Here is an 85,138-nt window from a genome sequence, read left to right as displayed (position 1 = left end):
CGGAGCTAATTCCACTTCATCTAATAACAGATATATACTATAAATATTTGTATTTAAACACTTTTTCAGTACCTACGTAAGGAGGCTTCCCTGCTTGTCCGAGGAAAGGGAACAGTTCCAACCCAGCCCTGATAATCATTGAAATCTTATTATGAAAATTATCTTATTTCATCCTCCGGCATCTTACACCTTTTAAATTAATCTATATGAATAACCTAGTTTTATGAAAAATAACATAGTATATTTATCTCTAAATATGATAGAATATTTAATTAACTTAGAGAATATTAATTAAGTGAGAAATAATAATATTTTTAGAGAAATTATTATAGAAATACATTGAAATATGATTGACTGAATGCTCATTCATATTTTACAATTAGTTAAAACAATTTATTTTCTCGAAATCTATTATTTGGTAAAAACAATTAATGCATATGAAGCAACTTAGGGGGGAAGGAAAATGAATCCACTATTAATCATCAATTGGATTTTATTTTTAGCTGTAGTCGCATATGGTTTAGGGCTATTCACGTACTTAGTGAAGACACGCTATCAATTCATCAAAATGGGGAAAAAAGTTGAATTTGATAACGATGTTAAAGCCAGATTACAGAAAATTTGGGTGTATGTTTTTGGACAAAAGAAATTATTAAAGGATAAAAAGAGTGGGGCCATCCATGTAATGTTTTTCTATGGCTTCATTTTAGTACAACTAGGTGCCATTGATTTTATTTGGAAAGGCTTAAAACCTGGTTCACATTTACCACTTGGGCCACTATATCCATATTTCACATTCTTCCAAGAAATTGTGACGCTCGTGATTTTAGTTGCAGTGGTTTGGGCATTTTATCGCCGTTATATAGAAAAACTAGTTCGACTAAAACGAGGCTTAAAATCAGGTCTTGTACTAATCTTCATTGGTGGATTAATGGTTTCTGTACTTGTAGGTAATGGTATGGGCATGATCTGGCATGGAGAGGAAGCAACTTGGTCAGAGCCAGTTGCATCTGTAATTGGAACGGTATTTGGATTCCTTCCACCTGCTGCTGCAGTAGCTGTGTTCTTTATCATGTGGTGGATTCATTTAGTCATTCTATTAACATTTTTAGTGTATGTTCCACAATCTAAGCATGCACATTTAATCGCTGGTCCTGCAAACGTTTACTTTAATCGTTTAACACCAGTTGGGAAGTTAACACCGATTGATTTCGAAGCATTAGAAAAAGAAGATGAAGGTTCAGATGAAGAAGAAATGCCGTCCTTTGGGGTAGGGAAAATACAGGACTTCACTCAACTTCAATTAATTGATCTCTATTCTTGCGTAGAATGCGGACGCTGTACAAATATGTGTCCTGCAAGCGGTACAGGCAAAATGCTTTCACCAATGGACTTAATCACCAAACTACGTGACCATTTAACATTTACAGGTGCCGTGCAAACACATCAACAACCATGGGTGCCGAAAATGATGTTCAAAAACACACAAGGCAATCAGCTTGCTATTGCTGCAGGTGCAGAAGGTGCAACAATCGAGGATGTCTATAGCCCTTCATTAATCGGAGATGTCATTACAGAAGAGGAAATCTGGGCTTGTACAACTTGCCGTAACTGTGAAGATCAATGCCCTGTAATGAATGAACATGTAGACAAAATTATCGACCTTCGCCGTTATTTAACAATGACCGAAGGACGTGTAAATCCAGATGCGCAGCGTGCAATGACGAATATCGAACGACAAGGAAATCCATGGGGTATCAATCGAAAAGAAAAAGAAAACTGGAGAGATGCACGCCCTGATGTGTATATTCCTACAGTGAAAGAAGCTTCAAAAGCTGGTGAAGAAATTGAATATCTATTCTGGGTAGGCTCTATGGGATCTTTCGATAATCGTTCGCAAAAAATTGCCTTATCATTTGCTCACTTGATGAATGAAGCAGGCGTAAAATTTGCGATTCTAGGTAATAAAGAAAAGAACTCAGGTGATACACCACGACGTTTAGGAAATGAATTTTTGTTCCAAGAACTTGCTGAAGCAAATATTAAAGAATTTGAAAAAGCAGAAATCACAAAAATCATAACAATTGATCCACATGCATATAATATTTTCAAAAATGAATATAGTGATTTTGGGTGGAGTGGAGAAGTGTATCACCATACAGAATTATTATATGAACTAGTACAACAAGGCCGTTTAAAACCTCAGTTTGAAGTGAATGAGACGATTACATTCCATGATTCTTGTTACTTAGGTCGTTACAACGATGTGTATGATGCACCACGTGAAATATTAAAATCAATTCCAGGTGTCAAACTCGTAGAAATGGAACGCAACCGTGATACGGCTATGTGCTGTGGCGCAGGTGGCGGGTTAATGTGGATGGAAGAACATGTTGGTAATCGAATCAATGTAGCACGTACAGAGCAAGCATTAGCAGTGAATCCTACAATTATTTCTTCTGGCTGTCCTTATTGCTTAACGATGCTATCAGATGGTACAAAAGCAAAAGAGGTAGAAGAGCAAGTTGGCACATATGATATTGCTGAATTACTAGAAAAATCCGTATGTGGTGAGGTTCAAGTTTCTCAGGAGCCGTTAGAAGAAACAGTGTAATAAGCAGAAAAAAATAACGTATTGCATAAAATAATAAAATTTTATACAATATTTACAAGTGAAAAAGAGAGAGCAAGAGCCCTCTCTTTTTTTCTAAAATTTAATTGAGCGAGCGTTCAGTCAATGTGTGAAATCGAGCACTCGTTTTCTTTACTCAATCTGTGTAAGCGTATCCAATGATAAATAAAAGGGGTGTCCAACTTGCAAAAAGCGGTAATTATTGATGGAGCACGAACAGCCTTCGGAAAACTTGGCGGTAAACTTAGTACTTTATCTGCCAGTGACTTAGGCGGTGTAGCAATAAAAGAAGCATTAAAGCGTTCCAATATTGGAACAGAGCAAGTAGATGAAGTCATCATGGGAACGGTATTACAAGCAGGGCAAGGTCAAATTCCTTCGCGACAAGCGGCTACAAAAGCCGGAATTCCTTACTCTGTAAAAACAGAAACGATTAACAAAGTTTGTGCATCAGGTTTACGCAGTGTAACACTTGCAGATCAACTAATTAGATTAGGTGAGGAACAAGTAATTGTAGCTGGTGGAATGGAATCAATGTCAAATGCACCGTATTATTTACCAAAAGGTCGATTTGGGTTGCGCATGGGAGACGCAACACTCGTTGATGGTATGGTTTATGACGGTCTTTCATGTGCTTTTCACCCACAAAATGTACATATGGGCACATATGGAGACGAGACAGCAGAGAAATTCGAACTTTCTAGAGAAACGCAAGATGAATGGGCACTACGCAGCCATCAAAAGGCAACTTCAGCAATTGATGTAGGGAAATTTGCTGAAGAGATTGTAGCAGTGTCAATTCCTCAAAGAAAAGGTGACGACATCATCATTGATACAGATGAAGCACCACGTAGAGACACATCACTAGAAGTTCTTACTAAGTTAAAATCAGCATTTAGCAAGGATGGAACGATTACAGCCGGTAATGCTCCAGGAGTAAATGATGGTGCATGTGCAGTTGTTGTTACAAGTGAACAATATGCTGATGACCATCAGTTATCACCACTTGCTTACATCGTTGGTCATGCGGAAGTTGGTGTAGAACCGAATGATTTTCCGCAAACACCAGGTCTCGTTATCAACAAAATTTTAGAAAAGACAGGTAAAAAATTAGAGGATATTGATTTGTTTGAAATCAATGAAGCCTTTGCAGCAGTAGCACTCGCAAGTAGCAAAATTGCTGAACTTGACACTGAAAAGGTCAATGTCAATGGTGGAGCTGTAGCATTAGGTCATCCAATAGGCGCATCAGGAGCAAGAATTATTTTAACGTTAGCATATGAGTTAAAACGTCGAGGCGGAGGACTAGGAATTGCAGCTATTTGTTCAGGTGGTGGTCAAGGGGATGCCATCATGATTGAAGTCCCAACACAAAAGGGAGTGGAGAAATGACAATTCAAAAAGTAATGGTAATTGGTGCAGGTCAAATGGGATCGGGGATTGCCCAAGTTTGTGCTCAAGCAGGTTTAGACGTAAAACTTAATGACATTAGTGAAGAATCCTTTGCAAAAGGTATTCAAACTATTGCCAAAAATCTTTCTAGAAATGTTGTAAAAGGCCGTATGACGGAAGACGAAAAAGATGCTGTTTTAGAAAGAATCACCAAATCGTTATCTCTTAGTGATGTAAACGATGTGGAGTTAGTGATAGAAGCGGCTGTTGAAAACATGGAAATCAAGCAATCTATTTTTAAACAGCTAGATGAAATCGCACCAAAGCATACGATTTTAGCTTCCAATACATCATCACTACCAATTACAGAAATTGCAGCAGTAACAAATCGTCCAGAACAAGTAATCGGCATGCATTTCATGAATCCAGTGCCAGTAATGAAGCTTGTTGAAATCATTCGAGGCTTAGCGACTTCTGATGAAGTGTACAACATGATTGAAGAACTAACGGAAAAACTCGAAAAGGTACCAGTGGAAGTAAATGATTTCCCTGGATTTGTTGCGAATCGAGTTTTAATGCCAATGATTAATGAAGCAATCTATACACTTTATGAAGGTGTAGCAACAAAAGAAGCAATCGATGAAGTGATGAAACTTGGCATGAACCATCCAATGGGACCATTAACTTTAGCAGACTTCATCGGCCTCGATACGTGTCTGTACATTATGGAAACGTTATATGAAGGTTTTGGCGATAGCAAATATCGTCCTTGCCCGTTATTACGAAAATACGTTAAGGCTGGCTGGCTAGGGAAGAAAACTGGACGTGGGTTCTATACTTACGAATAAAATCGAAAGTTGAATTAGCAATAAAGTGAACCTTCACTCAAGAAGTGGGATGTTAATGCCCGTTAATGCGGGATAAAGGGGAGATTCATCATGAATTTACAGTTCACGGAAGAACAATTAATGATGCGCAATATGGTTCGGGATTTTGCAAAAGATGTTATTGCACCACAAGTCCAATACATGGAAAATGGGGATTTTCCACGTGATATTCTAGCGAAGATGGGAGAGCTAGGGCTTATGGGCATTACAGCACCAGCAAAATATGGCGGTTCTGAGATGGATTTCACATCTTATATTATCGCTATAAACGAACTATCAAAGGTAAGTGCAGTTATCGGGGTGATTTTGTCTGTGCATACATCGGTCGGAACAAATCCAATTCTCTATTTCGGCAATGAGGATCAAAAAAAACGTTATGTTCCAAAACTTGCTTCTGGAGAATATTTAGGTGCATTTTGCTTAACAGAACCATCGTCAGGATCTGATGCAGGATCTTTGAAAACGAGAGCAGTAAAGGTTGGAGATCATTACGAACTGAATGGTTCCAAAGTGTTTATTACGAATGGTGGAGAGGCAGATGTTTATATCGTATTTGCCTCTACTAATCCATCAAATGGAGCGAATGGAATTTCAGCATTTATCGTTGACAAAGATACACCAGGTTTAATTGTTGGCAAAAATGAAAAGAAAATGGGGCTTCATGGTTCGAGAACGGTACAGCTTACATTCGAGCAAATGAAAGTCCCAGCTGAAAATTTACTAGGTGCAGAAGGGGAAGGATTTAAAATCGCTATGGCGAATTTAGATGTCGGACGCATCGGTATTGCTGCGCAAAGCTTGGGGATTGCAGAAGCAGCTTTAGATGAAGCAACAAGATATGCAGCTGAACGTAAACAATTTGGTAAACCAATTGCAGCAAATCAAGGAATTTCATTTAAATTAGCAGACATGGCAACAGAAATTGAAGCAGCTAAATTGCTTGTTTTTAAAGCAGCAAATTTAAGAGCAATGGGAAAACCTTGCCGAAAGGAAGCATCAATGGCAAAGCTTTTTGCTTCCAAAACAGCTGTTAATGTTACAACAGAAGCCATTCAAATATTTGGTGGGTATGGTTATACCGAAGACTATCCAGTAGAACGTTACTTCCGCGATGCAAAAGTAACAGAAATCTACGAGGGTACAAGTGAGATTCAGAGAATGGTGATATCGAGATGTTTATAAAACGGCTATGTTAGATAATGTTGATTTTTTGAAATTCATAATACTTGTTATAGGGGACGACCTTTACAAAGAGTCCGAGTGCAAAAAGTAAAAAAAGCTGAATTTTTATGATAAAAATCTTGTGTGGCTATCTTATTTGAAGTGGAATTAGCGGAGACTCCTGTGGGAAAACGGACTAGACGAGACCCCGCAGCGCAGCGAGGAGGCTCGTCAGTTCGCCCACGGAAAGCGGAGCTAATTCCACTTCATGCAATAGCGGATATATACAATAGATGAGTTACCACATTTTTTCAGTAGCCTCAAGCGTCTGGTTGTAGCAAAAATAGTAAAATATCAACATTATAGTAAAACAAAGCTTAGAAAATAAAGGGGTATTTTCATAAAACAAGGCCATGTTAAAGTACTACATGCCTAAATATAAAACAAAGGGGATATTAGGGATGAACTTTACACTATCTGAAGAACATGAAATGATTCGAAAAATGGTAAGAGACTTTGCTGAAAATGAAGTAGCACCAACAGCTGGAGAACGTGATGAAAATGAAACATTCGATCGTGCAATTTTCGACCAAATGGCAGAGTTAGGATTAACGGGGATTCCTTGGCCAGAAGAATACGGTGGTATCGGTTCAGATTACTTAGCTTACGTTATTGCAGTGGAAGAATTATCACGTGTTTGTGCATCTACAGGTGTAACACTTTCTGCACATACTTCACTTGCGGGATGGCCAGTTTACAAATTTGGTACGGAAGAGCAAAAACAAAAATATTTACGTCCGATGGCTGAAGGGAAGAAAATCGGTGCTTATGGTTTAACAGAACCAGGATCAGGTTCTGATGCTGGCGGTATGAAAACAACAGCAAAACTAGATGGTGATCATTATGTTTTAAATGGTTCTAAAATCTTTATCACAAACGGTGGGATTGCAGATATTTATGTTGTTTTTGCAGTAACAGATCCTGAATCTAAAAATGGTACTTCAGCATTTATAGTAGAAGCAGATTTTGAGGGTTTCTCTGTAGGGAAAAAAGAAAAGAAAATGGGGATTCGTTCATCACCTACAACAGAAATCATTTTTGATAACTGCCGTGTTCCAAAAGAAAACTTACTTGGAGCAGAAGGGGATGGCTTCAAGATTGCAATGAAAACATTAGACGGTGGACGTAATGGCATTGCAGCTCAAGCTGTTGGTATCGCTCAAGGTGCAGTAGATGCTGCAGTAGCTTACTCAAAAGAACGCGTACAATTCGGTAAACCGATTTCTGCCAACCAAGGTATATCGTTTAAATTAGCGGATATGGCAACTTCTACAGAAGCTTCAAGACTTTTAACTTATCAAGCTGCATGGTTAGAATCAAATAATCTTCCATACGGCAAACAATCTGCAATGGCTAAATTAATGGCTGGAGATACGGCAATGAAAGTAACAACTGAAGCAGTTCAAGTTTTTGGCGGTTACGGTTATACAAAAGATTATCCAGTAGAACGTTTCATGCGTGATGCGAAAATTACTCAAATTTACGAGGGTACTCAAGAAATTCAACGTCTCGTGATCTCTCGTATATTATTAAAATAATAGATGGCAAAAGAACATAAAAGACAGGTTCTCACATCTATCAAAGATGAAAGTTTAATAGAAAAAAGAAGAACAGAAGTAATCCAAGCTGCGGTTCGTCTTTTTAAAGAAAAAGGCTTTCATCGAACGACGACAAGGGAAATCGCCAAAACAGCTGGCTTCAGTATAGGTACACTCTACGAATATATTCGTACCAAAGAAGACATTCTCTATCTTGTATGTGACAATATTTATCTAGAAGTTCAAAAAAGATTAGGACCTATTGAACAACAAGAAGCTACAATTGAAGGGTTGATTGCGGCTATAAATCAGTATTATTTACTCGTAGATGATATGCAAGACGAAATGCTTGTCATGTATCAAGAGTCGAAATCATTGCCAAAAGATGCTCTTGAATATGTATTGTCTAAAGAAATTGAGATGGTTGGACTTTTTGAGAGTATATTAGTAGGCTGTGTGAATTCTAGTGAGCTAGAGATGCCTAAAAAAGAAATTAAACTACTTGCCCACCAAATCGTCCTTCAAGGTCAGGCATGGGCCTTTCGCAGATGGGCATGGCGCAAGAATTTTAAAATAGAAGACTATTCCAAAATGCAAACAAAGATATTATTGAATGGTATTCAAATATAAAGGATTACGGATGCAAGGAAGAAAACACAAACAGCAATGTGATTGTCGTTTTTTACCTTGCATTTTTTATACCTGGAGAAATGTTCAATTAAAATAAGGGGGACTCATTAAATGACAAAGGTGGAAGTTTATAAACCGCAACATCATGTTCGTTTTGTGACAGCATCAAGCCTTTTTGATGGTCATGATGCATCCATTAATATTATGCGCCGTATTTTACAATCTAGCGGTGTTGAAGTCATACATTTAGGACACAATCGTTCTGTGGAGGAAGTTGTTAACGCTGCTATTCAAGAAGATGCACAAGGAATAGCTATTTCTTCTTATCAAGGCGGCCATATGGAATATTTTAAATATATGCACGATCTTCTAAATGAAAAAAGAGCACCACATATCGGTATTTTCGGCGGAGGCGGTGGAGTAATTCTACCGAAGGAAATTAAAGAGCTACAAGATTATGGAGTAAAAAATCTATTCTCACCTGAAGATGGCTTAGCACTAGGGTTACAAGGCATGATTAATAGTATGATTGAAAAAAGTGACTATTCAACGGTAAAAAATGACCTAATTGATAAATTAAATCAACTTCATACAGAAAACCCGGAAGTGCTTGCACAGCTTATAACAGCAGTTGAGGAAGGAGAACAAGATGGAATTGGCGAGCTGTTACAAACAGCAAGAGAAATATCTAAACAGACACCTGTATTAGGCATTACAGGTACAGGCGGAGCAGGGAAAAGTTCATTAACTGATGAATTAATTCGCCGTTTCTTACATGAATTTCCAGATAAGAAAATCGCCATTATCTCCATTGATCCAACAAAACAGAAAACGGGAGGAGCACTCCTTGGGGACCGAATTCGTATGAATGCAATCTTCAATAATCGCGTTTATATGCGTAGTTTAGCAACACGCAATTCACATACAGAATTATCCGCTGCACTTGGAGATGTTTTAGATATTGTAAAAGTTGCAGGATTTGATTTAATCGTGGTTGAAACGAGTGGAATTGGGCAAGGTGATGCTGCGATTACAAGCATTTCTGATTTATCAATGTATGTGATGACAAGCGAATTTGGTGCTCCAACACAATTAGAGAAAATCGATATGATTGATTTCGCGGATTTAATCGTCATCAACAAATTCGAAAGAAAAGGTTCAGAAGATGCATTACGTCAAGTGCAAAAACAGTATCAACGTAGCCGTGAATTATGGGATCAGGACATTGATACCATGCCTGTTTATGGCACGATCGCAAGCCAATTCAATGACAAAGGAACAAACTCCCTATTTGCGGCATTGATTCAAATTATTAATAAAAAATGTGGCTATGATTGGCAAACATCCTATGAACAATTTGTAAAAACACAAAAGCAAAATGTTATCATCCCAAATGATCGTCACTACTATTTACGAGAAATTTCAGAAACAGTGCGAGGATATCATAAAAAATCAGAGCAACAAGTAGAACTAGCAAGAAAACTATTCCAATTAGAAGGCTCACTTCAGATGGTACAAGAGAAATCACCAGAAGATGCGCTTGTACAATCATTGAAGCAACTTATTGAGGGTGTAAAAGATCAGCTAACAACACAATCGAAACAAATCTTGGAAAATTGGAAGACTTTAAAGGAAAGTTACAGTGGAGACGAACTCGTAACAAAAGTTCGAGATAAAGAGATTCGTACGTTATTAACAACTACAAGCTTATCAGGTTTGAAAATACCAAAAGTCGTACTACCAAAATTCGTGGACTATGGTGAAATTCTACGTTGGGTTTATGCAGAAAATGTTCCTGGATCATTTCCATATACTGCAGGTGTGTTCCCATTCAAACGACAAGGTGAAGATCCTAAACGTCAATTTGCTGGGGAAGGTACGCCGGAACGGACAAATCGTCGCTTCCATTATTTATCAAAAGATGACGATGCAAAACGTTTATCAACAGCATTTGATTCTGTAACATTATATGGGGAAGATCCAGACGAGCGACCAGATATTTATGGCAAAGTAGGTGAATCAGGTGTTAGCATTTGTACCCTAGAAGATATGAAAAAACTCTATGCAGGATTTGACTTATGCGCACCATCAACATCTGTATCTATGACAATTAATGGACCTGCTCCAATTATTTTAGCTATGTTCATGAATACGGCAATCGATCAACAAGTGCAGTTACGTGAACAAGAACTTGGCCGTACTTTAACAGTCGAAGAATTTTCTGAAACAAGAGCAAAAACATTAAACGTTGTTCGCGGTACAGTGCAAGCGGATATTTTAAAAGAAGACCAAGGACAAAATACATGTATCTTTTCAACTGAATTTGCACTACGTATGATGGGAGATATTCAACAATATTTTATTGATGAAAAAGTTCGCAATTATTATTCAGTATCAATTTCTGGCTATCATATTGCAGAAGCGGGTGCTAACCCAATTTCACAGCTCGCTTTCACATTAGCAAATGGCTTTACGTATGTAGAATACTATTTAAGTCGTGGGATGAATATTGATGATTTTGCTCCGAATCTTTCATTCTTCTTCTCAAATGGACTTGATCCGGAATATAGTGTAATTGGTCGGGTGGCTCGCCGAATTTGGGCAGTTACGATGCGCGATTTATATGGAGCAAATGAACGTAGCCAAAAATTAAAATATCATATCCAAACATCTGGAAGAAGCTTGCATGCTCAAGAAATTGACTTCAACGATATTCGCACAACATTGCAAGCGTTGATGGCATTGCATGATAACTGTAACTCACTGCATACAAACGCTTATGATGAAGCGATTACAACGCCAACAGAAGAATCGGTGCGCCGTGCGATGGCGATTCAAATGATTATTACAAAAGAACATGGTTTAACAAAAAATGAAAACCCATTACAAGGATCGTTTATTATTGAAGATTTAACAGAGCTTGTGGAAGAAGCCGTACTTGCTGAGTTTGATCGAATGAACGATAGAGGTGGCGTACTCGGTGCCATGGAAACTCAATACCAACGAGGCAAAATTCAAGAAGAATCCATGTACTATGAATCATTAAAGCATTCAGGAAAACTACCGATTATTGGGGTCAATACTTATTTGAATCCAAATCCACCATCTCAAGAAGCAATCAACAGTATGGAAATCGCAAGAGCATCAATAGAAGAAAAAGACGCTCAAATCCAAAATTTGCGTAGTTTCCAACAACAAAATGCAGAAGAATCTAAAATAGCATTACAAAAACTAAAAGAAACAGCTAAACAAGGTGGCAACATTTTCGAAGAACTAATGCAAACCGTAAAAGTAGCCAGTCTGGGCCAAATTACCAACGCATTATACGAAGTTGGTGGTCAATATAGACGGAATATGTAACGAAATGGGGTTAGCTGCAGCAATTACTACGTAGTTTAAAAAAGAAGCTGAGTAGTGCAAGGAAGTATCTAAGTAGTTCCAATAAATAGCAACAATCAATGACGAAATCTTTGACTAGATTAGTCTAAATCAGTCCATAATAAAACGTAATATGTATAAAAAGAATCAAAGTTTAGATCAAAAAGAAAAAACTTCCATTCCTTCAATTAGTCATAAATCAGTTTAAATTGTACTTCCACTTTACGAATAAGCAATTGAGGAGTATGCTTATTCAACAGAGGAAATTCAAAAAAAATAGAAGCTTTTCAATTAATTGATATAACTACGAAGTGTCTAGTCAATAGATTAGGCCTTCTTTTTGACTTTATTAAGTAAAAATGATTAGACTATTCTGAAGGAGTGACGGTACAGTGAAAATCGTGATGCATTTCATGATTATTATATTGTGCTTTGTACTAACTTACTATATATATGATAAGCAATTAGGAGCTATTTCATTCCTTCTTCTCGCAATATATTTGTTTAGTTATGGTTTCTATCGTTTGCGAATCGAAAAAAAGAAGAATTGATTGTAGCGAAAATTAAGTATAATTGTTTATAATGGATATTATGTTTATGAAGAAGAAAGGACGTGCACGAATTGAACCTTCGTGATTTAAATCAAGAACAATTAACAGAAGAATCATTAATCAACTTAACGTATGCTATCTTAGAAGAAAAACACCAACCATTGGTATTTGCTGAAATTCTGCAAGCGATTACTGATCTAGGCGCTCGCACTCCAGAAGAAATAAAAGCAGCATCTATCCAATTCTATACAGATATCAACATTGATGGTCGTTTCATCGTATTAGGCGAAAATCGCTGGGGAATCCGTGAATGGTATGCAATCGATCAAGTTGAAGAAGAAACAGCACCAACTGTTAAAATTCGTAAGAAAAAATCTAAAGCTGTTGATGAAGAAGATCTTGAAGATCTTGATGAAGATGAAATCGAATTTGATGAAGACTTCGATGAATTTGTACATGATAATGAAGATGATGAAGAAGTCGAAGATGAAGAAGACTTTGATTCTGCTGATATCGAAGGAATCGAAGATGAAGATTTAGATGAAGACATTGATATCGAGGATGAAGATTTTGATATTGATGAAGAAGAAGAAGAACTAGATGATGATGAATTAGAAGACAAAGAAAAAGAATAACATCTTGACAACTTAGGTAATATCATATACCCTTTTACTTGGGCTCCTTAAAAAAGGAGATTGACCGTATAAATTATACGCTCCCCCTGCAATTTATTGCGGGAGGAGCGTTTTTGTATTTTTTATAAGTGTTTTAGAAACACTACCATCAAGGAGGAATTTGCATTGACCAAATATATTTTTGTAACTGGCGGCGTAGTTTCATCACTAGGCAAAGGTATTACAGCAGCATCACTAGGACGTTTATTGAAAAACCGAGGTTTAGACGTAACAATCCAAAAATTTGACCCATATATCAATATTGACCCAGGAACAATGAGCCCATATCAACATGGGGAAGTATTCGTAACGGATGATGGTGCTGAAACAGACCTAGACCTTGGTCACTATGAACGTTTTATCGACATCAACTTAGGTAAACATTCAACTGTTACTTCAGGTAAAGTATACTCAACTGTTTTGAAAAAAGAACGTCGTGGTGACTACAATGGTGGGACTGTACAAGTAATTCCACACATCACAAACGAAATTAAAGATCGTATTCAACGCGCTGGTCGTGAAACTAATGCTGATATCGTTATCACTGAAGTTGGTGGTACAGTTGGTGATATCGAATCATTACCATTCCTTGAAGCAATCCGCCAAATGAAACGTGATTTAGGAAATGAAAACGTACTTTATTTACACTGTACACTAATTCCTTATATTGCAGCAGCAGGTGAGTTAAAAACAAAACCAACTCAACACTCTGTAAAAGAATTACGCTCTCTAGGTATCCAACCAAACATTCTTGTTGTGCGTACAGATCGCCCAGTACCTCAAGAAATGAAAGAAAAATTAGCATTATTCTGCGACGTTAAACCACATGAAGTAATTGAATGTGTAGATGCAGATCATTTATATGAAATTCCTTTAGCTCTACAATCTCAAGATTTAGATGATATCGTACTTGATCACTTTGGCATTAAAGCTCCAGAAGCTGATATGGAAGATTGGAAAGTACTTGTAAATAAAGTGAAAAACCTTAAAAAATCAACAAAAATTGCTCTTGTTGGTAAATATGTAGAATTGCAAGACGCTTACATTTCTGTTGTTGAAGCACTTAAACATGCAGGTTATGCGTTTGACACTGATATTGAAGTAAATGCAATTAATGCAGAACATGTAACGCCTGAAAATGTAAAAGAATTACTTCAAGATGCTGATGGTATTCTAGTACCAGGTGGTTTCGGTGATCGTGGTGTTGAAGGGAAAATTCTTGCTACTCAATATGCTCGCGAAAACAACGTACCATTCTTAGGTATTTGTCTTGGTATGCAACTTGCAACGATTGAATTTGCACGTAACGTACTTGGACTTGAAGGTGCGCATTCTACAGAATTAAATCCAGATACAAAATACCCAATCATCGACTTACTTCCAGAACAAAAAGACGTCGAAGATCTAGGTGGTACACTTCGTCTTGGTTTATATCCATGTAAATTAAAAGACAATTCTATTGCAGCAAAAATTTATGATGATGAATTAGTCTATGAACGTCACCGTCATCGTTATGAATTTAATAACGAATACCGTGAAGCAATGGAAGCAGAAGGACTAGTCTTCTCAGGTACTTCACCAGACGGTCGTTTAGTTGAAATTATTGAATTACCAGAGAATAAATTCTTCGTGGCATCTCAATTCCACCCAGAATTCACTTCTCGTCCAAATCGCCCACAACCATTATTCCGTGATTTCATCGGTGCATCAGTGAAATAATCAATTTTGATACCTAGCCAGACTCTTTCAATAAGAGTCTGGCTTTTAACTATTGCTACAAACTAAAACCTTACTACTCTAAAGTCGAGAGTTGGAAAAAACACTTTCGTTATGTGATAAAAAGCAAAAGGAGAATAAAGCCGAATATCAGCTTTATTCTCCTTCTTAAAAAATAAATGAATACTCTAGGTTTATAATCCTGCTAGCATTTCATCATAAGACATTTTGATTGCTTCATAGATAAATAATGCTGTCATCGTATGTGGTAAAACAATGCGTTCACCTAATTCATTTGGTAACAATCCTTTTTTAATGTCCATGGAAATATATGTGTATGACAAGTTAGCCATTTCGCCAGCATCTTCTTCTTTTTCATTTGCGACAACTGCAAACGGGATAAAAGCATCATATAGCTTACGAGCTAAAGCTAAAGCGTTTGGATGATTTGTATTACGAGTGAAAATACAAACACGATCTATATCAGTTATTTCCACATCTTTCGTCCAAGGAAGTAATTTTTTGAAAGGCTCAGCCGCATGTAACGCGTTTATTTCAATTGCTTGTAATTCATCAAAACAAGCAAAGTAAACAACGCCTTCAAAGGCACCAGCTTGAGCTAATAAGCGTGCAGATTCTTCAATTGCTTCTTCTTGATTAGTAGCAACTCGTTGAAGTAATCCGGCAACTTGAGTAGATAACATTTTTAACATTCTATTCACCTCATGACATTCATTATAGAGTTGGGTGATTTTAATTGCAAAAATAGAAAATGTATATTTTTGAAAATTTATGCAGGAGAATAAATAGTATGCACGAATACTATATATGGATGGCACAATAAGGAGTAGAGTAAAGTGAAAAAAATATTAATCGTCGATGATCAACAAGGTATACGACTACTGCTAAATGAAGTCTTTAAAAATGATGGCTATGAAACGTTTCTAGCGTCAAATGGAGCAGAGGCTATTCAATATATAGAAAACACGAAATTAGATTGTGTTTTACTAGATATGAAGATTCCAGGAATGAATGGATTAGAAATTTTAAAACATATTAAAAACTTGTTCGCATCACTACCAGTTGTAATGATGACAGGTCATAGTGATATGGATATAATTTGCAATGCAAAAGAACTTGGAGCAAACCACTTTTTTACAAAGCCGTTTGATATTTTTGAAGTAAAGGATACGATTAACAAATTGTTGAAAGAATAAGTATAGACGGTGGTCAATGCTTATTCTTTTTGTTATTATGATAGTGTTATTATTCAATTTAGTACTATGCTACATCCTAAAGGAGGATTTACTAATGGCTTTGGTTTCAATGAAAGAAATGTTAATTACAGCAAGAGAAAATGGATATGCTGTTGGTCAATTCAATATCAATAACCTTGAATGGACTCAAGCGATTCTACAAGCAGCAGAAGAAGAAAAATCACCAGTAATTCTTGGTGTATCTGAAGGTGCTGGCAAATATATGGGCGGCTTTGTAGCTGTAGTCCAAATGGTTAAAGGACTAATGGAAAGCTACAAAACAACTGTACCAGTAGCAATCCACTTAGATCACGGTTCTAGCTTCGAAAAATGTAAAGAAGCAGTAGATGCAGGTTTCACATCTGTAATGATTGATGCTTCTCATCATCCGTTCGAAGAAAACATTGAAATCACTTCAAAAGTTGTTGAGTATGCGCATGCACATGGCGTATCAGTTGAAGCAGAACTTGGTACAGTAGGCGGAGATGAAGATGGCGTTATTGGTGGTATCATGTATGCCGATCCAGAGGAATGCCGTAAAATGGTTGAAGCAACTTCAATTGATTGCTTAGCACCAGCACTTGGCTCAGTTCATGGCCCATACCACGGTGAACCAAACTTAGGCTTCAAAGAAATGGAAGAAATCTCAGGACTAGCTGGGCTTCCATTAGTACTACATGGTGGTACTGGTATCCCTACAAAAGATATTCAACGTTCTATTTCTTTAGGAACTGCGAAAATTAATGTAAATACTGAAAATCAAATCGCTGCTACAAAAGTGATTCGTGAATTCTTGGACAATGATAAACAAACTTACGATCCACGTAAATTCTTAGGACCTGCTCGTGAAGCGATTAAAGCAACTGTTATTGGCAAAATGCGCGAATTTGGTAGCTCTCAACAAGCTTAAGCATATATTTTAGTAGAGAGAAATAGGAGAAGATATCGGTCATGGAATCGAATCTTCTCCATTTTTCCATCATTCAGGAGGAATATAAATTGAAATTTTTTATCGATACAGCAAATTTTGAAGAAATTAAAGAAGCACATTCATGGGGGATTATCTCTGGTGTTACAACAAACCCATCTTTAGTAGCGAAAGAAAAAAACGTTTCATTCCATGATCGTTTAAAAGAAATTGCTGACTTAGTAGATGGCTCAGTTAGCGGGGAAGTAATTTCATTAGATGCTGAAGGTATGATTAAAGAAGGTCACGAACTAGCTAAAATTGCACCAAACATCACAGTTAAATTACCAATGACACCAGCAGGTTTGACAGCATGTTCAACTCTTTCTAAAGAAGGAATCAAAACAAACGTTACATTAATCTTCAGTGCAAACCAAGCTTTACTTGCTGCACGTGCAGGTGCAACTTATGTTTCTCCATTCTTAGGTCGTTTAGATGATATCGGTCAAGATGGTACTGAATTAGTACGTGAAATTGCTGAAATCTTTGCAATTCATGAGCTTCCGACTCAAATTATTGCTGCTTCTATCCGTCATCCACAACACATCACAGAAGCTGCTCTTGCAGGCGCACACATTGCAACTACACCATTTAAAGTATTAAAACAATTATTCAGTCATCCTTTGACAGATAAAGGAATTGAAGGATTTATGAATGACTGGGCAAATAAAGATAAATAATTAAGGAGATTCCCATGGACGTATATAAAATTACAGGAGAAAAACATTTAAAAGGTACCATTAAAGTTAGTGGTGCTAAAAATAGTGCAGTTGCTTTAATTCCAGCTTCTATTTTGGCTAATTCTCCTGTAACGATTGAAGGATTACCAGAAATTTTAGATGTTTGGACATTGAAAGCTTTACTTGAAGAAATTGGCGGAGAAGTTGAATTTAAAGACGGTCAAATGGTAATAGATCCTAGTCCAATGATTGATATGCCATTACCAAATGGCAATGTCAAAAAACTACGTGCTTCTTATTACTTGATGGGTGCTATGCTTGGCCGCTTCAAAAAAGCCGTAATTGGTTTACCAGGTGGGTGCCATTTAGGACCACGCCCAATTGACCAACATATTAAAGGTTTTGAAGCTTTAGGTGCACAAGTTACAAATGAACACGGTGCCATTTATTTACGTGCAGAAGAACTACACGGTGCAAAAATTTACTTAGATGTAAGTAGTGTAGGTGCTACGATTAACATTATGCTTGCAGCAGTGTTAGCAAAAGGCAAGACAGTTATTGAAAATGCTGCAAAGGAACCTGAAATTATTGATGTTGCCACATTATTAACAAATATGGGTGCCAAGATCAAAGGTGCTGGTACAAATGTTATTCGTATCGAAGGTGTAGAAGAACTACATGGTACAAACCATACCATCATTCCAGACCGTATTGAAGCAGGGACATATATGATTATGGCTGCTGCAGTAGGGGATGGTGTAATCATCGATAATGTAATCCCACTACATTTAGAAGCAGTGACTGCTAAATTACGTGAGATGGGCGTCAAAGTAATTGAAGAAGAAGAGCGTATTATCATTCCGAAAACAGAAGCGCTAAAATCAGTCGATATTAAAACGCTTGTATACCCAGGATTCCCAACTGATCTACAACAACCTTTTACTGTTCTATTAACACAAGCGAATGGTTCTTCTATTGTTACAGATACAATCTATTCGGCTCGTTTCAAACATATTGATGAAATTATCAGAATGAATGCAAATGCAAAAGTAGAAGGGCGTTCTGCCATTATAACTGGACCTAGTAAGTTAGAGGCTGCTACAGTTACTGCTACAGATTTGCGTGCAGGGGCTGCTTTAATTATTGCAGGATTACTTGCTAAAGGTGAAACGGAAATTCATGATATCTACCACGTCGAACGCGGATATAGCGATATTATTGCTAAACTGCAGGATTTAGGTGCAGATATCCAAAAAGAAACAATTGAACCGGATTCCAAAAGTAGTGTGATAAATAGATCAAACTGAAAAAAATCCGCACGCTAAGTTCTGTGTGCTATAATAGGTTTAGTTTGAAACGATTCCAGTCAAAAGACAGGAAAACGGGAGGAACAGTAAAAGATGAAACGCAGTTTATCAATGGAAGTAGTACGTGTAACAGAAGCGGCAGCAATCGCCTCAGCAAGATGGATGGGCCGTGGGTTAAAAATGGAGGCTGACGACGCAGCAACTACAGCAATGCGCGAAGTATTCGATTCAATTCCAATGGACGCAGTCGTTGTAATTGGCGAAGGAGAAATGGACGAAGCACCTATGCTTTATATCGGTGAAAAGTTGGGCTCTGATCCAAATGGTCCTCAAGTAGACATTGCAGTTGATCCACTAGAAGGTACAAACATCGTAGCAGCAGGTAGTGGTAATGCACTAACAGTATTAGCTATCGCTGACCGCGGTAACTTACTCCATGCACCTGATATGTATATGGAAAAAATCGCAGTTGGTCCAGAAGCAGCAGGTAAAATCGATATTAATGCATCTGTTATTGACAACTTACGAGCAGTAGCAGAAGCCAAACATAAAAATATCGAAGACGTAGTAGCTACTTTACTAAATCGTGAACGTCACCAACCAATCGTTGATCAAATTCGTGCAGCTGGTGCGCGTATTAAATTTATCTCAGATGGTGATGTAGCAGCAGCAATTAACACTGCATTTGATGAAACAGGTGTTGATATTCTATTTGGTACAGGTGGTGCACCAGAGGGTGTAATTGCAGCTGTAGCATTAAAATGTCTTGGAGGAGAATTCCAAGGTAAACTTGTTCCTTCAAATGATGAAGAAATTGAACGTTGCCATAAAATGGGCATCGAAGTCAATAAAGTGTTGAAAATGGATGATCTAGTGAAAGGTGATGACGCAATCTTCGCTGCAACTGGAGTAACAGACGGTGAACTATTGAAAGGTGTCCAATTTAAAGGTGGGCACTGCACAACAGAATCAGTCGTAATGCGTGCAAAATCAGGAACTGTTCGTTTTATCGAAGGCAGACATAGTTTAACTAAAAAACCAAAACTATTTATGCAAGACTAAACTTCAATTTTACTTGCCCGGCATTAGCCGGGCTTCTTCTTAATGTTCATTCCATTCAAAAACTCGCAAAACTCACATACCATATTTCGAATATTTTTCAAAAACAATATACTATTAAGAGTGGTGTTATGCCTATGACGACAATGACAATTTCTCAATTAGAGGATATGAAATTAAAGGACCTGTATGCGCTTGCACGAGAATACAAAATTTCATATTATGGAAAGTTAACTAAAAAGGAATTAATTTTTGCAATTCTAAAATCACGAGCTGAAAGTGAAGGTTATTTCTTCATGGAAGGTGTCTTAGAAATTATTCAACAAGAGGGCTTTGGTTTCTTACGTCCTATTAACTATTCACCAAGTTCAGAAGATATCTATATTTCGGCATCTCAAATTCGCCGTTTCAGTCTTCGTAATGGCGATAAAGTAACGGGGAAAGTTCGTCCACCAAAAGAAAATGAACGTTACTATGGTCTTTTACATGTAGAAGCAGTAAATGGTGAAGATCCTGAAGTAGCGAAAGAACGCGTTCACTTCCCAGCACTTACTCCATTATATCCAGATCGACATGTCAAACTGGAAACGACTCCAACAAAACTATCTACACGTATTATGGATTTAGTGGCACCAGTTGGTTTCGGACAACGTGGATTAATCGTAGCTCCACCAAAAGCAGGTAAAACATTGCTATTAAAAGAAGTTGCTAATGCAATTACGGAGAAATATCCAGAATCTGAATTAATCGTACTATTAATTGATGAACGACCAGAAGAAGTAACTGATATTGAGCGTTCAGTAAAAGCAGATGTGGTAAGTTCAACATTTGACGAATTACCAGAAAATCACGTAAAAGTAGCGGAACTTGTTTTAGAACGAGCTATGCGACTTGTAGAGCACAAACGCGATGTTATTATTCTAATGGACTCTATTACAAGACTTGCTCGTGCGTATAATCTAGTAATTCCTCCAAGTGGACGAACATTATCAGGTGGTATTGATCCAGCCGCATTCCATAGACCAAAACGATTCTTTGGTGCAGCACGAAATATCGAAGAAGGCGGTAGTTTAACAATTTTAGCGACGGCTCTTATCGATACGGGCTCACGTATGGATGAAGTAATCTATGAAGAATTCAAAGGTACTGGGAATTTAGAGTTGCATCTAGATCGAAGTCTAGCAGAACGTCGTATTTTCCCTGCAATTGATATTCGTCGTTCCGGTACGCGAAAAGAAGAATTGTTGATTCCAAAAGAACAACTTGATAAGCTTTGGGCAATTCGCAAAACATTCTCAGACTCACCTGATTTTGCAGAACGTTTCTTAAAAAAATTACGCAATACCAAAACCAACGAAGAATTCTTTGAAACGTTAAATTCAGATATGAAAGCTGCTCGAAATGGTAAAGGATTAATTTAATTAAAAATCGCAAAGTACATTATATATTAATGCATTTATATTTATTTATCATAACAAAATTTTAATAATTAGTAGTTGCACCTAATAATGAATCTTGTTATACTGTGGATAATGCATTTCATACGCGTTGCATATACGACAAACTTATTTGGGTCGTGTAAGGCAACAGTTCGATAATACTCTGTTCCGGATGGTTCAGGGCGAGAGGAGATACCAAACATGAAATTAGGAATTCACCCAGACTATAAAGAAGCTACAGTAACTTGCTCTTGTGGTAATTCTTTCAAAACAGGTTCAGTAAAAGAAGACATCGTTGTTGAATTTTGCAGCGATTGCCACCCATTCTATACTGGCCGTCAAAAATTCGCGTCTGCTGACGGACGTGTGGATCGTTTCAACAAAAAATACGGTATTAAATAATTACCCTAGAACACTAAAATACCTGCCTAGCATGTCATTGCAAGGCAGGTATTTTTCTTGCGACAAAACGTATTTTCGTGTAGTATAAAGCTCGTTGTTTTATATAAAATGGTTCTATACTATTTGTTAAGATGTTTTGCATTATAGAGAAATACAGTAGAAAAGTGGCGGGGTAGGACACGGTTACGATGAGTTTATATATTAATTGATACCCTTCCTAAAAATACTATAGAACAAATTAAATTACGTTTCATATAACATATTATTTACCGAAAATAAAGAGCAGTAATCATGTTATTTTTTCGGTATGATGAAGGATATACGTTTCGAAAGGAGTCTAGTCAATGTACGTTACGACTCAAAATGGCTGGATTGAAGTAATCTGCGGTAGCATGTTTTCCGGAAAATCAGAAGAATTGATTCGACGTGTGCGTAGAGCACAATTTGCAAAACAAAAAATTGCCGTTTTTAAGCCTAAAATTGATAATCGATATAGCGAAGAAGCTGTTGTTAGCCACAACGGCGCAACAGTAATTGCTCATCCAATTGAACAGTCAAGTGAAATGTGGAATTATCTCACAGATGACTTTGATCTAGTTGCAATTGATGAAGCCCAATTTTTTGGAGAAGATATTATTGGAACTGTCCAAGAACTGGCAAATCACGGCTATCGTGTAGTACTAGCTGGACTTGACCAAGATTTTAAAGGTGTTCCATTTGGGCCGATGCCAGAATTAATGGCAATTGCTGAGCAAGTAACAAAACTGCAAGCTGTTTGTAGTGTGTGTGGCTCACCAGCAAGCAGAACCCAAAGACTTATTAATGGAAAACCTGCAAAAGCAGATGATCCTATAATTTTAGTTGGGGCTGCAGAAGCCTATGAACCTCGTTGCCGCCATCACCATGTAGTGCCAACAGGTCAAACTAATATGGTTAAATAAAGCAAAGAAAGAGGAGTGGCAAATGGCTACCCCTCTTTTATGTTCTGATAGAGCAAATAAAGTGATGTTATTGAGGTTTCTATACAATTTGTGATAAGAAGCTAGCGAAGCGATGCAAGAAGGCACCGAAACGGGTTCATTAGATATGTATCTTCTTGCGCTATTCATAAAAAGACTCAAAATATCAAGAAAAACACAAAATAACAGTCTTGATTTTCTAAAAGAGTAGCGATAGCAACTTTTTTTCATTATACTATTTAAGGAGCATATAAAAGCGAAAGCGGTTAATCCAGACCAGACATGCTATTTACAGGCCATAAACGAACACTACTTACTAGATTTCAAACTAGTTATGAAAATGAATTGAGGTCTGTCACCATTGCTGGATAGAAATAAATAAGAACGTGTGTATTAGCGCACATCAGCACATATAAGAAATACAAATTAATAAATTGATTATAGAAAGGTACAGGTGAAAAATAATGTTTGATCGCCTACAAGCTGTTGAAGATCGATATGAAAAACTAAACGAACTTCTAAGCGATCCGGATGTTGTATCTGACTCCAAAAAATTAGCAAAGTATTCAAAGGAACAATCTGATATTCAAGAAACTGTAGAAGTTTATCGTGAATATAAATCTGCAAAAGAACAATTAGTAGATGCAAAAGAAATGTTAGAAGATAAATTAGATGCAGAAATGAAAGAAATGGTGAAGGAAGAAGTTAACGGTTTAGAAAAACAAATCGTAAATTATGAAGAACGCCTTCGCATTTTATTAATTCCAAAAGATCCGAATGATAGCAAAAACGTTATTATGGAAATCCGCGGCGCTGCTGGCGGTGATGAAGCTGCATTATTCGCAAACTCACTATTCCGTATGTATAGCAAATATGCTGAAACACAAGGCTGGAAGATCGATATCATGAACGCAAACCCAACAGAACTTGGTGGATATAAAGAAATCGTCTTTTTGATTAACGGACAAGGTGCTTATTCAAAATTCAAATACGAAAGTGGCGCACACCGTGTACAACGTGTACCAGAAACTGAATCACAAGGTCGTGTGCATACTTCAACATCTACTGTTGTTGTAATGCCAGAAGCTGAAGAAGTAGAATTAGACCTTCAAGACAAAGATATCCGCGTAGATATTTATCACGCATCAGGTGCTGGTGGTCAGCACGTCAACAAAACAGCATCTGCAGTTCGTATGACACATATTCCAACAGGAATCGTTGTTGCCATGCAAGATGAACGTTCTCAATTGAAAAACCGTGAAAAAGCGATGAAAGTTCTTCGTGCACGTGTTTACGATAAATTACAACAAGATGCACAAAGTGAAATCGATGCAGAACGTAAATCAGCTGTTGGAACAGGAGATCGTTCTGAACGTATTCGTACTTACAACTATCCGCAAAACCGTGTGACAGATCACCGCATTGGCTTAACCATTCAAAAACTCGACCAAATCATTGAAGGTAAATTAGATGATCTTATCGATGCGTTGATATTAGAAGAACAAGCCAAAAAATTGGATGCACTAAATGACACAGCACTTTAATTTTGTTTATGAGGCCCTGAATGGGGCTTCTTCTTTTTTACTGGACAATGGTCGAGAAGAAATAGCAGCAAGATTACTTTTACAACATGTATTAAAAAAATCGTACACCGAATTATTAACAAGTATGCGGGATAAAATTTCTGAAGGTGATTGCGAAGCCTTTTGGCAAATGGTTGAATCTCATGTGAAAGGGATGCCAATTCAATATATTATTGGTGTGGAAGAGTTTTATGGTCGTACCTTTATGGTAAATGAGTCTGTTCTGATCCCTAGACCTGAAACAGAGGAGCTAATCGTCGAAGCTACTGAGCGAATTAAGCGTATTTTTGGCGACAAGCCGAATATTCAATTAGCGGATATTGGAACAGGTAGTGGAGCGATTGCGATTACGTTGAAAAAGGAAATACCATCTTTACATGTAACAGCAACCGATATTTCACCGGATGCTTTAAAGGTAGCGAAGAAAAATGCAGAGATGTTAGAGGCAGATATTCATTTTGAAGAGGGAGATTTAACAGCTCCGATTGAATGTCAGAAATGGCAAGTCGTACTTTCAAATCCTCCATATATTGCATATGATGAAGCAAAAGAGATGTCAGAAGTAGTGCTTGAGCATGAACCTCACACAGCACTTTTTGCAGATGAGGATGGACTAGCACTTTATAAAAAACTAGCAAAGAATCTACCAAATTTGATGACGAAACCTAGTTTTATTGGTGTAGAAATAGGTTATGCACAGGGAAATGCGGTAGCTGCGCTGTTTAAAGAAAGTTTTCCACAAGCTAAAATCGATATATTAAAAGATATGAATGGAAAAAATCGTATGGTTTTTTGTGAATTAGGTGTATAAATAGTAATCTCTTTGGCCATGATAGTTTCATGGAGGGGATTTAAGATGATAGAAGATTACTATAATATAAAACAACCACAAGAATTGTCATACTACACTATTAAACAACCAACAAAACAATCACAAGTAAATATACTTTTACAATTTATAACGTCGCTACTACTTATACAATTAGTGCTTCTAATTATACAAGGGTTTTTAACACAGCAATATAGTATGGAATTAGAGCAACCGAGATTTCGTATCATTGCCAATAGCAATTCTGCTGTAGATCAGCAATATAAACATCGACTTGTGGAAGAGATTAAACCAATTCTTGATAAAGCAATGCAAAATCCATCCACAGAACTAAATTTATCAACAATTGAAAATCAACTAAAAAATAAGTTATCCACAGAAATGAAAAATGAACAAATTAAAATCACAACGACGAATGCATTATTTCCACCAAAACGTAATGGTTACAAGATGTATGCACAAGATAAATATCAAGCAATTGTTGTGACTATTGGAGCTGGCAAGGGCGATAATTGGTGGTGCGGATTATTTCCAAAAGTTTGCTATCGTGATGAAGAACCAAAGGAAGAAAAAGAAGAAGAAGAAAAACCTAAATTTTTTATTATTGAATGGTTTAAGAGCCTTTTTAATGATTAGAGTTACCCACAATATTTGGTAAATTGTCCACAATTTTTACAAAGTTATCAACAAATTGTGCATAACTTTCTGAAAACTCTTATTTAAAGGGAGGAAATGACATGGAAACACAACGTCTCATTGTGGATAACAATGTGGATTCCGAAAAAAGTTATTCACAAGCTGTGGATTTGTTAAATCATGGAGAACTAGTCGCTTTTCCCACTGAAACAGTTTATGGCTTGGGTGCCATAGCTACAAATGAAGCAGCAATCAAAAAAATCTATGCAGCAAAAGGAAGACCATCCGATAATCCGCTTATTGTCCATATTGGTACTTTCGATGAACTTGAAAATTATGTAGATGATATTTCAGATAAAGCAAGAAAATGTATGGATGCGTTTTGGCCAGGCCCTTTAACGATGATATTTAAAGTTAAACCAAATGTACTTGCTACAAGCGTAACAGCAGGTCTTGATACAGTTGGTATTCGCATGCCCGATCATCCGGTCGCATTAAAACTATTACAGAAATTAGGGAAACCGGTCGCAGCTCCAAGTGCAAACCGAAGCGGAAAACCTAGTCCAACTGAAGGTACTCATGTGGAACAGGATTTATCAGGTAAAATTCCACTGATTTTAGATGGAGGAGCTACTGGAATTGGCGTAGAATCAACTGTCATAGATCTTACACTAGAAACGCCTGTCATTTTACGTCCAGGTGCTATAACAAAGGAAATGTTTGAACGTGTAATCGGTACGGTTAAGCAACCAACTCATATCGAACAAAAAGCAGGTGCACCACGCGCCCCAGGTATGAAATATACTCATTATGCACCAAATGCGCCGGTATATTTAATAGAAAAAGATGAACAACAGGTTGAACAAGCCATTGGAGAATTGCAACATCAAGGCCATAAAGTAGCATTACTTGCACCTCAAAGTTTTAGAAAACTGTCTCCAGATTGGTTTTTCACATTTGGTGATACCAAAGAAGATATGGCCGCTAACCTTTTCCATGCATTACGCGAATGTGATTTAACAGCTGCAGATATCGTATTAGCAACCGTTACTTCAACAGAGGGTGTCGGTTCGGCTATTATGAATCGACTCGAAAAATCAGCAGGTGGCAAATGGTATTCAAAAGATTATCAAAATCAATAAAGTTATTTCTAACAATTATTTATTTCAAAGCTTCTTTATGAAAAATCATAAAGGGGCTTTTTCTTTGAAAAAACCATCAGTAAGGAATGATAGTAGAGGGAAATAGGGATATAAAATGATTAATACCTGTGTTGGAAAACAAAACGCATAAAAGTATTATATTAATATAATAAAATTATTTGCGTTATTTTTACGGTATAACTAGTGAACTTTGATACATAGGATAAGAGAGATTTCTAAAGGATGGAGGAAAAATGTGCCAGAAATTCTTGCGGCTATTATTACAGCTATGGACGTATTGACGATATATTTATTATTACCGCAAATAAAATATCGCTTTTGGCTTTCTTTATGGACAGGTGCTCTTCATATGATTTTTCCCTTCATTGGCTTCCACGTCGGTGAATGGTTAATTACATATATAACAAATCTTGCTCAAAATGTTTCAGGTTTATTATTAAGTATGATTGGCGTACAACTTTTATTAGCAGCGAAAGGTAGTAAACCTGCACAAGTTCCCGTAATATTATTAGCCATTACCACAAGTTTAGATACCTTTTCAGTAAGTGTATCTTTTGGTATGCTTCAATTAAAAGAAACATTACTAATTTGTAGCATGGGTGTATTTGCTTTTCTATTTTCATATATCGCATTAGTTTTAAATAAAAATATCCCAGCAAAGATAGGAGCATACTTACAAATATTCGCTGGAATTGCATTACTTTTGATGGGTATTTTTTCATTTGATTTATAAAAAAATAGAACATTATAACTGCATTTAATATATAATGAGAGGGAGAGTGCATAATGAATATTTATTTTGTATGTACAGGAAATACTTGTAGAAGTCCAATGGCAGCGGCCATTTTAAAATCGAGAAATTTACAAAGAGTTGAAGTGAAATCTGCAGGGATATACGCTATGCCTGGAAGTCCTATGTCACATAATACACAGTCTGTCCTAAAAGAACAGCAAATTGATTATGATCATACCGCCCAAAATGTTAGATTGGAAGATCTACAATGGGCCAATTTAATATTAACAATGACAAATGGACACAAAGAAGCACTTTTACAAGTATTTCCTCAAGTAGCAGATAAAACATTTACATTTAAAGAATATGTATCTGAAAATGATAATTTGGATGTATTTGATCCTTTTGGAGGAGATACGTCAACATATCGGGCCACTTTCCAAGAACTTAGTAAATTAATGGATGCACTTGAAAAGAAAATATTGGAGGAATAACCATGGCAAAAAAAAGTGTGCGACATTCTTTTGGTTTAAAAAAGAAACTCGTTCTATTTGTAACAATTTTAGCGATGATTACATATAGCGTAAGTTTCTTCTTTATCGAGTATTTGCAACCTCAATTTTTTCCGAATGTGAAAAAAACAGTGTTCGAAATAATTACATATGTTTTAGGGATTATATGGTCCGGTATATTAGCTGGTATTTTTAGTTCTTTATTGGTAAAGCCATTACAAAAGCTTGAAAATGTTGCAAAAGAAGCTGCTGAAGGGAAAATTGGCAAAGATATAGAAATGCCGAATAGCTCAGATGAAATTCGTTCACTATCAGAAGCTTTCCAAACAATGTTAGTAAGTCTACGCCAAATGGTTTCTAGCATTAATCAAAATTTCCAAACAACGAACAATACCGTTCTAAATCTATCCGAAGAAACAGGACAAGCATCGAAACAAACAGAATCAATCGCTGAAACAATATCGAATATTTCTGAGGGCGCTTCAAGTTCAGCAATTGCCATTCAAGAAACGGCAGAAGCACTAGAAGATGTTCGATTATTAGCAGAAGAAGTAAATCAACGTGCAATCACATCATCTAACCAATCAGAAATAATGATGTCAGAGTTAAAACACACTACAAATGCAATTAATCAACTTGTTGAAGGGATTGAAAAAATTGCATCAGGCAATCAATTAGCTCTGAAAGATATACATCAGCTTGAAAAAAATGCATTAAAAGTAGAACAAATTATTCAGCTAGTCGGAGATATTGCAGAACAAACTAACTTACTAGCGCTAAATGCTTCTATAGAGGCAGCTAGAGCTGGGGAACACGGAAAGGGTTTTGCTGTGGTAGCTGAAGAGGTCCGCAAACTAGCAGACGAAAGTGCCGAGGCTGTAAAAGGTATTACACAATTGATTCAAACCATTCAATTAGATGTTCAAACAGTGGTTGGCAAAATGACAGAGCAAGTTGGTTTTGCAGAAGGAGAAGTAGCTCGAATTTCCGAAACAACGTCAGCAGTAGATGGTATGGCTACTATGGTTAGTGGCATGGCAGACTCAATCGTTGAAATTTCTGAATTTGTAGGTAAGCAATTGCATAACATCGAAAAAACAGCTCATCAATCTCAAGAAGTAGCTGCAATAGCAGAACAAACTTCTGCAGGCGCACTAGAAGTTCAAAGCGCAACCGACGAACAAGTCAGATCAATTGAGCAAATTGACCAACTTTCACAAATATTAAAGAAACAATCTGAAGATTTATTCCAAATGATCCAGCAATTTGAAAAGTAAAAACTGGTGAGTGTTTATGGCTAGAAATCTTTTTTGTAAAGCGATGCAGGAGCAAAGGTTTTTCCTGCGACGAAGCTAGCGAAGCGATACAGGAGCAAAGGTTTTTCCTGCGACGAAGCTAGCGAAGCGATGCAGGAGCAAAGGTTTTTCCTGCGACGAAGCTAGCGAAGCGATACAGGAGCAAGAGGTAATACTAATAACTTAATATGAACGTTGGGGTATTTTAAAAGTGGTTTTACACTTTTAAGATACCCCTTTCTTTTGATTGCTCACTAAGAGAAGCAAAATAATATCCACAAACTATCCACAAATTTAAGAGAATCCTTGAAATAACTTCAGTACATGACGTAAAAAGTTCAGGAAGTGTATACAATTCGATTATTTGGGGGTTAGGAAACTTATTTCGTGGATAGAAGGTTAGTCTGAAAATAATCTGCTCCCAGAGACACCAACAAATCCCTGCCAAAATGTAATCAACTCCGTAATCATTGAAATCAATCAACTAACTAAACAAAATCGCTAAAATACGAATACAAAACCGAAAATACATATATATATTCGTGAATAAGCTATATTAAAACCGAAAATCACTAAAAATAAGAAAAATATTCGTATTTTATTAAACTTACTATCGCAATTAAGTGAAAAATATGTCATTATACATATAGAAGTGGTACACTGATGATGAATAGAACAATTGAAAAGAGGGAACCCATTGAAAATTGCAATTTCATCAGATCATGGTGGTAACAACTTACGAAAAGAAATCATAGCTTTGTTGGAAGAACTAGGTATTAGTTATGAAGACTTCGGTCCAAAATCATCTGATTCAGTAGATTACCCAGATTATGCACTACCAGTTGCAAATGGAGTTGCTAACGGCGAATTTGACCGTGGCATTTTAATTTGCGGTACGGGTATTGGTATGTCTATTGCTGCAAACAAAGTAAATGGCATCCGTTGTGCTTTAGTACATGATGTATTTAGTGCAAAAGCAACACGTTGTCATAATGATTCGAATGTGTTAGCAATGGGTGAAAGAGTAATTGGCCCAGGATTAGCACGAGAAATCGTTCAAACTTGGCTATCAACAGATTTTGAAGGTGGACGTCATGAACGTCGTATCAGCAAAATCACAGCTTTAGAAGAACAAGAATAATAATCAGATTCGAGGTCTTAAACGATGAACTTACAACAAATTGAAGAACAGCTACAAACGCTGCTATCAGAATTTGAACAACAAGTTACCTTTCGTAATGGCCAAATCTTTGTCGTAGGTTGCTCAACTTCAGAAGTAAAAGGCGAAAAAATTGGCACAGCAGGCGGCTTAGAAATTGCAGAAGCATTGTATAAGCCTTTAAAAGCATTTGCTGATAAACATGAAATTTATTTAGCGTTTCAAGGTTGCGAACATTTAAATCGCGCCTTAACAATAGAAAGAGCTGTAGCTGAACAATATCGACTTGAGCCTGTCTCAGTCGTTCCTGTTCGCACTGCCGGTGGCTCGATGTCTACTTTTGCGTTTAGTCAATTCGAAGAACCAGTATTGGTTGAAGAAATTACAGCGCATGCAGGCATTGATATAGGTCAAACATTGATTGGTATGCATTTGAAGAAAGTGGCAGTTCCTGTCCGTACTTCAATCTCACATATTGGAGATGCAGTCGTGACAGTTGCAAAAACTCGTCCTAAATTAATAGGTGGCGAGAGAGCAGTATACAACAAAGAGTAAAAATAGGGGGAATAGGTGTAATGGAAAATCTTGCAGCACAAGAAAAGTCAATCATTGCGTCACAAGACAAAGCAGTATTTGAAGCGATGGAAAAAGAATTTGCTCGTCAACAATCAAATATTGAGTTAATCGCATCCGAAAATATCGTTTCTGAAGCGGTAATGGAAGCTCAAGGATCGGTATTAACGAACAAATATGCTGAAGGCTATCCTGGCAAACGTTACTATGGTGGTTGCGAGCATGTAGACGTTGTGGAAAATATTGCACGTGATCGTCTAAAAGAAATCTTTGGTGCTGAATATGCAAACGTTCAACCACACTCTGGTGCACAAGCAAATATGGCTGTGTACTTCACAATTTTAGAACCAGGCGATACTGTTTTAGGTATGAACCTTTCTCATGGTGGTCACTTAACACATGGTAGCCCAGTCAACTTCTCAGGTGTACAATACAACTTTGTAGAATACGGTGTAACGGAAGATACAAACGTAATCGATTACGAAGATGTTCGTCAAAAAGCACTTAAACATAAACCAAAACTAATCGTTGCTGGTGCATCTGCTTATCCTCGTAAAATTGATTTTGCTAAATTCCGCGAAATCGCTGATGAAGTAGGCGCTTATTTCATGGTGGATATGGCGCATATTGCTGGTCTTGTAGCTGTAGGTGAACATCCAAATCCTGTACCATATGCAGATTTTGTGACATCAACTACTCACAAAACATTACGTGGTCCACGTGGTGGTTTAATTCTTTGTAAAGAAGAATGGGGCAAGAAAATCGACAAATCTATCTTCCCTGGTATTCAAGGTGGTCCGTTGATGCATGTCATCGCAGGTAAAGCTGTTGCTTTCGGTGAAGCACAACAACCTGAATACAAAGAATACATCGGGCAAGTTGTTAAAAATGCAAAAGTATTTGGTGAAGCATTACAAGCAGAAGGTATTAAACTTGTATCAGGCGGTACAGATAACCACTTATTACTTTTAGATGTACGTTCTCTAGGCCTAACAGGTAAAGTTGCAGAAAAACTTTTAGATGATGTGAACATTACAGCGAACAAAAATACAATTCCATTTGATCCAGAAAGTCCATTTGTTACTTCTGGTGTTCGCGTAGGTACACCAGCTATTACATCTCGTGGCTTCAAAGAAGAAGATATGAAGGAAGTTGCTTCCATCATTGCTTCTGTATTAAAAAATCCAGAAGATGAAGCAGTAAAACAAGAAGCAATAAAACGCGTGAAAGTTTTAACTGATAATCATCCAATTTATTCAAAATAATCACGAATGACTTGCTACCTTTGCATAAATGCAAAGGTAGCTTTTTTATATTAGTTTCATATTGTTTATAAGCACACGAATATCAAATTGAACAAAAACACATTTAAATAGAAATTACAGAGTGATTAATAAATAAAAGCTTAATTAATCATATAGATAATTTGAAAACTATAACCATTTAACAATGGAGCAAGCAACTATATTATTAAGAGAATTAGGATAAATAAAAAAAAGCAAAAGGAAATTACATAAGTCTGATTTATTTCTGTTATAATAAGCAAGATAAACATTAAGTAGGGAGAGATTACCTTGGGTAAAGTATACGTATTCGACCATCCATTAATCCAACACAAACTAACATATATTCGTGATAAAAACACAGGTACAAAAGAATTCCGCGAACTAGTAGACGAAGTAGCTACACTTATGGCATTTGAAATCACTCGTGATTTACCAACTGAAGAAATTGAAATTGAAACACCTGTCACAAAAACAAAAACAAAAGTCTTATCTGGTAAGAAGATTGCAATTGTACCAATTCTTCGTGCTGGTTTAGGTATGGTAGATGGAGTTTTAAACTTAATCCCAGCTGCAAAAGTGGCTCATATCGGCCTATATCGTGACCCAGAAACATTAAAACCAGTAGAATATTATGCAAAATTCCCAGCAGATTTAGAAGAGCGTGACTTTATCATTGTTGACCCAATGTTAGCAACTGGTGGATCCGCAATTGAAGCGATTAATTCACTAAAAAAACGTGGTGCTAAGAATATTAAATTCATGTGCTTAATTGCTGCTCCAGAAGGCGTACAAGCTATTCAAGAACAACATCCTGATATCGATGTTTATATTGCATCTTTAGATGAAAAACTAAATGACCATGGTTACATTGTTCCAGGTCTTGGAGATGCTGGTGACCGTTTATTCGGAACTAAATAATTCAATTGAAGGTGGTGCATAGAAGTTGTCTAAAAAGTGGAAAGTAATGACAGTTTTCGGGACAAGACCAGAAGCTATTAAAATGGCCCCGCTTGTATTAGAACTTAAAAAGCATCCAGAGAAAATTGAAACAATTGTTACAGTAACAGCTCAACATAGACAAATGCTAGATCAAGTACTTGAAACATTCCAAATCACACCTGATTATGATCTAAACATTATGAAGAGTCGTCAAACTTTAATTGATGTGACAACAAAAGGGCTTGAAGGCTTAGATTCCGTAATAAAAGAAGTAAATCCTGACATAGTACTTGTTCATGGTGATACGACGACGACTTTTGTTGCAAGCTTAGCTGCATTTTACAACCAAATTGCCATTGGGCATGTAGAAGCAGGATTACGAACTGGTAATAAGTATTCGCCTTATCCAGAAGAAATGAACCGTCAGCTCACAGGAATTATGGCAGATATTCATTTTGCACCAACTGAACAAGCTAAACAAAATCTACTTCTTGAAAACAAGGTGGAGAAGAGTATTATCGTCACAGGTAATACAGCGATTGATGCATTACAAACAACTGTTAGAGACCAGTATGAACATCCGGTATTAAAACAAATTGGTCGGGATCGAATGATTCTATTAACAGCACATCGACGTGAAAACTTAGGTGAACCGATGCATCATATGTTCAAAGCCATTAAACGTCTATTAACAGAATTCGATGATATTCAAGTGGTCTATCCAGTACATTTAAATCCTGTAGTACGCGAAATTGCAGATGAAATACTTGGAGATGAACCCAAAGTGCATTTAATCGAACCTCTTGAAGTGTTTGACTTCCATAATTTTGCTTCAAGATCCTTTATGATTTTGACAGATTCGGGAGGAGTGCAAGAGGAAGCCCCTTCACTTGGAAAACCAGTGCTTGTATTAAGAGACACTACTGAAAGACCAGAAGGCATAAAGGCTGGTACATTGAAATTAGCAGGTACTAATGAGGAAACAATTTATAACCTGGCAAAAGAATTACTAATAGATGAAAATGCATATTTGAAAATGGCGCATGCTTCCAATCCTTATGGTGATGGCCATGCTTCTAAAAGAATAGTAGAATCATTACTTGCATTTCTATCAACAAAATAAATTTTATTAAACTACAAAAACTACTTTACAAATTCTATTATTAGAAAATGTAGAGTAGTTTTTTTTATATCAAATTAAATTGTGACATTTTTGTTCAAAATTTGTCTACTATTTGACAAAGTATGCCCACTTGTGAAGTTTTTCACTCTAACCAATTGACATGAAATATTCACTATTGTATGCTTACAAAGGGTAAGAATGATAAGGGTTTCATGGCTCAAAATCATAATGGAAACTCTTTAGATACCAAGTTTCTACTAATTTTGCAGTGAATATCATTTTCTGTAAAATTTCAGCGGTTTTTGTACGTCTATTAGATGTCCTTATGAGGCGGTGGTTTATCATTAAAGCTTATCTCTCACCATTTGGATCCGATTCTACTCAAATGTGAGTTTAAACGGCTTCCACCCCTATGTAGTTTTATACTACTTATCCGACATCCATTCGGTGGTCAGCTATTACTTCCATCATTCGAAAATAAGATTCAGGAGATTAAAGACCAATGCTAGAATTGCATCAAATTTTTGCAAAGCAGAAGAAAGTCCTATTTTTTTTGCTCGCATTTTTTGCGTTAGGCTGGGGATTTACATCATTTAAAACTGTATTTGCTGGTCTCGCAGTAGGTGTGCTTTTTGGTCAGTATAACTTTTGGATTCTCGTCCGAAGAATGGAACGTTTTGATCAAGCATTAAGTGAAGGGAAAAAAGCACCATCTATGGGATCGGGCTTACGCTTTGCATCCGGTGTTGCTGCTGTAGCAGTAGCAATTACTTGGCCAAAGTATTTTCACTTAGTGAGTGTGGTCATTGGGCTAATGATTCCGTACGTTCTGCTTTTAGTAGACAGGATCGTATTTCATGTAAAAAACCAATAAGCACATTTGAAAGTGAGGTGAATGCAAAGTGCAACATGAAAATCCGTATTTTGAGTTATGGGGATTAGGATTTAACCCAGCAAATATTTTAGTATTATTGGTTACAGCTGTAATTGTTTTCTTAATTGCTTTCATTTCAACTAGAAATCTGAAGTTAAAACCAACAGGTATGCAAAACTTTATGGAGTGGATAATGGACTTCGTAAAGAACATTATCAACAACAATATGGACTGGAAAACTGGTGGTAGATTCCATGTTTTAGGGATTACACTGATTATGTTCATATTTGTAGCAAACATGCTTGGTCTTCCGTTCTCAGTTCAAGTAAATGGAGAACTATGGTGGAAATCACCAACAGCAGATCCAACAATCACAATGACTCTTGCCGTGATGATTCTAGTATTATCAAACTATTATGGTGTAAAACTACGTGGTATGAACCATTATATTGGTACGTTTACTAAGCCAATGTTTTTCTTATTCCCACTAAAAATCATCGAAGAGTTTGCAAATACATTGACATTAGGTCTACGACTTTACGGTAACATTTTTGCAGGTGAAATTCTATTAGGTTTACTTGCAACTCTAAGTACTAACTGGTCCGGAATGGGCTTCATAGCAGCAGCAATTCCAACATTAGTATGGCAAGGATTCTCCGTATTTATCGGTTCGATCCAAGCGTTTATTTTCGTTATGTTAACAATGGTTTATATGTCTCACAAAGTGAGCGAAGACCATTAAGTATAAATTTGTTTAGCAGTAAGCTAGACAGCTGACAACCAAAAAAAAATAGAACATTTCCAAGGAGGAAAATTTACAATGGGTTTATTAGCAGCAGCAATCGCAGTTGGTTTAGGTGCACTTGGTGCAGGTATTGGTAACGGTTTAATCGTTTCAAAAACAGTAGAAGGTATCGCTCGTCAACCAGAAGCTCGTGGCGTTCTTCAAACAACTATGTTCATCGGGGTAGCATTAGTCGAAGCCCTTCCAATCATCGCAGTAGTTATCGCGTTTATCGTAATGAACAAATAATCGTCTTTAATTGTTTTATGAAAATGGCGAAGAAAATTTCATCTAAGGAATCCTTCGCCATTCCTTTATGCCTTTAAAATTTAGGGGCAAAATTCCTTTAGAATTTATATCTTACTAAGATTCCAATCATAAATGATTTGAACTCTAAGCTCTTGAAGGGAGTGAAACAATCGTGTTTTTAGACTATCTAACACTAGGTGAAGCAGCTCACGCTGGAGTAAACTGGGGAGATATCCTTGCTACTTTAATAGTTTTCATCGTCCTAATGCTTCTTATGAAAAAGTTCGCATGGGGTCCATTGATGGGAATTATGCAACAACGTGAAGAACAAGTTGCTGGTGACTTAGACGCAGCTGAAAAAGGCCGTCAAGAAACTAAACAATTATTAGAAGAACAACGTAGCCTTCTTAAAGAAGCTCGTGTTGAAGCGCAAGCGATTGTTGAAAACGCTAAGAAACAAGCTGATCTTCAAAAAGAAGAGATTGTTACAGCAGCACGTAACGAAGCTGTGCGTTTACAAGAATCTGCTAAACGTGATATCGAGACTGAAAAAGAAAAAGCAATTGCCGCTGTTCGCGAAGAAGTGGTTTCACTATCTGTCCTTGCAGCTTCTAAAGTGCTTAACAAAGAAGTATCAGAAGAAGATAATCGTACTTTAATTGAAGAAACGATTGCGAAGGCAGGCGAAGCTCGATGAGTCAATCGACTGCAGCGAATCGCTATGCTAAAGCATTGTTTCAATTAGCACAAGAACATAATCTTCTAAAAGAAGTAACAGAAGATTTACGTGAAGTAAAAATCGCTTTTGAAGAAAATAGTGATTTATTCCAATTACTTGATTCTCCAAAAATCGATACTGACAAAAAGAAAGAAATGCTTTCTGAGTTATTTGCTTCCGTACAACCAATCATCGTGAATGCTTTAAAACTTTTAGTTGATAAAAAACGTATTCACGAAGTGGTAAGTGTAATTGATGCGTTCGTAGCTCAAGCTAACGATGCTCAAGGTGTTGCAGATGCAGTTGTATCCTCAACTCGTGCACTTGCTGAAGAAGAAAAACAACGCATTTCTACTGCATTTGCTCAAAAAGTAGGGAAAAGTGCGCTTCATATTACTAACGAAATCGATGCATCACTACTTGGTGGTATTCGAGTTCAAATCGGAAACCAAATTTACGATAACTCTGTCGCAACAAAACTTGCTGGCTTAAAACGTGAATTAATCGGTTAATCCAATAATCATTTGAGAGGTGACAAACGTGGGCATCAAAGCTGAAGAAATCAGTGGACTTATTAAAAAACAGATGGAAAATTACCAATCTGAAATGCAAGTTAGCGAAGTCGGTACAATCATCACTGTTGGTGACGGTATCGCTCGTGCTCACGGCCTGAACAACGTCATGGCTGGAGAATTATTAGAATTCTCTACTGGTGTTCTTGGTATGGCACAAAACCTAGAAGAAAATAACGTCGGTATCGTTATCCTAGGCCCAGCTAAAGGCATCAAAGAAGGCGATGAAGTTCGTCGTACAGGTCGTATTATGGAAGTACCAGTTGGTGAAGAACTAATTGGTCGTGTTGTAAACTCACTAGGTTTACCTGTTGATGGACTAGGTCCAATCAATACTACTAAAACTCGTCCTATCGAAAGTCCTGCTTTCGGTGTAATGGCTCGTAAATCAGTTGATGAACCACTACAAACAGGTATTAAAGCAATCGATGCTTTAGTTCCAATCGGTCGTGGTCAACGTGAATTAATCATTGGTGACCGTCAAACAGGTAAAACATCTGTTGCAATCGATACAATCTTAAACCAAGGTGACCAAAATGTAACATGTATCTATGTTGCAATAGGTCAAAAAGAATCAACTGTACGTAGTGTAGTTGAAACTTTACGTAAAAACGGTGCTCTAGAATATACAATCGTTATTACTGCGTCAGCATCTTCTCCAGCTCCATTACTATACTTAGCTCCTTACGCTGGTGTATCAATGGGTGAAGAATTAATGCTTCAAGGTAAAGACGTATTAATCGTATATGATGATCTTTCTAAACAAGCAGCTGCTTATCGTGAACTTTCATTATTATTACGTCGTCCTCCAGGTCGTGAAGCTTACCCTGGTGATGTATTCTACCTACACAGTCGTTTATTAGAACGTGCTGCTAAATTGAACGAATCTTACGGTGGCGGTTCAATTACTGCTCTTCCATTCGTTGAAACTCAAGCAGGTGATATCGGTGCTTACATTCCAACAAACGTAATCTCAATCACTGATGGACAAATCTTCTTACAATCAGATTTATTCAACTCAGGTGTTCGTCCTGCAATCAACGCTGGTCTTTCAGTATCACGTGTTGGTGGTTCAGCTCAAATTAAAGCGATGAAAAAAGTTGCCGGTACACTACGTCTAGACTTAGCTGCATACCGTGAACTTGAAGCATTCGCTGCATTCGGTTCAGATCTTGATGCTGCTACTAAAGCAAAACTTGAACGTGGTAAACGTACTGTTGAAGTATTAAAACAAGATCTTAACAAACCAATCAAAGTTGAAAAACAAGTTACAATTCTTTATGCATTGACTAAAGGATTCTTAGATGATATCCCAGCTCAAGACATCGTTCGTTTCGAACTAGAATTATATGCTTGGTTAGATGCTAACGACGAAAATGGCGCCGGCGTTTTAAATCAAATTCGCACTACTAAAGGCCTTCCATCTGATGAAGATATGGCTTCAACAATCAATGCATTCAAAAAAACTTTTGCTCCTTCAGCTGAGTAAGATTGCATAGTACTGTGAATATTAAAATAAAACGGTAAGGTGGTGAAATACCAGTGGCATCATTACGCGAAGTAAAACAACGTATTAAATCTACAACTAGTACAAGTAAAATTACGAACGCAATGCAGCTCGTGTCATCTTCGAAAATGGCACGTGCCGAAGCAAATGCTAAAGCATACGTTCCATATATGAATAAAATTCAAGATGTTGTTGCAGCAATTGCAGCAGGTACACCAGATGGTTCACATCCAATGTTAATCTCTCGTCCTGTGAAAAAATCTGCTTACTTAGTCATCGCTTCAGATCGTGGTTTAGCAGGGGCATACAACTCAAATGTTATTCGTAAAGCACTTGATGGAATGGAAAGCCGCAATCAATCAAAAGATGACGTTGTTATTTTTGCAGTTGGTCGTGTTGTAAGTAATTTCTTTAAAAAACAAGGCTTTAACGTAGTTGATGAAGAAATTGGTCTTCCTGACCAACCTTCTTTTGCAGATATAAAACAAATTGCTCGTAAAGCTGTTGGTATGTTCACGGACGGTACTTATGATGAACTTTATATGTACTACAGTCACTTTATCAGTGCAATTACTAACGAACCAACGGAGAAAAAAGTACTTCCAATTACGGATATTACTCCAACAAGCGCTACAACTGCTTCTTATGAATTTGAGCCATCTGGCGAAGCAATTCTAGAAGTATTGTTACCACAATATGCGGAAAGCTTGGTTTATGGTGCGTTACTAGATGGTAAAGCGAGTGAACATGCTGCACGTATGACAGCAATGAAGAGCGCTACAGACAACGCTCATGATTTAATTAATGACTTAACAATTCTGTATAACCGTGCACGTCAAGCGGCTATTACACAGGAAATTACTGAAATTGTTGGTGGAGCTGCGGCCTTAGAATAGGCCCCTCCCTTACCTTTTTGTAATTAGTTTGATAGGAGGGAAATACAAGTATGAACACAGGACACGTTCTTCAAGTAATGGGTCCAGTTGTCGACGTACAATTCGATAACAACACATTACCAGACATTAATAACGCGCTAACTGTAGAAATCAAACGTCCTAATGAAGAAACTGCTATTCTTACTTTAGAAGTAGCTCTTCACTTAGGCGATAACGCTGTTCGTACCATTGCAATGTCATCTACAGATGGCTTACAACGTGGCTCAGTAGTAACTGACAAAGGTGCTGCAATTTCAGTACCAGTTGGTGAAGTAACATTAGGTCGTGTATTCAACGTATTAGGTGAAACAATCGACTTAGCAGATCCAATCCCAGCAGAAGCTCGCCGTGATCCAATTCACCGTGAAGCTCCTACATTCGAAGAACTTTCAACAAATGTTGAAGTACTTGAAACAGGTATTAAAGTAGTAGACTTATTAGCACCATACATCAAAGGTGGTAAAGTCGGACTATTCGGTGGTGCCGGTGTAGGTAAAACCGTTTTAATCCAAGAATTAATCAACAACATTGCTCAAGGACACGGTGGTATTTCCGTATTCTCTGGTGTAGGTGAACGTACTCGTGAAGGTAACGACCTATTCTATGAAATGAGCGATTCAGGCGTTATTGCTAAAACAGCAATGGTATTCGGTCAAATGAATGAGCCACCAGGTGCTCGTATGCGTGTAGCATTATCTGGTCTTACAATGGCTGAATACTTCCGTGATGAAATGGGACAAGACGTTCTATTATTCATCGATAACATTTTCCGTTTCACTCAAGCAGGTTCTGAAGTATCTGCGTTACTAGGTCGTATGCCTTCTGCCGTAGGTTACCAACCAACACTTGCTACTGAAATGGGTAAATTACAAGAACGTATTACTTCAACAAACAAAGGTTCTGTAACATCTATCCAAGCAGTTTATGTACCAGCCGATGACTACACTGACCCGGCTCCAGCTACAACATTCGCTCACTTAGATGCTACAACAAACCTTGAACGTAAACTTTCTGAAATGGGTATCTACCCAGCGGTTGACCCATTGGCTTCAACTTCTCGTGCTTTATCACCTGAAATCGTTGGTAAAGAACACTATGAAGTTGCTCGTAAAGTACAATCTACATTACAACGCTACAATGAATTACAAGATATCATCGCTATCTTAGGTATGGATGAATTATCTGATGAAGATAAATTAACTGTAAACCGTGCACGTCGTGTACAATTCTATTTATCACAAAACTTCCACGTTGCTGAACAATTTACTGGTCAAAAAGGTTCTTATGTTCACGTAAAAGATACAGTTCGTGGATTTAAAGAAATTCTTGAAGGTAAATACGATAAATTACCAGAAGATGCATTCCGTCTTGTAGGTGTTATTGAAGAAGTTGTTGCGAAAGCAAAAGATATGGGCGTAGAACTTTAATACTAGGGACTTGGAGGAAAAAATATGAAGACGACTGTAGTCAACATTGTCACTCCCGACGGCCCAGTATACGATTCAGAAGTTAGCATGGTTATTGTGAAAACTGTAACTGGTGAAATGGGTATTCTGCCTGGACATATTCCAACAGTTGCTCCATTAGCAGTTAGTGCTGTTCGTCTTAAAAAAGACAATAACACTGAAGTTGTAGCAGTAAGCGGTGGCTTTGTTGAGATCCGTCCCGATAAAGTTACAATCTTAACTCCTTCTGCCGAAATTGCCGATCATATCGACATGATTCGTGCAAAAGAAGCTGTTAAACGTGCTGAACAACGACTTCAAAGTAAGCAAGATGACATTGATTTCAAACGTGCAGAACTATCTTTAAAACGCGCGATGAATCGTATCAACGTTAAAGAGGGTAACATCTAAGTAATAGATTAATTTTAAAGCGAGCAGAATTATATTTCTGCTCGCTTTTTTAAAGGTGAAAGTGGGTGAAAATATGGATTCAGTATCATCCTTAATCGGTCAACATGCACTAATTGGTATTTGCTCACATATTTTCTTTATTGGAATAACCTTTTATGCATTACAATCGTTGATGTATGAAAAAGTTTTTAAGAAAAATCATGTTTTTCAAGTTCAACTGCTATTTATTTTGTTAAGCATTGCCATCGGATCAACTGTGTCGAATTTCTTTATTGCTATTTCAACTTGGTCAAGACAATTACCATTTTTATTTAATTAAATGTATTCTGTATGCAAAAGAAATAATGGCACAAACTTATTGTACAAACGTTAGTTTTTGTTCTGTACTTAGGAACGATTTATATTACAATAGAGATATGTGTGTTTTATGTGGTTTTTCATTACGTTGCATTATTTAAACGTATTTCATTATTCTTTTTGCATATAGAGTACCCATTACCCAGGAAATAATTTGTTGAAACTTGTTTAATTTCCTCAATTCATGGGTAACTGTCAAGTCGAATAGAAATGGAAAATTTATAACACATTTCTAGCATTTTGACGTAATATAGTATTACTATAGTTATTTATTCGTAGAAAACTAAAATAGTGTTATCGGTTCTTGTCAACATCATGAAAAAAAGGTATTATGTAAGTTGCTTTGTTACTAATTATTGGTATTGAATAAATACATGAATTTTATGGACTGAAATATAAAAAGTATAAAAAAAGATTTTATTTAGATTAAGTTCGGAGGGACATATTGTGGAGAAAATTGTTGTAAAAGGCGGCAAGGTTTTACACGGAAATGTAAAAGTAGAAGGAGCAAAAAATGCAGTTCTACCAGTTCTTGCAGCAGCATTATTAGCATCTGAAGGAAAAAATATAATAAAAAACGTGCCGAACTTGGCAGATGTATATACAATTGATGAGGTTTTAAAAAGTTTAAATGTACAATTAACATTCTCTCCTGAAGAAAATGTTGTAGAAATTGATGCATCAGCACAACTATCATCTGAAGCTCAATTTGAATATGTACGTAAAATGCGTGCATCCATTCTAGTTATGGGACCTCTATTAGCACGAAATGGTTATGCACGTGTTGCTATGCCAGGTGGTTGTGCAATAGGTTCGCGACCAATTGATCAACATTTAAAAGGTTTCGAGTTAATGGGAGCGAAAATTTCTACAGGACATGGGTATGTAGAAGCATCAACTGAAGGTCGATTAAAAGGTGCAAAAATTTATCTAGATTTTCCTAGTGTAGGTGCTACAGAAAACATTCTTACTGGAGCTGCGCTTGCAGAAGGTACGACAATTATCGAAAATGCAGCTAAAGAGCCTGAAATCGTGGATTTAGCAAACTTCATCAATGAAATGGGCGGCAAAGTCGTAGGGGCTGGAACAGATACCATTCGTGTTGAAGGTGTTGAGAGATTATATGGCACAACACACTCAATTATTCCTGATCGTATTGAAGCAGGCACATTTATGGTTGCTGCTGCAATTACGGGTGGAGATGTTTTAATTGAAAATGCTGTACCTGAACATATGACAGCTCTAATCGCAAAAATGCGTGAAATGGGCGTTGAGATCGAAGAAGAAAATGCAGGTCTTCGTGTTCGTTCAACTCATCCTTTAAAGGCTGTAGATGTTAAAACAATGCCACATCCTGGATTCCCAACAGATATGCAATCTCAAATGATGTCTTTAATGCTTGTAGCTCAAGGAGCAAGTGTGATTACAGAGACTGTGTTTGAAAATCGTTTTATGCATGTAGAAGAATTCCGTCGTATGAATGCCAATGCGAAAATCGATGGACGTTCTGTAATTATTGATGGACCATGCAAATTGCAAGGAGCAGAAGTCGCTGCAACTGATTTACGTGCAGCAGCCGCATTAATTCTTGCAGGTTTAGTGGCTGAGGGAATTACGCGTGTTTCAGAACTTCATCATCTAGACAGAGGATATGTCGAGTTCCATAAAAAACTTGCTGCTTTAGGCGCTAATATCGAACGAATCTCTACTGAAGATGTATTCGAAAAAGAACTTCAAACGAACTAAATATAATCTTCCATGTTTATTACAACTCTAACCCATTACATACCTTATGTATGTAGTGGGTTTTTATTTACAAAAATTTAAAAAAAACTTCAGTACTTAACATTCACTTTTTAACCACTTCTCACTAAATTGTATGAACACCCCAACCAAAAGAATAGAACAAGATTTTGATCCTTTATCTCAAAATCTAAACTTTTACAAAATGGCCTGTTTAAATTAATCATAAACATTTCTTACCACACATATTCATAAATATGAAAAAAATACATCTATATATTCTACTTATTATTGTCGCTCTATTCATATTGCCAACATTTGTAACGAAGTACAAGGAAACAAAAGAAATTCCTACTGCTACTGCAGGTACCACAGCAAAACAGACAAATGAAACAAAAACAATGGATGAAGAATGTAACATCCAAATATCAATTCAAGGAGAAAATAAAAAATACTCGCTTGAAGAGTATCTAGTAGGGGTTGTCGCAGCTGAAATGCCCGTATCCTTCGATTTAGAAGCTCTTAAGGCACAAGCTATTGCTTCACGGACTTTCGCTTTAAAACGCACGAATTTTGGAGAAAATGCCATAGAACCAAATGTCTCGGCCCAAGCCTTTGCGGATGAAGAACAACGAAGAAAAGACTGGGGTACCAATTTTAACAAAAACGAAAAAAAAATCCGTAAAGCTGTACAAGCAACAAAAGGACAAGTATTGGTTTACAAAGATGAACTCATCACAGCCATGTTCTTTTCAACAAGTAATGGACAAACTGAAAGTGCAAAAAGCTATGGCGGACAATCAATCCCATATCTACAATCTGTCTCCGTTCCATCAAATGAAAAAGAATCACCAAGATATCATACAAACTATAACTTTACGCTTCAACAATGGAATATTGCCTTCAATCAACAATGGACAGAAACACAAATTCAAAATGTTAAAATCTATCGTAATGATTCAGGCCGGGTAGAAACAATTAAAAAAGGAGACTTTAAATGGTCAGGTAGAGAAGTGCGTGAAAAACTTCAACTAGCATCTACAGACTTCACAATTAAATGGAATACTAAAAAGGAGATAGTACAAGTAAAAACAACAGGATATGGTCATGGTGTAGGGATGAGCCAGTACGGAGCAACAGCGCTCGCAGAAAAGGGGGCGAGTGCAAAAGAGATCTTACATCATTTCTATCAACAAATAAAAATAGAAAAACTAAAAAAATCTTCTTCTCTATGTTTAAACTCTCAAGCTATTGACAAGAATAGCAAATGAGGTGATGAAAATGAGAGAGGAAAATAAGATAAAACCTACTCCACAAAAATCAAATGTTACAAAACAACGCTGGTTTTGGCCAGTAATTTATGCAAGCTTTTCAATTCTTTTAGTTGCAGGTGTTTGGGGTTATACAGCAATGACTAATTCTCCTAATGAGACAAGTACTAGTAAATTAACAGCTACAAATGGTACAAACGGTCCTACTGTTGAAACAAACGCAACTGCTGAATCCTTGAAGTATCCATTTAAAGAAGCACTTTTAAAAGATGCAAAAGTAATACAGGACTACTACGATGTTGAAGCAAGCGAAGAAGCTAGAGAAGGTGCATTACTCGTATTCAACCAAACTTTCACTACAAGTGATGGTATTGCCATTGCAGTAAATAGTGAAAGCTTCGATGTTCTTGCTGCGCTTAGCGGTACGGTTGAAGAAGTAAAAAATGACCCATTTGTAGGTAACGAGATTACTATATCTCATGCAAATGGAATGACAACACAATACAGCTCTGTTGGTGAAATCACTGTTAAAAAAGGAGATAAAGTAGACCAAGGTCAAAAACTTGGAAAAGCGATCTCAAATGAATGGAATCCAACTGCTGGCACACATCTTTATTTTGAAGTAATGCAAGAAGGTAAGCATATTAATCCAAAAAGTTTACTTGCATTTTAGATAATTCTCGCGTCTAGGTTCTAAGCAAAAGGTTTTAGACATAAGGTGAAGAAACGTTCGTACCATTGTGGAAAGGAAGAGAATGTGCACGAACATATTCGCAATCGATGTCTAAAACTTGGTTTTATGCTTAAAGAATCGCAACAAACTGTGAGAGCCTTAGCTCAAAAGACTGGCTATTCTAAGAGTACCATTCATAAGGATCTCACTGAGAGGTTATCTCAAGTTAACGAGGAATTAGCGAAAGAGGTAAGTGAAATTTTAGCTTATCACAAATCCATCCGTCATATTCGAGGTGGAGAAGCAACACGCCAAAAATGGCTTACACGCAATTCAGAAAAAAAGACACCTTCGCATCTTGAATAGCGAAGGTGTCTTTTTCTATCTTTTATTTTAAAAGAATGCATAGAAAGATTGATAACACAAATACTTAGTATGACAAATCAAATAGTATGAATTGAAAATAGGAGAGAGTAGGGTGTGTAAAGTCTTAGTTAATAACCTAAATTACCTAGGAATGATCGAAATAATTAGATGTAATTAACTCATCGTTATGTTAAAATATTCTAGATACATATATATTTTTTTGATGATGATTGGAACATGAAGAAAGGGGAAACAACATGTTTTCAAAAGATATAGGAATCGATTTAGGAACAGCGAATGTACTAATCCATTTAAAAGGAAAAGGAATTGTATTAAACGAACCATCCGTTGTAGCAATCGATAAAAATACGAATAAGGTATTAGCTGTTGGAGAAGAAGCACGTAAAATGGTCGGAAGAACTCCAGGTAATATTGTTGCAATTCGTCCATTAAAAGATGGCGTTATCGCAGATTTCGATATAACAGAATCGATGCTTAGATATTTTATTAATAAATTAAACATTTCAGGTTTCATGTCGAAGCCACGCATTTTAATTTGTTGCCCTACAAATATTACAAGTGTTGAACAAAAAGCCATCCGTGAAGCCGCTGAAAAGTCAGGTGGACGTAATGTTTATTTGGAAGAAGAGCCAAAAGTAGCAGCAATTGGTGCAGGTATGGATATCTTCCAACCTAGCGGAAATATGGTTATTGATATCGGCGGTGGTACAACCGACGTTGCTGTTCTATCAATGGGCGATATTGTTACATCTGAATCCATTAAAGTAGCAGGGGATCTTTTTGATAATGATATCCTTCATTATATTAAAAAACAGTACAAGCTATTAATCGGCGAACGAACTGCAGAAAACATTAAAATGACAATTGGTACTGTATATCCACATGGCCGAGATGAAAAAATGGAAATTCGTGGTCGCGATTTAGTGACAGGATTACCAAGAACAATCGAGATTCACTCTGACGAAATCGAAAAAGCTTTACATGAATCTATCGCCTTAATCGTACAATCTGCAAAAAATGTGCTTGAAAAAACTCCACCAGAGCTATCAGCTGACATTATTGACCGTGGTGTAATGGTTACAGGCGGTGGTGCGTTATTACATGGTTTGGACCAATTACTAACAGAAGAACTAAGAGTACCTGTATTTGTTGCAGAAAATCCAATGAACTGTGTAGTAGAAGGAACTGGCATTATGCTAGAAAATATTGATAAAGCACCAAAACGTCTAAAATAATAACCGAAATAAAATATAGTGAAGGTGAATGCTCCAGTACTCCTGTCGAAAACTGGCAAACGAGGTCCCGTAGTGAAAGCTTTTTTGCGACGAGTAACGGCAGGGGAGGCACCGGAACGGATAAGTTTTTAAAATGATTCATGATTATTGAGCGAAAAGTTCATGAATTGTTTTATCGACTTTCTATTGTTTATAAAATACTAGAATCACTTTCTCAAAAACTAATTCCATATTTTATTGAAAGGGTGAAATCGATGTTTCGCGGATTTTATACAGTTGCTTCCGGCATGATTTCTCAACAGCGTCGTACAGAACTTTTATCAAATAATATTGCCAATGCAAATACACCAGGATATAAAGCAGATCAATCAACGATCCGCTCATTCCCAGAAATGCTTTTGTCACGTATTACAAAAAGTGGTCCTGCAAATGTTCAAAATGGTTTTGAAGGTAGTTCAGCAAATCAAATAGGAACACTTAGCACTGGTGTATACATGCAAGAAACATTACCTGACTTTACACAAGGTCAAATTACTGCAACAGAGCTACCTACTGATGTCGCTTTAGTAAATGGTAACTTACCGATTAATAAGGCAACAGGTAAACCAGGCGCTATCTTTTATCGTCTTCAAAATCCAACAGGTGGAGAAGCATACACTCGTAATGGGAACTTTACATTAGATGCAGCAGGTAACTTAGTGAATGCACAAGGATTTTATGTCCTCTCAGATCAAGGTAAAAAGATCACATTGCAGAACGATGATTTCCAAATAACAGAAGATGGATACATAATGGAAAACGGTCAACAAGTTGCACGTCTAGGCGTATCCTATTCAGCACAACCTGATACCTTAGCAAAACGTGATACTGGACTTTTTTATACAAGTAATGGACGAAACTTAACATCTGCTTACAATGTTAACAATGTCAGTTTCTCAACAAAACAAGGCTATATTGAACGTTCAAACGTTGATGCAGCTCGCACAATGACAGATATGATGACAGCTTACAGAGCCTTCGAGGCCAATCAAAAAATACTTCAAGCATACGACAGAAGTATGGAAAAAGCTGTTAATCAAGTTGGGAAAGTTTAGCTTTTCCTTATCTGTGAAGTACAATTCAAATTTTGGATGCCATTATGCCGAGGTTTAATAAATTCAGTAGGTATTTTTGGGATATTTAGGAGGTATACTAAATGCTAAGAACAATGATATCAGCTACAAATACAATGTCTCAACTTCAAGAACAATTGGATACCATTAGTAATAACATGGCAAATAGTAATACGCATGGCTTTAAAGCAAAAGAAACGAAGTTCAACGAATTACTATATCAACAATTTGAAAATGACAAACAAGACAAAGTAAAACGTCAGTCACCAGTTGGAATCCGCATTGGTGTTGGAGCTAGATTAGGACAAGCACAAACAAACTGGAAACAAGGTGGCATTCAACAGACAAATCGTGCCCTTGATTTTACATTTACAAAACCTAAACAGTATTTTAATATATTAATGCCAGATGGTAAGAATGGCACTAAAACGGTATATACTCGTCAAGGTGACTTCTACCTTTCACCTTTAAAAAATGGTAATGCAATGCTAGTGAATACAGATGGATATCCAGTTGCAGATGCCAATGGTAATGCTATTGTATTAAAAGATGATGCAAAAGACTTTTCTGTGACAGAAGACGGAATGCTAAATGTTAAGTATAATAATAATACAAGCGCTCAAATTGAAATCGGTGTTACTGAAGTAGAGAAACCACAACTAATGCAACATATTTCAGATACGTACATTGGTTTGCCTGATAATTTCAATCAACTTGGCGTCCCACGCGCTAATGTTTTGAAAGACTTAAAAGGTGTAGACAGAGCTCAAGTAGCTATGCAAAATGGTGGACTTGAAATGTCTAATGTGGATATTTCAAAAGAGATGACAGATCTTATTAGCACACAGCGTTCATATCAATTTAACGCAAGAACTATAACTTTAGCTGATCAAATGATGGGATTAGTTAATGAGATAAGATAAGCAATTAAAATTAGAGGAGAACAAGTAATGGCAAATAATACAACAGAACAGAGAACTGAAACGCCGACTCCACAGCCACTTACACGTAGAGAAGCAAAACAAAATAGAGAATTAGAAAATGATGCCGAAGGAAGAAAACAGAAATTTCCAGGTGCATTTTCAATCGGGTTCAGAATCATCGTTGTTGTTGTTTTACTTGTCATTGCAGCAATTGCGGGCTCAATGATTGGATTTGGCGTAATCGGTGATGGAAACCCACTTGGTGTTTTAAATCCAGCAACATGGAAGCATGTATTCGATATTATGAATGGAGTACAATCCAAATAGGCTTTCAATTTTTTTACAATAGGGGGATACAGTATGTTAACTGCAGATCAAATTCAACAAATTTTACCACATCGCTATCCATTTCTTTTAGTGGATCGTATTACAGAAGTAGAAGAAGGTAAACGAGCAGTAGGAATTAAAAACGTTTCTATTAACGAACCATTCTTCAATGGCCATTTTCCAGGCTATCCTGTAATGCCTGGCGTTCTAATTATTGAAGCAATGGCACAAGTAGGTGGAGTGGCACTACTTAAATCCGAAAAATTCCAAGGGCACCTAGCTTTTCTAACAGGTGTTGATAATGCTCGCTTTAAACGTCAAGTAATCCCTGGCGACCAACTTGAAATCGAAGTTGAATTCACAAAACTTCGTGGCGTAATGGGCAAAGGGCATGGAAGAGTAACAGTAGATGGCGAACTTGTCAGTGAAGCAGACATTTTATTTGCCATCGGACCAAAGTCAAAAGACGAAAACGAATAATATATATAAAGTAAATCGCTTCGGACATCATCGTTCGTAGCGATTTTTTTATAATATGATTATCGGCTTGTAAGGTATAGAATATTTACTTTCAAATAAAAGTCCAAAAATGAAGCAATAAATTGCACTCAATTTCGGAGTTGTTTTTCACGAAATCAACAATCCGTTTAATCCATTCTAGTTAGTATACCCAATTTGACTTAAATCATTTCAAAAATCAAAAGGATAGTTTCACTTTTTCCGCACATGCTACTTTTAAATCGCACACAGTGTGATGGTTAAATTAAAGGTGGAAGGAGGAAACAAAAAAATGTGGAAGCAGTCAGCTGCGATCATACTTTTTTCAGCACTTGTATTAGTTGGGTGTAATACCAATAAGGCAATTGAACCAACTCGTACTGAAACACCGATGGAGGACGTGAATAGAAACGTCAATACTGGTGTAACTGACGATGGTATTACAAATGATGGTGTTAATAATGCCGTTAACAATGGTGTTACGGATGTTGAAAGAGGTGTAAATAAAGGCATTAATGCTGTAGAACGTGGCGTAAACAATGCTACAGGAGCCGTTGAAGAAGGTATCAATAATATTACGCCAGGAACTACCAAACGAACAACTGATAACACTGTCACAGATAATACTGTAGGAAACGGATACGTTACTCCTCACAGCAGAGACGATAATAAATAAAAAAGTTCGACATATCCAAGTAGGATATGTCGAGCTTTTTATTTGTCCTGAACTTCAAGCACTAGAGGAGCAGGAATCGTATTCAAATAATACATTATGATTTATCTTTCAACCGAGGTCTTTCATGCATATCTGCTTTGAATTTTTCAATCAATGCATTACCAGTAAAGCCTTCTTCGACGAGCTTTAATAGTAATTGCTCAGCATATTGACGGCGAACAGAACTTAATGTGCCTTTTAATAAAACTGATACATGTTCCTTTTCTGGCATCTCTACAATTTGTTGCACAACAACTCGAAAGGGAGCAGGATCATTATCTGGATAAGAAATAACAGCACGTACATTTAATACCGTATCCGTACCTAAATAAGGAGCAAAATCTGATGCGTATTGTCGATCCATATACATTTCTAAAATCCAAGCTTTGTGGCTATTCTCTTGATTAATAATAATTCCATCAGTTAGTGGAAATGATTTCAATTCTTCATCTTTCAATAGTTCCAACGACAACATTTTAAATGTTTTCACTAAAATTTATCACCTATCTTTCGACGAATTTCGTACGGTAATTATAACATATAAAAAATCAGCTAAAAAAATATTTCGCATGAATTTTGGAAAATAAGGAAATGCATAATAACGCCAATCACCCAAATTTCAGCATTTTCAGGATTGAATTTTGTACATAAAAAAGGGCATAAAAACACTATTTCGCTATTTTGCACTAAAATTGCAATCCTATTATGATATGAATAATTCAAATGGGAGGAGGTGATGACTTGAATCAAGTTGCCCTTATAGGGAGAATTACAAAAGATCCCGAATTAAGACAACTATCGGAAGGGAGAGTACAAACTAATTTTGTTATTGCTATCAATCGAAACTTTAAAAATGTAAATGGGGAGATAGATACAGACTTTGTATCATGTTCTGTTTGGGGCAAACTCGCAACAAACGTGGTGAAATATTGTGGTAAAGGCTCATTAATTGGGGTTGGTGGCCGATTACAATCGAGATCCTATGAACGTGAAGATGGAAGACGAGTTTACATTGTTGAAGTAGTCGCTGACGAAGTACGTTTCTTAGCTCTAAAGGAACGCGAAGAAAAGGCAATCCAACAACAAGCGAATCAACAAGCAGTGTCGGGACAAACGCAAGCTGTGCCAGCAGGATTTGTACTACCAACAGAAGAAGCAGAAGGATTACCAATGGGTTAACTTTTTTCAGACAGCAAAAAACAAAAGAAGTGAAAGCCTCAGAAAGATATCACAGATTTTGAGTAATTTAAATTGTACAATTAAAACTCAAAATCCCGACGCAATTACACCTAAGTGTAATTGATGACAACAGTCCTATTGGAAAGACCGCACCAGTAGGTTTGATGAATTGATCCAAATAAAATCAACCAAACGATCATCCATTGGAACAATTCAAAATTACTGTATGAAGAACATAGTTCGTTATGTACAGTATACATAACGAATAAAGCAACTAAATAGTAAGGGTGTAAAAGAGAATAGTAGTTTTGTTGTTATGGGGACAATCAAAACGAAAGTTGGAAGTTGAAAAAGCGTTTAATAACTGTCTATGGGGAAGACAGCGGATGAAGTCATCATCGTATGGCTTTATCTGTACATATTGGTGACCATTTTATAGTGGCGCTTAAGAATCAAAAAAAGAATGGATAAAAGTAGTGAAAAATGTTCTATCTAAAATCTTGTTGCTAGATTGTGTGAAATTTTCAACAAATATTTAGAATCTATTCAATTCAAGTAAAGAGGCTGTCCAAGAGTGAATGAATAGCTCACTTTTGGACAGCCCCTAAACTCATAATTTTATCCTAAATATACCTTAGTTAAAACAACAGATAATCCCTAAGTCAAACATTAAAAACTAAATGACAGTAAATTCATAATGTCTTCGTCCTTTAATTCAGTAATCCACTGGCTAGATTGAATAAGATCTTCGGACAAAGCTTGTTTTTCGGTGAGCAATGTATCAATTTTCTCTTCAATTGTACCTGTCGTGATGAACTTATGGACATGCACAAATTGTGTTTGACCGATTCGGTAAGCCCGGTCTGTAGCTTGGTTTTCAACAGCTGGATTCCACCAACGATCAGCATGAAGAACATGATTTGCTGCTGTTAAATTCAGGCCGGTACCACCTGCTTTTAAAGACAGGATGAAAATCGGAAACTCTCCTTTTTGGAAAGACTCCACGAAATAGTCACGCTGTTGCTTTGGCATACTCCCTGTTAAAAATGGCACATCAATATCATATAGCTCAGATAAGCAGTGTTGTAATAGATGCCCCATGCCAATATATTGTGTGAAGATTAAGCATTGCTCCTGATTATTTGCAATATCAGCAGCAAGTGTCACGATACGATCTAGCTTTTCAGAACGACTTAACATATCTTCAGCATTTTCAAATGGTTCCTTCAAATAAAGAGCAGGGTGATTACACAGCTGTTTTAATTTACTAAGCATTTTCAAAATAAGGCCTTTTCGTTCAAAACCAGATAATGTTTCAAGCTTATGTGATGTTTCTTGGATAAAGCTTTCATACAAAACAGCTTGTTCTTCTGTAAGCGGACAATATTCACGTTGCTCCAGTTTATCAGGAAGATTAAGCATAAGAGCAGGATCCTGTTTCGTACGACGTAACAAAAACGGTTGAATTTTCTTACGTAGACGGTTCTTATGATTTTCTGATTCATCACGTTCAATTGGTGCAATAAACTCTTCTTGGAACCGAGAGAAACTACCAAGGTAGCCTCGATAGATAAAGTCAAAAATTGCCCATAACTCAGATAAGCGATTTTCTACAGGTGTACCAGTTAAAGCAATATGATGTTTGCCATGTAGTTTACGAATCGCTTTTGACTGTTTCGTATGCATATTCTTAATATTTTGAGCTTCATCAAGTGTAATATTTGCCCATTCCCGATTTTCGAGCATTTCTACATCTTGTGTAATCGTTCCATAAGTAGACAGAACAACTTGAGGTTTTTCCTTTTCAATATAAGCATCAAAAGCAGTATCTTTTAATCGGTTTGAACCATAATGCAAATAAACTTTCAATGATGGTGCAAAACGTTCTATTTCTTTTTGCCAGTTACCCAGAACGGATGTTGGACAGATGATTAGAGTAGGTTGAGCATCCGATTCCTGATCATAAATGTGTAGTAAATAAGAAATTAGCTGAACGGTTTTCCCAAGCCCCATATCATCGGCTAAACAAGCCCCAAAGCTTTGTTGACGCATAAAGACAAGCCATTCAAATCCTTCTTGTTGATAAGGACGTAAAGTGGCATGCAAGTGATCGGAAACATGGACAGAGGGCATTCCTTTCTTATCAACCAATTTTTGGATATAATCACGTAATGATTTTTGCATCTCAAATTGGAAGAATGGATCATCACGGTTTTCGTCATCATCATCTTCATCAGGGATAATCAGCTCTTCTGGCAACTCTTGGAATAATAAATCACGAACTGTCCAATTTTCGTTCTCTGCTTTATCCATTAGTTTGCGGATTTCTTGCATCCATGCAGCGTCTACACGAACCCATTCCGTACCAGCACGGATAAATTCACGATTATCATTAACCATTTGTTGGAATTCATCTATAGATATATCTTGGCCGTTTAAAGAAAGTTTCCAATCAAATGTCAAAATTTCTTGAAGACCTGCTGCAGATTTATAATTTGATGCTGTACTTGCACTAGCACGAACTTTGATGCGAGAATCTTTTAAATCCTTTAGCCATGCAGGAAGGACAATTTCAAACCCAAGTGCTTGTAAACGCACAAAATCTGCACGCAAAAACTCACGTACATCTAAATCCTTTAAATGCAATGAAAGGAAGGTATTTGAATCAATGTTTTGCATATAATTTTGTGTACGTAATAATTCAACCATTTGTTGTTGTAAATTTTGAATGCCTATTGCATGATGTTTCCATTTATCGGGTAGTGCATTTTCAATTTGAAGGGCACGTTTTCGAACAGGAGGTGCCCAAAAGTTAACGCTTTTTTTATTTCGAATGACCGTTTCAAGAATCCATTCGTCACTATCTTCTGCTGGTTCACGAAGACGTAATCCAACATAGATTTCATCATCGACTGTTTTAGATGTAATTGGCCATCCACCATTACGGAAGAAAGGTAGTAACGAAGGAAGATCACTTATTGTTAAGCCTGCTTCAATAAGTTTTTGTGTTAATCCCATTTTCAGTAGTTTTTCTGTTAAATCATCGATTGGTAAGTCTAAAGTGAAATCATCTTTACCAATCGTAATATGATTCCATAAATCTTGACTGTACCAATATGTAGAAGCATTTGAAGCGGCTTCTACCCAATGGCTCGAATTTTCATCTATTCCAACATAAGTGATATATGGATGCTTTTGTTCGATTGAAAACAATTCGACCATTTCAAGAGGTGTTAATGTAATATGGTGAGACGAATGATTTGCCGTTAAACCATAATAGGCAGGTTCATATTGGAAAAAGAGAAAAGAGAGCCATTCGTTTGCAAGTATGGGCTCGCCACTTTGCTCATGTGCTTGCAAAGAAAAGGATTGTCCCGTTTCGGTCTCTATCTCAAGTAGGATGGACTTTAAAAAGGTATCGGGCACTTTTGCATTGATTGTCATAGCTTCAAGTTTCCTTTCTCAATTTCTTCTTGTAATGCACGAAGTCGTTTATATTGATGTCTAGTTTGATCGACATAATTATTCCAAAATTCATTTTTTCCACTTTTTTTAGCAGCGGCCTTCATTTTTTTCCAAACACGAACTGCTTGCTTATAATGTTGTCGTGATTTTTGATTTAGTTCGGTCATGGCTAGTGCATGGTATAAAGGCAAAAGGGCCTCCGGATTTTCTTCAAATACGGTTTTTAAACCACATAGCTCTAAATAGGCAAGGGAAGAAGGAAAGCGATGATGTAGTGCCGTCCATTCCATATAACGTCCTCGATCAATTAAAAACAATGAATAGGGTTGCATACCATACATACCTGAAGCTGAAAATAAAACTTCTGCTTCTTCGTCATTAAGATCGATTTTTGAACATAATTTATTGAAAGCGTTAACAAAGGCTGAACGATATCGGGTTGATAGCCAAGAATTAATGAACGAATTCAAACAAGGCAACATCGCACGAAGTATCATGGATAACGCTTTGTCATCCTCATTTCGATCAGCAAAACGCGCCAAATCCATCCAAACTAACATATCTGCATCATTGATACTTGCTAACTCCTGTTCTAAGTCGTCATATTTTTTCAGCATAATAAAGAACATAGATTCAATGCTTTCAATTTTGACGTCATCTGCAATATGACGATCATTTTTAATCAACGCTAATTCTGATTCACGACGAGATTTTTCATTGAACATGGATTCCCAAAACAACGTATATATATATAATCGTTGTTCAAAATTGCCCGCTTGATGCAATAAAAAATAATTAACGATTTTTTGCAATGTATCATAGAAAGGATCAGTCGCAAAAAGACGTGATTTCGAAGAGGTTAATCGAATATGTTCTTTTACTTTTTCGGCTTCATGTTCAATAAAGTTATTGAAATAGGTTTTATAAGATTCTGTTGTTGTCTTCAAATGCTTCCAAGTATGAGAAAGCAGCGCAATATGAGTAAATAGCTTATACAAGCTTTGCCATTCACGTTCAAGAGGGGTATGCTTGAAAATTTGTCGTTCCATATCTGCGAAAATGCTCTCCACTAAATAAGGATTTAGCACAGGCTGATTGTATAAATTGGATTTATAAATATTTTGTGCAAGACCCAGCCAGGCTTCGGGTGATCGTTCTTCTTTCAACAAATTCATCTGTGCAGATTTTTTCGAGCGAAAACTCTCAAGCCAAGTAGATAAGGAATCAATATATTGATATAGAACAAACAAGGCCGCCAGCTTATGACGGCACCAATGTTCTTTTGGGCAATCACAAGAAAGATTACCCGTATTTATATGAAATGTAACATTCGTAGGTGTTGCATCTTGCACAACAAACGAAATGACATTACGTTCTTCACTATAAGAACTAATTTTTACGTAGTTGTGACGAGCTAAAAACGCTGCACGTCGCACCAACTCTTCATCTTCAGGATTTGAAGCATGGAGATCTAGACCAATTTGAGCCATTTGATTACGAATAAAATCCTCGTAACCTTTGGCAATATCAGAAATATTCGTATTCATATCATTCGCTCCTGCAAAAAAAACTTTCCTTTCATTATAAAACTTTTCTAACCAATCCGTAAATGTAAAAGGAAATATTTCACTAGAAAGCTTTTTTACATTGTGCTAATTTGATGAAAATTGGGGAGAAGTTCAGAAAAGACGACAAATATTTTTGTGTCAAAAAACGGTATTTCATGATATTATATTAATAATCAGAATATTCCTTCAAAGGAGGGAGCTTTTATGTTAGAAGTGAAAAGAATGGAACCATTCTACACGAAACGAGATGGAGCACGACTTAAAATGGTTTTTGCCTATCAATATTTCTCTATAATAAAGGACGAGGAACTATTCCATTTCATCCCTGTAGAAGGAAAAGAAATTGTGATTAATCTATCATCATTACAAATTGAAAATCTATCGGAAGTATTCGTATTCCAAAAAGGAAGCCGTTTTATCCGCTTACCTTTATATCAATTACTCTTAGTTTCTAATATTCACGACCATCTAGAACTTATTTTAGATGAACTTGAATTGAAACGAGGCGAAAAGTTATTGAGTGCACCATCAGAGATTGATGTATTGATTGAAGAACTTGAAGATCGCAATCGATTACGCCTAATCGATTACGCATTATCTTCACGTGACGAAGAGCTATTTTATAAATTAGCAAAAGAGTTAAAACGCATGGAGGACTCACAAGTTGAATAAGCAATTCCCATAGAAAGCACCTACTCATCTCTAATATGACTAGGTGCTTTCGGTTGTATCCAACCCAAACGAGGCAACACAATCATATACATATTCTCAAAAATGCCCTATAACACAATAAAAATAATATGCGCATTACGATGCGATTTATCACTGAAATTAAAAAAATTTACAAAATGCACAGGATGAATGATACAAAGTTAATTTATAGCATAAATACAAGAAATTTTATTTAATCCAGAAAAACGCAAACAGTACAATCAACACGAATGCAACACAACTCCCATAGATCCATATCACCGCATCAAAAAAGTCCAATCCCATTCGCTTCCAGAGTCCTCTCATCTTCACCCTCCCACCATCTCATATTCAACTTTAACCAAACATATGCAAAGCTAAACGCTATTGACAATAAATTCGAAATAAACAATGAAATAAAAACCTTCAAAGTTGTAATAACACGCTAAGATGGGCAACAATCAATATCGAAAATGTAATAAACAAAGACGAGTCAAGATTTGAAATAGAGCTTTATTAAGAGAAGTACCTTGCTACAAAGTCCCGTAAAAACTCCCCAAAACTAAACCCTATACATCTAAAATCACAATTTCAAAATCAATTTTAATGCTAATTAGAACTAGGTCAGATTTAAAGTCAAATGGATAAGATTTCCTGAGTAAATATATATATAGATAATTCGTACTGTTAATATGAAAAAACGCATTGTTATTATAGACCTATATGTATGTGATGTGTTTTCACTGCTATTTCATAGAGCGTACATATGAAATTTTTTTAGTTAACCCAATAAATAAATACAGTAGACTCGATTTCATAATGCAAAATTTATTAAAATATACGAACATTTCATATTTGGATAATCCAAGTTTGATGCCAGAATGAATAGTTATCGATAGAGCGAAAGACAGGCGACTCCTGCGGGAAGAGCAAGCTAATCAAGACCCCGCACGAACGAAGTGAGGAGGAGGCTTGATGCTTGCCCGCGGAAAGCGCCTGTCTGTAGCGATATAATATGCCTAGAAAAGGATTTATGAAATTGATTCATTAAGAAAATAGAATCTAATTAATCCAACTTGAAAACATTAGAAATTGTTTGGTGTTAATTAGTTCTATTAACCTAACTTATAAACTTGAAATTCAATGGACAATTTTCCTCTTTATCCACTTTATGGGTTCAAATATGCATTTTTCGATCAATAAGAAAGTGGCTATTTTTAGTAATGATTTTTCATAGCTCACAAAATCCTATTAATATCAAGGGTTTTGGCTATATTAATATATTTTACATAGAATCATATATTGCTTTTTTTCATACTAAAGTCCTTGGAATAATTAGGGAATAATGATTAATTTAAAAAATGCCTAAAATTTTCGACACAATGTGGCAAAGTTTTTAATTCTGTTAATTTATAGTAATTCTAACAACTAGAGATTCTGTTTAGCACCTTTGTATCTGTTTGCCTAAATGTCATTTTAGGAAAGGAGGCAAGGTGTTTTTCTTTGGATCTTTCTAGGATTTCCTAGAAAGAATGCTAGCTTCTAGCAAAGAAATACATTTTCTAAAAATGAAAAAGGGAGGAATGCAATTGAGAAAGCAAAATGGTTCATTCAAAGTATTTAGTCTAGCTACATCTGCACTTATGGCGATATCACTGATTTCGCCGAATATCGCTGGCGCAACAACGAATAATCTTCACCAGTCCTTTAGAGACTCTAGCCAAAATTCAAGTGTTGTGAAGGATAAAGTGAGCAGCAGCTTGCTTGAAGATTTTAAAAATGATGAAAAATTAACTTTCTTGATCAAATTCAAAGAAAAAGCATCTGCAAATAAAGTCGCAGCAGAAGCTAGAAAAAGTGCAGAGAAGGACAAGTTATCTGCACAGCAAACGAAATTTGTTCAGCGCTCTTCAGTAGTTTCAAATCTGAAGGCAACTTCCCTAGAATCACAGGAGAATGTGAAACAATTCTTAGAAAAAGAAGAGGATAAAGGGAATGCAAAAGACATTGAATCGTACTTTATCGTAAATGGAATGGCCGTTACAGCTACAAAAGAAGTGGCTGAAAAGGTTGCAACATTTGATGAAGTAGAAAAAGTGCTGCCAAATGAAACCCGTCAACTCTATACGACAAAGACAAGTACTGAAGATGAAGCAAAAATAAAAACTGTTGTTGAACGTAAAGCCCAATCTGCTACAAATAGCAAAGCAAAAAATGCAGTTGAAGAAAAGGCTAAAACTTCAAGTATCGAATGGAATGTTGAAAGAGTTAAAGCTCCAGAAGTTTGGGGCATGGGAATTGATGGAACGGGAACCGTTGTCGCAAGTATTGATACAGGTGTTCAATGGGATCATCCAGCACTAAAGGCAAAATATCGTGGCTATAATGCATCGACTGGACAAGTATCGAATGATTTCAACTGGTATGATGCAACATCAGCAGGTCGAGCTACACCATATGACGATATTGGACATGGAACACATGTAACAGGAACAATGGTAGGGAGCGAAGCAAATGGATCTAACCAAATTGGTGTTGCTCCAGGTGCAAAATTCATTTCTGTTAAAGCATTTACCTCAAACGGTGGAACAGATGCTGATCTTTTAGAAGCAGCACAATGGATTCTAGCGCCAACAGATTCAAACGGTAATGCACGAGTAGATATGGCACCTGATATTGTCAACAATTCATGGGGAGGCGGTCCAGGACTTGACGAATGGTACCGTGATGTCGTTCGAAACTGGCGTGCAGCTGAAATTTTCCCAGAGTTTTCAGCAGGGAACACAACATTAACAAATCCGGGTGGTGCGGGATCTGTAGCAGCACCAGCAAATTATCCTGAAAGCTTTGCAACAGGAGCCATTGATATTAACAATAAGGTAGCGAACTTCTCTCTTCGTGGCCCATCACCATACAATGAGGTCAAACCTGACATTTCTGCACCTGGTGTCAATATTCGTTCATCGGTACCGGGGAGTGCTTATGAAGGTGGATGGAATGGGACATCCATGGCGGGTCCTGCAGTTTCTGGTGTAGCAGCACTTCTTCGTCAAGTGAATGCAAATTTAACTGTTGATGAGATGGAACAAATTCTTATCAATACAGCAACACCTTTAACAGACTCACAATATCCGCAAACACCAAATCATGGCTATGGTTATGGATTAGTGGATGCTTATCAAGCTGTATCGTCTATCGCTTCAGGTCTTGGTACTCTTCAAGGTCAAGTGACAAAACAAGGAAATGACAACGAAGCGCCAGTGCTAAAACATACAGCTCCAAAAGAATCTTATGCTGGTATGGATTTAGATCTAACAGCTTCAGTATCAGATAACATTAGCGTTTCATCTGTCGTATTAAAATACAAAGATGAAAATGGTGTGTGGCAAAACATTACAGCGAGTCGTAAATCGGGTGATTACAAATCAGGAGAGTTTGGTGTAACTATTCCTGGTGCACGTATCCCAGTTGGCGACTTTAAATACAAATGGGTGATTAATGATTTCGGTAATAATGAGGTTGTGAGTGATGAATACACTGTAAAAGTGAAACCGGGCATTACAGTTGGATATTCTGAAAGCTTCGAATCACAACCAACTGGCTGGTATTCCTTTGGTAATGAAAACAGCTGGGAATGGGGCAAACCAACTTCTGGTCCAGGAAAAGCTGCATCTGGCGAAAAAGTATATGCAACAAATTTAGCAGGGAATTATGCGAACAAAATGAACGCTACATTGGTAATGCCACCAATCGATCTGCCAGAAGGTAATTCTTACTTGCAATTTAAACAATGGTATAATTTCGAAAAATCTTCATCTGGTAGAGCTTATGATTACGGCAATATCTTTGTATCGACAAACAAAGTAGACTGGACACAACTATTAACCGTTTCAGGTGCATCAAATGGTTGGTTAGATGCTGAAGTAAACCTTTCTGCATATGCAGGTCAACGAATTTATATCGGCTTCAATGCATTCTCAGATTCAAGTGTTGTTAAAGAAGGCTGGTATATTGATGACGTAGCATTAGCTAATGCTTCCCAAACAGGCAAAGTATCAAAAGGAAAAGATAAAAACAATACGAATAGCAACAATGGGAATATAGGAAAAGGTCAGGATAAAGATGCTGTAAAAGAATCGATTGATCCTAAAACAATTAAACCTGTATTACCAGTGAAAGACGAGAAGCCTATTGAAGAAACAATTGTGAATCCAACACTTCTTCCGTTAGGTGCTCAAGTTAGTGTACTAGAAACGAATCGTTCCGTTTACTCAGATCCTGCTAACGGATCTTACTCACTGAAACATAGTTCAGGTACATTTACTGTAAAGGCTGAAGCATATGGATTCACATCAAAACAACAATCAGTGAAAATTGAAGCAGACAAATCGACAAGTGCCAACTTCACATTACAAGAAATTGCCCAAAATACGGTGAGTGGCAAAATCACGGATGAGTCTACAGGTGAAGGAATAGCAGGTGTAACCCTCTTACTTGAAGAGGATGCGAACATTACTCCTGTTACTACAGATGCAAATGGTAATTATTCTTTAACTGCATATCATGGAGACTACACATTGAAAATAGTCGCTCGTGGTTATCATAGCCAAGAAATACCAATTACAATCGGTTCAGAAGCCAATACAAAGAACATTATTCTAAAACCATTCTACACTTATCCAGGTGGGGAAATTGGCTATGATGATGGTACAGCTGAAAATGCACGTGCCTTCAATGCTGCTGGTAATGCATGGGCTGTGAAAATGTCTCTTCCTGAAGGAAAAGAACAAGGTATTGTTACAGATGGTGTGTTCAGATTCTGGGATACAACATGGCCAAATCCAGGTGGAACAGCCTTTGCTGTTGAAGTATGGGATGCAACTGGTGCTGATGGATCTCCTGGTAAAAAACTTGCAGGGCCTTTTAATGCAACAGCCCTACGTAATGGCCAGTGGACAGTTGTTGACTTAAGTGAAAATAATATTACTGTCAACGGAGACTTCTACATGGTATATCGCCAAACAAATGCAAATCCAAACACTCCTGGACTTGCAACGGATGAAGATGGCAAAAATGCTGGCAGAAGCTATCAAAGCGTTTCAGGAGCATGGTCAAAATCACCAGTAGCTGAAGGTAACTATATGATTCGTGCTCGTGTCAGCTATGAAGTGAATGGGCCAGTAATCACTTCACCAGTAGCTGGTAATGTAACAAGTGAAGGATCCATTCAAGTTGAAGGGAAAGCTTCTCCAACGACTGAAATCACGTTAAAACAAAATGGCAAAGAAGCAGGTAAAACGGTTGTTGGAGCGGATGGCAAATTCTCTATTCCAGCTAAATTAGTAGAAGGAGCTAACACATTCTCAGCAGTTTCGAAACTGAATGGAAAAGTAACAGGTGAATCTGAATCTGTTAAGGTGATCCTAGATACGACAAACCCTACCCTAACAATTGATAGTCCACAAGATGGTGCTAAAACAAACCGTGAGACTACTACAGTTGAAGGAACAATTGCTGACGAAAACCTTGATTGGGTAAAAGTAAATGGCAAAGACGCAAAAGTTACGAACGGTAAATACTCTCTTCGTATACTTTTAGATGAAGGCGTTAATGAAATCAAAGTAGTAGCTCAAGATAAAGCAAAAAATAAAGTGACGAAAAAAGTAACAGTAACTGCTGATTATACAGCACCAGTTATTGAAAACTTAACGCCAACGAATGATATGACGTTATCAACTGGTAAGACAGTTAAAATTGTATTTGACAGCGAGCCAGACTTAAAAGCATCATTCTTCATTCATATGCCATTAACAAACGTAAACGATACTGCACAAAACGCAACAGAACTACCTATGTCTGAAGAATCAGCAGGACATTATGTTGGTTATTGGACTGTACCGGATGGAACTGTAGCAGATGGAGCAGTCATCGAAGTAAAAGCAGTAGATAGTTTTAAAAACGAAACACTCAAAAAAGCAGCGGGTAAACTTTATATTAATCTTCCAAAATAATGAAAAAAGCCTCTGATCTAAGGGTCAGAGGCTTTTTTATATTAGGTAGTAACATGATTGAGAAGGGTGGGGAGCTTACTTCCATCCTAACAAATAAGGTTGTTCACTAAGTTTAGTTTTATGGAAGATATAGTTTTAATTAGTAAAAAATTTTATAGAAAGTTGATTGAGGTGGAGGATAGTCAGTTCGCCCACGGAAAGCGGAGCTAATTCCACTTCTTCCAATATCAGATATATATTAAAATTTACCTAAACACACGAACTATCTCTCATCCAAATTTGCGCATACACTACATTAAAGGGGTGGATGAGAATTGAGTGAATATGAAACTTGGTTAAAGAGCATCTTGCCACCGTCAGCAAAAATTCTGGAATTGAAAAATTCTAACAATAGACCGGCCATTTTATTGGCAGATTTAGATGGAGACCGGGTAAAGGAACTAGTCGTTGCTTACCAAAATAAAGGTCAAAATTATCTGCTATTATTTAAAAAATCCATTGATGATTGGTATCCTGTTATAGAGATAAAAGGAAAGGGAAACGCAATTACGGATTTAATGGTTGTTCCATTAACAAATCGTGGAGTAAATACATTAATTGTTGGCTGGCAACTAGGAAGTATGTTGTCGCAATTAGTTTTAATACAATGGCAAATTCATGGGTTCATTAATCTACTGACAAACTACGTGGAATATAGTAAGTTGTATGCGGAAGATATGCATGGAAGATATGGGAAAGATGGTCAATTTGAATTGGCTATTTGGATACATGATATGGGAGAGGCCTATATTGTAGATGTTTATCGATATAATGGTAAGGGACTTATGAAAGCAAACGACCATTATCCAAACTATTTTAAAAAAGTCATCGCCTATTACAAACAATTATTAATGAGAGCTAACCTCCCAGATTATTGGTACTATTTAGCTGATGCCCAACTAAAGGTAAAAGAATTCGATCAAGCACTTATCTCTATTAACAAGGCACTATCTCTTACAAATGGAAATCCTTCAAAAGAAAAAATGATAGCATTAAAGAATGAAATATTGAATAATCGGAAACAAAACGAGACTTGATTTATATTCCAAATGTTGTTCCATGGTACTGAAAAATTCAATATAGCTAACTTTTTGTAATTAATTCCATTATTACATTGTTCAAATCTTTGCTATAATGGAAGGGAAAAGTTCATATGTTTTAAGAATGTAGGGGGGCTGGTGATGCCAGCTGAGAATGTATCCGATAGATACTGACCCTTAGAACCTGAACTGGTTAACACCAGCGGAGGGAACATCAGCTAAAAATCATAGAATGATCTTCAAACAACGATCTTTTAGAATGCATGTTAACGTCCGGTAGGTTCCGGGCGTTTTTTCTTTGCATTGAACTTGTAAAACCACACAGATGGAGGCAAGAATGGTGAAAAAGTTTTATGTGTTATTGTTAGTGGCAATCCTTGCTTTAGCAGGTTGTCAGTCAAAGGAGTCTAAGAATTCAAATGAAAATACAGCAGGCTCTAAGAAAGAACTAAAAAAAGTAACGCTTGTATTAGATTGGACACCTAATACAAACCATACTGGACTATATGTTGCAAAAGAAAAAGGATTTTTTAAAGAGCAAGGTTTAGATGTAGACATTATTCAACCAGGTGATACGGGAGCAGATCAACTAGTTGCGACTGGTAAAGCTGATTTTGGTGTAAGCTACCAAGAAGGAATTACACAAGCAAGAGTACAAGGTGTTCCAATCGTATCGATTGCAGCGATTATTCAGCACAATACTTCTGGTTTTGCATCACCAATCGCGAAGAATATTAAAACGCCAAAAGATTTTGAAGGAAAAACATATGGCGGATGGGGTTCACCAGTAGAAAAGGCCGTTATTGATTCATTGATGAAAACCGAAAATGCAGATGTAAAAAAAGTAGATATTATCAATGCAGGAGACGCTGACTTCTTTACAATGGTCAAAAAAGATGTGGATTTTTCATGGATCTACTATGGATGGACAGGTATAGAAGCGGAACTTCGTGGCGAAAAATTAAATATGATCTATTTAACGGATTACAGTAAAAAACTGGATTACTACACACCAGTATTAGCAACAAATGAAAAAATGGTCCAAAATGATCCGGAAACAGTGAAAGCATTTGTCAAAGCAGCTTCACAAGGTTACCAATATGCTATTAAAAATCCAGATAAAGCAGCAGATATTCTAATCAAAGCTGTACCAGATTTAAACCCAAAACTTGTGAAGAAAAGTCAAGAATGGCTTGCTGATAAATATCAAGATGATGCGAAACAATGGGGCGAGCAAAAACTTGAAGTTTGGGAAAACTATGCAAACTGGATGAGTGACAATCACCTATTAGAAGGCAAATTCGATCCTGAAAAAGCATTCACAAATGAATTTTTACCACAATAGGAGGAAATGAAAATGGCTAATTCTTTAATCAGTGTTCAAATTATACCGAAAACAGAAAAGTACGAAGATGTGATTCCTTATGTCGATGCAGCGATTAAAGTAATCGATGATTCTGGCGTAAAATATGAAGTTCATCCTCTTGAAACAACGATGGAAGGCGACATTCTTGAGTTGATGAATATCATTACGAAAATGAATGAGAAAATGGTTGAGCTAGGATGTGTCAATGTCATTACCCAAGTGAAAATTCTTTATCAACCATCAGGCATTACAATGGATACATTAACGGAGAAATACCGTTAATGAAATGGTTACGAAACAATGGAGGGGCGATTTTTCTCCTCCTCTTTCTTTTAGGTCTATGGGAAATCATTGTACGAATTACGGATACACCAGCTTGGCTTTTACCAGCACCATCTAAAATTTTCATAGAAGGATTCAAAGTGATTCCTAGTTTTTCCATTGATATTCTTGCAACAACAAAGTTATCACTACTAGGTCTAATCATTGGTAGTGCAGTAGGTTTCGCTATAGCTGTCATTCTACATATTTTACCGATTGTACAGAAAATGACGTACCCGTTACTCATTCTTTCACAAAACATCCCAATCATCGTTTTGGCACCTTTACTAATTATTTGGTTTGGGTTCGGTATTATGCCAAAACTGATTATTATTGGGCTCGTATGTTTTTTCCCAATCGTAGTTGCTGCACTAGATGGTTTCAAAAATACGCCACCTGAGCTCAAATATTATATGCAAATGGCCGGTGCATCTAAAACGCAGATGTTCTGGAAACTAGAATTGCCTTATGCACTACCGTCTGTATTCTCAGGGTTAAAAATTTCAGCAACTTACAGTGTCATGGGTGCAGTTATTTCAGAGTGGCTAGGTGCAAAACAAGGAATCGGCGTGTATATGACCTTATCGCAAGCATCCTTCCGCACAGATCACGTTTTTGTAGCCATCTTTACTATCATGCTATTAAGTGTGCTCCTATTTGGCCTTATTCGTATATTTGAAAAGATGTTTATTAAAGGCAGGTAGAAAAATGTTATTAAATATTGAACATGTTAAGAAGCAATTTGCTGACACTGAGGTTTTACGTGATATCTCACTTCATGTGGAAGAAGGCGAATTTGTCGCACTGCTTGGACCCTCAGGAAGCGGTAAAAGTACCATCTTCAACTTGATTGGCGGAATTATTGAGCCAGATAACGGATCCATTTCTTTGAATAACAGTATCATTCATGGCAAGCGTGGATTAATCGGTTATATGCCACAGCAACCATCACTATTTCCATGGAGAACTGTGCTTGAAAATGTAGTACTTGTTCAAGAATTATCAGGAAAGCCCAATATTCAAGAAGCGAAAGAATGGCTGAAAAAGGTGGGATTAGAGGAATTTGAAAATGCTTATCCCATTGAACTCTCAGGGGGAATGAAGCAACGTGTTGCCTTTATCAGAGCGATGTTAAGTAAACAAAACTTACTCTGTCTAGATGAACCATTCTCAGCTTTAGATGAATTCACAAGAATCAATATGCAAAAATGGCTTCTTTCCGTATGGGAAGAGAATCGGAAATCCATCTTATTTGTCACACACAGTATAGAAGAGGCGCTATTTTTGGCAGACCGAATTTATATTTTAACGAAGCGGCCAACGATGGTTAAGGAAGAAATTGTCGTACCTTTTGCAAGACCGAGAAACGAAACCCTCTTAAATAATGAAAAATTCTTTCATATGAAGCAGGAAATTTTTGACCTATTAAAAGATGAATTGGATGAGGAGTTATCACGATGATCATCGATGCGCATATTCACTTTGATCAATACAATAAGGAACAGCAGGAGTTAATATTAAAAGAAATGCACCCAAATGAGGTGTCACATCTGATTTCTGTTTCAACTGATCTGGAGTCATGCGAGGCGAATTTAGCTTTATCAAAAATGGACCATCGCATATTACCCGCTTTTGGCTTCCATCCTGAACAGCCAGTACCAAACGAAGCAGCTCAGGCTCAACTTTTTGAATGGATAAAAGTAAACAAAGATTGCATGATTGCCATAGGGGAAGTAGGGTTACCTTACTATTTAAATAAAGAAAAGGGCGTTGACTATAGCCCCTATATTGACCTGTTAGAAAAATTCATCGCACTCACAGCCAAGTTAAATAAGCCAATCGTTTTGCACGCAGTCTATGAGGATGCAAAAATTGCCTGCGATTTATTAGAAAAATATCAAGTAAAAGCTGCTCATTTCCACTGGTTTAAAGGAGATGCACAAACTGTAGACCGAATGATTTCAAATGGATACTTCATCTCTATCACACCAGATGTTCTATATGAAGAGGAAATTCAACAGCTTGTTCATCAGTATCCACTCGGACAGTTGATGGTCGAAACGGACGGACCATGGCCATTCGAAGGTCCCTTCACCGGGCAAATGACACATCCTAAAATGATCAAAGCAACCATAGAAAAAATAGCGAATCTAAAGCAACAACCTATTGAAAAAATAGCCGCTGTGCTCTATGCAAATACGAAAAGATTTTATAGCATTTTATAGAAGAAACTCCTCTAGATTACTTGATCTGGAGGAGTTTTGCGTTTTGTGGGGAAATACTCGCGTTTTCAAAAATTATTTTTGTGAATTCATTGACTTTATTCGCTCTCTGCTCGGGTTTATTGGCTCTTTCCTGCAATTTATTCGCTCTCTTCGGAAGTTTATTCGCTCCATTTAAAATTGTATTCGCTCTCTCAGCAAATTACGTCCTCAAATCAATGAGGAAGCGCGGCATAACCATATTTATGCCTCTGTTTGAAACTAAACAACATAGTGAATACTTAAATCATGCGATTTTATGAGGAGGTATTCGATGAGTAAGCTACCTTGGGTGATGATGCAGGAATGGCATGATGTCTATTTTCTTCATTGGCCAATTGCAGCAGAAGATATACGGCAATATATTCCGCAAGAATTGGAGATTGATACATTTGAGGATAGGGCTTGGCTGGGGATTGTATTTTTCAAAATGAAGAATTTTAGAGCCAGATTTATGCCAGCCATACCAAGCATAAACACCTTTTATGAGCTAAATGTACGAACATACGTGAAATATAAAGGTAAATCAGGAGTTTACTTTTTTAGTTTAGATGTGAACAACAAGATCATTGCTCAGATTCATAAAGCTATGGGTATCTTACCTTTCCGCTATGCCAATATTACGGAGAAGCATCATGAAAATGGAGTAACTTTTCAAAATAGATATGAGCAAATAGGGAAGACCCCTGAAGTATTAATTGTATCTGTTGAACCTATAGCGGAACCTATCCAGAGGACACCATTAGAATATTGGTTAACTGAACGCCATCTTTTATGGACGAAAGTAAAGGGAAGGTTAATCAGACAATATAACCGACATTCGCCGTGGACATTGCAAAGAGCTTTATGTACGATTCATGAAAACTCGATGGCAACTTATTTAATGCGTAATGTTCAAGGAAATGAACCCATTGCACACTTTTCAAAATACAAAAAAGCTTTCCTTTACTTACCGGTAAAAGAAAGCTAACAATTATTTGTAAATACCTAATTTCATTCAATTAACTATCCATTTTTCATCGATCAATAGGAACTATAGAAGTATGGATAAAATTGCTTCATGATTGCTTCTGCGATCATATCAGACATTTGTAAAGCTTCCATGACAATTTGATCAAATACAGCGATGTCTTCTTTATATTTTTTCTGAATCATATTTACAGCTTCTTGTTTCGTCAAGTCTAAGTGAGTATAGAACATTTCTTTGAGTTTGGATGGGTCTATATACGGATTAATACTACTTAAAAACAAAACAATATCGTCTCCGTTTTTATACCATTCTTTCTCTTTTGCAGCAGCCGTCGCGGCATCGCCTTTTGCAGCAGCTGTAACCAATTCTGCTGCAATCGTTAGATGATCATGAATGAGCGAGGTGTATCGATCGGCAATTTGGTCACCGTAAAATGGACGGATGCTATTCCCTAAGTCTGTAGCATTCTTTAAGAGACGCTCTTCAACAAATTTTAGATTTGGTAAGTTGAAGACGATACTCGTAATAACCAACCGTGTCCAATTGACATGCTCCATCCAAAGAAGACGATTCATATTTAAATAATCGACTTCCGCCTTGCTTTTACAACGGTTATCATGAATGGATGGCGGTTGATGGAGAAAAAAGCGTACAGGAGCAGTGTATTGAGAGTGCGGTTGTTTATACATCTGTCCTAATGAAAATGTGGTAAATCCACTTGAATAAGGATACAATTTTCATCCCCCTTTAATTAACAAGCTCAATACCAGTAAGTGATAAGCGCCTATAAACTAGAATATGCTGGCTCTGCTGATAGTGTTAAAGTAATTCATTAAGATACTTATTAATCAATAGGAAAAAATAGATCTTTATTAAAATGAAATGGAAAAAATTTTAATCATAAACAAACATTATGCATCACAAAATCATTTTCGTAAGGGAGAGAGGGTATCATGCAAGGTTAAAATATTCATTGACTACATTAGAATCAAGCGTTAAAGATTGGATAGTTAAAATATCTTCTGTTTTGGATGTAGTTATCAACTTTACCACGATACGACGATAGATTTCGTCTTCTAATAAACGAATAAAGTCTAAATTCAAATTATTAGTTTTCGCGTCATTGTATGACTTGATCAATAATTCGTCTGATAGTGTTTCCATTGATAATCTCACCTCCCAGTGAATAAAATTAATGTTCTATATTATGAATTTGAAGAATATATTGGTAATTTGCTAATGTGTACACTTAATTTATCAAAATGTTTAGTACAACACAACCGGTCACTTATCCACAAGAATCCGTGGATAAATTGTGATTAACATGTGTGGATAAATGGTAAAGTATTAAGCAAACTGTGTGGAAATTGTGCATAAACTTATCCACAACTTACTAAGTTGGGGAAATTTGTCGAAAAGTTTTTATGAAAATCTCGCTTACATTTGTAATTTATAGTAAAAACTGAACATATGATACTCACCAAAAGTAAAAAAACATTAATTTATGGATAATAAATTCAATTGAGTGACTACGAATTAGTTTTCCACAATTTAACCAAAGCTGTTAAATGCGACTCATCATCCACGTCAGAAACTAGAATCATATCAAAATACCAGCCGCGAATAAGAAGAGCAATCAAAACTTGCACCAATTGCGCACATAAATCGACTGTAAGACCAAGCCTAAAAATCGTAAGAATAACTTTTCAATCCCTAATGCCAAATTATTACCTAAATACTCCAACGAAAGCCAACATCCATTTCTACTCAAAAATCTCCTAAATAGGAAATAAAATATTTAATTTTTCAGATTTATGAGTATAATATAAGCAAAGACTTTAAATCTAACTATAACGAAAGAAGGATATTCCTATGCCTTTAACAATGAATCCACATATGGATGAGCTAGGCTTGCCTGGTATTCGTAAATTTTCAAATCAGTTAGTCAACTATCCAGATGCGATTAACCTAACGATTGGTCAACCTGATTTCCCAGCACCTGAAGCTGTGAAACAAGCGGGGATTCGAGCGATTGAAAACAATTTAACAACATACTCAGCAAATGCTGGTTTAATCGAATTACGTAAAGCAGTGGCTGCCTTCTTCGAAGAAAAATATAATTGCCACTACAAGCCAGAAGACGAAATTATTGTTACGAATGGTGCAACACAGGCAATTGACTCTGTGTTCCGAACTATCTTGGATGTAGGAGACGAAATCATCTTACCAGCACCTATCTATTCAGGATATGAACCAATCATTACGCATTGTGGCGCAAAAACCGTTTACTTAGACACAACAGATACAGACTTCCAACCATGTGCTGAGCGTTTAGAAAAACTAATCACACCTAAAACAAAAGCGGTTTTATTTAACTTCCCGTCTAACCCAACTGGTGCAACGATTTCTCATGAACAAATGGATGCTCTTGCAAATGTGTTGGAAAAACATGATATCTATGTCATTTCAGATGAGATTTACAGTGAAAATACATTTGTTGGAGAACACCGTTCATTCGGGTCCTATCCAGAATTAAAGGACAATTTATTCCTCATTCATGGTTTATCAAAATCTCATTCAATGACTGGCTGGCGTATCGGCTTTTTAATGGCAGATGCTAGATTACTAGCTGATGTGACGAAAATTCATTCATTCAACGCTATTTGTGCAGCACTTCCTAGCCAATATGCTGCCATTGAAGCATTAACAAACTGTAAAAACACGCCACAAGAAATGAACCAGAGCTATATTAGACGTCGAGATTATGTCTATGATCGTCTCATTAAAATGGGCATTGAAGTGAAAAAGCCTAACGGTGCATTCTACATCTTCCCGTCCATCAAAAAATTCGGGCTAACATCCGAAGAATTTGCACTTCGTTTAATGAAACGAAAAGAGGGAGGCGTAGGAGTCATCCCAGGTTCTGTCTTCACACCATATGGTGAAGGCTATCTACGTATCACATATGCTTATTCAGATGAAGAACTTAAAGAAGGTATGGACCGCTTAGAAGCATTTATTAAAACACTATAATATAATCCTTTAAAAAGACTGTCCTCAGTTACAATAGGGCAGTCTTTTGAAGTGCAAAAAGTAAAATAACAAATCAAATCACACAAGAAAAAACATGGTGATTCAAATGTGAATGTTCACATTGCTAAATTTTGATTTTAATAATACTAAAAAGTCGTTTTTCAATAATTGTTGGGGGAGGGAGCGATTACTTTCATGGTAATATTCATAGTCTGTTTTATATTTTCTCTAATATTCACAATATTGTTAGGTGCATTGAATAAAAGCTTATTAAAATTATTTGTTCCAATTCAAAAATTAACAAGTAATTTAAAGCGAAAACAATTCATAAGTAGTCTAAGTTTAATTATTGTAATTATCATTTGTGGAAGTTTAGCAAATTACTATAAATTAAACGATATTTATTATGGTGTGTTGTTAGGATTTTTCTTTGCATTACAAAATATAATTTTTGAAAATCCAATAACTGATAATCAATCAAATACGCATTAATGAATTCCCTTAGTTATTTTTATTAGTGAGTTTGTTGGAAGAGAACAAACAATTAGTTGATGATATCCCCCAAACAAACACCTAATTTGTTAATCATATCTGTTAGCAGGAGTAAGCATTTGGCTTATTCCTGTTTTTTTGAGCAGAAATTAACATGGTCATTCGCAGAAAATTTAGCAACCCAATTTGCAAAGTAATAAGTAGTTTTTTAATCGAAATCTAATGAAATAACTGGATATTCTCATCAAATTCTAATTTTCCTAAGTTAATATATATATATCAAAAATAGTAAAAATAAGGAGGACCTGGAATGATTTACGCTGGTATATTAGCTGGGGGAAAAGGAACTAGGATGGGTAATGTTCCTATGCCTAAACAATTTTTACAACTACACGATAAACCAATTCTTATTCATACTATAGAAAAATTTATACTAAACAATCGTATCGACCAAATTATTATTGCTACTCCTAAAGAATGGATTAACCATACAAATGATATTTTAAACAAATACGACTTGAATTTACCGAAAGTATGGGTAACAGAAGGTGGAACTGACCGAAATGGGTCTATAATGAACATTATCAATTTCATCGAGGGGATATTCGAAATTCATGATGCTGATATTATTATTACACATGATGCTGTACGTCCATTTTTAACACACCGTATTATCGAACAGAATATAGAAGAAGGTTTAGTAAATGATGCAGTGGATACGGTAATAGCGGCAATAGATACAATTATCACTTCAGAGGATGGGGATTTTGTTTCGTCCATTCCTGTTAGAGATTTTATGTATCAAGGTCAAACACCTCAAACATTTAATATCAAAAAACTGAAAGTACTTTATAATTCTCTGTCGGATCAGGAGAAAAATATTTTAACAGATGCATGCAAAATCTTTGTGATGAAAGGTCAGAAAGTTAAATTAGTCCGAGGAGAAACATTTAATATAAAAGTAACAACACCTTATGATTTAAATGTTTCGAATGCGATATTAACAGGAAGTTTAGTCAGATGATCAATCAAGTATACCAACTAGTATCTGCTAGACAAATCGAAATTACATATAAGGACAGTTCTATCTCAGCTGACAAAGTGGTTGTACGCCCAACCCACTTGTCTATTTGTGCAGCAGACCAACGTTACTATACAGGTAGACGTGGTGAAGAAGCCATGAAGAAAAAACTTCCTATGGCACTTATTCATGAAGCTGTTGGGGAAGTAGCCTATGATCCAGAAAACATCCTTCCTATAGGGACCAAAGTTGTTATGGTTCCAAATAATCCAATAGAAGAAGATGAATATGTAGCAGAAAACTATTTAAGAAGTAGTAAATTCCGGTCAAGTGGTTATGACGGTTTTATGCAAGACTACGCCTTTTTAAATCGTGACCGTCTTATTGTTTTACCTCAGGATATTAATATGAGGGTTGCAGCCTTTACTGAACTCGTAACGATAGCTGTTCATTCGATTAGTCGTTTAGAAAGAAAAGCCATCAAGCGTCGAGGAACTTTTGGAGTTTGGGGAGATGGCAACCTTGGTTTTATTACATGCTTGATTTTAAAAAGTTTATATCCGGATTGTATAGTAACGATTTTCGGTAAAACAAATTATAAGTTAAATCAATTCTCCTTTGTAGACGAAGCAATTCTTATTGATGAGATTCCAGAAGACTATGAAATTGATCATGCCTTTGAGTGTGCTGGAGGTAAAGGAAGTCAATATGCCATCAATCAGATCATTGATCACATTAAGCCAGAGGGTGCGATTTGTATACTAGGCGTAAGTGAATATCCTGTAGAGATTAATACTCGAATGATACTAGAAAAGGGACTTACGCTTATTGGAAGCAGTCGAAGTGGGTCAGAAGACTTTCAAAGAACTGTCGACCTTTATAAAGAACATCCTATAATTATTGACTACTTAACAACCCTTATTGGGCAAGTATATACAATAACTTCTGTCAAAGAAGCAATTGAAGCCTTTGAAACAGATTTATCCAGCTCATGGGGTAAAACGATTATGGAGTGGAAAATCTAATAATGCCTATAAAAAAGACAATTCGTTATACGATTCATTGGTTATACAAAATTATTTATCAATCCAGCTATGCAATAATGTCGAAATGTCGTCCCATTAACGAAAAAAAAGTAGTTATGTCACTTTATCGAAGCAACAAGTTGGAAGGTAATCTAAAAGCATTCTATAACGAGGTCAAAAAACTGCATCCAGAATTAGAGATTCAACTTATACATCCAAGCAATAAGATAGGTTATGGGATGTTTAAAGAAATTCCGCATTTTTGTGATGCCAAATATATTGTGTTAGACGATTATTATTTACCAGTTTACTTAATTCATCCAAGGAAAGAAACGAGAATTGTGCAATTATGGCATGCTGCAGGCGCTTTTAAAAAATTTGGCTATAGTACAGTAGATACAAAATTTGGATCAGATCGAAAATATTTAGAAATTGTACCTGTCCATTCAAACTATACACATGTTTATGTTTCTTCAGAGCAAGTTATAACACAATATGCAGAAGCTTTTAATATGCCTAAAGGCAAAATTTATCCGTTAGGAATACCAAGAATCGATTACTTTTCTGATGAGTTTTATGTAAAAGAGATTCAACAAAAATTAACGAAGAGTTTAACAGTAGAGCAACAAAGAAAAACAAAAATTTTGATTGCACCTACATATCGTGCAAATGCAGGACAGCGAGAAACGGAATTGAATTTTTCAGTAGAACTTACGAACATCTTAAAGGATATCGATTCAGATAAACTATTAATCTTTGTACCGCATCCATATGTAAATAAAAAAGAGCTACAGCCTTTATTAGATTTACAACACAAACATCAAGAGCAAATCATTATTGGTGAAAACTTTTCTATCAACGAATGGATGCTCGTTGCAGATGCATTTATAACGGATTATTCATCAGCCGTATTTGAGTTTGCTCTATTGAAAAAGCCCTTAGCACATTATGTTCCTGATTTACCTGAATATCAAAAAAACCGAGGATTCTACAATAGCATTGAGAACATATCTGATGGGACGATATTAACCAATTCTAAGCAGTTACTCCATTGGATTAATGAGAGAAGAACTGGTGAATTTTACAATACAGATCGAATGATTCAGTACAATTTTTCCGTCACATCCAATGTTACAAAAGGGATTATCGAACATTTAATGAATTATCCAGAGTGAAAGAAAAGTCCTTTCATTCTATGACGAGTGAGGTATACATCGTTGACAACACTTAAACAAACAAAAAACAAGTTTCGAAAAAAACTAGATAGAAAATTTAAAAAAGAGATTTTCCAAATGCTATACAAAATGTTTTGTGTATTACCTATTAATAACAATAAAATTTCAATTCTATCGGATAGCCGCAAAAAATTAAGCGATAACTTTCAATTAGTCTATGATGAATTAGAAAGAAGACATAAATACGAATACTTCTTATTATTAAAAGAAAGTGTAACAAAACGTAAACGGTATTTGGAAATTATTAAACTTGCTTATCATATAGCCACATCAAAAGTTATTATGCTAGATGATTTTTATCCGATGATTTATCCCTTGAAAATCCGGAAAAACGCTGATTTAATTCAAATTTGGCATGCAGTGGGGGCTTTCAAAACATTCGGTTATAGTCGAGTTGGTAAAGTAGGAGGGCCAAATCCAAATTCTAAAAACCACCGTAATTACACGAAAGTGATTGTAAGTTCGTCAGAAGTTGCTCCATTCTATGCTGAGGGATTTGGTGTTGATATTAACAAGGTGGTTCCAACAGGGGTTCCTCGCACAGATGTTTTCTTCGATGAAGACTATAAAAATAATATGAATCAAAAATTATATGAGAAATATCCAGAGTTACAAGGAAAAAAAGTAATCTTATATGCACCAACATTTCGCGGCAATGGTCAATCAAGTGCACACTTCCCAATGGAACAGTTGGACTTAGAGAGTATTTATGAACAATTAGATGATAACGTTGTATTCCTTATTAAACATCATCCATTTGTGAAGAAAAAAATATCAATACCAGTTGAATATGGAGACAAGATTAAAGACTTTACAAAATATCCAAGTGTAAATGACTTACTATTTATCACAGATTTACTCATTACTGATTACTCATCTGTTTGTTTTGAGTATGCATTATTAAATAAACCAATGATTTTCTATTGCTTTGATTTAGAGGAATATATTGAATCACGAGATTTTTATATTCCATATCAAGACTTTACACCAGGTCCAATTGTACGTACTTGTGATGAAATGATTCAGAAAATCAAGGATTTAAGTGATGTTGAAAAAGTAGATTATACAAATTTCACAAATAAATTTTTTGAGGATTTAGACGGTCAATCTACGGAACGAGTTGCTGACTTAATCGAATCTTGTATGAAATCTATCTAAATCATAGTGTGATGAAAAGAAGGAGCATATAATTATGAAGAAATATTTAATTCGATCGGGAATCTCTCCGTTAGAAGTTCTTGACCCTGCTTATATGATTTTACACAATTCAATTGGAGGAAATGTAGGAAACTTAATCTATGCTTTTGGTGTATATAAAACATTAATGACTGATGACGTGGTAATTGAGCCTGACTATTATAAAATTGATCCAAGCCAGGCAAGTTATATAAATGAAAATTATGATGCCTATATTATTCCATTAGCAGATGCCTTTCGAAATGATTTTGTATCATCCCTTCGTAATTATACAAAACTTATTAAAAAACTTAAGATTCCTGTTTATGTAATTGGAGTAGGTTTACGTGCACCATTTGAGCCAAAACTAGATGAACCTTTTGAATTCGATAACGAAGTAAAAGAATTTGTGAAGGCAGTATTGGAAAAATCAAGTATGATTGGGGTACGTGGCCAAATCACATCGGATTATTTGTCAAGATTAGGATTTCGTGAAGGTATAGATCATATGGCAATTGGCTGTCCATCAATGTATACATTTGGATCAGAATTATCAATTCGAGAAACAACTATTACTTCTGAATCACTTGTATGCGTTAATTCCTCACGTCTATCTCCTAAAAATGTTTTGGACTTTATTACAAGAAGTACGAAAGAATTTCCAGATCATTATTTTATTCCACAATGGTTAAAAGAATTGAGATTGACGTATTTAGGTTTTCCTGAAATACAGAAAGCAGGAGATAATTATCCGGGGAAAATGTCTGATGAAGTCTATGTCAACAATCGCGTACGCTATTTCTTAAATGTACCAACTTGGTTAGATTTCTTAAGCAAAGCAGACCTTGCTTTTGGTGCAAGATTACATGGTAATATTGCTGCTACAATTGCAGGTACACCAAGTATTTTGATTCCAAAAGATGGTCGAATGCGAGAGCTAACAGAATATCATCATCTTACACATATTTGGGCAAAAGATATTAAAGAAGATACAAGTATATGGAATATAATAGAAAAAATTGATTTCCATCAAGTTTCGAAATACCAAACTGCAAATTTTGAACGTTTTATTGATTTCTTAAATAAAAACAATATAGATCATATTTATAAAGAGGGGTATCAACCAAGTCATATACCACTTAATGATAAATTGTCAAAACTTCAATTATTACCACCACTTGAACCATTAACTGGTTGTAGTGTTCCTGAGATTATTCAACGATTCGAGACTTTTTCAAAATTAGAAGATTCTATGCAAACGAAACCAAATCAACATTTAAAGAATCTAGAACAGCTAGTTTCAAAAAAAGAAAAACAGATCAAGCATCTTCAGGGTACTTTAAATAGAAAATCCACAAGGTTTGCTTTAAAATTTGCCAATATGTTTGGAAGCAAATCAAAATAACTGTTGAACAAGTATAATAAATAGCAAGAAACCAAACATTTTCTAAACACAAAACCCCTAACTGCTTACTTGCATTTAGGGGTTCTTTTTCATGTTATATTATTCTGCAGTAGTTGCTGCTGCGTTTAAGTCTTTTTTGATTTTCGTAGTTGAGATACCATCTGTACGTGGAAGGTAGATTACTTCACAATAGTCTTTTAAGAAATCGAATTTTCCTTCCCAGTCATGTCCCATTACGAATGTGTCGATATTGTGATCCTTTACATCTTGGATTTTTTGCTCCCAATTGTTTTCAGGAATAACCTCATCAACATATTTAATCGCTTCCAAAATAGTTTTGCGATCTTCGTAGCTGTAATAAGCTTTTTTACCTTTTAATGCGTTGAATTCATCAGATGAAATCGCTACAACAAGATAGTCGCCAAGTGCTTTGGCACGGCGTAGTATATTAACATGACCAACATGTAATAAATCAAACGTACCATACGTAATTACTCTTTTCATAATGTGCCTCCATAGATATACTAATGCGTATTATATTACAATTTATTCAAAAATGAAAGAATCCCTAAGATTGTTCGCTTTTTTTACTTATTCAATAAATAATCAACCAATTTGCTACTTGAATGACCATCTGAAAACCTATTCCATGATGCAGAAAATGCTCTGATTCGTTCCATATCAAACTCATCTTTTTGTAGCACGTATACGAGCTCATCATCTGTTGATACTACAGGTCCGGGTACTAATTGGTCGTAATCCTTCCAAAAACCACGTTCCATTGCATACTTTTCCAAATCATATGGATAAAAAATTTGAGGTTTACCCAATAAAGAAAATTCAAATGGTATAGAGGAATAATCACTTATGGCATAATCTGTCACACATAATAGCTTATTGATGTCCACATCATTTTCTACCGAGATAATTAATGGGTGATCAAATTTCCCTATATTTTGTGCTACAGCAGGATGCAATTTAATCATCATAATGTAGTTTTCGCCAAGTTGCTCAATAATATCCTCGAAAGCTAATGGAATACTCTGTGCATCAAGCTGTTGATCTCGAAAAGTTGGAGCATACAAAATGACTTTTTTGCCATTTAAAATTGGATATTTTGCCAACATTTCACGTCTAGCTGATTCAATTGCAGAAGGATCATAAAAGAAATCCGTTCGCGGAATACCTAACCGCAAAATTTGATGATCTTGCATTCCAAAAGCTGCTTTGAAAATTGGCGCCATTTCATCCGATCCAACAACTACTTTATCCATGCGGTTATATACACGTTCAAAACGACGAATAGCAGCATGAGAACGGAACAGAACGCTAGGATCCTGCAAACCAAACTTTTTTACCGCACCTGCTGCATGCCATAATTGGATACATTCCACATTTGGACGGAAATTCGTAACACTTAAAATGGCAAAATAATTATCAATTACGATCGTCTCAGCTGTAGCCAAATGATAAAGCCCCTGAATATAATCAAGTATGTTTGTTATTTTAAAGGATAACACTGTCCGTGCTCCAGAATGATTAAAACTTTCTTTACATTTACCAGTGCGTAAAACCACTATATCTTTAAAATCACGTGTTGCAAGTTCATTGACGACAAAGCGAGCATTATCACCAAAATCGCACATCAACACAATTTTTTTCTTCAATGGAAACAAATTGAACACAGAAAAAATGCATCTATTTATTAATAAAAAAAGTTCTATTAGCCATTCTCTTCTCATTCATTCACCCAATCTAGAAATTCATACTTATAGTTACAGATTATATCATAATTCATGTTCCATTTTGTAAAAGATATCGAATGCCACAATATGCCATTAATGATAAGGAATATTTTGTTAAAAAATTAATCTCTTTTACTTATAACAAATATTGGTGAAATATCATTTTTTCTCATCAAATTCTAATTTTTTGATGAGATAATTTTTTAAATGAAAAAAAGCCCCTGTTAAAACTTTAATTGTGAATAAATGAGGGGGTTACTTATTTTTCCAGCACTACTTCATAAAGCATAAGTAAGTTTCGCACATTTTCTGATCTTTTTAGATGGGTAAATATAACTTATATGTAATTTTGGCGTAATGGATGATAAAAGTAAAAAGAGGTGTCTTTGAATGAATAAATGTGTAAGTATAGTTGTACCTGTATATAATACAGAAGAATTTTTAGAAGAATGTTTTCAATCCATAGTTCAACAAACGCATCAAAATCTACAAATTATCGTAGTTAATGATGCATCTACCGATCAATCTGGGAAAATTATTGATCAATATATGGCTCAAGATTCAAGATTTGAAAATATTACAAACAGTGAAAGAATGGGTGTAGGTTTTTCACGCAATCTTGCCGTACAAAAAGCAACAGGAGAATACATATACTTCGTAGATAGTGATGATCTACTTCATGAGAAAGCAATCGAATATCTTCTTCAAGGCAATGAGCCAGAAACCATCTATACAGGACATACCGTGAAAATCACCAAAAAAGATGGAATCGAAGAATCACTAAAAGAACAAGAACAGCAGCAACAAGAACAAGATTCATTTCGTATAAAATCTCTACAGCAATATGAATTTTTTAAGAATATGATTATCTTGAACACTTTGTTTCCTACTCAACTTGTTCAATCACAGCAAATAAAATTCGACGAAAAAGTGAATAGTTATTCTGAATTAGCTTTTATGATGCCATTTTATATGCAGTATAAAATTGTTAGAGTGAAATCCTCGTATTATTTCCGTCGTGATCGGAATGATCCGATTACGAACCCATCGTTAAATCAACGTGATCGTGATCTATTACTTAATGATTTTGTCGATACTTTTGCTCGATTAAAAAACGACTATGAAAATCACGAAGAAGTGAGTAAACACTTGGATAAACAGCTGATTAGATTGTATCGTTCTCATTTCATTTTGTTGATGAAAGAAGAAGATAAAAAAGAACCAGCATTTTCTGTCCTTTCTCGCGCGATGAAATTAATTTCTGAGGAACGTGTGAAGAAACAAAACGTCGTAATACGTGGAGAACTTCGTGCATTACAAAACAATCAGTATCAAAAGTATCTTCGTATATTGAAACTTCACCATTTTGGTAGGGATACAAAGAAATCATTAAAAAGTCTAAACAAATTTTATCGTCAAATTTATCGTGATGTTTTTATGAAATGTCCATTAAATGAAAAGAAAATAGTATTTGAAAGCTTCTTAGGAAAACAATATGCTGACAGTCCAAAAGCAATCTATGAATATATGGTCGAAAATTTTCCGGAATATGAGTTTGTTTGGATTTTCAACGAAACAGGTAGAAAGCTTCCTGGCAATGCAAAACAAGTGAAACGATTAAGTCTTGCTTATTACTATCATTTGGCCACTGCAAAATATTGGGTCAGCAATATGCGACAACCGCTTCATTTGAAAAAAAGAGAAGGTAATATTTTCTTAGAAACATGGCATGGTACGCCTTTAAAAAGACTTGTGTTTGATATGGATGAAGTCTATTCTGCAAATCCAAAATATAAAAAGAACTTTTACCAACAATCAAGATTATGGGATTATTTGATTGCTGCAAATCCATATTCATCTGACATTTTTAAATCAGCGTTTAAATTTGATAGTAAAATGTTAGAATATGGATATCCACGAAATGATACTTTATACCAAAATAACAACGAAGATTATATTAACAAAATCAAGAAATCACTGAATATGCCATTAGACAAAAAGGTTATTTTATATGCACCGACTTGGCGAGATGATGAATTTTACGAAGCTGGCAAATATAAATTTGATTTGAAATTTGATCTTCAACAGTTACATCAAAAACTTGGCGATGAATATATTATCATTTTGCGAATGCATTACTTTATCGCTGATAACTTAAATATTGATGGCTATGAAGGATTTGTCTATAACTTATCTAAACACGATGATATTGCAGATTTATATATAATTTCAGATATTCTTATAACGGACTATTCATCTGTGTTCTTTGATTATTCAAATTTGCGAAGACCTATTTTGTACTACGCATATGACCTAGAAAATTATCGTGATAAATTACGTGGGTTTTATTTAGATTATGAAAATGAAATGCCGGGGCCAATTTTAAAGACAACTGATGAAATTATTGATGCCGTGCAGAATATTGATCAAATTAACGCACAATATAAAGATAAATATGATCAATTCTATGATCAAATTTGTTGCTGGGAAACAGGAAACGCGACTGAAAAAATAGTACACGAAGTATTTAATTAATAACCTGAGCACCAACACCTCATATGTCATGAATCTCTTACATACGATACTATTGGGCTTATGTAAGCCAAATTGAAGCTGATGCTCATTAAAGAAACGAGGAAAATGAAATTGAATAGTAAAAGTATTTTAGTAACAGGAGCAGCAGGGTATATTGGATCTCATACATGTGTAGAGTTGTTAGAGGCTGGGTACAATATCGTAGCATACGATAATTTGCATAATAGTAGTGTGAAATCACTAAAACGCGTAGAGGAAATCACAGGAAAAACCTTTCCATTTGTAGAAGGGGATATTCGTGATCAAGCAAAGTTAGAACAACTTTTTACCGAATATCAAATAGACGGTGTTGTGCACTTTGCTGGTTTAAAGGCAGTTGGAGAATCTGTTGAAGATCCTCTTCTTTATTATGAAAATAATGTGCAAGGGTCAATAGTGCTACTAAATGCAATGCAACGTCATAATATCAAGAAAATTGTTTTTAGCTCATCGGCTACTGTTTATGGCATTCCAAAAGTGGTTCCAATTGATGAAACCTTTCCACTAAGCGCTATTAATCCTTATGGCCAAACAAAGTTAATGGTAGAACACGTACTGCAAGATCTTGGTAATGCTGATCATGAATGGCGCATTGCATTGTTGCGCTATTTCAATCCAATTGGTGCTCATGAAAGTGGTAAAATTGGCGAAAATCCTTCTGGCATTCCAAATAATTTAATGCCTTATATTACTCAAGTAGCAGTAGGGAAACGTGAAAAGCTATCTGTCTTCGGTGATGATTACGATACACCTGATGGAACAGGCGTCCGCGATTATATTCATGTTGTTGACTTAGCAAAGGGTCATTTAAAAGCATTAGAATATTTAGCAGATCATAAAGGTGTGGATGCCTTTAATTTAGGAACAGGTAATGGCTTTAGTGTACTTGAGCTTGTCCATGCTTTTGAAAAAGTATCAGGCAAGACAATTCCTTATCAAATTACAGAACGTCGCGCTGGGGACAGTGCAATTTGCTATGCTGATACAACCAAAGCAGAACAAATGCTGCACTGGAAAGCACAGTTCGGTGTTGAACGAATGTGCGAAGACTCTTGGCGTTGGCAATCTAATAATCCAAACGGCTTTGAATAAAAAATAGAGGACCACGAAAACAAACGTTTTTGTGGTTTTTGTTTGCTAGTGGCCATTGAAAAAACTTTTACCGCGGTACACCAACTTGGTACGAGGACGTAAATTGCCGAGAGAGCGAATACCTACCCCGAGAGAGCAAACCTACCTGGTGTGAAGACGTAAATTGCTGAGAGAG

At 36.2% G+C, this 85,138-nt stretch carries 75 protein-coding genes and 1 riboswitch; of the genes, 67 read left to right on the top strand and 8 right to left on the bottom strand.

Translation table 11 applies throughout. The annotated features are described in order from the left end of the window. Positions 1–463: 463 nt before the first annotated feature. The 9 genes from ABE048_RS08520 to ABE048_RS08480 all read left to right on the top strand — a co-directional run bounded on the left by ABE048_RS08520 (position 464) and on the right by ABE048_RS08480 (position 14,622). The gene (locus ABE048_RS08520) at positions 464–2,614 is read left to right on the top strand and encodes a heterodisulfide reductase-related iron-sulfur binding cluster (RefSeq protein ID WP_430310581.1); all 2,151 of its coding nucleotides are present in this window, start codon (positions 464–466) and stop codon (positions 2,612–2,614) included. A 201-nt stretch (positions 2,615–2,815) separates the two neighbouring features. Next, positions 2,816–4,024 carry an acetyl-CoA C-acetyltransferase gene (locus tag ABE048_RS08515; RefSeq protein WP_430310579.1) on the top strand — a complete coding sequence of 403 codons (1,209 nt, stop codon included), beginning with the start codon at positions 2,816–2,818 and terminating at the stop codon, positions 4,022–4,024. Beyond that, positions 4,021–4,872 carry a 3-hydroxybutyryl-CoA dehydrogenase gene (locus ABE048_RS08510; RefSeq protein WP_430310578.1) on the top strand — a complete coding sequence of 284 codons (852 nt, stop codon included), beginning with the start codon at positions 4,021–4,023 and terminating at the stop codon, positions 4,870–4,872. The genes ABE048_RS08515 and ABE048_RS08510 overlap by 4 nt, the downstream gene beginning before the upstream one ends. 90 nt (positions 4,873–4,962) lie before the next feature. Next, on the top strand, positions 4,963–6,093 hold the full coding sequence (locus ABE048_RS08505) for an acyl-CoA dehydrogenase (protein WP_430310577.1): 1,131 nt from the start codon (positions 4,963–4,965) through the stop codon (positions 6,091–6,093). A gap of 440 nt (positions 6,094–6,533) precedes the next feature. Continuing rightward, positions 6,534–7,670: an acyl-CoA dehydrogenase gene (locus ABE048_RS08500; RefSeq protein ID WP_430310576.1), complete on the top strand. Its 1,137-nt coding sequence runs from the start codon at positions 6,534–6,536 to the stop codon at positions 7,668–7,670. A gap of 3 nt (positions 7,671–7,673) precedes the next feature. After that, on the top strand, positions 7,674–8,300 hold the full coding sequence (locus ABE048_RS08495; RefSeq protein WP_430310574.1) for a TetR/AcrR family transcriptional regulator: 627 nt from the start codon (positions 7,674–7,676) through the stop codon (positions 8,298–8,300). Positions 8,301–8,411: 111 nt separating this feature from the next. Then, the gene (icmF, locus tag ABE048_RS08490) at positions 8,412–11,660 is read left to right on the top strand and encodes a fused isobutyryl-CoA mutase/GTPase IcmF (protein WP_430310572.1); all 3,249 of its coding nucleotides are present in this window, start codon (positions 8,412–8,414) and stop codon (positions 11,658–11,660) included. Between the two features lie 631 nt (positions 11,661–12,291). Then, a complete protein-coding gene (gene rpoE / locus ABE048_RS08485; protein WP_430310570.1) occupies positions 12,292–12,864 on the top strand; it encodes a DNA-directed RNA polymerase subunit delta in 573 nt (190 codons plus the stop codon). Positions 12,865–13,029: 165 nt separating this feature from the next. Continuing rightward, positions 13,030–14,622: a CTP synthase gene (locus tag ABE048_RS08480; RefSeq protein WP_430310568.1), complete on the top strand. Its 1,593-nt coding sequence runs from the start codon at positions 13,030–13,032 to the stop codon at positions 14,620–14,622. A 191-nt stretch (positions 14,623–14,813) separates the two neighbouring features. Here ABE048_RS08480 and ABE048_RS08475 read toward each other — a convergent pair whose 3' ends face one another. Then, on the bottom strand, positions 14,814–15,332 hold the full coding sequence (locus ABE048_RS08475; protein WP_430310566.1) for a DUF2529 family protein: 519 nt from the start codon (positions 15,330–15,332) through the stop codon (positions 14,814–14,816). A 144-nt stretch (positions 15,333–15,476) separates the two neighbouring features. Here ABE048_RS08475 and ABE048_RS08470 point away from each other — a divergent pair, with 144 nt between their 5' ends. From ABE048_RS08470 to ABE048_RS08275, 40 genes are all read left to right on the top strand, one after another. Continuing rightward, the gene (locus ABE048_RS08470; protein ID WP_430310565.1) at positions 15,477–15,836 is read left to right on the top strand and encodes a response regulator; all 360 of its coding nucleotides are present in this window, start codon (positions 15,477–15,479) and stop codon (positions 15,834–15,836) included. 94 nt (positions 15,837–15,930) lie between these two features. Continuing rightward, positions 15,931–16,785 (top strand): class II fructose-bisphosphate aldolase, encoded by an 855-nt coding sequence (locus tag ABE048_RS08465; protein ID WP_430310564.1) that lies wholly within the window; start codon positions 15,931–15,933, stop codon positions 16,783–16,785. Between the two features lie 89 nt (positions 16,786–16,874). Then, complete coding sequence (gene fsa / locus ABE048_RS08460; RefSeq protein ID WP_430310562.1) at positions 16,875–17,522, top strand: fructose-6-phosphate aldolase; 648 nt, start codon at positions 16,875–16,877, stop codon at positions 17,520–17,522. A 14-nt stretch (positions 17,523–17,536) separates the two neighbouring features. Then, on the top strand, positions 17,537–18,829 hold the full coding sequence (locus ABE048_RS08455) for a UDP-N-acetylglucosamine 1-carboxyvinyltransferase (protein ID WP_430310561.1): 1,293 nt from the start codon (positions 17,537–17,539) through the stop codon (positions 18,827–18,829). Between the two features lie 93 nt (positions 18,830–18,922). After that, positions 18,923–19,891 carry a class II fructose-bisphosphatase gene (gene glpX, locus ABE048_RS08450; RefSeq protein WP_430310559.1) on the top strand — a complete coding sequence of 323 codons (969 nt, stop codon included), beginning with the start codon at positions 18,923–18,925 and terminating at the stop codon, positions 19,889–19,891. 134 nt (positions 19,892–20,025) lie between these two features. Further along, positions 20,026–21,309 (top strand): transcription termination factor Rho, encoded by a 1,284-nt coding sequence (gene rho / locus ABE048_RS08445; RefSeq protein ID WP_430310558.1) that lies wholly within the window; start codon positions 20,026–20,028, stop codon positions 21,307–21,309. A gap of 219 nt (positions 21,310–21,528) precedes the next feature. Then, positions 21,529–21,729, top strand: a complete 201-nt coding sequence (rpmE, locus tag ABE048_RS08440; RefSeq protein ID WP_430310557.1) for a 50S ribosomal protein L31 — start codon at positions 21,529–21,531, stop codon at positions 21,727–21,729. A 344-nt stretch (positions 21,730–22,073) separates the two neighbouring features. Then, positions 22,074–22,670 (top strand): thymidine kinase, encoded by a 597-nt coding sequence (locus ABE048_RS08435; RefSeq protein ID WP_430310556.1) that lies wholly within the window; start codon positions 22,074–22,076, stop codon positions 22,668–22,670. A gap of 482 nt (positions 22,671–23,152) precedes the next feature. Next, positions 23,153–24,232 carry a peptide chain release factor 1 gene (gene prfA / locus ABE048_RS08430; RefSeq protein ID WP_430310555.1) on the top strand — a complete coding sequence of 360 codons (1,080 nt, stop codon included), beginning with the start codon at positions 23,153–23,155 and terminating at the stop codon, positions 24,230–24,232. Beyond that, positions 24,216–25,082, top strand: coding sequence for a peptide chain release factor N(5)-glutamine methyltransferase (gene prmC / locus ABE048_RS08425; protein WP_430310553.1), 867 nt, complete (start codon positions 24,216–24,218; stop codon positions 25,080–25,082). The genes prfA and prmC overlap by 17 nt, the downstream gene beginning before the upstream one ends. Before the next feature lie 45 nt (positions 25,083–25,127). Next, the gene (locus ABE048_RS08420) at positions 25,128–25,736 is read left to right on the top strand and encodes a stage II sporulation protein R (RefSeq protein WP_430310552.1); all 609 of its coding nucleotides are present in this window, start codon (positions 25,128–25,130) and stop codon (positions 25,734–25,736) included. 101 nt (positions 25,737–25,837) lie between these two features. Then, positions 25,838–26,878: an L-threonylcarbamoyladenylate synthase gene (locus ABE048_RS08415; RefSeq protein ID WP_430310550.1), complete on the top strand. Its 1,041-nt coding sequence runs from the start codon at positions 25,838–25,840 to the stop codon at positions 26,876–26,878. Between the two features lie 256 nt (positions 26,879–27,134). Continuing rightward, the gene (locus ABE048_RS08410; protein WP_430310549.1) at positions 27,135–27,632 is read left to right on the top strand and encodes a manganese efflux pump MntP family protein; all 498 of its coding nucleotides are present in this window, start codon (positions 27,135–27,137) and stop codon (positions 27,630–27,632) included. 53 nt (positions 27,633–27,685) lie between these two features. Beyond that, on the top strand, positions 27,686–28,126 hold the full coding sequence (locus ABE048_RS08405) for a low molecular weight protein arginine phosphatase (protein ID WP_430310548.1): 441 nt from the start codon (positions 27,686–27,688) through the stop codon (positions 28,124–28,126). A gap of 2 nt (positions 28,127–28,128) precedes the next feature. Then, positions 28,129–29,421, top strand: a complete 1,293-nt coding sequence (locus ABE048_RS08400; protein WP_430310547.1) for a methyl-accepting chemotaxis protein — start codon at positions 28,129–28,131, stop codon at positions 29,419–29,421. Between the two features lie 715 nt (positions 29,422–30,136). Beyond that, a complete protein-coding gene (gene rpiB / locus ABE048_RS08395; RefSeq protein ID WP_430310545.1) occupies positions 30,137–30,580 on the top strand; it encodes a ribose 5-phosphate isomerase B in 444 nt (147 codons plus the stop codon). A gap of 24 nt (positions 30,581–30,604) precedes the next feature. Beyond that, positions 30,605–31,153: a TIGR01440 family protein gene (locus ABE048_RS08390; protein ID WP_430310543.1), complete on the top strand. Its 549-nt coding sequence runs from the start codon at positions 30,605–30,607 to the stop codon at positions 31,151–31,153. A gap of 20 nt (positions 31,154–31,173) precedes the next feature. Further along, complete coding sequence (gene glyA / locus ABE048_RS08385; RefSeq protein ID WP_430310541.1) at positions 31,174–32,436, top strand: serine hydroxymethyltransferase; 1,263 nt, start codon at positions 31,174–31,176, stop codon at positions 32,434–32,436. Between the two features lie 309 nt (positions 32,437–32,745). Beyond that, complete coding sequence (gene upp / locus ABE048_RS08380; RefSeq protein ID WP_430310540.1) at positions 32,746–33,375, top strand: uracil phosphoribosyltransferase; 630 nt, start codon at positions 32,746–32,748, stop codon at positions 33,373–33,375. A 25-nt stretch (positions 33,376–33,400) separates the two neighbouring features. Next, positions 33,401–34,519 (top strand): non-hydrolyzing UDP-N-acetylglucosamine 2-epimerase, encoded by a 1,119-nt coding sequence (gene wecB, locus ABE048_RS08375; protein ID WP_430310539.1) that lies wholly within the window; start codon positions 33,401–33,403, stop codon positions 34,517–34,519. A gap of 502 nt (positions 34,520–35,021) precedes the next feature. Next, positions 35,022–35,393, top strand: a complete 372-nt coding sequence (locus ABE048_RS08370) for an ATP synthase subunit I (protein ID WP_430310537.1) — start codon at positions 35,022–35,024, stop codon at positions 35,391–35,393. A 28-nt stretch (positions 35,394–35,421) separates the two neighbouring features. Continuing rightward, the gene (gene atpB, locus ABE048_RS08365; protein WP_430310536.1) at positions 35,422–36,135 is read left to right on the top strand and encodes a F0F1 ATP synthase subunit A; all 714 of its coding nucleotides are present in this window, start codon (positions 35,422–35,424) and stop codon (positions 36,133–36,135) included. A 78-nt stretch (positions 36,136–36,213) separates the two neighbouring features. Further along, entirely contained in the window at positions 36,214–36,426 is a 213-nt protein-coding gene (gene atpE / locus ABE048_RS08360; protein ID WP_430310535.1) for a F0F1 ATP synthase subunit C, read from the top strand. A gap of 172 nt (positions 36,427–36,598) precedes the next feature. Then, the gene (gene atpF / locus ABE048_RS08355; RefSeq protein ID WP_430310534.1) at positions 36,599–37,123 is read left to right on the top strand and encodes a F0F1 ATP synthase subunit B; all 525 of its coding nucleotides are present in this window, start codon (positions 36,599–36,601) and stop codon (positions 37,121–37,123) included. Next, positions 37,120–37,656: a F0F1 ATP synthase subunit delta gene (locus ABE048_RS08350; protein WP_430310533.1), complete on the top strand. Its 537-nt coding sequence runs from the start codon at positions 37,120–37,122 to the stop codon at positions 37,654–37,656. Before atpF ends, ABE048_RS08350 begins: the two co-directional genes overlap by 4 nt. Positions 37,657–37,684: 28 nt before the next feature. Continuing rightward, the gene (atpA, locus tag ABE048_RS08345; protein WP_430310532.1) at positions 37,685–39,205 is read left to right on the top strand and encodes a F0F1 ATP synthase subunit alpha; all 1,521 of its coding nucleotides are present in this window, start codon (positions 37,685–37,687) and stop codon (positions 39,203–39,205) included. 53 nt (positions 39,206–39,258) lie between these two features. Continuing rightward, on the top strand, positions 39,259–40,119 hold the full coding sequence (atpG, locus tag ABE048_RS08340) for an ATP synthase F1 subunit gamma (RefSeq protein WP_430310531.1): 861 nt from the start codon (positions 39,259–39,261) through the stop codon (positions 40,117–40,119). 50 nt (positions 40,120–40,169) lie between these two features. Beyond that, complete coding sequence (gene atpD, locus ABE048_RS08335; RefSeq protein ID WP_430310530.1) at positions 40,170–41,585, top strand: F0F1 ATP synthase subunit beta; 1,416 nt, start codon at positions 40,170–40,172, stop codon at positions 41,583–41,585. 24 nt (positions 41,586–41,609) lie between these two features. Then, positions 41,610–42,014, top strand: coding sequence for a F0F1 ATP synthase subunit epsilon (locus ABE048_RS08330; protein WP_430310528.1), 405 nt, complete (start codon positions 41,610–41,612; stop codon positions 42,012–42,014). Between the two features lie 73 nt (positions 42,015–42,087). Continuing rightward, the gene (locus tag ABE048_RS08325; RefSeq protein ID WP_430310526.1) at positions 42,088–42,333 is read left to right on the top strand and encodes a DUF1146 family protein; all 246 of its coding nucleotides are present in this window, start codon (positions 42,088–42,090) and stop codon (positions 42,331–42,333) included. A gap of 485 nt (positions 42,334–42,818) precedes the next feature. Continuing rightward, positions 42,819–44,117, top strand: a complete 1,299-nt coding sequence (gene murA, locus ABE048_RS08320; RefSeq protein WP_430310525.1) for a UDP-N-acetylglucosamine 1-carboxyvinyltransferase — start codon at positions 42,819–42,821, stop codon at positions 44,115–44,117. 254 nt (positions 44,118–44,371) lie between these two features. After that, positions 44,372–45,385: a stage II sporulation protein D gene (gene spoIID, locus ABE048_RS08315; RefSeq protein WP_430310523.1), complete on the top strand. Its 1,014-nt coding sequence runs from the start codon at positions 44,372–44,374 to the stop codon at positions 45,383–45,385. Between the two features lie 10 nt (positions 45,386–45,395). Next, entirely contained in the window at positions 45,396–46,058 is a 663-nt protein-coding gene (locus tag ABE048_RS08310; protein WP_430310521.1) for a peptidoglycan DD-metalloendopeptidase family protein, read from the top strand. An 84-nt stretch (positions 46,059–46,142) separates the two neighbouring features. Beyond that, complete coding sequence (locus ABE048_RS08305; RefSeq protein WP_430310520.1) at positions 46,143–46,424, top strand: sporulation transcriptional regulator SpoIIID; 282 nt, start codon at positions 46,143–46,145, stop codon at positions 46,422–46,424. Between the two features lie 257 nt (positions 46,425–46,681). Continuing rightward, complete coding sequence (locus tag ABE048_RS08300) at positions 46,682–47,680, top strand: rod shape-determining protein (RefSeq protein ID WP_430310518.1); 999 nt, start codon at positions 46,682–46,684, stop codon at positions 47,678–47,680. Between the two features lie 254 nt (positions 47,681–47,934). Next, on the top strand, positions 47,935–48,774 hold the full coding sequence (locus tag ABE048_RS08295; protein WP_430310517.1) for a flagellar hook-basal body protein: 840 nt from the start codon (positions 47,935–47,937) through the stop codon (positions 48,772–48,774). A 101-nt stretch (positions 48,775–48,875) separates the two neighbouring features. Beyond that, positions 48,876–49,715: a flagellar hook-basal body protein gene (locus ABE048_RS08290; RefSeq protein WP_430310516.1), complete on the top strand. Its 840-nt coding sequence runs from the start codon at positions 48,876–48,878 to the stop codon at positions 49,713–49,715. Between the two features lie 27 nt (positions 49,716–49,742). Beyond that, on the top strand, positions 49,743–50,042 hold the full coding sequence (locus ABE048_RS08285) for a DNA-directed RNA polymerase subunit beta (protein ID WP_430310515.1): 300 nt from the start codon (positions 49,743–49,745) through the stop codon (positions 50,040–50,042). A gap of 33 nt (positions 50,043–50,075) precedes the next feature. Beyond that, the gene (fabZ, locus tag ABE048_RS08280; RefSeq protein ID WP_430310513.1) at positions 50,076–50,522 is read left to right on the top strand and encodes a 3-hydroxyacyl-ACP dehydratase FabZ; all 447 of its coding nucleotides are present in this window, start codon (positions 50,076–50,078) and stop codon (positions 50,520–50,522) included. A 310-nt stretch (positions 50,523–50,832) separates the two neighbouring features. Then, complete coding sequence (locus ABE048_RS08275) at positions 50,833–51,216, top strand: hypothetical protein (protein ID WP_430310512.1); 384 nt, start codon at positions 50,833–50,835, stop codon at positions 51,214–51,216. A 94-nt stretch (positions 51,217–51,310) separates the two neighbouring features. Here the strand turns inward: ABE048_RS08275 and ABE048_RS08270 are convergent, their stop codons facing one another. After that, positions 51,311–51,745, bottom strand: coding sequence for a YwpF family protein (locus ABE048_RS08270; RefSeq protein ID WP_430310510.1), 435 nt, complete (start codon positions 51,743–51,745; stop codon positions 51,311–51,313). A gap of 251 nt (positions 51,746–51,996) precedes the next feature. Here ABE048_RS08270 and ABE048_RS08265 point away from each other — a divergent pair, with 251 nt between their 5' ends. After that, positions 51,997–52,434, top strand: coding sequence for a single-stranded DNA-binding protein (locus tag ABE048_RS08265; RefSeq protein ID WP_430310509.1), 438 nt, complete (start codon positions 51,997–51,999; stop codon positions 52,432–52,434). A 669-nt stretch (positions 52,435–53,103) separates the two neighbouring features. Here the strand turns inward: ABE048_RS08265 and ABE048_RS08260 are convergent. Both ABE048_RS08260 and ABE048_RS08255 read right to left on the bottom strand, forming a co-directional pair. Next, entirely contained in the window at positions 53,104–55,878 is a 2,775-nt protein-coding gene (locus ABE048_RS08260) for a DEAD/DEAH box helicase (RefSeq protein ID WP_430310507.1), read from the bottom strand. Further along, a complete protein-coding gene (locus ABE048_RS08255; protein ID WP_430310505.1) occupies positions 55,875–57,446 on the bottom strand; it encodes a hypothetical protein in 1,572 nt (523 codons plus the stop codon). Before ABE048_RS08255 ends, ABE048_RS08260 begins: the two co-directional genes overlap by 4 nt. A 225-nt stretch (positions 57,447–57,671) precedes the next feature. Here ABE048_RS08255 and ABE048_RS08250 point away from each other — a divergent pair, with 225 nt between their 5' ends. The 9 genes from ABE048_RS08250 (at position 57,672) to ABE048_RS08210 (ending at position 70,165) form a co-directional block, all read left to right on the top strand. After that, on the top strand, positions 57,672–58,139 hold the full coding sequence (locus ABE048_RS08250; protein ID WP_430310504.1) for an IDEAL domain-containing protein: 468 nt from the start codon (positions 57,672–57,674) through the stop codon (positions 58,137–58,139). A gap of 1,601 nt (positions 58,140–59,740) precedes the next feature. Continuing rightward, positions 59,741–64,168, top strand: a complete 4,428-nt coding sequence (locus ABE048_RS08245; RefSeq protein ID WP_430310503.1) for a S8 family serine peptidase — start codon at positions 59,741–59,743, stop codon at positions 64,166–64,168. Between the two features lie 314 nt (positions 64,169–64,482). Then, complete coding sequence (locus tag ABE048_RS08240) at positions 64,483–65,244, top strand: hypothetical protein (RefSeq protein ID WP_430310502.1); 762 nt, start codon at positions 64,483–64,485, stop codon at positions 65,242–65,244. Positions 65,245–65,365: 121 nt separating this feature from the next. Further along, positions 65,366–65,475, top strand: a riboswitch (TPP riboswitch). 109 nt (positions 65,476–65,584) lie between these two features. After that, complete coding sequence (locus ABE048_RS08235) at positions 65,585–66,592, top strand: ABC transporter substrate-binding protein (protein WP_430310501.1); 1,008 nt, start codon at positions 65,585–65,587, stop codon at positions 66,590–66,592. Positions 66,593–66,604: 12 nt separating this feature from the next. Beyond that, positions 66,605–66,895, top strand: coding sequence for a thiamine-binding protein (locus tag ABE048_RS08230; RefSeq protein WP_430310499.1), 291 nt, complete (start codon positions 66,605–66,607; stop codon positions 66,893–66,895). Further along, positions 66,895–67,638 (top strand): ABC transporter permease, encoded by a 744-nt coding sequence (locus ABE048_RS08225; RefSeq protein WP_430310498.1) that lies wholly within the window; start codon positions 66,895–66,897, stop codon positions 67,636–67,638. The genes ABE048_RS08230 and ABE048_RS08225 overlap by 1 nt, the downstream gene beginning before the upstream one ends. A gap of 4 nt (positions 67,639–67,642) precedes the next feature. After that, positions 67,643–68,395 carry an ABC transporter ATP-binding protein gene (locus tag ABE048_RS08220; RefSeq protein ID WP_430310497.1) on the top strand — a complete coding sequence of 251 codons (753 nt, stop codon included), beginning with the start codon at positions 67,643–67,645 and terminating at the stop codon, positions 68,393–68,395. Further along, positions 68,392–69,159, top strand: a complete 768-nt coding sequence (locus tag ABE048_RS08215) for a TatD family hydrolase (protein ID WP_430310496.1) — start codon at positions 68,392–68,394, stop codon at positions 69,157–69,159. Before ABE048_RS08220 ends, ABE048_RS08215 begins: the two co-directional genes overlap by 4 nt. A gap of 310 nt (positions 69,160–69,469) precedes the next feature. Next, positions 69,470–70,165: a YqjF family protein gene (locus tag ABE048_RS08210; protein WP_430310494.1), complete on the top strand. Its 696-nt coding sequence runs from the start codon at positions 69,470–69,472 to the stop codon at positions 70,163–70,165. Positions 70,166–70,218: 53 nt separating this feature from the next. Here the strand turns inward: ABE048_RS08210 and ABE048_RS08205 are convergent, their stop codons facing one another. Next, the gene (locus ABE048_RS08205; protein ID WP_430310493.1) at positions 70,219–70,899 is read right to left on the bottom strand and encodes a hypothetical protein; all 681 of its coding nucleotides are present in this window, start codon (positions 70,897–70,899) and stop codon (positions 70,219–70,221) included. A 217-nt stretch (positions 70,900–71,116) separates the two neighbouring features. Continuing rightward, complete coding sequence (locus ABE048_RS08200; RefSeq protein WP_430310492.1) at positions 71,117–71,329, bottom strand: sporulation histidine kinase inhibitor Sda; 213 nt, start codon at positions 71,327–71,329, stop codon at positions 71,117–71,119. Between the two features lie 708 nt (positions 71,330–72,037). Between ABE048_RS08200 and ABE048_RS08195 the strand changes: the two genes are divergently transcribed. The 6 genes from ABE048_RS08195 to ABE048_RS08170 all read left to right on the top strand — a co-directional run bounded on the left by ABE048_RS08195 (position 72,038) and on the right by ABE048_RS08170 (position 79,552). After that, the gene (locus ABE048_RS08195) at positions 72,038–73,198 is read left to right on the top strand and encodes an aminotransferase class I/II-fold pyridoxal phosphate-dependent enzyme (RefSeq protein WP_430310491.1); all 1,161 of its coding nucleotides are present in this window, start codon (positions 72,038–72,040) and stop codon (positions 73,196–73,198) included. A gap of 802 nt (positions 73,199–74,000) precedes the next feature. After that, positions 74,001–74,714: an IspD/TarI family cytidylyltransferase gene (locus tag ABE048_RS08190; RefSeq protein ID WP_430310490.1), complete on the top strand. Its 714-nt coding sequence runs from the start codon at positions 74,001–74,003 to the stop codon at positions 74,712–74,714. Continuing rightward, on the top strand, positions 74,711–75,736 hold the full coding sequence (locus ABE048_RS08185; protein WP_430310489.1) for a ribitol-5-phosphate dehydrogenase: 1,026 nt from the start codon (positions 74,711–74,713) through the stop codon (positions 75,734–75,736). Before ABE048_RS08190 ends, ABE048_RS08185 begins: the two co-directional genes overlap by 4 nt. 2 nt (positions 75,737–75,738) lie before the next feature. After that, the gene (locus ABE048_RS08180) at positions 75,739–76,911 is read left to right on the top strand and encodes a CDP-glycerol glycerophosphotransferase family protein (RefSeq protein ID WP_430310487.1); all 1,173 of its coding nucleotides are present in this window, start codon (positions 75,739–75,741) and stop codon (positions 76,909–76,911) included. Between the two features lie 42 nt (positions 76,912–76,953). Continuing rightward, a complete protein-coding gene (locus tag ABE048_RS08175; RefSeq protein ID WP_430310485.1) occupies positions 76,954–78,129 on the top strand; it encodes a CDP-glycerol glycerophosphotransferase family protein in 1,176 nt (391 codons plus the stop codon). A gap of 34 nt (positions 78,130–78,163) precedes the next feature. Further along, entirely contained in the window at positions 78,164–79,552 is a 1,389-nt protein-coding gene (locus tag ABE048_RS08170; protein WP_430310483.1) for a polysaccharide pyruvyl transferase family protein, read from the top strand. 99 nt (positions 79,553–79,651) lie between these two features. Here ABE048_RS08170 and tagD read toward each other — a convergent pair whose 3' ends face one another. Both tagD and ABE048_RS08160 read right to left on the bottom strand, forming a co-directional pair. Continuing rightward, on the bottom strand, positions 79,652–80,056 hold the full coding sequence (gene tagD / locus ABE048_RS08165) for a glycerol-3-phosphate cytidylyltransferase (protein WP_430310481.1): 405 nt from the start codon (positions 80,054–80,056) through the stop codon (positions 79,652–79,654). 83 nt (positions 80,057–80,139) lie between these two features. Next, positions 80,140–81,198 (bottom strand): CDP-glycerol glycerophosphotransferase family protein, encoded by a 1,059-nt coding sequence (locus tag ABE048_RS08160; protein WP_430310583.1) that lies wholly within the window; start codon positions 81,196–81,198, stop codon positions 80,140–80,142. Positions 81,199–81,687: 489 nt separating this feature from the next. Here ABE048_RS08160 and ABE048_RS08155 point away from each other — a divergent pair, with 489 nt between their 5' ends. Both ABE048_RS08155 and galE read left to right on the top strand, forming a co-directional pair. After that, positions 81,688–83,832: a bifunctional glycosyltransferase/CDP-glycerol:glycerophosphate glycerophosphotransferase gene (locus tag ABE048_RS08155; RefSeq protein WP_430310480.1), complete on the top strand. Its 2,145-nt coding sequence runs from the start codon at positions 81,688–81,690 to the stop codon at positions 83,830–83,832. A gap of 111 nt (positions 83,833–83,943) precedes the next feature. Then, a complete protein-coding gene (gene galE / locus ABE048_RS08150) occupies positions 83,944–84,963 on the top strand; it encodes a UDP-glucose 4-epimerase GalE (protein ID WP_430310479.1) in 1,020 nt (339 codons plus the stop codon). Positions 84,964–85,138: the final 175 nt, after the last annotated feature.

The sequence above is a fragment of the Rummeliibacillus pycnus genome (genome assembly GCF_050459865.1).
Taxonomy (GTDB): Bacteria; Bacillota; Bacilli; order Bacillales_A; family Planococcaceae; genus Rummeliibacillus; species Rummeliibacillus pycnus_B.
Note: the sequence above shows the minus strand (reverse complement) of the source record. Positions and strands in the feature narration are given on the sequence as shown.

Excerpts from the sequence above, each read along its gene's own strand:
- ABE048_RS08520 (WP_430310581.1), top strand. The coding sequence starts at position 464 with ATGAATCCACTATTAATCATCAATTGGATTTTATTTTTAGCTGTAGTC.
- ABE048_RS08510 (WP_430310578.1), top strand. The coding sequence starts at position 4,021 with ATGACAATTCAAAAAGTAATGGTAATTGGTGCAGGTCAAATGGGATCG.
- ABE048_RS08505 (WP_430310577.1), top strand. The coding sequence starts at position 4,963 with ATGAATTTACAGTTCACGGAAGAACAATTAATGATGCGCAATATGGTT.
- ABE048_RS08500 (WP_430310576.1), top strand. The coding sequence starts at position 6,534 with ATGAACTTTACACTATCTGAAGAACATGAAATGATTCGAAAAATGGTA.
- ABE048_RS08495 (WP_430310574.1), top strand. The coding sequence starts at position 7,674 with ATGGCAAAAGAACATAAAAGACAGGTTCTCACATCTATCAAAGATGAA.
- icmF (WP_430310572.1), top strand. The coding sequence starts at position 8,412 with ATGACAAAGGTGGAAGTTTATAAACCGCAACATCATGTTCGTTTTGTG.
- ABE048_RS08475 (WP_430310566.1), bottom strand. The coding sequence starts at position 15,332 with ATGTTAAAAATGTTATCTACTCAAGTTGCCGGATTACTTCAACGAGTT.
- ABE048_RS08465 (WP_430310564.1), top strand. The coding sequence starts at position 15,931 with ATGGCTTTGGTTTCAATGAAAGAAATGTTAATTACAGCAAGAGAAAAT.
- ABE048_RS08455 (WP_430310561.1), top strand. The coding sequence starts at position 17,537 with ATGGACGTATATAAAATTACAGGAGAAAAACATTTAAAAGGTACCATT.
- glpX (WP_430310559.1), top strand. The coding sequence starts at position 18,923 with ATGAAACGCAGTTTATCAATGGAAGTAGTACGTGTAACAGAAGCGGCA.
- rho (WP_430310558.1), top strand. The coding sequence starts at position 20,026 with ATGACGACAATGACAATTTCTCAATTAGAGGATATGAAATTAAAGGAC.
- rpmE (WP_430310557.1), top strand. The coding sequence starts at position 21,529 with ATGAAATTAGGAATTCACCCAGACTATAAAGAAGCTACAGTAACTTGC.
- ABE048_RS08435 (WP_430310556.1), top strand. The coding sequence starts at position 22,074 with ATGTACGTTACGACTCAAAATGGCTGGATTGAAGTAATCTGCGGTAGC.
- prfA (WP_430310555.1), top strand. The coding sequence starts at position 23,153 with ATGTTTGATCGCCTACAAGCTGTTGAAGATCGATATGAAAAACTAAAC.
- prmC (WP_430310553.1), top strand. The coding sequence starts at position 24,216 with ATGACACAGCACTTTAATTTTGTTTATGAGGCCCTGAATGGGGCTTCT.
- ABE048_RS08420 (WP_430310552.1), top strand. The coding sequence starts at position 25,128 with ATGATAGAAGATTACTATAATATAAAACAACCACAAGAATTGTCATAC.
- ABE048_RS08415 (WP_430310550.1), top strand. The coding sequence starts at position 25,838 with ATGGAAACACAACGTCTCATTGTGGATAACAATGTGGATTCCGAAAAA.
- ABE048_RS08405 (WP_430310548.1), top strand. The coding sequence starts at position 27,686 with ATGAATATTTATTTTGTATGTACAGGAAATACTTGTAGAAGTCCAATG.
- ABE048_RS08400 (WP_430310547.1), top strand. The coding sequence starts at position 28,129 with ATGGCAAAAAAAAGTGTGCGACATTCTTTTGGTTTAAAAAAGAAACTC.
- ABE048_RS08390 (WP_430310543.1), top strand. The coding sequence starts at position 30,605 with ATGAACTTACAACAAATTGAAGAACAGCTACAAACGCTGCTATCAGAA.
- glyA (WP_430310541.1), top strand. The coding sequence starts at position 31,174 with ATGGAAAATCTTGCAGCACAAGAAAAGTCAATCATTGCGTCACAAGAC.
- ABE048_RS08370 (WP_430310537.1), top strand. The coding sequence starts at position 35,022 with ATGCTAGAATTGCATCAAATTTTTGCAAAGCAGAAGAAAGTCCTATTT.
- atpE (WP_430310535.1), top strand. The coding sequence starts at position 36,214 with ATGGGTTTATTAGCAGCAGCAATCGCAGTTGGTTTAGGTGCACTTGGT.
- ABE048_RS08350 (WP_430310533.1), top strand. The coding sequence starts at position 37,120 with ATGAGTCAATCGACTGCAGCGAATCGCTATGCTAAAGCATTGTTTCAA.
- atpD (WP_430310530.1), top strand. The coding sequence starts at position 40,170 with ATGAACACAGGACACGTTCTTCAAGTAATGGGTCCAGTTGTCGACGTA.
- ABE048_RS08330 (WP_430310528.1), top strand. The coding sequence starts at position 41,610 with ATGAAGACGACTGTAGTCAACATTGTCACTCCCGACGGCCCAGTATAC.
- ABE048_RS08325 (WP_430310526.1), top strand. The coding sequence starts at position 42,088 with ATGGATTCAGTATCATCCTTAATCGGTCAACATGCACTAATTGGTATT.
- spoIID (WP_430310523.1), top strand. The coding sequence starts at position 44,372 with ATGAAAAAAATACATCTATATATTCTACTTATTATTGTCGCTCTATTC.
- ABE048_RS08310 (WP_430310521.1), top strand. The coding sequence starts at position 45,396 with ATGAGAGAGGAAAATAAGATAAAACCTACTCCACAAAAATCAAATGTT.
- ABE048_RS08300 (WP_430310518.1), top strand. The coding sequence starts at position 46,682 with ATGTTTTCAAAAGATATAGGAATCGATTTAGGAACAGCGAATGTACTA.
- ABE048_RS08295 (WP_430310517.1), top strand. The coding sequence starts at position 47,935 with ATGTTTCGCGGATTTTATACAGTTGCTTCCGGCATGATTTCTCAACAG.
- ABE048_RS08290 (WP_430310516.1), top strand. The coding sequence starts at position 48,876 with ATGCTAAGAACAATGATATCAGCTACAAATACAATGTCTCAACTTCAA.
- ABE048_RS08285 (WP_430310515.1), top strand. The coding sequence starts at position 49,743 with ATGGCAAATAATACAACAGAACAGAGAACTGAAACGCCGACTCCACAG.
- fabZ (WP_430310513.1), top strand. The coding sequence starts at position 50,076 with ATGTTAACTGCAGATCAAATTCAACAAATTTTACCACATCGCTATCCA.
- ABE048_RS08275 (WP_430310512.1), top strand. The coding sequence starts at position 50,833 with ATGTGGAAGCAGTCAGCTGCGATCATACTTTTTTCAGCACTTGTATTA.
- ABE048_RS08260 (WP_430310507.1), bottom strand. The coding sequence starts at position 55,878 with ATGACAATCAATGCAAAAGTGCCCGATACCTTTTTAAAGTCCATCCTA.
- ABE048_RS08255 (WP_430310505.1), bottom strand. The coding sequence starts at position 57,446 with ATGAATACGAATATTTCTGATATTGCCAAAGGTTACGAGGATTTTATT.
- ABE048_RS08250 (WP_430310504.1), top strand. The coding sequence starts at position 57,672 with ATGTTAGAAGTGAAAAGAATGGAACCATTCTACACGAAACGAGATGGA.
- ABE048_RS08245 (WP_430310503.1), top strand. The coding sequence starts at position 59,741 with ATGCAATTGAGAAAGCAAAATGGTTCATTCAAAGTATTTAGTCTAGCT.
- ABE048_RS08235 (WP_430310501.1), top strand. The coding sequence starts at position 65,585 with ATGGTGAAAAAGTTTTATGTGTTATTGTTAGTGGCAATCCTTGCTTTA.
- ABE048_RS08230 (WP_430310499.1), top strand. The coding sequence starts at position 66,605 with ATGGCTAATTCTTTAATCAGTGTTCAAATTATACCGAAAACAGAAAAG.
- ABE048_RS08225 (WP_430310498.1), top strand. The coding sequence starts at position 66,895 with ATGAAATGGTTACGAAACAATGGAGGGGCGATTTTTCTCCTCCTCTTT.
- ABE048_RS08220 (WP_430310497.1), top strand. The coding sequence starts at position 67,643 with ATGTTATTAAATATTGAACATGTTAAGAAGCAATTTGCTGACACTGAG.
- ABE048_RS08215 (WP_430310496.1), top strand. The coding sequence starts at position 68,392 with ATGATCATCGATGCGCATATTCACTTTGATCAATACAATAAGGAACAG.
- ABE048_RS08210 (WP_430310494.1), top strand. The coding sequence starts at position 69,470 with ATGAGTAAGCTACCTTGGGTGATGATGCAGGAATGGCATGATGTCTAT.
- ABE048_RS08200 (WP_430310492.1), bottom strand. The coding sequence starts at position 71,329 with ATGGAAACACTATCAGACGAATTATTGATCAAGTCATACAATGACGCG.
- ABE048_RS08195 (WP_430310491.1), top strand. The coding sequence starts at position 72,038 with ATGCCTTTAACAATGAATCCACATATGGATGAGCTAGGCTTGCCTGGT.
- ABE048_RS08190 (WP_430310490.1), top strand. The coding sequence starts at position 74,001 with ATGATTTACGCTGGTATATTAGCTGGGGGAAAAGGAACTAGGATGGGT.
- ABE048_RS08185 (WP_430310489.1), top strand. The coding sequence starts at position 74,711 with ATGATCAATCAAGTATACCAACTAGTATCTGCTAGACAAATCGAAATT.
- ABE048_RS08180 (WP_430310487.1), top strand. The coding sequence starts at position 75,739 with ATGCCTATAAAAAAGACAATTCGTTATACGATTCATTGGTTATACAAA.
- ABE048_RS08170 (WP_430310483.1), top strand. The coding sequence starts at position 78,164 with ATGAAGAAATATTTAATTCGATCGGGAATCTCTCCGTTAGAAGTTCTT.
- tagD (WP_430310481.1), bottom strand. The coding sequence starts at position 80,056 with ATGAAAAGAGTAATTACGTATGGTACGTTTGATTTATTACATGTTGGT.
- ABE048_RS08160 (WP_430310583.1), bottom strand. The coding sequence starts at position 81,198 with ATGTGCGATTTTGGTGATAATGCTCGCTTTGTCGTCAATGAACTTGCA.
- ABE048_RS08155 (WP_430310480.1), top strand. The coding sequence starts at position 81,688 with ATGAATAAATGTGTAAGTATAGTTGTACCTGTATATAATACAGAAGAA.